The sequence below is a fragment of the Bifidobacterium sp. W8114 genome (assembly GCF_016101165.1).
GTDB lineage: Bacteria > Actinomycetota > Actinomycetes > Actinomycetales > Bifidobacteriaceae > Bombiscardovia > Bombiscardovia asteroides.
The window spans coordinates 288,181-380,026 of sequence record NZ_JACFRA010000003.1; the positions used below are offsets into that span (position 1 = coordinate 288,181).

Here is a 91,846-nt window from a genome sequence, read left to right on the forward strand (position 1 = left end):
AAGTGGGAGATGATTCGGCTTGCGGTTCTGCCCTTCGGCCGCTCGGGCATTATCTCGGCCTCCATGCTGGGGCTGGGGCGCGCCCTGGGCGAGACCATGGCGGTGCTGATGATCCTCTCGCCAGGCTTCAGCTACTCCCTGCGGTTGCTGCAGGCTTCAAAAAGCCAAACAATCGCCGCCAACATCGCCGCCCAGTTCCCCGAGGCGGACTCCCAGGGCGTGGCCCTCCTGGTGGCCACCGGTCTGGTCCTCTTCATCATCACTTTTATTGTCAACTATCTGGCGCGCAGGATCACAGCAAAGGCGGGTGCATGATGGCAAGCCGAACTGATCGCGGTCCAGTTATCGATTTCGATCGCTTCAGACCAACCAGATCTTCCATCCGGGCGCGCAAGCGCAAGGACCTGCTGATGACCATCCTGATCGGGCTCTCCTTCCTGGTCGCCCTGATCCCGCTGGTTTCGGTGCTCTGGGTCAGCCTGTCCAGGGGGGTGCGACGGCTGACGCCGGACTTCCTCACTCACAACATGAGCGGAGTGGTAGGGGGCAACCCAACGCCGACCGGAGGCTACGGCGGTATCCTGCATGCGGTAATCGGAACCCTGGAGATCACCTTTGGATCCATGGTCATATCCATTCCGTTGGGTGTCATGTGCGCGGTCTACCTGGTCGAGTACGCCCATGGAGGCCGCCTGGCCAAGGCCATCAGTCTCATGGTGGACGTTATGAGCGGGATCCCCTCCATCGTGGCCGGCCTCTTCGCATTCTCCATGTTCGCCTTGGTGGTCGGACCGGGCACCGTCAACGGTCTGGCCGGTTCGGTGGCCCTCTCCCTGCTCATGCTGCCCACGGTGGTCAAGACCTCCGAGGATATGTTGGCCGTGGTTCCCAACGACCTACGAGAGGCGGCCTATGCCCTGGGGGTGACCAAGCAACGGACCATCACCAGCATCGTTCTGCGCACGGCCCTGCCTGGCATCGTCTCGGGCACCATCCTGGCTGTGGCACGGGTGATCGGGGAGACGGCACCCCTGCTGATAGCCTCGGGCTTCATCGCAACAACCAACCCCAACCTCTTCTCGGGGAGGATGACCACCCTGCCGGTCTTCGTCTACAACGAGTATTCCCAAGGGCTGGCCGTCTGCGGGCCAGGTGCTGACCCGGGGTGCCTGACAGACATCCACATGCAGCGGGCCTGGGCTGCGGCCCTGGTGCTGATCCTTATCGTCCTGCTGCTCAACCTGCTGGGACGGCTGGTCTCGCGCATCTTTGCGGTTGGGCGGACCCGTTGATCGCCGCCATGAGAGAAACGGAGGCCGGAACATGGGCCAACGCATAGACATCAACCACCTCAACGTCTACTACGGCGACTTCCTGGCCGTCCAGGACGTGAACATGCGCATCCAGGCCAACAAGGTCACCGCCTTCATCGGTCCCTCCGGCTGTGGCAAGTCCACGGTCCTACGCACCCTGGACCGCATGCACGAGATCACTCCGGGGGCGCATGTGAGCGGGCAGGTGCTCTTGGAGGGGCGTGACCTTTACGGGCCGGATGTGGATCCGGTCGAGGTGCGACGGGACGTGGGCATGGTCTTTCAGAGGGCCAACCCCTTCCCGACCATGTCCATCCGGGAGAACGTCCTGGCTGGCATACGACTGAACAAGAAGCATATCGCCAAGTCGGACGCCGACGATCTGGTGGAGTGGGCCCTGCGCGGGGCCAACCTTTGGAATGAGGTCAAGGATCGCTTGGACAAGCCGGGCATTGGGCTCTCAGGCGGTCAGCAGCAGCGGCTCTGCATTGCCCGTGCCGTGGCCGTGCACCCCCAGGTCCTGCTCATGGACGAACCCTGCTCGGCGCTGGATCCCATTTCCACCCTGGCTGTGGAGGATCTGATCAACGAGCTTAAGCGGGACTACACCATCGTCATCGTCACCCATAACATGCAGCAGGCCGCCAGGGTATCGGACTATACAGCCTTCTTCAATCTCAAGGCCGTGGGTCAGCCTGGCCACCTGGTGGAGATGGACGACACCACCACCATCTTCTCCAATCCGCACGAGCAGGACACTGAGCGCTACATCTCCGGCCGCTTCGGCTGAGACTGAACCGGTCTGCGCACCCGTCCGTCAGGTATCATGGTTCCGGTATCCGCGGAAGGAGTGACGGCATGGGAGTACTGCTGGAACCGGCCACCCTCTTGGGCATCATCCTGGTGGGTTACCTGTTCAAGCGCCTTGGCCTCTTCCGTCCCTTGGACTACCGGGTACTGCAGACCATTGTGTTCGACCTGGTACTGCCCGGAGCCATAATTTATTCCTTCGCCACCAACCCCCACGATCCCAGCATGCTTTTGGTCTCGGCCTTCGCTTTTGTGGCCTCGCTGATTCCGCCCCTGGCAATCTTCCTGACCAGCAGGCATCGTCCCACGGCTCAGCGGGCTTTTCTTATGCTCAACGGATCGGGTTTCAACATCGGATGTTTTTGCTTCCCCATGCTCCAGTCGCTGCTTGGCACGGCGGCCCTGGTGCCCGCAGCCATGTTCGACATCGGCAACTCGGTCATGGTCTCCGCAGGAACCAACGTCATGACCCAGGGGCTCCTGCATATTCGACCGGGCCAGTCCTTGGATCCCGACGCGGGGGAGCCGGTCAAGCTGGATGACCCCGATGCCCGCAAACTCCATCGCAAGGCCACAGCCATCTCCATAACCAAGGGCTTTCTGAGCTCGCCCTCCTTCGACACCTACATGGTCATGGTGGTCTTCATGCTGACCGGGGCCTCACTGCCCGGATGGTCAGCGCAGATAACCAGACCCTTTTCAGTGGCCAATGCCTTCTGCTCCATGCTTATGGTCGGCATGCTCATGGAGTTGCCCGGCGGTCATGATGATGTCAAGGCCGTACTGCAGATTCTGGCCTGGCGACTGCCTTTCGGCATCCTGTTCGCCGCAGCAGCCTGGTATCTGCTGCCCTTCGGGCCTCTGGTCCGTCAGGCGGTTGCCCTGTGCTGCCTGGCTCCGACGGCGGTTTTCGCCACCATGTTCACCGACAAGGTTCTCGGCAACGCCCGTCTGGCGGGATTTACCCTAGCCCTGACTGCGCTGATTGGCGCCGTGCTCATGGTTTTGACGCACCTGCTGCTCGGCAGCCTCTGAGGATTCAGTCCTTCTTACTGTCTTTGTCCTGGTCGTTGCGCTCCTGCTCCTGGCGCAGGGTGCGGCCCTCGCGGGTGCGCTGCTTGTTTACTGTGGCTGCTGCAATACGCTCAGCAGCGCGCTCATCCTGTCCACGATCGACTTCGCTGTCATGGACGTGCTGATACTGCTTCTGATCGTCCTGGTCCCAATGATTGTTCCTGGCCATATACCCCTCCTCGAAAACGCCCTGTCCTTCAACTCATCCCCATGTGGGACGGCTTCAGGGCCGTGCCGGTATGCCGATTATAGGTGAGCGGAAAGTTCTGCAGCGGTATTGGAGCTCAATAGGGGGAACTTGTAACAGAAAAAGCCGAGAGCTCGTGATATTCTTCTCTTGTCTCATCGCCAAATAAGACAATAAGGAATCGAATATGCATAAGCTATTTCGGCTTTCGGATAATAATACCACAGTCTCTACGGAAGTGGTAGCAGGCATCACCACCTTCTTCGCCATGGCCTACATCATCGTGGTCAATCCCTCGGTGCTTTCCACGGCGGGCATGCCCTGGGGTGCCGTCTTTCTCGCCACTTTGATTGCTGCGATCATCGGTACCCTGATCATGGGGCTGGTGGCCAACGTGCCCTACGGCGTGGCGCCAGGAGTCGGGCTGAATGCCTTCTTCACCTTCACCGTGGTCAAGGGATTGGGCTTCACCTGGCAACAGACCATGTGCATGGTCTTCCTGTGCGGCCTGATCAACATTTTGGTCACAGCCACCAAGCTGCGCAAGATGATCATTCAGGCAATTCCGCCCCTGCTCCAGCATGCCATCGGCGGCGGCATCGGCGTCTTCATCGCCTATGTGGGTCTGCTCAATGTGGGCATCATCAAGTTCGCTCCCGACAAGACCTCGGCGGCTGGTGCCAACCCTGGGCTGACAACCTTCAACACCCCCGGTGTCATCCTCTTCGTCATCGGCCTGTTACTGACCATCTTCCTCTTGATCTTCAAGTTCAAGGGCCACTTGGCTTTCATCAACAAGGGAGCCTTCGTCATAGCCATCATCGTGGTTACGTTGCTGGGTATCCCCATGGGGATCACCAACATGGCCAAGTCGGTCGATCTGGGCCAGGCCTGGTCGCAGCTGCCGCAGACTTTCCTGGCCATTTTCACTCAGGATGGGTTCCCTGCCCTCTTCTCCGATCCGGCCAGGCTGCCAGTGGTTCTGGTGACCATCTTCGCCTTCTCCCTGTCGGACACCTTCGACACCATCGGCACCTTTGTGGGCACCGGCCGGCGTTCAGGCATCTTCTCCGCCGAGGATGAGCAGGCTCTGGAGAACGGCCGCGGCTTCAGTTCCAAGATGGACAAGGCCCTGTTCGCCGACGCTACGGCAACCTCCATCGGAGCGCTCTTCGGCACTTCCAACACCACTACTTATGTGGAATCCGCAGCGGGCATCGCAGCTGGTGGTCGGACTGGTCTGACCTCGGTGGTCATCGCCATATGCTTCGCGCTTAGCGCCGTCTTCGCTCCGTTGATCTCCGCTGTGCCCTCGGCGGCCACTGCGCCTGTTTTGGTCATTGTGGGCTGCATGATGATGAGCTCCTTCGCCGAGATTGAGTGGGGCGAGCTGTCTGAGGCCATTCCGGCCTTCTTCACGGCCATCTTCATGGGCTTTGCCTACTCGATCTCCTACGGTGTGGCCGCCGGCTTCATCACCTACAGCCTGACCATGGTCTGCAAGCGCAAGGGCAAGGAGGTCCACCCCATCATCTGGGGGGTCTCGGCTCTCTTCATTCTGGACTTCGTGCTTCAGGCTGTGCTTTAGCAGGATTCGGCAAACACAAGCCATCCACAAGCAGCATACGTCTGGATTATTGCTCAGCTGTGCCGGTAATAGTCACGCTGTTGTCAGATTGATCTGACTGTTTGAGGGTGTGTATAGAGCAAATCAGGCACAGAGACCACAACAGGGCCCCGCCACTACATAGGTGGCGGGGCCCTGCTCGTACGTGACCGTCAGTGCTTGTGCCGAGCGGCTGCTTTTCCGCCTTGCACGCTTTGCGTTTCAAGACGTTGCCGTCTGGCCGCCAGGCCACCGACTGTGGCTAGTGAGCCGACCATGATGGTGGCTAAGATGCCTGCCTCTCCGGTCAGAGGGAGGACGCCATAATGGATGAAACGGAAGGTATTGGTTTCATCGTTGGGTTGTGGAGCCCCGTTGAGAGTCCAGACGATGCTGACAGTCGTGTCACCGGCCTGATGGTTTGGCGTCAGCACGGTCCAGGCGCCGTCCTGTTGATCTGTGGAGCTTAGGCTGGTTCCGCTGACGCCTCCGAATTGCACTGTGGACGGGGTGCCGAGCCTGAAGGGGAAGAGCACGCTGACAGGCGAATAGACCGTCTCTGTCGCATTGTTCCCCAGCCTTCCTTGGCTGTTGTCTCCCCACCCCAATGTGCCGCCGTCGGATGCTACGGCCAAGGTGTGCCCAGTGCCGGCGCAAACCTTGACGAAGTGGTCAATGCCTGATGGATTGCTCATCCTGGTTGGCCTGTTCAGACTGCCTGTGCCTCCGGTCCCCAACATGCCTGATGAGTTTTGACCCCAACCCCAGATGTTTCCGTTCTGGTCCAGTGCCAGTGAATTACCGCTGACCCTGCTGCCTGTCAACTGAGTGAACGTGCTGACATTTGCAGGCATGGCTACCATGGACGGAGCAGTCCTCGTGGTGGTGTCGCCCAGGCCGAGCTCCCCATTGCTGTTCCCGCCCCAGGACCATATGCGTCCCAGATCATCAAGGGCGAAGGAGTGGCCGCTGCCTGCAATGATCTGCGCAGGATTGAAGCCGCCTGATGGATTGGTGCCCGGCTTGGCTTGAACAGGTGTGGTGGTGTAGCCATTAAGCGCCACATCACTCGTATTACCCAGGGCACCGTTCTGGTTCGATCCCCAGCCCCAGGCACGGCCTTGGGTGTCAGTCGCCAGGGAATGTGAGCCGCCCGCACTGACCTGTGCATAGTGGAATCCCGTCGTTTCGCCTTGCGGGGTTGCGACCTGGACGGGTCTGGTGGTAATCCCTGTCGTCGCCACAGTGCTTGAAGGAACGCCCAGTTTGCCGAACTCATTGGACCCCCAGCCCCAGGCTCTGCCCTGCCCGTCTACGGCGAGGACATGAGTGATTCCTGCACTGATGCCAGTGAGAGTGAAGTTTGTTGCCGTCATCCCGCTCGGGGCTTGCACACGAATCGGGCTGGAGCTGTATGCAGATGAGCCATTGGTGGCAACGGCATTGCTGCCCAGCTGTCCGGAGCTGTTGAGTCCCCAAGCCCAGACGTGGCCCTGACCATCCAAGGCCAAGGAGAAACCTGTTCCTGCGCTGACCTGTGTGAATCGGTTCACGCCTGTCGGTTTGGGAATCTGAACCGGGGTCAAGCGGTCCGTTGCGGTCCCATCGCCCAACTGCCCGTATTTGTTGGCACCCCAAGAATAGACGTTTCCATCCGACCCCAGAGCCAATGAATGATCATCGCCGGCGCTGACCTGACTGAACCTAATGCCTCGCGCTGCAGGTGGAACCAGGGTCACCTTGGTCTGACCGCTGTCGGGGCCCTGGTTGGGGGATATGGTCCATTGCCCGGCGCCGGCCGTCCAGTGGGCTGTCAGTTTCGTGGGACCCTTGACGGGGGAAGAAAAGTCGTAGGCTACATCGCCGTTGAACCAGCCGTCGAATAAAAAGCCCGGTCGGGTCGGGTCTTGATCCGGTCTGGAAGCCGTCTGGTCCTCGATGACTGACTGACTGGTGGGCTGGCTGCCGTCGGCCTTGTCGAAAGTGACGACATAAATGGGCGGGTCATAGGTGTAATCCAGGATCTCATCGGGTTGCGGACCATAGAGATTCCAGGTAATGGCCGCTTTTATTTGACCTTTCCTATGAGCTGGCGTCGCCACCTGCCAGTTTGTACCTGCTCTTTTGAGATCGCGGCCCAGTGTTCGGTCGAATTTGACCGCAGTAACATCTGGCGAAAGCGGGAAAGCAGCCAAGCTTGGTGTCAGCCTCATTGCCTGGCTATTATCCGTGCCTATAGGAACGGTTGGATCGCCTAGCTGTCCGCCGTTGTTCCATCCCCAGGTGTACAGGTTTCCATCCGATCCTAATGCAGATGATTCTCTCCATCCTGCATTGATCTGAGTCCAAGTGAATTTTTGGGCAGTTGAGGAAGTTGATTGATCGACAATGTGCGGTCTACTGATGTACGAACCGTCGGTGTTTATATCTTTGATCCCTAGTTGGCCGTATTCGTTAAGCCCCCAGGAGTAGAGATTGCCGTCCGAGCCAATGGCCAGGACGTGATCGTCTCTTACCATGACTCGAGCCCAGGTGAATCCTGCCGATGCCCCGTCGGGCGGGGATATGAGAGTGGGCGTCCTTCTGTCTTCAGCATTGCTGCCATCTCCTAGCCGTCCGTACCCGTTCCATCCCCAGGCGTAAAGATCCCCATTCGTGCTGATTGCGAAACAAGATGTATCTCCTGCGCTGAACTGGGAAAAGGTAACGCCGGCGGGTTGACGGACCGGAACAGGAGTAAATCGCTGAATGTCAGTCCCGTCACCCAAGCGGCCGCTGGTGTTTAAACCCCAGGCGTACAATTGCTTATCTGAGCCTAGGGCCAGAGAATGATACCGTCCAGCACTTAACTGAGTGAAAGTGACTCCGGCTGGCGTGCTGACAAGTACAGGTTTGCTACTGTATGCAGCTGGATTATCGCTGCCTGTAGGGACGCTGGTGTTACCGAGCTGGCCGTACCCGTTCCATCCCCAGGCGTAGAGATTGTGATTTGAGCCCAATGCCAGGGTGTGATCCCATCGGGTGCTTACTTGGGTCCAAGTGAATTCATTTGAGACACCGGCAGGTTTCGGAACCTTGACGGGAGTCAACTTGTTTTCGGTAGTTCCATCACCAAGTTGTCCACGGGTATTGTTTCCCCAAGCGTAGAGGTTGCCGTCAGAACCGATAGCAAGAGATGAATGGTCGCCGGCGGCAATGGTAGTGAAAGTGAATTGGTCTGATGCATTGGCTGGTTTGTTTGTTTTCACTGGAGTTTGCCGCAAAGTGGTGCTGTTGTCGCCCACTTGCCCTGAACTGTTATCACCCCAGGCATAAAGACTTCCATCCGACCCAAGAGCCAAGGAATGGGTTGCTCCTGAAGTAATCTGAGAGAATTTGATACCACGGGTCGCTGGGGGAGTCAGAGTCACTGTGGTGCCTCCCAATGCGGTTCCGTGTGCAGGTGAAAGGTACCAATGGCCGTCTCCAGCTGTCCATTTTGCGCTCAGTTTCAGATTGCTGGTGACGGGCTGGTTGAAGTCGTAGGCTACTTGGCCGATGAACCAGCCGTCGAAGAAGTATCCGTGCCGGGTGGGATCGGCCGGGCGTTTCGCCAGACCTCCCGATGGCATGGTCTGAGTGGCAGGGGTCGCTGTGTCAGCCTGGGTTGTGTCAAAGGTGACCGAACATTGATTATTGGGGCAGGAGCTTGTCGATCGGGTGGAAGGGGCAGAGTTTGCTGAGGTCAGTGCAGTGGGGGATGGAAAAGCAGGGGAGGGTGTTGTTTGGATAGGGGAATCTGGCTTTTGGGCCACTGTCGGCGTGGGGGTATTAGAGGGAGTTTGAGTTGAGCCAGATATGCCCGGAATCAGACCCCCCCCCCCCCCTGATTTTCTACGCTTTGCGATGCTGTTGGGGATGCAGTGGCATCCGCTTGTGCCAGGTCGATTCCCGAGAGATTTGCCAATACGAGCACTGATGCGACAATAGCTGCAAGAGAAGCTATGCAGCATGCACGACTCCTAGGTGACGATTGCATACGGTCTCCTTCGAAAGCAACAGCGCATGCAACGTGGCACCTGCATCCCCGACTCAATCCCCAAGACCAGCTTGCATGACGTTCAACCGCAATTAGTCTATCACGGCCCTGAAATACTGGGGTTTCATTCAGGCTTTGCCCCTGCCTTGACCATCGAATTGTAGGCAGGTGATCAACTGATTGCTTCTTAGGCAAAAAAGAACTTCCGGCAAGCCGAACCGGCCTGCCGGAAGTTCCCGATTGAGTTGTATGGAAACCAATCAGTACCAATTGGTCGCTTGGGATTGGGCCCATGCACCGCATGGGTTCCCGTAACGGCCCTGGATATAGCCCAGTCCCCAAACAATCTGGGTATGAGCATCGGTCTGCCAGTTGGGACCGGCCGAGGCCATCTTGCTGCCAGGCAATGCCTGAGGAATGCCATAGGCACCCGATGGGTTGGATGCATTGGTTCGCCAGCCCGACTCCTTATTCCACAGCTGAACCAGGCAGGTGAACTGGTCTTCTCCCCAGCCGCGGGAGGTGACCAGACCGTGGGCGATGCTTTGGGCTTCGCCCACAGGGACTGTAGTGGTGGTCGAGCCGACCTGCGCAGGTGTGCCACCGCCGGTGCCCACCAGCACTACCTTGTCGACGGGAACCGTCTTGACGAACGAGGCGAAGATATTGCTGGTCAGGTTCTTGTTGCCGGCTGCAGTGACCAGGCTGGTGGTCTCCATGACGCCGTTCTGGCCCTCCGTCTTGACCTTGGTGGTTCCTGCCGGAAGGGAGCTGGTCTTCTCTTCAATGGTGTTGAAGGGAATGGGCGACTCTTCCGTCTTGACCTGGGCGTCAGCTCGGTCGATGCGGATGACGGTCTTTTCATTGACGCGAGTGGTAAGGGACGGGTTGATCTGGTCCCCCGGCTGCAGGGTGATGTCCCCGGCCTCCAGAACGGATTTGACATCGGTGAAGCCTGTGCCCAGGACCACCTTGTTCTTCCCGTTGATCTGTACATTCACGTAGGAGGTGTTCGCGTTAGCGCCGCCCGCTCCGTTGCGGATGGCCTGCCTGGTGCTGCCACGGGATACCGTGTCCCGATCCTGGGTGGCGGAATAGGACGTTACGCCTGAATTGGCTGAGCTTTCAGTGGATGTGTAGAAGTCGCGCGAGACGAAGCCTGCGCCAACGACCATGCCGAGAACAGTGACACCGGCAGCCAACCGCAGCCACTGACGCCTGGTCAGAGCCTTGACCGCACTCATCCGTCCTCTACGGTGGTTCGCCATTACTCTCCTCTGTTGGACCGACAGATCCTCAGTGATCAGTCGACGTAACGCTTCCTATCGACCGCATGCTTCCGGTAGCTCCGAAAGGGTCACTGGACAAACACATCACTACTTTAGTGCAAATCGGCCGTGGAGCCAACTTGACCTACTCAGGCCTGTGCCGGGGTTGACAAATCAGCCTTGCGGGCCTGATCGATCAGGTCGTCCAGGTCCGAAGACCTGAGAGCACCGGCCTGCTTGAAGATAATCTGGCCCTGCTTGGTGATCATCAGCGTGGGCACCGCCTGGATGTCGGCGGCCGCGGCCAGATCCTGGTTCTGGTCGATGTCCACCTTGCCGAAGACGATGTCGGTGTTGGCCTGCGAAGCCTTCTCGAAAATGGGGCCGAAGGCCTTGCAGGGTCCGCACCAGGTGGCCCAGAAGTCAATCAGCACCAGGTCGTTGTCCTTGATGGTTTGCTCGAAGTTTTCCGAAGTAATAGTCGTGGTGGCCATGATAACGCTCCTTGAAGTCGTTTGACTGTCGCGCGGGAAGCTCCCGTGCTTAGCAACCGCTTTCAATCATCAGCATTCCATCAAGGCTGGAGAAAGCGCCCGAATATGCTCTGGGTGGAGATGTCCGCCGGGGTCACGTGGGCGGTCAAGACTGGTACGGATAATGGAGCCATGCCAGTGCTGAACGACGAGATTCCCGATGATGACGACTTCGATGCCGATCGCGACCGTGGCGCCTTCTCACACATCACCCCAGAGGACTTCAACCGGGGTTTTTCGGGCTCGAATCCCCCCGGATGGCTGGATCGTGATGCCATCGACCGTGCCCGGCGCTGCCTGCCCATGCCCTATGTGGAGGTGGTACCGGTTCGCGTGGATGACATGAGCGCCGTCACCCAGGTGGGAACCCTTCTGCGTGTGGATGACCAGGGCAATATCGAGCGCACCCTGATCACCGGACGGATCCTTTACCACGAGACCATCAGGGAGGCTCTGGCCAGAAACATCGCCAAGGATCTGGGCCAGCTGGCCCTGCCCATGCTGCCTGCAAGCCCCCAGCCCTTCACCGTGGCCGAGTTCTTCCCGACGCCGGGGGTCTCGGAGTACTACGATCCGCGCCAGCATGCCATCGCTCTGTGCTACCTGGTGCCGGTGGCCGGGGACTGCAAACCCCAGGACGAGACCCTGGACGTGGAGTGGATCGATCCCAAGGGCGATATGCTGGAGTCCTTCATGAGCCAGATGCCCGGCGGGCACGGCAAGGTGCTGATGAGCGCCCTGACCTGGGCTGGTGCACTGTGAGCCGCGAATTCTTGGAGGCGGGCATGACCATTGCCAATACCGTATACCGTCATGGGGAGGGGCTGCCGCTGGTCCTGGTCCATGCTTTTCCTGTGGATCACCGCATGTGGGATCGGTGCGCGGCCTCGCTGATTGACCAGGCTGATCGCGCGGGCATGACCCCCTTCCCTGTCTATGCTCCGGATATGCCCGGAGCAGGCGATTGCCCCCTGCCCGAGCCGGCTTCCTGCGGTCCTGCAGATTCTGACGGTGCCCTGCCTGGTGCGCTGGATGCCATGGCTCGAGCCTTTGTGGACATGATCGTCGCCACGGGTGCGCAGAAGGCCATTTGGGTCGGGCTTTCCATGGGAGGCTACCTGGTCGAAGCCATAGCCAGGCTTTACCCGCGGATGGTGGCCGGGCTGGCCCTGTGCGACACCACCATGATGGCTGACCGACCGGCATCCCGGGCCAACCGCCTGCAAATCGCCCGAACCTGCGAGGAGGAAGGGAGGCTTGATCCGGTCATGCACTTTGCCAGACCCCAGGAGGGTGATTCCACGGTCAAGCGTTCACCCGCCTTCGTGCAGACCATGACCGAATGGATACAGTCCCAAGATCCCAGGGGCATTGCCTGGCGGGAGCGGATGGCTGCAGGCCGTCCGGATCAGAGCGATCTGGCCGGCCGCATCATGGTGCCCGTGGCCCTGGTCAGCGGCCGCTGCGACCCATCCAGCCCCCCAAGCACCATGGAGCCGCTGGCCCGGACCATGCGTCAGGCCGGAACCGACGTTACTTTTGCCGCCATCGACGACTGCGGCCACTTCAGCGCCGTCGAGCATCCGGATCAGGTGGCCGCGGCCCTGCTGGACCTGGTCGGTCGCGTGGGGAGGCAGTCATGAGCGATCCCGATACGGTCTTCTCCCCGCTGGCGCTTACCGGGCCTCTGCCCTTCCTTCCCCTGGCCCAGGGGGATGTGGACTACGACACGGCGTCTCGGCAGCAGCCCGGGCTGATTGACCATCTGCTGGACCAGGACGGCACGGGGGTCATCCTGGTGCGGGGCGAGAAGGTGGCCGTGCCCAGAGGCAAGGGGGCCTTGGCTGGTCGCACTGGGGTCAGCATCCGTCTGGCCACCTTGCCCGCTGCATACTTGCGAGGTCCTCTGGCAGGCTCGACAGACCAGTCTGAGCCGCCCTGCTACTACCTGGGGACGTTCGACCGACAGGCATGGCTGGCCATGGATCTGGATCTTGCCTGCGCCGGTCGGGCTGCCCAGGATCCCCTTCGTGACCTGGCTCAGGCCGCTGATCAGCGCTTTGACTGGCTTGCCCTGCGTGAGTATGCCCCTCATGGTCGTCCGCGTCAGGTAGGCCTGGCGACTTGCGCGGTCGCCCTGTCACGATGGCATGGACGCCAGGCCTTCTGCCCCCGCTGCGGCGCACCGGTCCATCCCTGTCAGGCCGGATGGGCCCAGATCTGCCAAGGGGTTGCATCGGGGGACAGACACACGCTCTTTCCCCGCATTGAGCCCGCAGTGATCATGGCCGTGGTGGACGGCCGCGATCGGCTTCTGCTCCAGCACAACCAGAAGTGGCCTCCTGGCTTTCGTTCGGTCACTGCCGGATTCGTGGAGGCTGGCGAGAATCTGGAGCATGCAGTCCGGCGGGAGACCTTGGAAGAGGTGGGCCTGAACCTGGGGGAGATGCGGTACCTGGGCTCACAGCCCTGGCCTTTCCCCTCCTCTCTGATGGTGGCCTTCAGAGCCAGATCCCTGAATACGGACATCCGGGTGGATGGTCAGGAGACTGATGATGCCAACTGGTTCACACGGGAGGAATTCGGGACCGCTTTGGCTGCTGGCCGGTTGCACATACCCCAGGCGGCCAGTGTGGCCAGGTACATGATTGAGCAGTGGTACGGCAGCGAGCTCTGATTCATCGGGGTGGCGCCGCGACCACGGACCTGGTCTCGTCGTAAGATATTTCAAGGAATTGACAGCAGCGAAAGGTGTGTTGTGGCTATGGAGGAGCAAGAAGAGCCTCGTATCTCTGATGTCGACCAGGCTGAAACAGTGACCTTGCCGCCGACGATGGGCAACGGGCCCGATCCTGTGGACCTGTTCGCTGACGGAGAAGCAGAGCGGGCTTTCGGCGCAGGTGCCAGCCACAAGGCTCCTTCGAGCGGTCATCGGGGACGTACCATCCTGGCTCTGCTCCTTTTGGTTGTGCTGATTCTGGTGGGTTGCTGGTTCGGCGCCCGTGCCTTCTTCCGCGATCGGGTGGCCCCCGGTGTAACCCTGGGAGGACAGGTCATGATGGGTCGGACCAAGGATCAGGTCAGTCAGATCGTCGATCGGCAGGTACGTGACTCCCAGGTGGAGATCAAGGGTGAAGGCACATCCGCCCGGGCGGGGCTGAAGGACTTGGGTGTAAGCGTGGATTCGGATGCCACGGTCACCAGGATCATGGATGCCAAGGGCTCCGCAGGCATCTCCCGGCTGAACCCTTTCCACGGCGAGGCTGTGCCGCTGGTGGCCGAGCGGGATCAGCAGGCCATGGACAAGTATCTGACTGAACGTTTCGTCCCCAGTCAGGACCGATCCGTTCCCTCGACCATCGTCTTCGACCAAGGCGCACATGCTTTCCGGGCCCAGGAGGGTCGCGGCGGCAAGGCGCCTGAGCTGGATCGCGTGCAGGATGCCGTCTCCTCCTTGATAGACAAGCCTGGCAGGCGTCTGGCCGTAGGGGTGGTCTACAAGGACGTGACCATGCCCATCAGCCTGGACACCGCCGATAAAGTGGCCTCTCAAGCCAACCAGCGACTGGGCAAGGACTTGGTCATCAAGGGTGCCGACGATGACCTTATGACGGTCCCGGCCGCCACCGTGGCTACCTGGGTCAAGCCAGTCACCGATCTGCAAAAGGGGACCATGGAGCTAGGCTTCGATCGGCAAGCCATCAAGCAGTATCTGGATCAGGAGCTGGCCCGACAGCTGAACCGGGATATGGTCACCGCCGTCAACGTCAAGAACACCAAGGGCGATGTGGTGGCCGAGACCACCAAGGGAGTGGACGGTGTCCGGGTCACGGATGTGTCCGCAACGACAGATCTGGTCGTCAAAGCTCTGCAAGAGGGCGACACGAGCCCGGTCCAGGTGAAAGCCGAGATTACGCCCCACAAGGAGCAGACACGGGTGGCCCGCTACGACGTGCCCGACGGCGACACCTGGATTCGGGTCAACCTCAGTGACCAGACTGCCACCGCCTACCACGGCACCACCCCGGTCAAGACCTTCCCCATATGCTCAGGCAAGCCCCGTGACGACAGATGGTCCGACACCGGCACCTTCTTCATCTATCTTCGCCACACGGTCCAGACCATGCGCGGGGATGGCTACGTCTTGCCCAATATCACATGGGTCTCCTACTACAACGGCGATGAGGGCTTCCACACGGCCAATTGGAACTCTGTCGGCATCGCCAAGGGAGACCCCAGCAACTACGGATCCCACGGCTGCATCAACATGTATGAGCAGGACGCCAAGTGGATCTTTGACAACGCCCCGGTCGGGACCATGGTCAAGGTTGAGGGGCAGGTTCCGTCGGGTCCGGCCCGCTAGGAGCGCCTGCCGCGGCAGACGGCCGAGTAGGCTGGAACCATGAGCGATGAACACAGTGATGGAACTTCCCGTCTGGATGTGCCCGAACACCTGCGGTATTCCCAGGATCATGTCTGGATTGACCCCAGTCAGTCCCCGGCGCCCATGGGCGTGACCGAGTATGCGGCGGACCAGCTGGGAGACCTGGTTTTTCTGGACCTGCCCGAGACCGGCACCCACGTCGATGCCGGGGATGAGGTCATCGAGCTGGAGTCCTCCAAGGCTGTCGAGCCGGTGGTCTGCCCGGTGGCGGGTACCATCGCCTACGTCAATAGGGCGGCCTCGGACGACCCGGAGGTCATCAACTCCGATCCCTACGGGGAAGGCTGGATAGCCAAGATCGACCTGGAGGACGATGAGCCCGATTTGATGAGCGCCGAGGAGTACGGTCAGCTGCTGAAGAGCCTGAACTGACGGTCCGGTTATGACCAAGCGATCCGGACGCAATGAAGGATCTCTGCGGGTCCGGTCGGTCAGCACGACTTTCGATTCAGCCGCGCCCGGGGAGGGCATCGAGAGCAGACCGGCTCCGGTGCGTCTGCTACGGCGTCTGATTACCGGTGCCTTCGACTTGTGGGTGGGCCTGTCCATCAATATGACCGGGCGCCTGGGCTGGTCGGCCGACGTTCAACCCTATGTGGGCTACGGTACCGAGTCATACTCCCGTTTGATTTGCCGTACCATTCTGACTGACGGCCGCAGACGTGAGGATCCGGCAATACGTGGCATCCGCGGCCTGCTGACTGTACCTGCGCCTAGAACCAGGGTCAGGCTGGCCATCGACAGCACGGCCATCGGGAGGGTTCAGGTAGGCGATTCCTCGGTCTACGATGCCGTCGATCCAAGCCGCAGCCTGAGTGCGGATGCGGTCTTTTCCGACCGATCAGGCTACCTGGATCTGGTGGCCGAGCATCGGCTGACCCCAGGCGTGCACCGGGTCTCCTACCAGGTTCGGGGCCGCCGGCCAGTGGACGCGCCTTTATACATCGTGCCCGGTCAGACTCCTGTCGGCGTCATATCCGACGTGGACGACACCATCATGATCAGCCAGGTGCCCAATCATTGGAAGGCTGCCTGGAACCTGCTCCTGTCAGACCCGCACCGCCGGTCTTCGGTGCCGGGCATGGCCGTGCTTTACAACCGCATCCGCGATCTGGACCCCCGGATGCCTTTCTTCTACCTGTCGGCCTCTCCTTGGAATGTCGAGGGATCCATACGCGGCTTCATCCATGACCACGGATTTCCGGCCGGCCCCCTGCTGCTACGGGATCTGGATCCCCGGCCCAAGACCTTCGTGCCTTCCATCGTGCAGCACAAGATGGAGTTCATCCACCAGCTCATGGCCGACTTTCCCAAGATGCGCTTCGTGCTCATGGGCGACGACGGGCAGAGCGACCCCTCCACCTTCGCCCAGGTGGTACGGCAATATCCGGGCCGGGTTCTGGCAATCGGCATCCGTCAGCTGAGCCCCCAGGAGACCGGGCTGGGAACCTTGGTCAAACGCACTGCCACCCAGCCGATGCCAGTGACGGAGGTGCCGGTCTTTTACGGGACCACAGGTGCCAATTTGATGCGAACCCTGCTGCCTTATCTGCGTCGTTGTGCCCGAATATAATCGCCCCATGAGTTTTTCGGCCGTCAATCCCGTTCCTCCACGTGCACAACGCCGTCCCTCTGATCGATGCTTCCATGGGGATCACTTCGAGGATCCATACGAGTGGATGCGCAACCGGGAGGATCCGGCCACCGAGGCCTATGTGTGTGATCAGAACCGATACTGCCAGGAACGGCTTGCCGGTCAGGAGGGTTTGCGGGCCACCCTGCTCAAGGAGTTCACCGACCGGGTACAGCAGACCGACATGTCGGTGCCCACCCGGATGCACGGCTACTGGTACTTTTCCCGGACGCTCAAGGGCCAGGAGTATGGGGTGCAGTGCCGCCTGCCGGTGCGCGACCAGGATGATTGGGATCCCCCCGCCGTCCAGGCTGATGCGGCGCCTGGATCCATGCCGGGTGAGGAGGTCATCTTCGATGCCAACGCCGAGGCCAAGGGGCATGACTTTTTCTCCCTGGGGTGCCTGGACCTGAGCGTCGACGGCCGGTGGATGCTCTATGGACTGGACACCAAGGGCAATGAACGCTACGACCTGCGCATCCGGGATTTGGCCGAGAGCCGAGACCTGCCTGATCGGATCGACCAGGTTTCCTCCGGGGCAGTGCTGACTCCCGACGGCCACTGGGTCTTCTACACCGGCCTGGACAAGGCCTGGCGTCCGGACACGGTCTGGAGGCATAAGGTGGGCACTTCGGCCGATCAGGATGTCATGGTCTACCAGGAGGCCGATGAGCGCTTCTGGGTGGGGCTGGGCCTGAGTTACGACGAATCCGCCATGCTGATTGCCACCGGGTCCAAGACCACCAGCGAGGTGCTCATGCTGGACCTGAAGGATCCGCAGGGGGAGTTTGTACCCTTGATCCCCCGCAAGGAGGGGGTCGAGTACGACATCAGCCTGGCCCGGTTTGAAAATGCAGGTCCGGCGGGACAGGACCTGCCGGTGGCCGTGGTCTACCACAATGTGAACAACCCCAACTTCGAGGTGGACCTGATCGATCTGCGTAGCCACCATCCGCCATTTCAGCTGGGAGAAGGGATACGGTTGGCCCAGGGCAGTCCATATGGCTGCGAGCGCTCCGGAGACCTGTCCTCCCTGCCGCCCGAGAAGTCTTATCGGGACCCGGGCAATCCGGCCATCCTCCAGGGCGCTCGCGGACTGGGCATCGAGGGGCTGGGCATCCACCGCAGCTTCGTGGTCCTGACCTACCGGGCCGACAGTCTGCCCCACATGGCCGTCATCGGCAAGGACCAGGCGTTGGAGGATCTGCGGGCGGGCCGGCCTTGGCGCTTCCGTGAGGTCCTGCCCGACCAGGGCAGGAACGGTATTGATCGTCTCTACAGCATCGGCCCCACGGACAACCCCTCCTACCAGGCTCCCGGGCTGCGCTACATCCGGGGCAGCTATGGAACCCCGGCTGAGTTGCGGGAGCTGGATCCGGTCCGGGGTGTGGATCGGCTGCTTAAGCGGGCTCGGGTTTTAGGCGACTTTAAACCTGAGCATTACGCGGAGCGTCGGATTCTGGTCCGCGTCAGGGATGGGGCCCTGGTACCGGTCTCGCTGGTCTGGCGGCGGGGGATGCATCCTGGGCTGGATGCCTCTGGCAGGACCGGGCCCGATGACACGATCATCCAGGCCCCAGACCATCCCGAACGCCGTCCCTGGCCGGAACAGGATCCGGACAGGCCCGCACCCATGTTCATCACCGGGTACGGAGCCTACGAGATCAGCCAGGACCCCGGCTTCTCCACCGGTCGGCTCAGCCTGTTGGACCGGGGCGTGCTCTACGTGGTCCCCCATGTGCGCGGCGGTGGGGAGATGGGCCGCGCCTGGTACGAGCAGGGCCGTCGGCTGCACAAGGTCAACACTTTCCTGGACTTTATCGACGTGACTGCCGCACTGCAGGCCCAGGGCTGGGCGGATCCCCGTCATACGGTGGCCAACGGCGGGTCGGCCGGCGGGCTGTTGATGGGTGCCGTGGCCAATATGGCTCCCCAGCTCTATGCCGGCATAGAGGCGGATGTGCCCTTCGTGGACGCGCTGACCAGCATCCTGGATCCGGACCTGCCGCTGACCGTGACCGAATGGGACGAGTGGGGAGACCCCCTGCATGACCAGCAGGTCTACCGGTATATGCGCTCTTACTCGCCCTACGAGAACGTTCCTGACGCTGATCGTCGGCGCCGGCTCTTCGGCGGCGACCACTTCCCTGCCATCCTGGTGACCACATCCATGAACGACACCCGCGTGCTCTACGTTGAGCCGCTCAAGTGGGTGGCCAGGCTGCAGGAGCCCCAGGTGGGGGCCGATGCGCTGATCAGAATCGAGGTCCAGGCAGGCCACGGGGGCATCAGCGGACGTTACCGGCAGTGGGAGGAACTGGCCTTCGAGAACGCCTGGTGCCTGTCCATCATGGTCCCCGAAAGCCGCTGATCCGGTCCTGTCCGGGATTCGGTCGGGGCCGGGAATGGGGCTTGGCAGGCTCGTTATGCTCGGGGTATGACAAATAGCAAGCAGAAAACATATCACATTGCGGTCATTGCCGGTGACGGCATCGGCAAGGAGATTGTTCCCCAGGCTCAGGCCGTCCTGGAGAAGGTTACCCGAGGCAAGGCTGACATACGATACGAGGACTTCGACCTGGGCGCTGAGCGCTACCTGCGTGATGGAGCCGTTCTGCCCGACGAGGATCTGGACCGGCTCAAGCAGCAGGATGCCATCCTTCTTGGGGCCATCGGCGATCCACGCATCAAGGCCGGCATCCTGGAGCGGGGACTGCTGCTCAAAATGCGTTTCGAGCTGGACCAGTATGTCAATCTACGGCCTTCCAAGCTCTACAAGGGCGTGGTGTCGCCACTGGCCAATCCGGGCGACATCGACTTCGTGGTCGTGCGGGAGGGCACCGAGGGGCTCTATGCCGGGGCCGGCGGCTCAATTCGTCGGGGCACTCCCCAGGAGGTGGCCACCGAGGTCTCCATCAACACGGCTTACGGGGCGGAACGGGTCATCCGCTATGCCTTCCAGCTGGCCATGAAGCGTCGCCGTCGCCTGACCCTGGTCCATAAGAAGAACGTGCTGACCAATGCGGGAGACATGTGGCAGCGACTGGTCGACCAGGTGGGCCAGGAGTATCCCGACGTGGAGCGCGAGTACCTGCATATCGATGCCTCCACCATATTCCTTGTGACCGAGCCCAGCCGTTTCGATGTGATCGTGACCGACAACCTTTTCGGTGACATCCTCACGGATGAAGCGGGGGCTGTGGTCGGAGGCGTGGGATACTCGGCCTCCGGCTGCATCAACGCCTCGGGCACCTACCCATCCATGTTCGAACCCATCCACGGCTCCGCTCCTGATATAGCCGGCAAGGGAATCGCAAACCCCACGGCGGCCATTCTCTCGGCGGGGATGCTCCTGGATCATCTGGGCTTCGAGGATGAGGCAGCCAGCATCGAACGGGCCGTGGAGGACGACATCGAGCGCTCCGGCTCCACCCAAAGAAGCACCGCGCAGATCGGCAGGGATATTCTGGCCCGTCTGTGATCGGAACGGATGGAGGCTAGACTGGAGGCTATGACTATGGATGATGCCCCTCAGCCGGACGACCGGCAGTCCAGCAATACGCCGACAGGGAATCCTGGTTTCGGCCCATCCCCATCCCCGCAGGTACCGCCCGAGCATCGGGATCCTGCCGGTGGGGATGCTCCTGTCGGAGCAGCTGACGGTCAGCGGCAGGCTCCGGGCTGTCCTGCTGGTCATGATGCCGGCGTCGGGAATCAGAATCCGTATCTCACCGGTCAGTATTCCCAAGGCGGATATCCTACGGGGCAGAGGGCCAATGCCGGATACCCGTTCGTCCCTCAGAACGGCGGCCAATATCCTGGGGCCTATCAGCCAGGGCCTTATCGGCCTAATCAGTACCCGACCGCCGGGTATCCAGCCGGTCAACAATATCCTGCTCAGTATTCCGGCGGACAATATGCAGGCGGTCAGAATCCACAAAGGCCCTATCAGCCGGGACCGGGCTATCCCGGCCAATACCCATCCGGCCAGTATCCGTCTGGCCAATACCCACCGAGCGGGTACCCGGGCAATCAATACCCATCCGGCCAGTATCCCGGCAATCAGTATCCCGGAGGGCAGTATCCGCCGCAGACCTCCATGCCCTGGCCCTACCCGGTCATGCCCCAGGGCGGGTACCCCGGAGCCATGCCAAACGGCAGAGGCCCCTATCCCATATCACCCATCCCGCACAGCAAGCTGGCAGCCGGTCTGCTCAGCATCTTCCTGGGCTGCTTCGGCGTGGGCAACTTCTACCTGGGTAGGACCGGCCGTGGCGTGGCTCAGCTCATGCTCACCCTGATCGGCTTCCCCTTCTTCTTCATCGGGCCGACCATAGCCGTGATCTGGGGGCTGATCGAAGGCATCCTGATTCTGACATCTTCAACCGGTTCCTTCTGGCATCGTGATGCTCGCGGATGGGAGCTGACGGATTGAATCCGGCCCGCCTGCGCGGTGTCGGCAAGCAGATGGGCGGCAAACTGGCGGCCGTAACCCTGACCCTGGGCCAAGGGTCCGACTCCCGTCCGGCCATTGCCTCCTGCAGGGTTGACGGCGATTTCTTCACGGAGCCAGCCCCGACAGCTTCTCAGGAGCCAGAGGGAGATCATGGGGCAGTATCCCGACTGGAATCCGCAATCTGCGACCTTCCGTTGCCCCTGGATCCTGATCTGGCCCTGGAAAGGCTGGACAGGGTCATGGCGGAGGGGGATGGCCAGCGGGTAGTCGGTGTGTCCTCATGGACCCTGGTGACCGCGCTGGAACGTGCCCTGCCGGCTGAGATGGTCATCCAAAGACAAGGGGAGTCCGATCAACCGTCGTCAGCGCCTGACCGGACATTTTCCAGGCAGTCGCAGCCGGACGAGGTCGAATGCCTCCGACGTTGGTCTGGCCTCAAGCTGGACCTGATCAGGGACGGTCCACGTCAGCCGGTCATGCAGATGGCCATGGACCAGGCTCTCAATGACGCTGTGGCCCAGGGCCGGTTGCCGCCTACCCTGCGCATCTGGAATTGGTCTGCACCGGCTGTGATTCTGGGGCGTTTCCAGTCCCTGAGCCGAGAGGTCCACGTCGAGCGGGCACGCAGTCTGGGCTTTACTCTGGTTCGCCGCTGCACCGGCGGTGGCACCATGGTCATTCAGCCGGACCGGGCCATTACCTATTCCCTCTATCTGCCCTTGGACTTCGTCAAAGGAGCCGACCTGATCGACTCCTATCGGATCTGCGACTATTGGCTGGTCCGTGGTTTGCGTATGCAAGGGATTCAGGCCGGTTGGCAGGGCATGAATGACATCGCCTCCCCACGGGGCAAGATGGGGGGCGCCGCCCAGCGCAGACTGCCGTCAGGAGCTCGCGGACCGGGCGGGCTGCTCCACCACACCACGCTTTCCTATTCGGTGGATGCCGAGCTGATGGCCCAGGTGCTCAAGGTGGCCCCGGAGAAGTTCCATGACAAGGCCGTGACCTCGGTCAGAAGCCGGGTGGACCCCATCGACAGGCAGACCAGTCTGTCCCGTCAATCCCTGATCGATGCCCTTCTGGACACTCTGCCCTCCCTGGTGGAGGACCTGCGCATATCCAGTCCAGCGCCCGAGGTCGAGCAGCGGGCCCGAACCCTGGTTCGGCAGCGCTACGGCCGCGGGGGGTGGACCGCCCAGATCGCCTGACCGGGAAAGGGGGTTGGTGTATGTGGGTATAATCGTGCTCAGTCGCGTCGAACCCGGCGTGAGGTCATCAACCATGCGTGAGTCGGTGCAGACCCGCCAGACATGGCGAAAAGGAGTGCGGAGTATGGCGGTTCACAAGCCCAATGAGATTCCCGATGACGGGAACGCCCTCAGGCAGACCGCCCTATTCAAACAAGTGCCCAGGCAGGACGCCGACCAGCTTTTGGACACCATGCACGAGACCACATACGCCAAGGGGTCCACGGTCTTTCGACAGGGGGATACCGACCACCGCATGTATCTGTTGGAGGAGGGACGGGTCAAGCTGGTCCGCCAGTCGCCCGACCGCCGCATCCAGCTGCTCAGCATCCACGGGCGCGGGGAGATCCTGGGCGAGATCCCCGTTTTTGACCCCTCCGGTGGGCCGCGTACAGCCTCGGCCGTGGTCATGGTCAACAAGACCAAGGTGGCGGCTCTGGACCACGATACCCTCTTCGACTGGCTCAACCAGCATCCCAAGGTGGCTGTGGACATGCTTCAGGTGCTGGCCCACCGTCTGCGGACCGACAACGAGCGCATCTCCGACCTGGTCTTCCTGGATGTGCCGGCCCGCCTGGCCAAGACCCTGCTGGATCTGGCCACACGCTTCGGCGAACCCTTCGAGCAGGGGCTGATGGTCCCTTACGATCTGACTCAGGAGGAGCTGGCCCAGCTGGTCGGCGCCTCACGGGAGACCGTCAACAAGGCCCTGATGGACTTCTCAAACCGGGGATGGATCTCTCGCAAGGGCCGCACCATCATCATCTTCCAGCCTGGACCGCTGATTCGACGCTCGCGCATGTGAACGCCGCTACCCGGTAGAGCCGACGGCCTAGGATGGAGACCATGCCCGAACAAAAGAAATCCATGTCGGTCAGGCGCTTCTTCACGCTGCTGCTGGCTTACCTCATCTTCTGCGTCGCAGGTGGCGTGGTCGTCTCTGGTTTCCTGTCTCCCGCTGTCTTCGGCATCAACGCCGCCTCCAGGAATCTGATGCCTGCCCTGAAGACGGACAATATCGATTTCAACGTCAACGATCTGCCCCAGCAGTCCCGCCTCTACGCCTCCGACGGGCATACGGTCATCGCCACCTTCTATGTGCAGAACAGGATCGTGGTGCCCATCAAGGACGTTTCCGACTACATGCAGAAAGCCGTGGTGGCCCGCGAGGACCGTCGTTTCTTCGAGCATGCCGGCGTGGACACCCAGGGTGTGCTCAGGGCCTTCATCCAGACCTACATCAAGCAGGGCGACACCCAGGGCGGCTCCTCCCTGACCCAGCAGTATGTCAAGAACGTGCTCATGAGCCAGGCCGAGGAGAACAACGACCCCATCGCCGCGTATCATGCTCAGGAGGAGACCATAGCCCGCAAGATGCGGGAGATGCTGATTGCGGTGCAGATGGAGAAGAAGTACTCCAAGGCCGAGATTCTTCAAGGATATTTGAATATCGCCCAGTTCGGCACGAACGTCTACGGGGTTGAATCGGCAGCCAGGCGCTACTTCAGCAAGTCGGCCAAGGATCTTGACCCGGGCGAGGCCGCCACCATCGCCGCTGTGACCAAGAATCCCGCCCGCTTCGACCCCACAGTCAATCTCAAGGCCTCCCAGGAGCAGCGGGACATCGTCCTGGATCTGATGAGGCAGGAAAACTACATCAGCCAGCGCCAGTATGACGAGTACAAGGCCAAGCCGCTGGATCAGATGCTGCATGTGCAGTCCGCGGACGCCGGCTGCCAGGCGGCTGGGGACGCGGCTTTCTTTTGTGACTACGTGACCAAGCAAATCCTCAACTCCAAGGAGTTCGGCAAGAGCCAGGGGGAGCGCAACAAGCTCCTCAAGGAGGGTGGTCTGGATATCTACACCACAATGGATGTCAACGCCAACGCCGCAGCCATGAAGGCGGCCCGGGACACCATCCCCGTGGATGATCCGACCGGGTTCGAGGTCACGATGGCGGCCATTCGCCCGGGCACAGGCGAGGTCCTGGGCTTCGGCATCAACCGCATTTACGACGCCACCCAGAACTCCGGCGGCGGCACCCGCACGGCAATCAATTATGCAGTGGATCAGCAGGACGGCGGCGGCTGGGGGTTCCCCGTGGGCTCCTCCTGGAAGCCTATCAATCTGGTGGCCTGGATGAAGGCCGGCAAATCCATCAACCAGCCCTTGCGCACATCCACCAACTACCCACAGGCCACATTCGCCTGCACTGAGACTGACGGCACCTCTTACGGGTTCGGCACTGGCAACTGGCATGTGGAGAATGCAAGCGGCGGCACCGTCTCGCCGGAGACCCCCCTGCAGGGCCTGATCCGCTCGCACAACACCGTCCAGGCCTCCATGGCCCAGCAGATCGGCCTGTGCAGCATAGCGGACACGGCCAAGGAAATGGGCTACCACAATTCACCCAAGGACCAGATGGATATCCACTCGGACAACACCTTCCAGCCGCCTATGGTCATCGGAGCGGTCCAGGCTTCCCCACTGACCATGGCCAATGTCTTCGCCACCATCGCCGCCAAGGGCGTGGCCTGCAGCCCCATCGCCATGACCAAGGTGGTCGACAAGAACAATCGGTCCATCAAGGTGCCCAAGGCCAACTGTCATCAGGCCATCGACCCGGGCATCGCCGAGACCACCGCCTATGCCATGAACCAGGGCGTGGTCCAGCCCGGAGGCGTGGCGTCCGTGGCCCAGCTGGACGGGGGCCGTAAGACCTTCGCCAAGACGGGCACCCATGAGGACAAGTACATGCTGACCGGCGGATTCGTCCCCCAGGTGGCCGCCTTCGTCACCGTGGGCAATGCGGAAGGTCAGGTCTCCTTCAACAACAAGACCATCAACGGACGGTCCTTCCACATCTGGGACGGCGTATCCATCGCCGCCCCGGCCTGGAAGGACTTCATGAACACCTACCTGGCCGCAGCCAATATCCAGCCGGACAACTCCTACGGCAATCCCGATCCCCGCTTCACAGGTGGGGTCCAGCAGTCTCAGCCATCTCAGCAGTCCCGGCAACAGTCCTCGGGCGGACAGCAGCAGACCTATAGTCACAGCCAAAGGGAGTAACAAGGCAACCAGGAGACCGGTCCGGACCGATTCCAGACTGTGGATTCGCCGGAGGACCAGGGCCTGTGCCTACAATGGAGGCCATTAGGGATTCGTCAACGGGCGGACCACGTGGGGTTGCGGCCGCCCGCCGGGAGAGGCAGGAACTGATGGTCCAGGAATATTCAGAGCTGGATGACAAGGCCCCTCGGGCCGACGGCCGGGTCAACGACGATCAGGCAATGCCGGGGCCGGTCAGCGGTTCTGGCAGGTTGGATGTGTCCAAACCGATCTGGTCCGCTGGGACCGATCAGGCCGACGGAAAGAAGAAAGCCGGCAATGCCGCCAAGCCGATCAAATCATCCAAGAGGGGCAAGAAGGGCAAAAGAGCCAAAAAGTCCAGGTTGTCAAAATCGGGAAAAAGGCGGGAGACGGCCCTGCCTGCACTCTTCCAGCCCATGGAACTTCGCGACCAGCATATCCGCAACAGGATCTGGATGCCCCCCATGGACACCTATTCGGCCCTGCGGCACGACGGGATTCCTACCAACTTCCACTATCAGCACTATGTGTCTCGGGCCTTGGGCGGCTTCGGAGTCGTCATCGGGGAGGCCACGGCCGTCAATCCCCAGGGACGTATCTCACCCTGTGATGTGGGACTGTGGAACGACGAGCAGGCCAGGGCCTGGCAGGGCATCGTTCGGGATGTCAAGGCCGCCGGGGCAGTGCCCATCGTCCAGCTCAACCACTCGGGGCGCAAGGGTTCCTCCGGATGCTCCTCCATGGGCTACATCAATGCCACCGTGCCTGTGGCCGAGGGCGGCTGGCAACCTGTGGGCCCCAGCCCCATCGCCTTTGGGAGGATGGCTGTGCCGGTCCAGCTCTCCCGGGCTCAGATAACCTCCATTGTGGCTGACTTCCGTTCCGCTGCCATGCGAGCCGTTCGGGCCGGCTTCCTGGGAGTGGAGCTGCATGCCGCCCATGGCTACCTGCTCTCAGAATTCCTCGATCCCCTGGTCAACCGACGCGACGATGAATACGGTGGCGATCTGTCCGGCAGGATGCACCTGCTGATCCAGGTGACCGATGCCGTGCGCGAGGTCATTCCCTCGGGCATGCCCCTGCTGGTGCGCATGTCCGCCACCGACTGGGCCACCGGCGGGTGGGGTCTGGACGAGACCATCCACACTGCCAAGGTGCTCAAGCTGCACGGGGTGGACCTGATCGACGTCTCCACCGGGGGCCTGCTGCCCGGCGTGAAGATTCCCGCCGCTCCCAACTATCAGGTGCCCTTCTCCTACCAGGTGCGCAGCCAGGCGCTGATTCCCACTACGGCGGTGGGGCTGATCACCAAGCCCAGGCAGGCCGACCGGATTGTGCGCAAGGGTCTGGCCGATGCGGTGGAGATCGGGAGAGCCAGCCTGCGTGACCCCTACTGGCCGCTCAGGGCCGCCTACAAACTGGGGCTGTCCGCTCAGCAGACCCCCTACCCTGAGCCGTACCGGCGCGGGGCCTACGGCATCGCACGCTGAGAGCGGCCATGGACGTTGTTGGTGGGGGAGCAGGGACCATTGTGGTCATGCCTACGTATCAAGAGGCTGACAATATCGGGGTGACCCTTCCACAGCTGTTGGCCTGCTGCCCGGAAGTCGATGTCCTGGTCGTCGACGACAACTCGCCGGACGGCACCGGCGCCAAGGCCGAGGATATGGCCAGGAGCAATCCTCGCGTGCATGTCATCCATCGCCATGCCCGCCGTGGGCTGGGTCCAGCCTACGTGCAGGGGTTCCGTTGGTCGCTGGAGCATGGCTATGACCTGATCTGCGAGATGGACATGGACGGCTCCCATCGGCCCCAGGATCTGGCCAGGATGCTGGCGGTGGCCCAAGGTGAGGCGCATCCGGGTCTGGTCATCGGTTCGCGCCGGGTGCGCGGAGGCCGCACAAAGCATTGGCCCTGGTATCGGAACCTGATCTCGCGTGCGGGATCCTGGTATGCCCGCACCGTATTGGGATCCTCAGTAAGGGACATGACTGCCGGCCTGCGGGTCTATCGAGCGGACGTGCTGAGGCGGATCGATCTGGGAAGGGTCCGATCCAGCGGCTACGTCTTCCAGGTGGATATGCTGCGTCGGGTCCAGGCCATGGGCGTTAGCGTAGTCGAAGTGCCTATAGTCTTCGTGGAGCGAGTTCGTGGTAGCTCGAAGATGGATGCTGGGATCGTTCTGGAGGCCATGGCGCAAGTGACTCTGTGGGGACTTGAACGGTTGATTCGTCGAAACTGACATTGCATCCCCTTTGTGTTCGTTTTTATGAGCGACCCCAAAGGTCCTTATTGGGATTTTACAGAACAAATTACGCCTTGGTGATTGGATTTCCGTAGGAGCTCCGGCAGGCTTCAGGTGTATGGAAGAATGGTCCAAGCATGGCAGGGATGTCGATTTTTCCGCCCCGCTTTGGAACAGCGACCACTGTCCGATGGCCGGCTTGCCAATTTGGGCGAATGTGTGCGATAATGTTCGAATGATATCGTCACAACGCCAACACCTGATATTGAACCGGTTGCGTACTCGTGGCGCAGTCCGCATTACCGCCCTTTCCAAGGAGCTGGGCGTCTCCGCCATGACCATCCGCCGTGACATTGCCGACCTGGCGGACAAGGGCCTGCTCAAGAGAGTCCATGGAGGGGCCGTCACGACGAGCTCGCTACTGGCCGAGCCGCTCTTCTCGGTCAAGTCACAGATGGACATGGGTCTCAAGGACACCATCGCCCGGCGCGCCATCGACTATGTCTCCCCGGGCGACGTCATCGCCATCGGGGGCGGGACCACGGCCTACGTCTTCGCCCAGCACCTTCTGGAGAGCCGTCAGTGCGCCGGCGTGACCCTGCTGACCAATTCCATCCCCGTGGCCGAGCTGGTCCAGGCCATGGAGAGCAAGGACGTGGAGGTCATCGTCACCGGCGGCGTCATCACCCGGTCCAACTCCCTGGTCGGCCCCATTGCGGATAAGGTCATCGCCTCCCTGAGGGTCAATACGGTCTTTCTGGGGACCCACTCGGTCTCCATACCGCGTGGCTTCCTGATGCCCAACTCCCTGGAGGCGGCCACGGATATGGCGCTGATGGACATTGCCGACCGGACCATCATCCTGACCGACCATACCAAGTGGAGCTGCACCTCCCTGTCCCTGTTTGCCTCATTCGACCAGGTGGACACCGTCATCACCGACGACCAGCTGGACCAGGAGTCGGCGGAGGCCACCCGGTCCCTGGTCAAGCGGCTGGTTTTGGTGCCGGTCAACCCCGAGGAAGGCCAGGCTCAAGACGGGGACTCCGACGGACCCGAAGCCAAGGCGGGTGCCGGGGAAGCGGTCCAGGCTCAATGATCAGCCAGTTGTTCAAGGGTGCGCAGGTTGTCATAGCAGGTTGCCATGGATTGTCAATCATCACGGACGATGAAGGAGCAGCATGAAGTCAGAGCAGTATATCCCCCAGCGGTATGTTCCCGGCGACTACGCCAGGGAGCATATCCGTATCACCCCCACCCGGCTGGCCGACGGGCGCCGGTTCTTCTACTTGGATGACGATCCTGAGTATGTCTCCGGCCGCAAGACCAGGCGTCTGGATGACCCTCGTCCGCTGACCGACCGGTTCGCCCCCCATCAGGATCAGGAGGGCAGGACGGTGCCCTTCCAGCCGCCGCAGATGCGCCGTGATCCTCTGACCGGAGACTGGATCCCCATGGCCACGGCTCGGATGAACCGGCCCATCACCGCCGGTCCGCAGGCCACCGCCAAGGGCAACCCCCTGGCCGCCAGAAAGCCCGGAGACCCCTACCAGGATGGGGAGATCCCCGATGTGGACTACAACGTGGCGGTCTTTGAGAACCGTTTCCCCTCCATGATGCAGGTGCCCGATACGCAGGCAGCCGACCAGCCTTCACTGGTGGACGGCAACCCCCTATGGCCGGTGCGCGAGGCCAACGGACGCTGTGAGGTGGTCTGCTTCGACCCTGATGAGCACGCATTGCCTGCCGATCTGCCGGTCTCCCGTCTGCGGACGGTGGTTGAGGCCTGGGCCTTCCGCACTGCTGAGATCTCGACCATGGAGGGCATCGAACAGATCTTCCCCTTCGAGAACCATGGCCAGGAGATCGGCGTCTCCCTGGCCCACCCCCACGGTCAGATCTACTGCTACCCCTTCATCGCCCCCCGGCTGGAGCAGGAGCTGAAGCAGTGCGCCGCCTACCGCGAACGCACCGGCGGCAACCTCCTGGCGGACATCCTCAGGGCCGAGCTGGACTCCGGTCGACGCATTGTCTTCCGCAACGCCACCTGGGTGGCCTATGTGCCCGCCGCCGCCCGCTGGCCCCTGGAGGTCCATATGGCCCCCGTGCGCGACGGGATCCTGAGCCTGGACCAGCTCAACGACCAGGAGCGCTGGGATCTGGCCGTCATGTATTCCACCCTGCTCAAGCGGGGCAACGCCTTCTTCGACAAGGGCGACGGCAAGGGAATGGATCTGCCCTACATCGCCGCCTGGCATCAGGCCCCGCTGCACGATTCGCGGCGGGAGGACTACCGGCTCAACCTGCAGTTCTTCTCCTTCCGTCGTGCCGTGGACAAAATCAAGTATCTTGCAGGGTCCGAGTCAGGCATGGCTGCATGGGTGTCTGACACCACCCCTGAGCGCATCGCTGACCGATTCCGCCAGCTGGGACCCCTGGACCTGGAGAATGGAGAGAATCAATGACGAGGACAGTGGAATTCATACAGCCCTGGACCCAGGGTGCTGACGGCCAAGGGGCCACCAAGGCCCGAGAGCTCTTCCGGAAGGTCTATGGCGGGGACCCCCAGGGCGTCTGGAGTGCCCCCGGCCGGGTCAATCTGATTGGCGAGCATACGGATTACAACGCCGGGCTCTGCCTGCCCATCGCCCTGCCCACTCGCACCTATGTGGCCGCCAGTCCCAGGACGGACAGTCGGGTGCGTCTGGTCTCCACCATGGATCCGGAGAACCCGGTCCAGGCTGACCTGGATGGGCTTCAGGCCCGTGGGGTGAGCGGCTGGGCGGCCTATCCGGTCGGCGTGGCTTGGGCTCTGCGGCGGGATGGCTTCCCCCAGGTTCGAGGGTTCGACCTGGCCCTGGCCTCCTGTGTGCCCGTGGGGTCCGGGTTGAGCTCCTCGGCCGCCATGACCTGTGCAGTGGCCCTGGCCCTGGATGACCTGTTCGGTCTGGGTCTGGGCGGCGACGAGGGTGGCCGGGTCAGGCTGATTCAGGCCGCCATCACGGCTGAGAACGATATGGCCGGCGCATCCACCGGCGGCATGGATCAGAGCGCCGCCATGCGGTGTCGATCCGGCTGCGCCCTGCGGCTGGACTGCCGCCCGGAGCTGGATGCCATGAGCAACGTGCGCCAGGTTCCCTTTGACCTGCGGGCTGCGGGCCTGGAGCTGCTGGTCGTCGACACCAGGGCCCAGCACCAGCTCAACGATGGCCAATACGATCAGCGTCGGGCCACCTGCGAGCAGGCTGTGCATTTGCTGGGGGTGGCCAACCTGCGCCAGGCGGCAGACCAGGTCAATGGCGCCGCTGATCCGCCATCCGCCCTGGCTGCGCTGCTTGAGCAACTGCCCGATGAGACCATGCGTCGGCGGGTCCGCCATGTCATCAGCGAGATAGGACGGGTGGACCGCTTCATCCAGGCTTTCGGCAGGGGCGATTACGTCCTGGCCGGCCGCCTGATCAACGCCTCCCATGACTCCCTGAGGGATGACTACGAGGTCACCTGCCCGGAGCTGGACGAGGCCGTGGACACAGCACGTCAGGGTGGGGCCTACGGAGCTCGTATGACCGGCGGCGGGTTCGGCGGATCCATCATCGCCCTGGCAGATGCCGGCAAGGGCTCCGATCTCGCCCGTGACATCGCCGAACGGTTCGCTTCCAAGGGATTCAAGGCCCCCAGGGCCCTGATCGCCCTGCCCTCCTCGGCGGCCACCCGCGAATCCTGAACCAGTCTGTAGACCCCTACGACCCTGCTTCTCCCGGCGCTCCTCTAAGCTGGGGGAGCGGGGTCCCGGTTTTCGCGGGCTCCGGTCAAGGGCGAGGTGGATGAGGAGGACGGCCATGGACAAGGCGATCATCACGGTGGTGGGCAAGGATGCCATAGGCATCATCGGCAAGGTCTGCACAGACCTCTCCCAGCAGGGTGTCAATGTGCTGGATATTTCGCAGACCATTCTGGACGGCTTCTTCACCATGATGATGATTGTTGACTGCACCGCCTGCCGGGATGATTTCGATGCACTGAGCCAGCGGATGGAATCCCTGGGAGAGGATATCGGAGTCTCCATCCGCTGTCAGCGCGAGGAGATCTTCACCAGGATGCACCGGGTCTAAGGAGGCGGCCATGATCACACGCGACGAGGTCCTGGAGACCAACGACATGATCGACCGGGAGCGCCTGGACGTGCGCACCATCACCATGGGCATCAGCCTGCTGGATTGTGTGAGCGGGGATGTGGACATGCTCTGTCGGAACATCCATCGCAAGATCGTCTCCCTGGCCGGCGACCTGGTGTCCACTGGGGACTCCATCGCCCGCGAGTACGGCATTCCCATCGTCAACAAGCGCATCACCGTCACCCCTATCTCACTGGTGGCCGCCGGAGCCTGCCATTCCGTGGAAGACTATGTAGCCGTGGCCAAGGTCCTGGACCGTTCGGCCCAGGAGGTCGGTGTCAACCTGATTGGTGGCTATTCGGCCCTGGTCGGCAAGGGCATGACCCCGGCCGAACGGCTGCTGATCAAGTCACTGCCCAGGGCCCTGAGCCAGACGGAACGGGTCTGCGCCAGCGTCAACGTGGGCTCCACCAGGACCGGTATCGACATGGATGCCGTAGCTCTGATGGGACGGGTCGTCAAGGCCACTGCCGAGAGCACCGCCGACTCGGACAGCTCCGGCTGCACCAAGCTGGTGGTCTTCTGCAACGCTCCGGACGACAACCCTTTCATGGCCGGTGGTTTCCATGGGGTCAGCCAGGGATCGGCCGTCATCAACGTGGGGGTCTCCGGTCCCGGCGTGGTCAAGACCGCCTTGGAATCAGCAAGGGGAGCGGACTTCGGGCAGCTCTGCGAGACCATCAAGAGGACGGCCTTCAAGATCACCCGGGTGGGGCAGCTGGTGGCCCAGGAGGCCAGCCGTCGCCTGGACGTGCCCTTCGGGATCATCGACCTGTCCCTGGCCCCCACCCCAGCGGTGGGGGACTCGGTGGGCGAAGTCCTACAGACCATGGGCCTGGAGCAGGTGGGCGCACCCGGGACCACAGCGGCCCTGGCCATCCTCAACGATCAGGTCAAGAAGGGCGGCATCATGGCTTCCAGCTCGGTGGGCGGGCTGTCCGGGGCCTTCATTCCCGTGTCCGAGGACGCCGCCATGATCCAAGCTGCACAAGAGGGGAGTCTGACCCTGGAGAAGCTTGAGGCCATGACCTGCGTCTGCTCGGTGGGGCTGGATATGATTCCCATCCCTGGGGACACTTCCGCCGAATCCATCTCCGGCCTTATCGCCGACGAGGCGGCCATCGGCATGATCAATCAGAAGACCACCGCAGTCAGGGTCATTCCTGTCATTGGCAAGCAGGTGGGTGAGTGGGCCGAGTTCGGCGGGCTCATGGGTGGTGGGCCGGTCGTGCCTGTCAATACCCGCTCCTGTGCCGACTTCGTCAACCGAGGCGGACATATCCCGGCGCCCATTCACAGTTTCAAGAATTGAGCGCGCTCGCGGTGTTCAGCGACCGCCTTGGAATCCCAGCTGCCGCCAGGCCTCGTAGATGGCGATGGAGGCGCAGTTGGTCAGGTTCAGGCTGCGCAGACTGGGCCGCATGGGCAGCCTGACCTGTTCGGCCACGTGAGGGCCGGCCATGATCTCCATGGGGTCGGGGATGTCGCCGGGCTCGGGTCCGAACAGGAGGATGTCGTCGGGCCGGTAGCTGACCTCGGTATAGAGTTTGTCGGCGTGGGCGGTGAAGGCGATGATCCGGCTGCCGGGCATGGAGCGAACAAGGTCGTCGAAGTCCGGGTGCAGGACCACATGGGCCATGTCGTGGTAGTCCAGGCCGGCGCGGCGCAGCTTGGTGTCTTTGAGGTTGAAGCCCAGGGGCTCTATCAGGTGCAGGATGGTGCCGGTCACGGCGCACAGGCGGATGGCCGAGCCGGTGTTGCCGGGGATTCGTGGCGAGTAGTAGCACAGGTGGGGTGTGGAGGTCTTCACCCGACTGGCCTGATCGGCCTTCATCATGGCGTCCACCACGGAGATGGGATTGCCGTGTGCGTCGGTGACCAGCTCATCGGGACCATAGTTCGATTTGCGGTATCCGTACTCGTACATGCTTTCGACAGCCTTCGACGGGTCGCCTGACTGCTCCTGCTCCTGCCTGTTCATGAGGCCAACCTACCGTCGCCAAACGACAGGTGAGGCAGTGTCGGTCGGCACCGTCGGGCAAAATACGGCGGTTGAATGAGACGGAATCGGATGGCGAAGGGCGGTGTGACCATGGAGAACACGGAAGCGGCCTTGGTGGAGATTGAGCCCATCCGCCTGCGGCTGTTCGACTGGTGGAGCCGATATGCCCGCGACCTGCCCTGGCGCTTTGGACGAACCACGCCCTGGGGGGTACTGGTCACCGAGGTCATGAGCCAACAGACCCAGATGAGCCGGGTGGTGCCCTACTGGACGGCCTGGATGAAGGTATGGCCGGATGCGGCCTCCCTGGCTGGCGCACCCAAGGCCGAGGTCATCACGGCCTGGGGCCGGCTGGGCTACCCGCGCCGAGCCCTGCGCCTGCAGGAGTGTGCGCAGCAGGTGGCCGGCCAGTATGCAGACCGGCTGCCCCGGGATTACGACCAGCTGGTGGCCCTGCCCGGCATCGGCGACTACACGGCCAGCGCTGTCATGAGCTTTGCCTACGGCGAGAGGATTGCCGTCATCGACACCAACATCCGCAGGGTGCTGTCCAGGGTATTCCTGGGGCGCGAATCCACCGGGGGCGCTGCCAGCCGTGAGGAGCGCCAGCTGGCCTGGCAGGTCCTGCCCGAGGACGAGGGAACCGAGGCTGTCGACGCCCAGGACAGCGGTGCTCAGGAAGATAGTGACCGTTTGGGGCTGGCTGATCCGCAGGTTCGGTCGGCAGCCTGGCGGGAGCCGCCCTCGGCACGATGGAACCAGGCTGTCATGGAGCTGGGCGCCACGGTCTGCATAGCTCGCAAGCCGGCCTGTGACATCTGTCCCCTGGCCGGCCATTGCCGCTTTCTCAAGGCTGGGCTGCCAGGTCTAGGCGCGGGCAGGACCAGGCCCCGGCAGCGTTTCGCAGGCACCGACCGGCAGGTCCGCGGTGCCATTCTTCAGACCCTGCGGCGGGCTTCGGGCGCACCTGTCGCCAGGGAGGACCTGAAACCCCTGTGCGACGACGAAATCCGACTTGATCGGTGCGTCGCCTCCCTGGACGAGGACGGTCTTCTGGAGATCGGCCAGGACGGCAGCCTGAGTCTGCCACGGTGAAGGCCGCCCTGGCGATTAGACTGGAGAAGTATGGCCAAGCGACGCATGAGCGAGAAGAAACGGCGGATGTACCGTCGCCGGAGGATCGCGGCCGCCCTGCTGGCGGTGCTCTTCCTGCTGGTCTGTGCTGGCCTGGTCTGGGGCGTGGGGGCCGGCATCAGAGCCCTGCGCGGAGGCGGTGGGGGCCAGGGTGCTTCTACCAGCGCCCAGCAGTCCGCAAAGACGAAATCCAAAGACAAGGACAGGCAGGGCAAAGTTCAGAAGAAGGATGCCGGCAGGAAGCGTTCCTCAGGAGCCCCTGACTGTGGCAAAGGGGACCTGGCGCTGGAGCTGGCTACGCCCGATCCCAGCACTGAGGTCGGCGGTTCCATCGACTTCACGGCGACCATCCGGCACAAGGGAACGGGCTCATGCCTGGTGGACGGTTCCGACGGAGGCCGGGTGCTGGTCATCACCAGCGGCCAGGATACCGTCTGGCGCTCCGATGCCTGCCCGGTGGGGGCGCGCACCCTGCTCATGGCCACCGGCGACAAGGATGTGCAGACCATCACCTGGCATGCCGACAGGAGCCAGGAGAGCTGCCAGCCCGACCAGGAGCTGCCTTGGGTCAAGGCCGGCTCCTATCAGGCCAAGCTGGTGCTCAAGGCCGATTCGCACGTAGTCTCCCAGCAAGTGCCGGTCATGGTTCAATAGCAGCTTTTCCAAGACGACACGCCGATTGTGTTTAGGGTTCTTGTCTGCTATAGTTTTGTCTTTGCATGAGGTGTGTCATATAGCGGGCATGCATCATCGAGGAGGTGCCCGCGAATAGGCATATGGCGGCCATTCGGCATCTCCCTGGGGTAACAGGAATGATCGAGTACGGCGAGCGATAAGGAACGTCCATTTTGGCTGCCAATAAAGCTGTAAGTAGTACCACCGCCACGCAGGCACGCGCTGACGAACACGACATCAAACTGCACAAGGCCACCGATCGTGTCAATTTCGGATCCATCCGTGAACCCATCGAGGTACCCTACCTCCTGGGCGTGCAGACCGATAGCTTCGACTGGCTGGTCGGCAATGACCGCTGGAAGAAGAGGGTCGAAGAGGATCAGGTCAACGGGACCCATACCGTGGCTCCCGTCTCCGGCCTGGATGAGGTCTTCCAGGAGATCTCGCCCATTGAGAACTTCGCCCAGACCATGAGCCTGACCTTCTCGGATCCCTACTTCGAGGAGCCCCGGCACACGGTTCAGGAGTGCAAGGAGAAGGACTACACCTACTCCGCCCCCCTGTACGTGAACGCCGAGTTCGAGAACGGGGACACCGGCGAGATCAAGTCCCAGACCGTCTTCATGGGCGACTTCCCGCTGCAGACCCCCCACGGCACCTTCATCATCGGCGGCTCGGAGCGCGTCATCGTCTCCCAGCTGGTCCGCTCTCCCGGCGTCTACTTCGACCGCACCCAGGACCGCAACTCCGACAAGGAGGTCTTCGGGGCCAAGATCATCCCCAGCCGTGGTGCCTGGCTGGAGTTCGAGATCGACAAGCGCGATGTGCTGGGCGTGCGCGTGGACCGCAAGCGCAAGCAGTCCGCCATCGTCTTCCTCATGGCCATCGGAATGACCAAGCCGCAGATCCGCAAGGCCTTCAAGGGTTACCCGCTGGTGCTGGACGCCCTGGAGAAGGAGACCATCGAGACCCAGGACGAGGCCCTGACCGACCTCTACCGCAAGATCCGGCCTGCGGACACCGCCTCTCCCGAGGCCGGCCGCAACCTGCTGGATTCCTTCTATTTCAACACCAAGCGCTACGACCTTGCCCGGGTCGGCCGCTACAAGATCAACCGCAAGCTGGGTCTTGAGGCCGACTTCAACGACCGCAGCCTGCACCCCGAGGACATCATCGCCACCCTGAAGTACCTGGTGACCCTGCATGCCGGCGGGCAGACCTTCCCCGGCCGCCGCGACGGCCAGGACATCGAGCTACGGGTGGACGTGGACGACATAGACCACTTCGGCAACCGTCGCATCCGCCAGGTGGGGGAGCTGATCCAGAACCAGCTGCGCACCGGTCTGAGCCGTATGGAGCGTGTGGTCCGCGAGAGGATGACCACCCAGGATGCCGAGGCCATCACCCCGCAGTCCCTGATCAACATCCGCCCGGTCAACGCCACCATCAAGGAGTTCTTCGGAACCTCCCAGCTGAGCCAGTTCATGGATCAGAACAACCCGCTGGCCGGCGTGACCAACAAGCGCCGTCTCTCGGCCCTGGGCCCCGGCGGTCTGTCCCGCGACCGTGCCTCCATGGAGGTGCGCGACGTGCACCCCTCCCACTACGGACGCATGTGCCCCATCGAGTCCCCTGAAGGCCCCAACATCGGCCTGATCGGCTCCCTGGCCACCTTCGCCCGGGTCAACCCCTTCGGTTTCATCGAGACCCCCTACCGCAAGGTCATTGATGGCCAGGTGACCGACGACGTGGTCTACATGACCGCCGACCAGGAGTCCGAGCACACCATCGCCCAGGCCAACCAGGAGATCGACGAGACCGGACACTTCGTCGAGGACGAGGCCCTGGTGCGTGACGCCGAGGCCGAGGCCAAGGATGTCCCCGTCTCCCAGGTGGATCTGATGGATGTCTCCCCCCGGCAGATGGTTTCGGTGGGTGCCTCCCTGATTCCGTTCCTGGAGCACGACGAGGGCCACCGAGCACTGATGGGCACCAACATGCAGCGTCAGGCCGTCCCCCTGGTCAAGTCCGAGCGTCCCCTGGTGGGCACGGGCTCCGAGTGGCGTTCCGCAATCGACTCGGGCGATGTCATCCTGGCCGAGAAGCCGGGCGTGGTCACCTACGTCTCTGCCGACATCATCCGCGTCATGAATGACGACGGCACCCAGTCCTCCTACAAGCTGGCCAAGTTCCAGCGGTCCAACCAGACCACCTGCTACAACCAGGTTCCCCTGATCAAGGACGGGGAGCGGGTCGAGGCCGGTACTGTCCTGGCTGACGGCCCAGCCACCCAGAAGGGCGAGATGGCCCTGGGCAAGAACGTCCTGGTGGCCTTCATGCCCTGGAACGGCTACAACTACGAGGACGCCGTCATCATCTCCCAGCGGCTGGTCCAGGACGACACCCTGAGCTCCATCCACATCGAGGAGTACGAGACCGACGCCCGGGAGACCAAGCTGGGCGCCGAGGAGATCACCCGTGACCTGCCCAACGTGGGCGAGGATGCGGTGGCCAACCTGGACGAGCGCGGCATCATCCGCATCGGCGCCGAGGTCGAGGCCGGGGACATCCTGGTCGGCAAGGTCACCCCCAAGGGCGAGACCGAGCTGACCCCCGAGGAGCGGCTCCTGCGGGCCATCTTCGGCGAGAAGAGCCGCGAGGTGCGCGACACCAGCCTGCGGGTGCCCCACGGCGAGACCGGCACGGTCATCGAGGTCAAGGAGGTCACCCGCGAGGATGCCGAGGAGGACGGCGACGAGCTGCCCAACGGCGTCAACCGGATGATCCGGGTCTACATCGCCCAACACCGCAAGATCACCCAGGGCGACAAGCTCTCCGGCCGTCACGGCAACAAGGGCGTCATCTCGAGGATTCTGCCCGAGGAGGATATGCCTTTCATGGCCGATGGCACCCCCATCGACATCATGCTCAACCCCCTGGGCGTGCCCTCCCGTATGAACCTGGGCCAGGTCCTGGAGCTCCACCTGGGGTGGATCGCCCACTCCGGCTGGGACATCAGCCTGGATCCCGACCTGGAGGCCGAGTGGAAGAAGCACATCCCGGCAGGTGCAGAGAAGGCCGAGCCCGGCACCGCAGTGGCCACCCCGGTCTTCGACGGTGTGCGTGAGGATGCCTTGAACGGTCTGCTCAAGACGACCCTGCCCAACCGTGACGGCGAGCGCCTGGTGGGCGACGACGGCAAGGCCGTGCTCTACGACGGCCGCACCGGCGAGCCCTTCACCAAGCCCATCTCAGTGGGCTACATGTACATGCTCAAGCTCCACCACCTGGTGGACGACAAGATCCATGCCCGGTCCACCGGCCCCTACTCCATGATTACCCAGCAGCCCCTGGGCGGCAAGGCCCAGTTCGGCGGCCAGCGCTTCGGCGAGATGGAGGTCTGGGCCCTGGAGGCCTACGGCGCCGCCTACACCCTGCACGAGATGATGACAACCAAGTCCGACGACGTGGACGGCCGCGTCCGGGCCTACGGAGCTATCGTGCGCGGGGAGAACCTGCCGGCGGCCGGCATCCCCGAATCCTTCAAGGTGCTGCTCAAGGAGATGCAGTCGCTCTCCTTGAACGTGGAGGTGCTCAACGCGGAAGGCAACGTGATCGAGATGAAGGACGAGGACGACGACCCGAGCGCCGCCTCCGACGACCTGGGCTTCAACATCGGCGCCCGCCCGGACGCTTCCGCCAAGGCCGACCAGTCCGCTCCCGAGCCGGAGTACCGCTGAACCACCAGTCACAGGGATGCCCGCCTGACGGGCATCCCGCCAAGAGGCAAACTTCAGAGCAGTTACAAGATCAGAGACAGGACACAGAGTGCTGGACGTCAATGCATTTGACAAACTGAGAATCGGACTGGCCACGGCCGACGACATCCGCGGCTGGAGCTATGGCGAGGTCAAGAAACCCGAAACCATCAACTACCGTACCTTGAAGCCCGAGAAGGACGGCCTGTTCGGCGAGCAGATCTTCGGACCCACCCGTGACTGGGAATGCGCCTGCGGCAAGTACAAGCGCGTGCGCTTCAAGGGGATCGTCTGCGAGCGCTGCGGCGTGGAGGTCACCCGCTCCCGCGTCCGCCGCGAGCGTATGGGCCACATCGAGCTGGCCGCCCCCGTTACCCACATCTGGTTCTTCAAGGGCGTGCCCTCCCGGCTGGGATACCTGCTGGACATCGCGCCCAAGGACCTGGAGAAGGTCATCTACTTCGCGGCCTACATGGTCACCAAGGTGGATGAGGAGCAGCGCCACAAGGACCTGCCCGACCTGCAGGACGAGTTCGACAACGAGATCAACCAGCTGGAGAAGAAGCGCGACCTGGAGATCGACAAGCGCGCCAAGAAGCTGGAAGAGGACCTGGCCGAGCTGGAGAAGACCGACGAGGTCAAGGGTTCCATGAAGGCACGTCTGCGCAACGGGGCCGAGCGGGACATGACCGCCATCCGCAAGCGCTACGATGACCAGATTCAGAGGATCACCGCCGTCTTCGACCGCTTCAAGACCCTGAAGCCCGGCGACATGGAGGGTGACGTGGATCTGTGGCGGGAGATGCAGGACCGCTACGGTGACTACTTCGAGGGCTGCATGGGCGCCGAGGCCATCAAGAAGCGCCTGCAGGACTTCGACCTGGAAGGTGCCGCCAAGGAGCTCCGTCACGAGATCGACACCGGCTCCGGCCAGCGCAAGGCCCGTGCCCTCAAGCGGCTCAAGGTGGTCTCCGCCTTCCTGAACACCGGCAACAAGCCCGAGGCCATGGTCCTGGACGTCGTCCCGGTCATCCCGCCCGACCTGCGCCCCATGGTGCAGCTGGACGGCGGCCGTTTCGCCACCTCCGACCTGAACGACCTCTATCGGCGCGTCATCAACCGCAACAACAGGCTCAAGCGCCTGATCGAGCTGGGCGCCCCCGAGATCATGCTCAACAACGAGAAGCGTATGCTCCAGGAGGCCGTGGACTCCCTCTTCGACAACGGCCGCCGTGGTCGCCCCGTCACCGGAGCCTCCAACCGCCCCCTGAAGTCCCTGGCGGATATGCTCAAGGGCAAGCAGGGCCGCTTCCGTCAGAACCTGCTGGGCAAGCGTGTGGACTACTCCGGCCGTTCCGTGATCGTGGTCGGGCCCTCCCTGCGCATGCACCAGTGCGGCCTGCCCAAGCCCATGGCCCTGGAGCTCTTCAAGCCCTTCGTCATCAAGCGGCTGGTGGACCTCAACTACGCGCAGAACATGAAGAGCGCCAAGCGGCTGGTCGACCGCGGCGACCCCGAGGTCTGGGGCGTGCTGGAGGAGGTCATCTCCGAGCATCCCGTCCTGCTCAACCGTGCGCCTACGCTGCACCGTCTGGGCATCCAGGCCTTCGAGCCCATCCTGGTCGAGGGCAAGGCCATCCACCTGCCCCCGCTGGCCTGCGCGGCTTTCAACGCCGACTTCGACGGCGACCAGATGGCGGTCCACCTGCCCCTGTCGGCAGAGGCCCAGGCTGAGGCCCGCTCGCTCATGCTGGCCTCCGACAACATCCTCAAGCCCGCCGACGGCCACACGGTAACCATGCCCTCCCAGGACATGATTCTGGGTCTGTACTATCTGACCACCGTGGTTGACGGCGCCAAGGGCCAGGGCCGGATCTTCTCCAGCCTGGCCGAGGCACGGATGGCCCTGGACCTGGGTGAGATCGACATGCAGGCCAAGATCCTGCTTCGGGTGCCCGCTGACTTCGTCATGCCCAAGAACTGGGAGCCCGGCGACCTCAAGGTCGTCGACCCCGAGCCGGGCAGCCCCGACGTGGTCAAGGAGGAGGTCTTCAAGGACGGCTCCAGGCTCTTCGCCACCAACTACGGGCGGGTCCTGTTCAACCGGACGCTGCCTGTGGACTACCCCTTCATCAACGAGCAGGTGCCCAAGGGCAAGCTGTCCGGCATCGTGGACGACATCGCCACCCGGTACTCGACCGCCCAGGTCGCGGCCACCCTGGATGCCCTGAAGGATCTGGGCTTCACCCGGGCCCAGTGGTCCGGCGTGACCATGGCCTTCTCCGACATCGTGGTGCCGCCCGAGCGCAGCGAGATCGTCAACGAGTACCAGGGGCAGGCCGCCAAGGTCAACTCCCAGTACGACATGGGTCTGCTGACCGACGAGGAGCGCCGTCAGGAGCTGATCAACCTGTGGACCGAGTGCACCGACAAGGTGGCTGACGCCATGCAGGAGCACTTCACTCCGGACAACAACGTGAACATCATGGTTCAGTCCGGGGCACGAGGCAACTGGATGCAGATTCGCCAGATCGCCGGTATGCGAGGCCTGGTGGCCAACCCCAAGGGCGAGATCATCCCTCGACCGGTCAAGTCCAACTATCACGACGGCCTGTCGGTGCTGGAGTACTTCATCTCCCAGCACGGCGCCCGCAAGGGTCTGGCCGACACCGCACTGCGCACCGCCGAGTCGGGCTACCTGACCCGTCGTCTGGTCGATGTCTCCCAGGATGTGATTGTGCGCGAGGAGGACTGCGGCACCATGCGCGGTCTGACCATGAAGGTGGCCGAACGCGACGAGCAGGGCAACCTGGTCCTGGTCAAGGCCGCCGACGGCGGACCCTACTCCAGGCTCCTGGCCGCCGACGTCATCGACCCCAAGGACGGCAAGACCGTGCTCTACAAGCGCGGTGACGCCCTGTCCATGGACGTGCTTCGCGACATGGTCGCCCACGGCGTGGAGGAGGTCAAGGCCCGTTCGGTCCTGACCTGCGAGTCCACCCGCGGGGTTTGCGCCAAGTGCTACGGCTGGTCCCTGGCCACCAACAAGCTGGTGGATGTGGGTGAGGCCGTGGGCATTGTGGCCGCCCAGTCCATCGGCGAGCCCGGCACCCAGCTGACGCTGCGTTCCTTCCACTCCGGCGGCGTGGCTTCGGCCTCCGACATCACCCAGGGTCTTCCCCGTGTCACCGAGCTCTTCGAGGCCCGTACCCCCAAGGGCGAGGCTCCCATCGCGGAGTTCCCCGGCACCGTCAAGGTGGAGGACACCGATCGCGGTCGTCAGGTGACCCTGACCCCGGACGACACCTCTGTGGAGGCGCTGACCTACCCGGTCACCCGCCGTGCGCCCATGATGGTCAAGGACGGACAGCACGTCGAGGCCGGCACCCAGCTGATCGAGGGCTCCGTGGATCCCAAGAAGATCCTGCGCATCCTCGGCCCGCGCGCCGCCCAGGTGAACATCGTCAACGAGGTGCACACGGTCTACCGCTCCCAGGGCGTGGACATCCACGACAAGCACATCGAAGTCATCGTTCACCAGATGCTCCGCCGCGTCACGGTCATCGACTCGGGCGACACCGACCTGCTGCCCGGCGAGCTGGTCGACCAGGCCAAGTTCAAGGCCGCCAACATGAAGGCCGTCAAGGCCGGTGGCAAGCCGGCCGCGGGACGTCCTGAGCTCATGGGCATCACCAAGGCCTCCCTGGCCACCGACTCCTGGCTGTCGGCCGCCTCCTTCCAGGAGACGACCCGCGTGCTCACCGAGGCCGCCCTGAACCAGAAGGTCGACGACCTGAAGGGCCTCAAGGAGAACGTGATCATCGGCAAGCTGATCCCGGCCGGCACCGGTCTGGCCAGGTACCGCAACGCCACCGTTGAGCCCGACAAGGCCATCCGCGACACCATCTATCCCAACTTCGGTCTGGGTGGCGGCGACGTGGATCTGAGCGACGCCGACCTGAACGATGTGGACTTCTCCAACATCGACTTCGGGGACCTGAAGCTGGGCGACGACTTCAACCCGGACGACTTCCTCAACGACCAGGGCGGCCAGAGCCATCTGGACACCCCCAACGTGCAGGATCCGTCAGCTGCGGCCGGCGATCAGACGGCTGCCACGGGCGCGGGATCCTCGGATGCAGCCGATGGCAGTGACTCCGATCGGAAGCCGTCCCAGCAGCCTGGTTCGGCCACCTTCTCCTCTTCGGAGGATCAGCACTCCAACCAGTGAGTGCCTGCACGGCCAGTAGTGCAGATCCGCTCGGGCCGGATCATCCGGCCCGAGCGGATTCGGCTGCAGGATGTGTGATAAAGGTTGAGGGCCAGCGCGATCTTAGCGATCGCCCTGGCCCTCATCTTGTTTTTCCGGCGGTCCAGGTTATCGGAGGACAGTGGCAAACAACGACTGTCTGGCGACCGTGTCTACACCCGTGGTCCATGAGCGCCACAGCAAGTTGGTCATAAGTTTGCGTGTGAGCCCTGGATCGGCGGGTTGGTAAGGTCTTGATTCCTGAAGTTCGATTGCAGACACGCTCTCTTCGCTGCGATGCCACTGTCCGAGCAGGAAAGAGACGTCATGGCGGGTTCAGGCGTGATGGGCGGGTCAGTGCAGGTGCCTGGGGGAAAGCAGGGTGCGCCAGCGTCGGGTTCGTGGCAGGGATGCCAGGATGGCGGTTTGAAGCTTGTCCACCAACTGCCAGCAGTCTTCGGCTTCCTGCTCATCGGAAGGGTGCCGGTCGAAAGAGGCCTGATCGGCCATGCTGCGCAGTCGATCCAGATTTCCGCGCAGCCCGGCCCACGAGGCTCCTGGAGGGTCGGTCAGCAGGGTCTGGGCGATCAGAGCCGCCTGTTCGCTACGGGTGCCGTCCAGGGACAGGCCGGTCTGCCTGCTGAGGTTGCCGATCTGTCGCCAGCCGGCGCGGATGCGTGTCTTCGGGTCACCCGTCGACCGTGCCCGTCTGCGCAGCCAGGCTTTGACGGCTAGCAGGAGCAGAATCAGGAGAGCCGACAGCCAGATCGGCATGGTCCAGAGTGCTGTTTTGGCCATCAGGGGTCCGTGCTGTTTCCAGAATGAGGGTGAAGACCGCCGGGATGCTTCCTGCCCGCCGACTGTGGTTCGGCCCTGGGTGATCCGGTCGTCGCGGGGAGGATCGACCAGCGGAGGCGGTGGCTGGCGGACGAGAGTGCGTGGATCGGGCGGAGTGGAGTCCAGGGACCTGTCCGGGGTCCTGGTCTCCGGTGGTGTGGGGTAGAAGGGGACCCATCCGAGTCCCTTCAGATTGACCTCCACCCAGGCCTGGGCATCAAGTCCCGTGAAGTCGATTCGGGTACTCCCATCCGACTCGGTCCTGGTTCGTGACCGACTGATGGAACCGTCATGGTTCTTGGGCAGGAATCCCAGGACCACCCGGGATGGTAGACCCATCTGCCTGGCCAGGAGGGCCATGGCCGAGGCGTATTGCTCACTGTCGCCCACCATGGCCTGGCCCTGCAGGAGCTGATTGATTCGATAATCGCCATGGCCGGAGGGCGAGGGATAGTCGCCGGCCAGACCATGGGAGAACCATCCCTCCTTGTGCAGCCGTTCCTCGATGGCCAGTGCTCTGGCGCCGCCGCGCGCCTGCATGGAGGTCATGGAGGCAGCCGCCTTGGGCAGGCTCTCGGGGGCATCCGACAGGGGAGGCACCTGCGCATCTCCCGGATCGCTGTCCGCGATGCGACGGGTTGGGGGTCGGTCTTCGGCCACGCCGTGCACCGTATAGCTGGCTCCTGCCTGTAGGGCCTGATCGGTCAAAGCAGTGTCCGTAGCCTTGTTGAAGTAGAGGTCATTCCGTTGCAGACCCAGATTCGTATCGATGCCATCGACCTGTCCAGCGGAGGGTAGCCAGGCGTGGTCGAATCCCTCCCGAATCAGAAAGGTTGCGGTAAAAGGCTGTCCGGTTTGTTTGCCGTCTTTGGTCTTCTCCTGCTGCCTTTCTGTGCGGATCTGGGCGCCGATGCGCCGATAGTCGGCGGCTCCGGCGCCTGAGGAGTCGGACAGATTCCAGACCTTGCCGTCATAGCGGTCCATGACTGCCATCCGGACCGGCGTGCCGGCGGGCAGGTTGCGTACCGTGACCAGGGTATCGTCGCGGTGTCGTTTGATATAGGCACGGTAATCACTCAAGGGGCTGGTGAACTGGTAGGGGTCCATTGGGGGCTGATAATGGTCGCGGATGACCAGCCGGGTCGGGGCGGGCAGGATGCCAGCGGAGAAAATCATTCCGGCCGCCAGGACCAGGGTCAGAAGAGTGGATGCGAGTCCTTGCAGACGCAGCAGCCCCAGTCCACTTGCGCTCCAAATAAGCAGGAGCAGCCAGAGGATGCCGCCCGTCAATGCCGGATAGAGGCCTCTGCTGGTCCCTAGGGCTGCTGACACAGCCATGGTGGCCAGGATGGGCAGGGTGGCTGCCAGGACGGCCACTGGGTGTGCCGGCCGTCCCGGATTGCGGCCCAGGCCATGGCGGGCCAGCAGCACCGCCAGATAGCAGGTCCAGAGCATCAGCGTCCACAGGGCCATCAGTCCGCCGGCTTCCTGGCCAAGGGGCGGGTCGATGGCTGCCAGGGTCTTGAAAGCGCCGAAGGTAGCGGACCACCCTTGTGTCAGGGTTGCCCAGGTGGGCAGGAGGTGTGCCAGGGTGGTCCCGTTCAGAGCGAAGATGGGACCCAGCAGGAATTGAGCCGCAATCAGCAGCAGAGGCTGCAGGAAGGCTGTGGCAATACGACGGTGGGGGAGCATGGCGATTAGCAGTCCGGCCAGGCAGGCTGCGGCTCCCACTGTCAGCCAGAAGGGCAGACTGCCGTAGACCGGCAACAGCTGCAGTCCGGCCAGCAGATTGAGTGCGGCCAGTTCGGCGACCAGAATGACGGGGGAGCGGCGCCTTGTCGGGCCGACAGTGGATTGCAGGCCTGCCCTGCCGATCAGACGAATCGGCTCCCTCTGGACCTGCTCCATCCATGATGCGGATGATGTGCTCATGGCTGGTTCTCCAAGAGGAAGGGGAGGTCCCGAATACTACCCAAAACGGCGTTGACCAGGCCTGGCTGGGTCTGCAGGCTTGGATGAGCATCCAGGTCGGCAGCCAGCAGCATGACCGGGGAGGCGCTCTGAGCCGATTCGCCCATCAGCGCTGAGGGTTGGCGGTCGCCCAGCGAACCGGTTACCAGAATGGTCAGACTGATCTGTTCGCAAGCATCAGTCCGGTCAAGTAAATCGTAGCCGTCTTGGCGTGGGTGGATGGCACTGCAGGCGTCCAGAAAGCTACGCGGATCCTCCGTGGGCAGGGTGGTTCCATGGGCACCGGAATTGTCGGGTTCCGGGGCCAGCGCTCGCAGCCGACGGCCATCAAGCAGGCATCGGCAGCCCAAGGAGGCATAGAATTCAACTGCCAGTTCAAACTCATCTGCGTTCCGGTAGGAGGCGGCCTGGCCGTCCAGGATCAGTTCAGTCCTGGTGCGCAGGGTGGGCTCATACTGGCGGACCATCAGGGTACCGGCCCGGGCAGTGGACAACCAGTGGACCCGCTTCATATCATCGCCCGGAGCATAGGGGCGCAGAGCATGGAATTCCAGGTCGTCGTCTACAATGCCGGGACCAGGATCCCCCTCCAGGTCGCGTTCAAGTCCGGCTTCAAGGTGCGGCAGGGACACCGTGCGGGGATGGATATAGAGTTTTCGGGCATCAGCCAGAATCCGGCGACGGCGGATGAGTCCCAGCGGATCCCCGGCCTCCATGGTCACCGGGCCCAGGTCAATCACGCCACGAGATCGGGCTTCCAGTTTCAAACGGATCTGGTGACTCTGGCCGGGAGCCAGGGCCGGCAATGGCGCCATGACGGTTCCTTGGCATAGAGCCAGGCCGATTCGGCCGTGACGGGTGGGGTGGCTGCCCGGATTGGTCAGAACCAGGACCAGTTCAGCCTGACCGCCTACCTCCAGATGTCCTTGGTCCAGGCGCGTTTCAGCGATACAGGACAGGTTGCCCAGGCTCATCAGTAGCCCCAGCAGCAGCATACCTGCGCCCAGCAGAACGCCCGCAAGCAGTTCACGCCAACCAGTCGGGACGAAGGCCAGAGCACAAATGAGCGCCGCCAAGGCCATAGCCCGGCCCAGGGCAGTGACCGACTGCCAAAGGTCAGCGGCCTGGGCTCGCAGGCCCTGTCTGGCTCCTGTCGAGGAGACCGGTCTTGCTTCCTGGGCAGGTCGGCTGGCGAAAGCGGTCATGGCTCACTGCTCCCCTGTGGGGACGGGGACCTTGGTCAGGGCTTCGGCCAGCGCCTGGTGTTCATCCATGCCCGCCAGCCTGCTCTGGGCGGTCAGAATCAGCCGGTGGGCCAGGATGGGGTCGACCAGGTCCTTGACATCGTCGGGGATCACGTAGTCGCGGCCTTGGGCGCATGCCCGAATCCTGGCGCAACGCACTAGAGCCAGTCCTCCTCTGATGGAGGAGCCGACCCGGATGGCAGGGCTGTGCCGCGTGGCTTCGATGATGTGGATGACATATTCCATGATGGAGGAATCGCAGAAGACTTTGGATGCGCAGGTGGCCATGGCCTCCACCTGGGTGGCGTCGACCACTGGGTCGACCAGACCGGCCCTGTCACGGATATTAGCCTCTTGAAGGATGCGCATGCTGGCATCGTGCCCCGGTGCCCCAAGTGAGGTGCGGATCAGAAAGCGGTCCATCTGAGCCTCGGGCAGGGCATAGGTGCCCAGCTGCTCGACGGGATTCTGGGTGGCCATGACCATGAATGGCCGGGGAAGGCGGTAGGTGCGGCCATCCACGGTTATCCGGCCCTCCTCCATGACCTCCAAGAGGGCTGACTGGGTCTTGGGGGAGGCCCTGTTGATCTCGTCAGCCAGAACCAGGGAGGCGAAGACCGGGCCGGGTCGGAAGGAGAATCGTCCTTGAGACTGGTCGTAGAAGGTCACGCCCAGCAGATCGGAGGGCAGCAGGTCGGGGGTGAACTGGATCCGCTTGCAGTCCACGGCAATGGAGGCTGCCAGTGCCCGCGACAGCTGGGTCTTGCCGGTGCCCGGATTGTCCTCCAGGAGCACATGGCCCCCTGCAATCAGGGCGGTGACGCAGAGGGCAATGGTTTCCTCCTTGCCCAGCACTGCCTCGCCGACATTGTCGACGATGGAGCGGAAGAGGTTGGCAAAGGTCGACACATCCATGGCGGCCTGGCTGCTGCCTGTGGCCTGGCTCGATCGTCTCTGCTGCCTGGCCCCTGCTGCCTGTTCTTCTGCTTCGGTGGAAGACCGCCGGTTCCGTCTGTTCTTTTTCGCATCTGCAGGTTCTCCGGTCCGGACTTCGTATCTGGGGGCCGAGGTTCGTCCCGGCTGGGGGTTACGGGACTGATCGGTGACGTCGACGAGGTCAGGTCTGGCAGAAGCTGAGGAGGATTGTGGGAACAGGTCATGGACCGGTTGGCGGACGGGGATGGTCCCGTCTTCCGCCATGGTGCGGTCCGATGGGAGGGATTCCGTCCCCGATTCCTGAGTTCTTCCTTGTTCGGCAGCCGCGGGGATACGACCGGGCCGGGTCCGGTCGTCGTTCACTGCCGGAGTGGATTCCTGCTGGCCCAAACCTGCCATGAGGGCCTGGCGCTGTCGCTTCAGTACGTCCAATCGGTCGGCAGGGATTCGTCGGCTTTCGCCGCTCGCCTCGCGCGCGGCCTTGGGGGTACCCCTCCTGGTCGCGTCATTCGGGATGGTGCCGTCCTGCTGGATGGGCTCCTGTGCGTTTCGTTCATCCATGGTCATTCATCCTTGTCTGCTGAGGGATCCCCAGACGGGTTCTTGTCGCTTGGCTTGTCGTCCTTCTTGGGCAGGGTCAGCTCCTTGGCGGCGGCGGGCGAATCGCCTTCGGAACCCACGCCACGGATGCTGGCGACAGCCCGGAAGTTCAGCGTGGTGCCCGGCTTGGCTGATCCGGCGAGCAGGGTGATGATCTGACTCAACTCCGGCTGGTTGCAGGCCAGGGTCCAGGAGGCCTCGTCGGGGTCGAGGCCATCGATGTTCACCCGGATGTCTGCGCAGGGCCGGCCGTGTTCGGATCCGGGGTTCAAAACCAGCTTGACCTGGTCCTTGCCCAGGTACTCCAGAGTCTGGAATACAGGCGGATCCGGATGCGACCAGGTAGATCCAGAGGCTGAGGCCACAGGTCCTGATCCGGCCATATTGGCTGGGGTCACGCTCACTGTGCAGGCGCCTCCTGCTTCGTCATGGCCCACATCGAAGACCGCCTTGGTGGCGGTGGCCGACCGCCATCGTGGCGAACCGCATCCGGAACCCTCGCCGTGGACCGTATAGCTCTGGATGGGTGAGCCATGATTCTCTGGTGGGCGCCAGGTGACGGTCAGGGTTTCCTTGGTGCCGCCGTCCACGGTCAGAGCCTGCACGCCTCCGGGGAGTACGTCCGGTCTGGCTGCCGCCGGCGAGGATGCGGGGGACCAGCCGACTTGGTTGTGGGCTTGGACGGTGAAGGAATAGTCATGGCCGTTGGCCAGCCCGTCGATCCGGCAGGTGACGGCATTGCCGCAGGAGCGTTGTCCCGAGCCCGCCGACGATGTGTAGGAGACCCGGTACTCGTCCACCGGACTGCCGTTGACTGCACCCGGCTCCCAGGCCAGGAGAACCGTTCCGTCGCCTGCCTGGGCGGCACCCGCCAGCATTCTGGGGGACTGTGGGCGGTCGATGATGCCCACGGTGATGGTGGCGCTGACCCGGCGTCCCGGATCACGGCTGCCATCTTCGACCGTGGCCAGAATGGTGTTGGTGGAGGCGCCGATGTCGCGATCGGCCCTGATGGCGATTTTTCCGTCGCCCAGGTTGGTGGCTGTCAGTCGTGAGGTGTCGTCGCTGACCAGGCCGACCAGGCGCAGCGGGGTGTCGGGGAAGGGGTTGAGGGCACCGTCGAACAGATCCAGCTCCAGACTCTGTCCTGCCTTGAGCCCCACCTGACGTGAGGGGACCGAAGCCAGCGGTCGGGTGGTGGCGACTATGCGGAAGGCCAGGACCGTATGCACATCGCCGGATGGACTGGTGATGTTGACCGGTAGGGTGGCCTTGGTGCCGGGTATCGCGGTCTTGTCGGCGGCCACGTTCAACTGGCCCTGAGGACTCAGTTTGGCATGGATTGGCCCTTCAGGGTTCCCGGAGGAGAAGGTGCTGTCGGCCGGGTCGCTTCCCTGGGGCCAACGGGTCATAGCGGATAGGGAGATGGTCTGTGCCGGCTCTCCGGCCACCAGATCGATGACCGGTGCCGAAAGGACCGGCGGGGATGCTCTGCCGCCTACAACGGTGATGGGCAAGGTCAGCACAGACTCGTTGACGATGGCCTGGCCGCCTGGATCCCCGTCACGGACGGCAAAGGTCAGTGAGGCTGGCCCAGCATAGTCCTTGGCGGCGGTGAACTTCAGGGTGTGCTCGTCCACATAGGGGTCGGATCCGTCGGACTTGGTGGCCGAGACGGACTGGCGCGAGGCGATCCGTGCGGTCTTGCCCGCACCCACCCTGACCTGATCGGCGATGTCGATGGTGATGCTCTGCCCAGCCCGCACTTTAAGGGCCGGAGCCCGAGGTCTCAGGACAGGGGGAAACACCCCATAGGCAGGGACCTTCACAAAGGCCATTGAAGTGATCTTGAACCGGGTGTTGGTGACGGTGTAGGGTACGGCTCTGGCCTGGTCGGTCAGGTCGATGACCAGCTTGGTGGAGCCGGCCTCGCCTACGGTCCTGGCGTGGGCCCTTGCCCCGGGGTAAATCCCAAGGCGCAGGTCATCGAGGGTGCCGGATGGATTGTTGATGGAGTCGGCCAGATTGACTTCCACGCTGCGCTTGTCCACCGTGTCCTCGGGAGCCACCTGGTAATCCTGGGCTATGGGTGGCTGGATAGGGGCCTGGGGGTCAGAAACCACGGTCAGGGTGGCCTGGTCACTCAGACCTGCCCGGTTGCGCGCCTGATAGACCAGATAGGAGGTTCCTGGCTGTGAGGGGGCAGTCAGCCGGATCATGCCGTCCTCCACGCTGGCCTGGTCCAGGCCCTGGCGCTCCAGGTGGGGGTCCAGACTCAGGGGGTCGTCATCCCCAGCGATGTCGTTGAGCAAAACCGGCACATCGGCCACGGTCCCAGGGCGCAGCCTGACCTTGTCGTCCCTGGCGAAGACCCCGGTCACCGACGAGTCGGGAAAGACACCGATGCGGACGCGCGCCTGGGCACGCTGCCCCACCCAGTCCTCCACGGCGTAGGTGAACTCGTCGGTGCCGTGCGAGTCGGGATAGGCCTCATAGATCAGGTAGTCGGCCCCGGCTTTGACAATCCTGCCCAGTCTGGGCGCCTGGTTGCCCAAGCCGGACAGGGTGTCGCAGTCTCCGTCCGGGTCGATGCCGGTCAGCGGGACAGGGATGCGCACCTTGGTCCCGGCAGCCACCTGGGCCCGCAGGTCCTTGGGGGTGGGTGCTGGTTTGCTCGCGGGATCGGAGACATGCACCCGGAAGGTGATCGTACCTGAGGCTGCGTTGCCCAGATCGTCCCTGACCGTATAGGTGGCAGGGAAGTCCCCGGTGCGCTCGCTGGCCTGATACCTGACTGTGTCCCCGGATACGAAGGCCAGGCCCGCAAAGGTCCGTTGATCCGTAGCCAGCTGCTGGTCCAAGGCGACGCTGGTTCCGTCAGCGTTGGTGACCTTGTCCATGACCGCAACCGTGACCAGGCCCGATGAGCGGACCCCCACGGTCAGATTCGGGGCCTTGGGCGCCGAGGCTGCCCTCCTCAAGGAGGGGGGCTGCAGGACGATGGTCCCCTGAGCGCTGCCCTCGGCGTTGGCGACCGTGTAGGCAATGCTTAGCGGGTGTGTGGGGATTTTTCTGGCTGACAGGTAGACCCTGCGGTGGTCCACGATGCCGACCTTGATGCCTGATTCCGGATCCACGTGCACATCGGTCAGGGCCAACACTCCGCCCATGGGATCCTGATCGTTGTCGAGCGGATCGACGATGGCGGTCTGGTCGGCCCCCAGCAGGGCCACGTCGTTGACGGGAACCGGCGGCGCGGATCCACCCTGATCGCGTTGTGCCTCCAGTCTGACCAGCCCCTGGGTCTCCTGGTCACCCTGGGCCACCCGGTAGGGCACATAATAGGTGCCCGGGTTGGCGGCGGTGGCGGTGAAGGAAAGACTCTCGGAGTTGACCTCCACCTGGATTCCGTCAGTCTTGTCGACCCGGACCAGGCGAAGGGGTTGAGCGGCATTGGCGTGTACACTCCTGCTCAGGTCCACGCTGACCTCTCGGCCGGGGGTGGCCTGGCGAATGACCGGATCGACCAGAGGGGCCAGGGTGTTGACGGGTCTGACGGTGAAGTATATGAGTCCCTGACCGCTCATGACTCCGTCCGAAACGGTGACTTTGACAGCCAGCCGACCGGAGGTGGCCGACCCAGCGCTCATGGTCAGCTGCCCGTCAGCCCTGGTGGACAAGGATATCCGATCGAAGTTGACCGGTTCGGCGCCGACCAGGGTCAGCGGGTCCCCGTCGGGATCTTCGAAGCCGGCCAAGGCGTTGACGGTGGTCGTAGCGCCCTGCTCCACCTCATATTCGGGAGGCGTATCGCTCTGGACCGGTGCCTGGTCGCCTCGGTCCATCGTGGCCGGGGCGATGTTGAGGTCGATGCCAGCCGAGGAGACCTGTCCGCGTCCATCGGTGATGGAGTAGTTGATTCGGGCCCGGCCGGCAGGTGCGTCGCTGGCATCCACCTGCAGGTAGCGGCCGTTCATGACCGGAGTCAGGCGCAGATTCCCCTGTGAGCTGCGCGCATCCTCGATTCGCAGAACCGAGCAGTCGGTCTGGCGATCGTTGCGCAGAGGGTCCAGTAGGGCCCTGGAACCGGCCCGAATGCCCAGACTGTCGTCCTCGGCCTGGATGGGCTGGGATCCTGATCGACAGGTGGCCGTGAACCGCTGGCGATTGTCGGCCGAGTCCTGGCGTTGATCGGTTTTATCTGTGTGTTTGACCTCCATGGTCCGCCACTGCGGCCGGATCACCTTGGTGGAGGATTGGGGGTTCCAAACGTCGCCAGTCAGCACGTCGTTGAGGATTACCCTCCGGTGGTTGGCCCGGAAGACCAGGTTCGAGGTGGGGCTGATGGTCTCCAGAGTGGTGGGACGCGGCTGAGGTGACCGGACCTGGGGCACGGCCGTCCCCGTCGCGCACAGCCGCAGAAAATTCCGTCCCGAGGAGGCCCAGGCCGTCCAAAGGCACCCGCCCGAGGAGACCGGCTGGGCGGGTTGGCCGCTGCCGCCGGTGTGTATGTTCTCAACCTGATTCCGTGGATGATCCAGATTGACAATGTGGACGCTTTCCTGATCGGTCAGGCCCACCCAGGGTCCCTGGCGGTCCATATCCACTGGAGTGGACTGGAGCTGCAGGTCTCCCCGGTGCGGTATCCGGGTGGATCCTTGGGGCCAGTAAAGCCGATCGCCCGCCAGGAGGACGGGTCTTCCGCCAATGACGCTGAATGCTGTGGCTCGGACGGGAGCGTGGCCCGTCAGGGAGTCCAGCTCACGGTGGGCCCGGGAGTCCGGTCCGTCGATCCTCAGCACGACCCCGTCCGAAGGCCGGTAGGCGTAAACGGCTCCGGATGCGTCCACAGTGACCGCGGCCCCGAAGCCCAGGGTCAGTACAGGGTCTCGGCGTTGCGGGTCCATATCTGCCGGAGAAGTCGCCTGACCCACCCATATCTTGCCGGTCCGTGCCTGGAAGAGGACCAGGGTGGGTCCGTTGACCATTCGCTGGATACTGGCATCCGACCGGGTGGTGTCCCCCAGGGTGGCGGTGGATGCCGCTATGGGCGCCATGCCTCCCTCACGGCCCAGGATGACCGCGTATCCACTCTGAGCCAGGTCGAAGTGGTCGGTGCCCGTCGACAGGGCCACGTCAGCCTCGCCGATGTCGGGCTTGAACCGGGCCACTTTGCGCTCGTTCTGAGAGCTGATCCAGATGCTGCCGTCGTCCACCTGAACAGCACGACGGTCCACCCCATGCATGAACAGGGCGCCCAGGGTGAGCAGGACCAGCGCCGTCAGTGTGACGGCCAGGATGGCGGCAGGGCTCTTGGTGCGGACGGCCAGAGTATGCCGGAGACGCGGCCCGGCCTGGCGCATCCGCAGGAACAGTCCCTGCAAGTCCATAATCCCCTGGGTTCCTTTCCTGTCCTGTAGCACAGGCCATGATGCCTGACCTATGCCTTTTCTTTTAATGAGTCCCGGACCGCCGTCTATGCTCTCTCTGACGACCGATTTTAGCTGGTTCGCCAGGTCTTGGCGGTCTGTGAAAGTCGGGGTGGTCGAATGCGAAAATGCCTCCACCTAGGGTTCACTGAACAGCGCAGATAATGGTGGGCTCCTGGGACATGCTCCGGTCGGCCCGCACCAGGGTGACGCTGATGCAGGTCTGGCCCCCCTGCGGACTGTCGATGCGGGCGGTCGGCTGTCGGGTCTGCACGCTGCGGCCACGATCTCCGGTGCCGCCCTGGTCCAGGGGATGCCAAACGTAGCTGTCTGCCGGTTTGGGGTCGGGGTTGACCCAGGTGAACACGGCCGTGGTGCCCTGGTAGTGGCCTTGGCCCTGGGTGGGCGAGGGAACCGGACCCTCCTGCAAAGCCTGGGGGTCGCTCGAATCCGTCGGGTCCGGGGACTGCATCTGTTGGGATTGGACCTGGGAGGAACCCGTGGTCGGCCGTGAGCCTCTTTCGGAACCGTTCGGCAGGCCGACGACCAAGGCCCAGGCCAGGACCAGGACGATAGCGAGGATCAGTCCTAAAAGGATCAAACGGCGGCTGCCGCCGGGGAAATGCCTGGCCTGGCTACCTTCATGGTCAGTGATCGCCTCACTGTCTGGGCGCAGACGCGGTTGGGAGCTGGCCCGTGCCCCGGTCCAGGGGCGGCCGGACTCCTTGCGTTCTTCCCGGCCTGCGATGACTCCGGTCTGGGCGTGTGGGCCCGCATATGCCTTCGGATAGGGATCGATTCCCTCGCCGATGAAGGGCGTTGCATGGCCGTAGAGCTCCTGCTGGACCTCCTGAAGTGCGCGACCGAACTCCAGCGCCGAGTAGTAGCGATCATCCCGGTCATGGGCCATGGCTTTCCCCAAGGCGGCGGACAGCATAGGAGAAGCTTCGCCCATGTGCAGAACCGGGGTTTCCGCTGTCAGAATCAGCTGGACCAGGTGATCCTCATTCCGGGCCTGGTAGGCGTACTCGTAGGGGGAGCGGCCGGCCAGCATGCCGAAGAGCGAGGCACCCAGGGAGTAGATGTCGCTGGCCTCGGATCCTCCCGAGCGGTTTGCCAGGATCTCTGGGGCCGCCCAGGGTATGGAAAGTCCGCCGGCCCGTTCGCTTCCATAGATGCCCGAGGAGATGCCGAAGTCGGCCAGGACGGGCAGGCCCTGGTCCGTGATGAGAAAGTTGCTGGGTTTGACGTCCCGGTGCAGGATTCCGCGTTCATGGGCGCAGCAGAGGGCCGAGGCCATGCGCACTCCCAGGTCCAGCACGCCTTCCTGGTCCATGCCCCCCTTGAGCATGATGGCCTTGCAGCTGCCGCCCGGGGCGTATTCGAGTACCAGGCAATCCCGTCCGTCATCGCTGACCAGGGCCTGGTGGATGCTCAGGATGCAGGGGTGGGTGGAAAGCTTGGCCAGGTTCTTGGCCTCCCGCAGAAAGAGCTGATGGGTCTGTCGGTCCATGCTGCCTTGGAGAGCCACCTTGACTGCCACAGGTCGGTTGAGCCCCTCCTGTTCATACAGGTAGACGGCGGCTGTGCCCCCAAGGTCCAGTGGGCGCATGAGCCGCAGCCCGGGTAGCACCGGGGCTTGGTCCATGGTTGGAACCGTACCCGGGCGCTGGGCCTGGGGACCATTCTGCTGCAAGGGACATCACCTCCTGGGACTGCCTGAGAACTGCTATCCACGATAACAGCACGTCGTTGCCGATCAGGCATCCATTGAACCTCTTGTGGACGGTCACCGACCAGCGAGTTCCGTGGCCTGCAGATGGACCATGCCGGACCCTATTCTTGTAACTATGAGCAAGCAGCCACCGGTGGATTCGCAAGAGGCCATGGAACCGGTCCTCGCCCTTATCGGCGATCGGCTCCGGGACGTGGAGGGTCGGCCCACCCGGGCCCTGGTGGTGGCTGGTCCTCCCCGCAGCGGCAAGACCAGGCTGGCCACCCGGGCCCTGCTGGCAGGCATGGAGCGGTTCGGTGACGGCGCCAGTATGGCTGTATCCGGTCGTACCGCAGCCGACCAGGTCAGCCACCAGGTCATTCTAAGGCGGGGCAGGTCCGACCGCACCCGACCTGTGGGCACCCTGCAGGCCCTGGCCTTCCGTCTGCTGACGCGGTCCCGTCTGGCCCAGGGGGGGCACGATCCGCTCCTGCCCAGACTGCTCAACGGCGCCGAGGAGGACGCCCTGCTCAGGCAGGTCATGACTGTCCACCTGCAGCATGTCCAGGCCGGGGACGACTGCGCGGTCTGCCGACTCCTGGAACGTTACTTCCGAAACGGGGCGGGCTGGTCGTCCGTCCTGGTCGGCGACGGTCAGGGACGGGTCGTAGGGGTCGCCGACAGGTTCATCGCCCAGCTGCGGGACATGTTCGCCCGCATGACGGAATTGGGCCTGGACAAAGGGGACCGGGACCGGCTTCTGGATGCCCTGGCCGTCCAGCCCATGGACCCCGACCGCCGCGACCGGCTGGGCCTGCAGTGGCGGCTGGCCTTCGCCCTGGAGGATGAATACCGCCAGAGCATCACCAAGAGCTACCCGGACGAATTCCGTCTGGACCCCTCCATGCTCATGGTCGAAGCCTCACGCAGCCTGGACGGGCTGGCTGATGACGACCTGCCCGACCTGCTGGTCGTGGACGACTGGCAGGACATCACCCTGGCCGGTATGGACCTGCTGCAGGGTTTGAACCGGGCCGGTTGCCGACTTCTTCTGGTGGGCGATCCCGACCAGTCGGTACAGTCCTTCCGCGGCTCCTACCCGGAATTTCTGATCAATCGCCTGACGGCCCTGTCCAAGCACGTGCCAGGCGCTGCGGCCCCCCTTCTTGCCCCGGACTTCGCCTGTCTGGGCGCTGCCGAAGTGACCCTGGAACCTCGGAGGATGGTGGTTCCTGAAGCATCTGCAGAGCATATTGAGGACGGTCAGGATTTCGATACGGCGGTTCCGGGTTCCTACGCCGACCTGCTGGCTGCCAGGGTCAGCCTGGGCATCGCCGGGATTGAGGAGAATGACACCCCTCTGCCCGACAGACCCGGCAAGCTGCCCGCCTGGCCCGGTGCCGGACCGGTGGCCCCCTTGGCCGCCGGCGACAGTCTGATTCGCGACGGCAGTGTGCAGACCAGGCTCTTCCACACCCCCGACCAGGAGGACGACGACCTGGTCTGGCAGATCAAGCATGAGTTCCTGGCCGAAGAACGTGACTGGAACGACATGGCCGTCATCGCCCACGACAACATGACCCTGCGCGCATTGGGCCGCAAGCTGCGCGTTCAGGGCGTGCCGGTGCGCTTCTCCTCGGTGACCCGTCCGCTCAGCCAGGAGCCTGCCATCCAGGGTCTTTTCGCCCTGGTCGAGCTGGCCCAATCGGTACTGGATCCCGACAACGCCGGAAGCGATCCGGATGATTCGGTCCAAGTGGCCGCCTGGATCAGGTCGCGTCTGCGCACGCTGATGGCCAGCCCCCTCTTCCGGGTTCCCACCACTGCCGCTCGTGCAGAGCGTCCCGTCAGGATGGAACGGCTGGAATCCATCTTGGAGACCATGGCCGCATTGGCTCCCCTGTCCGGCCAGCAGGGGAGCGAGCCGGACTCATCCGGCTCCTTGGACGACCTGCCGCTCCTGGGACAGGCCTGGCAGACCTGGGTCGAGAATCTGGCCGAGCGGCGGGCCAAGCGGGACCGTTCATCCGGCATCAGCGTCGACGACTCCCTGCTGACCAGGCACGATTCCTCCAAGCCAGGGGACGGGTCTGATTCCTTCTTCACTGCCTCGGCCCCCGATCAGCCGGTGGATCTGGGGGACCGGGATGCGCAACGTCCAGCCATTCTGTCTGTTCAGGCCCTGGAGACACTATTGGTTCTGGACCCGGATGGGCGATCCTCGGGAATCATCCTGGAGGCCATGACCGCCATCGCGGGGGGTCGCCGGGAGGATCCTGACGTTCAAGTCCTGGACAAGGCCCTGCAGGTTCTGCGCCTGACCGCCACCCGCATCAGCGCACTGGAGGACCATCAGCCCCAATATGTGCTCTGGGAGGCCTGGCGGAGTCTGAACCTGGCCGACGACTGGCAGCAGAAGGCTCTGATGGCCACCCAGGAGGGGGAGGAGGTCAACGACCGTCTGGACGCGCTCATGCGGCTCTTCCAGTACGCGGCTGGTTCTCGTCGCTTCCCAACGGTCGAGGCCTTCATGGACCAGGTGCGCACCATGCAGATCGAGGCCGACTCCCTGGCACGGATCGGGCCCATTGAGCATGCCGTCACGCTGACCACGCCCGCCGGCGCTGCCGCCCTGGCCACCGACTGGCCCCTGGTCTGGCTGCCCGCCGTCCAGGACGGGGTCTGGCCCAATCTGATTCCCCGAGACACCATGTTCGGAGCCGAGGAGCTGGCTGACCTGGTCCTGCACGACCGCATCGGTGACCCCCTGGCGGACACGCTCAGCCACGATCCAGCACTGCGTTCCATCCTCTACGCTGAGAAGAAGGGTTTTCTGGAGGCACTGACCCGGGCCCGGACCCAGGTGCGCATCAGCGCGGTCTGGAACGATGACCTGGTTCCTTCGGACTTTCTCTACGGCTACCTGCCCGAACGCTATCCACGCATTGCCGATATGAGCCAGGCCGCCTTCAGTACGGTCGGCGCTGGCTCGGGCGGTAGTGAGCGCTACGGAGGGCTGGAGGTATCTGCCAGGGGCCTGACGGCGGCCGCCCGGTCCATCCTGGGTGTACAGGCCTTGCTCCCGCAGGACCAGGTCGACCGTGACCGAGTGGACGATGCTGTGCAAACCCTGCGGCTGCTGGCCGACCAGGGCCAGGATTCTGCCGATCCCAGGCATTGGCCCTTCCTCTATGACCAAGAGGGTGCAGATGAGCCGGCATTGGATCAACATGTCCCAGACGAGCAGTCCGCAGTTGAGCCGGCCTCGGACCAGCATGCCCCGGATGACGTGGTTTCGCGTGAACAGGTCGCCGGGTCAAGGGCCGTGACCGCTGCCGGAGGTGTCGCATCGATCACTGAAAGAGGCCGTGCCCCTCGTTCATCACATACTTCCGCCAGGCAAGCCACGCAGGCGGGTCGCCCCCAAGATCGTGACCAACGCCATGATCATCGCCATGGACAACGATCCGACCGCCAGGTGGTCCTTCTCTCGCCCTCAGCGGTTGATGCCATCTGGAACTGCCCCCTGGAATGGGCTCTGGGAGATCAGTTCTCCGGCCCATCTCCCTCCAGGGTGCCCACGGAGTTCGGCTCGCTGATTCACAAGGTCGCCAGCGAGGGCACTGCCCAGGGTCTGGACCGTCCAGGCAAGGGCGATCCGGACGCCCGGCAGCAGCAGGTTCGTGATGCGCTCCTTGATATCTACAAGGAGCTGGCCCCCCAGGAACAGCGACTGCGGGACCCGGACGAGCTCTATGATCAGCGCGGCCGCAGCAGCCGGGTGGAGTCCATCCTGGACAACCTGGCCTCTTATTTCGTCCGCTCCTCGGATTCCGAATACGGCCTGGAGGGCAGGAACCCGGTCCCGGTCGGTGACCTGCTGGGTGTGCAGAGCGAGCGCTCCTTCGATGTCAGCCTGTCCGTGGAGGACCTGGTCCCCCTTTGGCGGGCCACCTTCCCAGACAGGCCCTTGGATACTGATGGGCTCTTCGCCCTGATGTCCGGCCTGGTCGACGGTTTCCCCGCAGCCCTGGATGCCAGGACGACGGTCAGGCTGACCGGTCGCATCGACCGTCTGGAGGTCAGGTCCCTGCCCGAGGGCATCCGTCTGCGGCTGGTGGACTACAAGACCGGCAGAGTCCCCTATACCCAGGGGCAGCTCTTCAACGACCTGCAGCTGGTCTGCTATCAGCTGGGCCTGGCCTTCACGCCCACGTCCGGCAGCAGCCCGGAGGTGGGGGCGGCATGGAGTCTGCCCCAGGCCCCCGATCTGGAGAGGACAGAGGGGATGAAGCTGAGCCAGTCACTGCTCCTGCAGCTGCAGGCCCCGCCCAAGGATGCTCATACGGGGCTGCGCCGGGAGGAGATGGCCTACCAGCCGCCACTGTTCGAGCGCAACAGACTGGTGACCATCGCCCAGCCCAGAACCGGCATGCCCGCTCCGCTCAAGTCCAAGGCCGAGCCTGCGGATCTGCCTGATCAGGTGCCGCCTGGGGTGGATGCGGATCTGTGGAGCATGGTCCAAGCGGCCAGAGTCTCCTCCCAGGCCGTATGGGGGCTGACCATGATAGCCCGGGTCTTCTTCGCTGCCGGGGTCAAGCTGGCGGCTGGCCGGGATGACGCGGTCTTCGACCCTGCCCGTTGCCATCGGGCAGGCAGTGGCCAGGAATGTCAGGCATGGCAACTGGTGGCGCCCAATCTACTGGAGGATCAGGAATGAAGCAGACTGCCGAACAGTCCGCCATTGTCGATGCGGATGTCAATGAGGATCTTCTGGTGGTGGCCGGAGCCGGCTCGGGCAAGACCATGACCATGACCAGCCGGATCATCGCCCTGATCCGTCGGGGAGTGCCCTCAGAGCAGATTCTGGGGCTGACTTTCACCCGCAAGGCCGCCTCCGAGCTCCAGTCCAGGGTGGGGTCGGCGGTCATCCGACGCGACCAGGGCAGAGGTACCTCGGGCGTGGACCCCGAACGCAACTTCCTCAAGCCGACTGTTTCCACCTATGACGCCTTCTTCCAGTCCATCGTGCGCCAGTACGGCCTGCTGGTGGGCATGGATCAGGACACCCGTCCCCTGAGTTCGGCAGGGGCCTACCAGTTGGCCTCACAGGTGGTCGCCGACCATCTGGATCTGATCTTTCCTGCTGGTGCCTCGGCACAGGATGGCGACTCCGGCGACTTGGGCTCCGCGACCTTTTCGACCACTGTCAACCGCGTCCTGGGGCTGACCGGGGCGGTGACCACCTCCATGATCAGCAGTGACTGCCCTGATTTCGACCAGGCTGTGGATCGGATTCGCGCCTGGGACCGCGTCTTTGTGGATCGTGCGGACCAGCTCATCGGTGACCAGCCTGTGCCGGCCACCGAGCCCCGAGTCAGCCAGACGCCGCCCAAGCGAAGCAAGAAGGAGACCGACGAGCACTATCAGGGCAAAATCAAGGACTTCCAAGACACGCGACGGAGCATTCGCATATACCGGGTGGATGCCATGCGACGGGCGGTTCTGACGCGGGAAAAGCTGCTGACCCTGGTCCAGGACTACCAGCGTGCCAAGCGCCGGGCCAACATGGCCGAGTTCGGCGACTTCACCCTGGCCGCCTTCCAGCTGGTTGAGCGTTTCCCCTCCATCAGCGCCCAGCTGCGACGCCGCTACAGCCACGTTTTTCTGGACGAATACCAGGATACCTCCACCACCCAGGCCCTGCTTCTGGCGGCTATCTTCCATCCGCACAATCGGCAGGAGGATCAGGGGAGCGAGGATCAGGCTCCTGGCAGGTCGGCCGTGACCGCCGTGGGCGACCCCTTCCAGTCCATCTATGCCTGGCGCGGGGCCAGTCCCGGGGCCTTCCGCACCTTCCAGGCCCAGTTCGGCATGTTGGCCGACCGACCCGACTTCGGCGGCGGTCCTCTGTCTGGAGTGACCGCCTTTGGGCGCTCGCAGGACCAGGACCCGCTGACCCTGTCGCGCACCTTCCGCAACTCCGGCTGGGTGCTCAAGGCCGCCAACCAGTTGACCGTCCCCCTACGCCACCGGGGCCGGGAGAGCCGGTCCGAAGCAGAACTGCGCGAGGTGGACGTGGCCAAACTCCGTCCACGTGAGGACGCCGACCCGGGTACCGTGGGCCTCTTGGGCTACGCCACCGGTGGCCAGGAGATTGATGGCGTGGTCAGATTCGCCCTCAGGGCGCGCGAGCTCTATGGCAATCAAGGCGATGCCCCGCACGTGGCTGTTCTCTTCCGTTCCAAGGCGGCTCTGCCCAGGTACCGAGAGGCCATGGAGGCTGCAGGGCTGAGCTGCCAGGTCGTCGGCTACTCCTCCCTCTTTGACCGGCCCGAGGTCATGGATCTGCGGGCTCTGCTCTCTCTAGTCTGCGACCACACCGACAGCGATTCCCTGATGCGTCTGCTGGCCTCGGCCCGGTTCGGCATGGACGCGGCCGACCTGAGCGCTCTGGCCTCCCTGGCGGCCAAGGTCAATGAGGACAGCCAGTACCGGGCCCTGGTCCGGGCGGGCCTGGTCGAGTCCGACTCTGATCCGCGCCGCCGTCGCGAGGATTTGCACCGTTACCGTGACCAGGTTCCCAACGATGTCTTCCTGGTGGACCTGCTTCTGCGCGACGACCTGCCAGACCTCTTGAAGAGCTCCGGCCTATCCGCCAGGGGACGGGTCCTGGCCGCCGAGGCCGCCCGGGTCGTCTGCCAGGTCCAGGCCGAGTCCTCTGCCCCCCTGCGCCAGGTGGTCATCGCCGCCATCCGTGCCCTGGACCTGGATGTGGACCTGGTGCTGGCCCGTTCCCTGGCCGATCCTGAACGTCCTCTGGAGCCCAGCCAGGCCAAGGCAGGCATTCAGGCCCTGCTGGACCAGGTGGATGTCTACCTGTCCGAGTTGCCCCAGGGCATTGGGCCCAGTCTGCGCGGGTTCGTCTCCTGGCTGTCCTCACTGGATCAGAGTCCCGAAATGCCCACTGACGGGGACGACCGACAGGCTGACGTGGCCCTGATGACCGTCCACCAGGCCAAGGGTCTGGAGTGGGATGCCGTGGCGGTGGTCGGGCTGAAACGGGGAGCCTTCCCCAGCAGCCAGGGTGACCGGCTCACGGTCAAGCCCGCCTTGGACCAGCCGGTGGTCCAATCCCCGGATGGCCCGGTCTACCAGTACAACTGCACGGCCCGTACCTGGCTGGTCGATCCCGAGTCCGTGCCGGTGCCCGTGCGGGCTGATGCCATGATCCTGCCCCGCTTTCCCCACGACGCCCCCCTGGGAGCTGACCCTGAGGATCTGCTGGGTCGGCTGAATCTGGCAAGCCTGGAGGAGGAGGCCACGGGCCTGTCTCGGGAGAGCGGGCTGGACGACCAGGCCCAGCCGGTCCGGGCCGATGCCATCGCCCCCTCTCAGCGCGAACAGTACGGTCGTCGGCTGCTGGACGACGAGCGACGGCTGATCTATGTGGCGGCTACCAGGGCCCGGCATGACCTGCTGCTGACCTTCAGCCAGGATTCCCAGGCGGAGTCTGCGGCCCTGAACACGCCGGCTCCGGACCCGGATAAGGCCTCCAACTTCTGGACCGAACTGGTGGAGCTCTTCCAGGAAGAGCCCGAGGCGGTCAAGCTGGAGCAGGCAGAGGATGCACAGGAGGGCGAACCAACGCCGCCCTTGGGGCTCTTTGTCGGTGAGAACGCCCAGTCCTACCGTCAGGCCGTTGTCGATCAGGCCCTGGAAGAGGTGGATCAGGTCGCCGCCCGAGACGGCGAGCGTGACCAGGCGCTCTGGCCCCCGGTTCTGAGTGCGCGGACCCGTGAAGCCCTGAATCGCTCGGCCTCCTGGGTGCGTGCCGGGAAACCAGGTGACCCCGTAATTGATGAGGAGGGCGATGACGGACTTTACGCCAATGCGGTCCGCGTCCTGCAGGTCAGCACGGGCCGTCTGGGGGTCGCCGACGACCAGCTGCTCACGGACTTGGATCTGTTGCGGCGCACCGGCCGTCGGATCCTGGGGCACGGGGCCAGCAGCGTCACCGCCATCCAGGCCGGTTCGGCAGGGGGCGATCCCAAGATGGAGAGGGATTACTGGCAGGGGCTGGTCAGACCCATACCACAGGTAGCCTCCCCGCAGGCCGAGGCGGGCACCCGCTTCCATGACTGGGCCAGGCGCTTCATCCTGCCTGAAATCTCTGCCCCTCAAGGACTGGTGGATCTGCCCGATCAGGCGGAAGCACCGAATCTGCTCGATGGTCCGCTGGGCCCCGGGGCCATGGCTGAGCGGGCCCGCATGCTGGCCGGGCTTGACCGTGAGCGGGAGTCCATGGATTCCCAGGCCGATCCCGTGCAGGCCCGTCTGCTGACCTGGGAGCAACGGCTGGCTGAGTCCGAGTGGGCCCAGCGCACCCCCGTCTGGGTGGAACGGCCCATCGTGGCGGTGCTGGCCGGGCGCATAGTCAAGGGCAAGCTGGATGCGGTCTTCGCAGGCGGGCTTGACCCGGATCGCCCGGATTTGCACTACACCATCGTGGACTGGAAGACCGGATCCCGACCCCGTGGAGAGGATTCGACCAACCGCCGTCTGGTCCAGCTGGACTTCTACCGACTGCTCCTGTCACGCTTGGAGGGTATCGGCCTGTCGACCATCGACGCCTGCCTTTATTATGTAAGCGAAGACCGGCCCCAGGATCGACTCATCAGGGCCCGTGCCAGGACGGAAGAAGAAATTCTCGCATCGATGGCCGAGGGCATACCCGAGCAGTCGGACGAGGACTGAGTCTGCGGCAGACCCCGCCGGATAAGGGCGATGGGTGCCGTGCATCAGCAATCATGAACAGCAGGCGATCGGCGGACGGCCCAGGGCCGTCGTGGGGCCGGGCACGCCCGAATGGAGCAATGAGACAGATGACAACGTCCAGTAATCGCAACCAGGCCTCCCGGAGGAGGGGAAGCGTGGAAATAAGACCCATGGTCTGGGCGGATATGCCCGACCTGGTAGGGACCTTTGACGCCACCTGGAAGGTGCAGGAGGATCCCGAGGGGGGTGTGTCCCGTCTGAGCGCAGCCCATTTCATCCTGCACTATCTGGTGGGTGCCACCAGGGCTCGGATAGCTGTCGATGGGCAGGACTTCCTGGGGGTGACCCTGCTGGCCGAGGGGCGTGGCGAACTGTGCTTTCCCCAGGCCGAAGAGGAGCTGGAGCAGGTGGACCAGAGGCTGTCTGCCACGGCGCTGGGCACTCAGACCCTGGACCGGGCCCGCCAGTGGCAGCTGACCGAGGTCAAGTTGGAGGAGAAGTGCGGTTTGTCCGTCCCGCCTCAGGCTGAATTGAGGCTCTTCCTGGTCTCCAGCCGTGCCCGGGGACGCGGTGTGGGCGGCGCCCTCTGGCGGGATACCCTGGAGCATCTGGACCAGGCGGTCATCGAGCGCTTCTACCTGCATACGGACTCCTCCTGCGACGTGGGCTTCTACGACCATCAGGGCATGGAGCGGCTGGCCGAACTCAAGGGGCGGGACCATGCGGCCTTCGCAGGGCGCGACCCTTCCGACGACCCTCAGTTCTTCGAGGGGATTGACGACATCTTCATCTACGCCAGCCATGTGAGCGACCTGCTGGGCAAGGACGGTGATCATGGCGGCCGCTAAATCCCCCTTCCTGCGCCTGTTCACCTACCCGGGCGCCGCCGGCTTCTGCCTGTCGGCGGTTCTGGCCCGTCTGCCCCTGGGCATGATGGGTCTGGGCATCGTACTGGCCTTGAACCACATCTATGACAACTGGACCTCGGCCGGGCTGATGAGTGCCGTCTACACGCTCAGCGCGGCCCTGGTCACCCCCTTCTACGCCCGCCTGTTCGATCGGTTCGGCCAGCGTCGGGTCGGGGTGATCGCCCTGATTGTGCAGGCTCTGGCCATCCTGGGATTCGCCGTGGGAGCCATGCGCCGGGTTCCCCTGGGTGTGCTCTTTGTTCTGGCGGCCCTGATGGGCCTGACCCAGTTCGCCTTCGGAGCCCTGGTGCGCACCCGCTGGGCCTGGGTGCTGCGCGACGACAAGACCAATCTGCTCAACACCGCCTATGCCCTGGAGTCGGGGCTGGACGAGTGCGTCTTCATCATGGGGCCCATCCTCTCCGCCTACCTGGCCACCTCGGTCAGCCCGGTCTCCCAGCTCTACCTGCCTGCCCTGGCTCTGCTGGTCGGCGGACTGACCTTCTTCGCCATGCGTTCCACCGAGCCCCCGGCCGTCGTCCGCATGGAGGCCGTCAGCCAATCTGCGGCGGATCATTCCCCGGTGGATGCCCATGGGGACGTTCTGCCAAGCGAAACTGACGGCAACCAGGGCTCCCGCTCGGCTCTGGTCTATCCGGGAATCTTCCTGCTGGTGGTGATCTTCGTCGTCTTCAACATGAGCTTTTCCGCTGTTGACGTCTCGGTTACCGCCCTGACCAAGTCCATGGGTCGCGAGGGGGCGGTGGGCCTGCAGCTGGCCCTGTTCGCCCTGGGCTCCCTGTGCGGGGCGCTGATCTTCGGCTCCGTCAGGCTCAAAGGATCCCGTTGGCGCTATCTGACGACCTTCCTGGTGTTGCTGACCCTGGGCTACGTGGTCTTCCGCCTGGTCATGGACAATCTGGTCCTGCTGGGTCTGGCCGAGGTGCTGACCGGCCTGTGCGTCTCGCCCATCTTCGCCACCGGCAACCTGATTGTGCGCGAGAACGTGGATGCCCGGGCACTGACCGAGGGACTCTCCTGGCTGTCCACCGGCGGGTCCATCGGCACCTCCTTGGGATCCACCCTGGCCGGGGTCGCCCTGGATCAGTTCGGGCCGCACGGCGGCATGACCATCCCGGCGGTGGTCACCTGCTGCGCTGTCCCTCTGGCCCTGCTGGGCTGGGCCAGGAGCCGCGGGAGGGGTATGGTCGTGGAAAAGACCGAAAATGCTGAGTGAAATGAACGGTGAAGAAGGAGGCAGCCGATGATCCGCGTATCGGTGCTGGGCGCAGGTGGACGCATGGGAACCGAGGTGGTGCGTGCTCTGAAGGACGCGCAGGATATGCAGACGGCCCTGTTGCTGGGCCCCGATGACGATCCGGCTTCTATCAATCCGAGCAACACGGACGTGGCGGTCGACTTCACCAGCCCCGATGCCGTCCTGGGCAATACCCTGACCCTGATAGGGCAGGGGGTCCACTCCGTCATCGGCACCACCGGCTGGACCAAGGGGCGTCTGGACCAGGTCAGGCAGGCCTTGGACGGGCATCCCGGGCTCAGCGTCTTCATCGCTCCCAACTTCGCCATCTCTGCAGTGCTGGCCGACCGGTTCGCAGCCATGGCGGCCCGCTACTTCGAGTCGGCCGAGGTGATCGAGATGCACCATCCCGACAAGGTCGACGCTCCTTCCGGCACGGCTCTGGGGACCGCTTCCGCCATTGCCGAAGCCCGCCGCCAGGCTGGCATGGGTCCCATGCCCGACGCAACCCGGCAGCCTGATGCTTCCAGGGGCCGGGTGGTTGACGGTGTCCATGTCCATGCCGTCCGGCTGCGGGGACTGAACGCACACGAGGAGATCCTCATGGGTAACCCCGGCGAGCAGCTGACCATCCGCGCAGACAGCTTCGAGCGCGTCTCCTTCATGCCCGGAGTCCTCCTGGCCGTGCGCCGTGCTGGAAGCATTCCAGGACTGACCGTGGGCCTGGACTACTATCTGTTCTGATATCCGCAAGAGCGTCCCCATCTGCAAGTAGCGTGAAGATATGACCGAGACCGTTACCCATCTGCTTCCTCCTGCACCCTTCGGACGGGTGATCCCCGCCATGATCACGCCTATGAATAAGGACGGATCCGTGGATTATGGGGCTGCCGCCAATCTGGCCCGCACCCTGGTGGCCGATGGGGCCGACGGCATCCTGGTCAACGGCACAACAGGCGAGTCTCCCGTCACCCACATGGAGGAGAAGGTCAACCTGGTAAGGGCCGTCAAGGATGCCGTCGATGTGCCCGTCATCTCCGGAGCGGGATCCAACGACACGGCGCACACGGTACGCATGGTGGAGATGACCCAGGAGGCCGGGGCCGATGCCTTGCTGGTGGTCATGCCCTACTATTCACGCCCCTCCCAGGATGGGGTGGTGGCCCACTTCCGCTCTGTATGCCAGTCGGCTCAGCGACCGATCATTCTTTACGATGTGCCCGGACGGACCGGACTGCACGTCGAGCTGGACACCTACCGGCGCCTGGGCGAGTTGGATGCGATCATCGCCGTCAAGGATGCCACGGGCGACTTGGCCTCCATGCCCCGCAAACGCCAGGAGACCGGCCTGACCTGGTACTCAGGCGATGACGGACTCTATCTGCCCTTCCTGGCCTTGGGCGCGGTCGGCGTCATCTCGGTCATTGCCCATGTGGCATCCGGACCCATGAAGCGTCTGGCTGACGACTTCGATGCTGGCGACCTGGACGGCGCAAGGGATCTGGCCGTGCGTCTGGACCCGCTGGTCCAGGCTCTGAACGGCCGGGGGCAGCAGGCCGTCATGGCCAAGGCTGCTCTGAAGGCGGCCGGTAGACTGGACCAGACCGCCATGAGGCTGCCCAATCTGGGTCCCGATGAGGACCAGGTGGCTCTTGCCCGCAAGGGCATGAAGGCTGCCGGGCTGATCTGAATCAGTTCTGAAATCAACGTCGCCCCTGTATAGGCAGGGGCACAGATGATAGAAACACAAGTGAGTATGGCAAGAAAACAAGAAGAATCAAACACGACCGGCAAGAGCAGAAATCGTCGGTCCTCCTCCAAGAACGGCAAGCAGGGGTCAGGCAGGTCCCGGGGCGAATCCCGTAGCCGCCGCAACGGCGCCATCGCCCGCGGCAAGGGCACCCAGACCGAGCAGCATCTGGTGGCGCCCCCCAAGTATCGCAAGGGTTCCATGCGTATCGTCCCCCTGGGTGGCTTGGGCGAGATTGGCCGCAACATGAATGTGATCGAGTACAACGGCCACATCCTGCTGATCGACTGCGGCGTGCTCTTCCCCGAGGAGGAACAGCCGGGCGTGGATTTGATCCTGCCTGACTTCAGCTACATCAAGGACAAGCTGGACCAGGTGGATGCCCTGGTTCTGACCCACGGGCATGAGGATCATATCGGCGGCGTGCCCTACCTGCTCAAGCTGCGCCCGGACATCCCCCTGATCGGCTCCAAGCTGACCCTCGGATTCGTCGATGCCAGGTGTGAGGAGCACCATCTCAAGCCCACCGAGGTTGAGGTCAAGGGCCGCGACAAGCTCAAGGTAGGCCCATTCAACCTGGAATTCGTGGCAGTCACCCACTCCATTCCTGACGCCCTGGCCGTCTCCGTGCGCACCCCGGCAGGCCACATCATCGACACAGGTGACATGAAGATCGACCCGCTGCCCCTGGATCACCGCCTGACCGACCTGCGCGAGTTCGCCAAACTGGGGGAGTCCGGCGTGGATCTGCTCATGGTCGATTCCACCAACGCCGAGGTCCCCGGCTTCGTCAAGCCCGAGATCTCCATCGCCCCCGCCCTGGACAAGGCCTTCGCCGAGGCCCAGCGCAAGATCATCGTGGCCTCCTTCTCCAGCCACGTCCACCGGGTGCAGCAGGTGGTCGACGCCGCCCACAAGTTCGGCCGCAAGGTGGTCTTCGCCGGCCGGTCCATGGTCCGCAACATGTCCATCGCCTCCGACCTGGGCTACCTGCACCTGCCTGAGGACACCGTGGTCGACCTCAAGGACGCCCACAGCATTCCGGACGAGAAGATCGTCTACATGTGCACCGGATCCCAGGGCGAGCCCATGGCGGCTCTGGGCCGCATCGCCGACGGGACCCACCGCGACATCACCATCAACGAGTTCGACACGGTCATCCTGGCCAGCTCGCTGATTCCCGGCAACGAGCATGAGGTCTACAAGGTCATCAACAAGCTGGTGCGTCTAGGCGCCAAGGTGGTCAACCGCGACAACGCGGCCATCCACGTCTCCGGCCACTCCGACGAGGGCGAGCTGCTGCACTTCTACAACATCGTGCAGCCCAAGTGCGCCATGCCCATACACGGCGAGAACCGGCACCTGGTGGCCAACGGTCTGATTGCCGTCAAGACCGGCGTGGATCCGCAGAATGTGGTCCTGGCCGAGGACGGCGACGTGGTGGACCTCTACCATGGCCAGGCCGCTGTGGTCGGGTCCGTGCCCTGCGGATACGTCTATGTGGACGGCGACTCCGTGGGCCAGCTGACCGACGACGAGCTGGAGGAGCGCCGGATTCTGGGCACCGAGGGCTTCGTCTCCGCCTTCGCCGTGGTCGACACCGAGACCAGCAAGGTCGTCTCCGGCCCCAAGCTCTACCTGAACGCCGTGGCCGAGGACGAGAGCGAGTTCAAGTCCATCAATGCCCAGATAGTCGATCAGCTTGAGGATGCCATGTCCAAGGGGACCACCGGCACCTACCAGCTTCAGCAGATGATGCGCCGCACCCTGGGCGGTTGGATCTCCCGCAAGCTGCACCGTCGGCCCATGATCGTGCCCGTGGTGGCCGACATCGCCACCGACGTGCAGCCGCAGGACTGACCTCCACTGCCCGCATACTGATACCGAAGGCTCCGGTCGCCCAGATGGACGGCCGGAGCCTTCAGTGTTATCAGTAGACAGTAGCGGTTACATGCTCACGATGATCTTGACATGGTTTTCCGCGTCCTCACGCAGCTGGCGGAAGCCCTTGTCCACGATGTCCTCGACCTTGATCCTGTCGGTGATGAAGGTGGACAGGTCGATGTTCCGGTCATGGATGAGCTTGATGGCATCGGCATGATCGTTCGCGTATCCCATGGTGCCGCGGATGAACTTCTCTCCGAAGCCCAGCTCCTTGGTCAGGTTCAGCGTGATGGGCTTGCCATGAAGGGCCACGACCATGAGTCCGCCGGTGGCCTTCAAGGCCTCCAGAAGCTGGTGGTCGACAGGCTCTGCCCCTGCTGCATCGAAGGCCAGGTCAGCCCCGGCTTCGTCGGTTTCCTGGCGGACCCTCTCCGCCAGGTCCTCTTTGCTGGGATCGACCACGATGTCGGCCGAATGCGACTGAAGGGCCTTCTCCTTACGGGCTGAGGAGAGTTCGGACATGATCACCCGGACTCCCTTTGCGCGCAGAATGGTGCCGATGAGCAATCCCACCGGCCCGGCGCCTCCGACCACTGCGGTCTGGCCTTCTTGGGGTTCCATGGCACGGATGGCGTGATGGGCCACGGCGAAGGGCTCGATCATGGCAGCCTGATCCAGGGGGATGTCGCCCACGGGGAAGACATGCTCCGCCGGAACCACGATATGCTCGCTCAGTCCGCCGCCCCCTCCGTTGATGCCGATGCCGGCCAGCTTGTCGCAGTCATTGTAGTTGCCGGCCTTGCAGGCCGGGCATTCGCCACATGCGATTTCGGCCTCGACGACCACCGAGTCGCCCACCTTCATATCCGTGTGCACATCATCGGCGATCGCCTCGACGGTACCCGAGATTTCATGGCCGAAGACTACCGGCAGGGTCTCTCCCGTCAGGGGATGGGGGTGGTCGGGCGAATTTCCGCCCCCGTTGACTGCTCCATCGTAGTAAAGATGAACATCGGAGCCGCAGATGCCGGTGAAGGCGGGATGGATCTTGATTGTTCCCGGCTTGAGCTCAGGCTCGGGCACGTCCTCCAGACGTACATCTTCCTTGCCGTAGTACATCAATGCTTTCATATCGTATATCCTCTCTGATATGCGTGTAGGCCCTGCATGGACGAAGTTGAACACCCAACATGACATCCCTGCGGGCAGGTGACGCTCCCTCATTGGAGACCGCCCGATTCCCATATTACCGTGGGTATGTGGCCATGTTGATGGGAGTTTCGGCCAGAACCTCGCCGCCCTGGTCGAAGTCAAAGTCGCCCAGCCAATGTCCGAACCTGCTGGGTCCCTTGCCGCACCAGACCACACAGGCGCTGCGGTCGGCCTGTCCGCTCAGCAGACGGTTGGCGGTTCCGGTCACCCTGTCGTTGCCCAGACGGTAGTCCAGGAACTTGCCGTCCCCGTAGTGGCGGGCCACCCGCTGACGCTGCTCCTGGTCCAGCACCCGCCAGGGGTCGGCGGCGCAGAAGACCCTGGCGGGCAGATCCTGCTCCGCTGCCTGGATCAGTGCCAGGCCTCCACCCAGGCTATGTCCGGTAAAGAGGACCCCGCGTTCGGTTCCCGCCTTGTGCCGGGCCAGGTCAAGCGCCTGCTCGGCCAGGATGCCCGCCTGCTGCGTCTGCCCTGGTTCCCCATTCAGCGGTGGCAGGAAGCAGGTCAGCGCGGCATGGATATCGTGGCGGGGGTCGTCGCGCAGGTTGGTGCCTGCATAGACCACGATCAAGTGGGCATAGTCCGGACCGTCACCCATGTTCCGGGCGGCGATCATCCCCTCGAAGCCGTTTTCGGGGCAGTAGCGTGAGCGCAGCACCCAGTAGCTGCCCAGAGTCGGATCCTCGAACCAGTGCAGGCCCGGCCTGGTCTTGACATCCCCTCGACCGATCCCGTAGGAGTACTGGCAGAGCATGTTGAGCTGCTGTGTGGTAAACCCGGTCCGGACCTGCATGACGCTTCCTTTCTGCCAGACTCACAAGGCAACGACCATGAACAACCGCCTGGAGGCCCGACTATTCCCGTCCGGACTGCGCCGTCAGAAAAGAGGGGAATCGTCCTCCTGGCTCGTCGGCGTGTGCCGGCATTAGACTTGACATGCCATATCCATACAGGACCTATGCCGATGCCGGTGGGGGCACCGGCATCCATGCGCGAAAGGAAATTCATGCCCGGAGCCAATCTGACTCGTGTGGAAGCCGAAGAGCGAGCCGTCGTCGTATCCAATGTCAGCTATAAGGTCAATCTGGACCTGACCAAGGGGCCTGCCACCTTCCCCTCCTCGGCCCTGATTGACTTTGATGCCCGGCCGGGGGAGTCCACCTTTGTGGATCTGATCGCCGACCAGGTCAGCCTTATCGAACTCAACGGCCGGCGTCTGGACCCGGCCCTGACCTTCCGGGATGACCGGATTGAGCTTAACGACCTGCGCGAGCACAACCAGCTGCGGGTGGAGGCCCTCTGCCGTTATTCGCGCACAGGCGAGGGTCTGCATCGCAGCGTGGACCCCTCGGATGGCAACGTCTACCTCTACTCCCAGTTCGAGGTGCCCGATGCCCGCCGCGTCTATGCCGTCTTCGACCAGCCGGATATCAAGGCCGTCTTCGATTTCACCGTGGACGCTCCGGCATCCTGGACGGTCCTGTCCAACATGCCTCCCGCCTCCCATCAGGACCTGGACAGCCGCACCGCCCAGGGGACCCTGGAGGGCGGCCGCACCGAGGGCGTGACCCGCTGGGTCTTCCAGACAACCCCGGTCATGAGCTCCTACCTGACCGCCTTCGCCGCCGGCCCCTATGCCAAATGGACCAGCGAATACCGGAACGAGGATGGACGGACCATCCCCATGGGCCTGTACTGCCGTCAGGCGCTGAAGGATTCCCTGGACGGGGACGCCGAATACCTCTTCGACGTGACCAAGAAAGGCTTCGCCTTCTATGCCAGGACCTGGGATCTGCCCTTCCCCTGGGCCAAGTACGACCAGATCTTCGTGCCCGAATACAATGCGGGCGCCATGGAGAACATCGGCCTGGTCACCTTCCGCGACTCCTACGTCTTCGAGTCCAAGGCCACCGGGGCCCAGATCAACCGCCGTGTGGAGACCGTCCTGCACGAGCTGGCCCATATGTGGTTCGGTGACCTGGTGACCATGAAGTGGTGGAACGATCTGTGGCTGAACGAGTCCTTCGCCGAGTTCATGTCGACCCTGGCCACCGCCGAGGCCACCGAGTGGACCGACGACTGGGCCACCTTCTGCTCCGGCGAGAAGAGCTGGGCCCTGACCGAGGATCAGCTGCCTACCACCCACCCTGTGGTGGCCCCCATCCGCGACCTGCATGACACCGAGGTCAACTTTGACGGCATCACCTATGCCAAGGGGGGTTCCGTCTTGAAGCAGCTGGTGGCCTATGTGGGCCGTGAGCGCTTCTTCCAGGGCATCCACAACTATCTGACGGCTCATGCCCACGGCAACGCCACCCTGAAGGATCTGCTGACCGAGCTGGAGAAGACCAGCGGTCGCGACCTGGGCAACTGGTCACGGCTCTGGCTAGAGGAGGCCGGCATCACCACGCTGACCAGCCAGGTGCAGACCGACGAGCGTGGGACCATCACCGCCATGCGCATTGACCAGACCGCCCCCGAGGAGCATCCCGTCCTGCGTCCGCATCGCCTGGCGGTGGGCCTCTATGATGAGGACAAGTCCGGCAAGGTGGTGCGCACGGACCGGTTCGAGCTGGATCTGGAGGGCCAGGGAGCCGAAGTGCCCCAGGTCGTTGGCAAGAAGCGTCCGGCCCTGATTCTGATCAATGACGACGACCTGACCTACGCCAAGCTGCGTCTGGATCAGGACTCCCTGGAGTATGCCACGCAGAACCTGTACCGGATCGAGGATCGTCTGGCTCGTGCCGTGGTCTGGCTCAGCCTTTGGGACATGACCCGGGATGCGCAGTTCCCTGCTGAGCGCTTCATCAGCCTGAGCCTGAAGGCTCTGGCCACCGAGCACCAGTCCACCACCTTCCGCTACGCTCTGTCTCAGATCTCCACGGCCGCCCATCACTTCACCGCATCCCGTCGCCGCCAGCCCATGTTGCAGCTGGTGGCCAGCACGCTCTGGGATCTGGCCATGAAGGCCCAGCCCGGTTCGGACGAGCAGTTCCAGCTTGTCCGCGCCTACCTGGGTTACGGGGATGACGCCGACTTCGAGGATCACGCCCGGGGTCTGCTGAGCGGCGATCTGAAGCTGGAGGGGCTGACCATCGACAACAACACCCGCTGGCTGATCATCCATGCCCTGTCCGCCCACGATCTGCTGGCTGACGGGGAGATCGACCGGGAGCTGGCCGCGAAAGACACCACGGAGAACCGCGAGTTCGCCATGGGCGCCCGTGCCGCCCGCCCGACTGCCGAAGCCAAGGCCTGGGCCTGGGATCAGGCCCTTCACAACGAGGACCTGACCAACTCGCAGATCGAGGCCCTGGCCGACGGTTTCTCCGGCTCGGGGGACCAGGATCTCTTCACACCCTATGTGGACCGTTTCTTTGCTGCTGTGGACCAGGTCTGGACCCAGAAGACCTTCCACATCGCGGAGACCCTGCTCAACCCGCTGTCGGCAGGCGGGCTCTACCCGACCAAGGCCGACCCGGCCGCCCTGGTCAAGGCGGGCGACGCCTGGCTGGCCGACCACGCCGAGGCCCCCAAGGCCCTGCGCGGGATGATCATCCAGAACGTGGAGTCCTCCAGGCGCATCCTCAAGGTCCGCGAATACAACGAGCGCCTGCGCTGAGCGCTCTTTCCGCCCCGGCCCTTGTGGCGACGGGTCAGGGGCGGGGCCATAATGAATCTGTCGCCTGCATGCAGGATGGTACGTTCGGAGGAGAGCAATGCCCAGATTATTCGGTACCGATGGTGTACGCGGTTTAGCCAATAGAGACCTGACTGCACAGCTGGCCCTGGATCTGGGCGATGCGGCGGTCCGTGTCCTGGGTCGTGGAGCGGATCGGTCCGCGGGCCGTCGACGTGCCCTGATCGGCCGCGACACCCGGGTCTCCGGGGACTTCCTGGCCTCGGCCCTGGCCGCCGGCATGTCTTCGGGCGGCTTCGACGTGATCGACGTGGGCATCATTCCCACTCCGGGCATCGCCTACCTGACCAGCGTGCTCAACGTGGAGATGGGGGCGGTCATCTCCGCCTCCCACAACCCCATGCCAGACAACGGCATCAAGTTCTTCGCCCGGGGCGGGTTCAAGCTCCAGGATTCCAAGGAGGACGACATCGAAGCAGTCCTGGGCCAGGACTGGGAGCGCCCGGTGGGCGAGGGCGTGGGCCGCGTCTCCCATGACACGGTGACCGCCACCAACATGTACATCGACCACCTGGTGGAGGCCGTGGCCCCTGTAGCCCCCGACAAGACCCAGCCCAAGCCCCTGGACGGTCTGCGGATCGTGGCCGACTGCGCCAACGGTGCAACCTCGGTGGTAGCCCCCGAGGCCCTGCGCCGGGCCGGAGCGGATGTGGTGGTCATCAACGCCTCTCCTGACGGCTACAACATCAACAAGCACGCCGGCTCCACCCACCCCGAGCAGCTGCAGGCCATGGTCAAGGCCTCGGATGCGGTCATGGGCGTGGCCTTCGACGGGGATGCCGACCGTTGTCTGGCCGTGGACGAAGAGGGAAGCATGGTCAACGGCGATCAGATCATGGGCATCCTGGCCCGCGCCAAGCAGCGCGAGGGCAAGCTGGCCAATGACACCCTGGTCGTCACGGTCATGAGCAACCTTGGACTCAAGCTGGCCCTGAAGCAGATGGGCATCGTCACCGTCCAGACGGCTGTGGGTGACCGCTACGTCCTTGAGGAGATGCTGCGCGGCGGCTACACCCTGGGCGGCGAGCAGTCGGGGCACGTCATCAACCGCGAGTTCGCCACCACCGGAGACGGGACCCTGACGGCACTGACCCTGGCCAAGGAGGTCGTGCGCTCTGGCAGGAGCCTCAAGGAACTGGCCGCCGACTTCCCCCAGCTGCCCCAGCAGCTGATCAACGTCTCCGGTGTGGACAAGAACGCGGCCCGCACCAACGCCAAGGTCCAGGATGCAGTCGAGGCGGAGGAGCGGATGCTGGGCAGCACGGGCCGGGTCCTGCTGCGGCCATCGGGCACCGAGCCCCTGGTCAGGGTCATGGTCGAGGCTGCCACCCAGGAGCAGGCTGACCAGGTATGCCAGCGGCTGGCCTCGGTCGTGGCCGACGAGCTGGCCATCTGAACCAACGACCCAGGAAAGGCGGAATCATCCATGTTCGGCAGAAAGGCGGCCTTCGACGCCGACCTCAACAACCGGGTGGAGTCCATGCTGGCCGAGGCCGGCAAAGAGGAGCTCCTGCCCATCGTGCAGATGGGCGAGCCCGTCCTCCGTCAACAGGCCCAGCCCTACCAGGGTCAGCTGGCAGCCAAGACTCTGAGCAGGCTGCTCAAGGCCATGCGGGCCACCATGCTTGAGGCTCCGGGCGTGGGGCTGGCGGCACCTCAGGTGGGCCTGGGCCTGGCCATCGCGGTCATCGAGGACCACGTCCGCGACGACGAGGACGATCCGCGCCAGATTGACGAGCTGCCCTTCAGGGTCATCATCAACCCCTCCTATGAGCCTATCGGGCAGGAGACTGCGGCCTTCTACGAGGGATGCCTGTCCCTGGAAGGATTCCAGGCGGTTCGGCGGCGCTGGCTGGACATCACCGCCAGCTGGGAGGACCGTTCCGGGCGCAAGCACCGCCAGCGCATGCACGGCTGGCCGGCCCGCATATTCCAGCATGAGACCGACCATCTGTCGGGCGAGGTATACATCGACAAGGCCGAGATTCGCAGCCTGTCCTCCGACGACAACCTGAGCGAGTACTGGGCCTACGACCCGGTTCCCACCGAGGCGGCGCGGGAGCTGGGCTTCACCATCTGAATCATAAGAACCCTCTAAATTCTCTTGACCCTCTGGTCCAGGGCCATGGCTTCTGTTAGCTCCGGACCGTCCCCCCTCAAGGGTGCCACCGGGTGCATGGTCAATGCTTCTGAGGCACGACGGCCGGACTCCACAGCCTTGGGCAGGATTGCCTTGCCCTCCATGCCTGGATCCAGCCAGGAGTCCAGGTTCTCATCGGTGATCAGCAGGGGCATCCGGTCGTGCACCCGGGCGGCCTCTGGCGTGGCTTGCGTCGTCAGGATGGTGGCTGTCAGCAGCCAGGGTTGGCCTGGTCTGGCACGCCACCAGGAGTAGAGCCCGGCGATGTTCAGGGTGTGGCCGTCGGGAGCCTGGAAGTAGTAGGGCTGGTGGTCGGGTGTCCACTCGTAGTAGCCGCTGGCCGGAATGATGGCCCTCTGACTCCTGGCCGAGTCCGCGTAGGTTCGCTTGGTCAGAGCGCTCTCCACTCGGGCGTTGTGGGTGGGGTAGGCCATTTGATCGCTTTCCGACCAGGAAGGGACCAGGTTCCAGCGGGCCGGATGCAGGTGCCGCTGCCCATGACGGTCTTGGGCCACCAAAGCGATGACAGACCCGGGGCTGATGTTCCAGGAGGGCTTGGGCAGTCCCGAAGCCTGTCGGGCACCGTAGCGTTGGGCCAGGTTGGAGTAGTCCAGGTCAGCCGCGAATCGTCCACACATGAAGCCCATTCTATGGATGCTTGGAGGCCCCGTCGAGGAAACGCCGGAGGCCTTTTTCCGGGCCAGTCTAAATGCTGATTGACCCTTCTTTCCTGCTACCATGAAAGTGGTCTGCGGCAGCGGTGTATACATTGAGGATGGCCGTGGCCACAGCGGAATATTCAACGTTGTTTTTTGCCCTGCCTGGCATGATGCCGGTGGCGGCATTGTGATTAGGAGATGGTTTATGCCTCAGAAGATCAAGGCGTCGATTGCCTACGGCATCGGCAAGGGCTTTGCCCAGCCCGAGGAGATCATCATTGACGACCCCATTGGCGCGGAGGTTCTGGTGGATGTGCAGGCCTCGGGTCTGTGCCATTCGGATCTGCATCTGGTCGAGGATGACGACAAGTTCTTCCCCTTCCCGGCTGTGATCGGCCATGAGATTTCGGGCATCGTCGAGGCCGTGGGCCCCGAGGTGTCCGGCATCAAGGTGGGCGACCACGTGGTGGCCTCCCTGGAGCAGGTCTGTGGACACTGCGCCAACTGCCTCAAGGGCCAGCCCCAGTCCTGCACTCAGCAGCAGGAGTGCGTGCGCGGCGCGGGCGAGAAGCCCCGTCTGTCCTTCCCCGACGGCCGGCCCATAACCCAGGCCTTCGGCACCGGCGGCTTCGCCGAGAAGGCCCTGATTCACGAGAACCAGCTGGCTGTGGTCAACAACCAGGTCAAGTGGGATGAGGCCGCCTGCATCGGCTGCGCCACCATCACCGGAGCCGGAGCGGCCATCAACACCGCCCATGTGCGTCCCGGCGACACCGTGGCTGTCATCGGCACCGGCGGTATCGGCCTGAACATCATTTCGGGAGCCCGGATTTGCGGCGCCAAGCGGATCATCGCCATCGACCTGCTGGACAACAAGCTGGAGTTCGCCCGCAAGTTCGGCGCCACCGACGTCGTCAACTCCAAGAACGAGGACCCTGTGGCCAAGGTGCGCGAGCTGACTGACGGCGGCGTGGACAAGGCCTTCGAGGCCATCGGTCTGCCCGTCACCATGAAGCAGGCTTGGGACATGCTGGGCGTGGGCGGCACCGCCTACCCGATCGGTCTTACCAAGCCGGATGCCACGGTCTCCCTGGAGATCAACCCGGCCGACCTGCTGGTCCACCAGCGCGGCTTCAAGGGCGTGTGGATGGGCTCCACCAACATCAAGCACGACATCCCCATGTACGCCGACTTCGCTGTGGATGGGCGCCTGAACATGCACGACATCGTCAGCCAGCACATCAAGCTGAGCCAGATCGACGAAGCCTACAAGCAGCTGGTCAACGGCGAGGTCATCCGTTCGGTCATCACCGAATTCGACTGATGACTTCCACTGTTCGGTATGACTGCTGAAGGTCATGCCAAACAGGGTTCTTATAGGGGTTCTGATGACAAGGGGCTCCGGGTGCGCAAGACATCCGGAGCCCCTTTGTCGTTTTGGCAATCCCAGAGCCTGATCAGGCCAGGAGCCTGCCGATGTTCTCGGCCACTGTGGCGAGGTTGTCGGCGGCCTTGGCCATGGCATCCTCAAGGCTGACGGCCCCGGGGCTGATGCTGAAGATGGCGTCGATGCCCACCTTGTAAAGCTCTTCAGTCCCGGCTCCAAGGTTGCCCGCCAGGGCGATGACCTTGCAGCCGGGGGAGGACTCCTTGACGGCCTGGGCTGTGCCCATGGGGGTCTTGCCGAAACCGGTCTGGAAGTCGATGCCGCCCTCGCCGGTGAAGCAGAGGTCGGCACCGCGGGCCAGCTTCTTGAGATGGGTGGTCTCCACGACGATGTTGACCCCCGAGGCCATGACGGCCGGAGTGAAGGCCAGGAATCCTGCACCCAGACCACCGGCGGCCCCAGCACCCGGCTTGGTCTCCACCTCCCGATGCAGATCCCTGCGAATGACGGCTGCATAGTGGGCCAGGGCCGCATCCAGGGTGGCCACCATGGATGGGTCCGCCCCTTTTTGCGGTCCGAAGACGGCCGAGGCTCCTTCAGGGCCGGTCAGAGGGTTGGTCACGTCCGAGGCCAGACGAATGCGGGTGCGGGCCAGACGGGGATCCAGCCCGGAGACGTCGATCCAATCCAGCCTGGCCAGCGCCGCTCCACCCTGTGTCAGATCATTTCCGTCAGCGTCCAGGAGCCGGGCACCCAGGGCCTGGGCCATGCCGGCGCCGCCGTCGTTGGTGGCCGATCCGCCCAGGCCGACGATGATCTCCTGTGTGCCCTGGTCCAGGGCCTGGCTGATCAGCTCGCCTGTGCCGTAGGTGGTGGTGACCAGCGGGTCCCGGGTCTGTTCGTTGACGAACTGGATGCCGCTGGCCGCAGCCATCTCGATGGCGGCTGTCCGTCCGTCGCCCAGGATGCCGTAGCTGGCGTTCAGGGTCTGGCCCAGGGGTCCGGTGACCTGGGTCTGGATCATGTGGCCTTCGGTTGCATCGACCAGGGCCTGGACCGTGCCCTCGCCACCGTCGGCCATGGGCACCAGGACCATTTCGGCCTTGAGTGGGCTGCGTCGCAATCCCCGTTCGATGGCCTCTGCGGCCTCCTTGGCGGTCAGGCTGCCCTTGAAGGAGTCGGGTGCGATGATGATTTTCATAGGTGTGACCTTTCCTGACTCGTCCCTTCAGAAGACCAAACAGACCAGCATGGCCACCCGGGGTCATGGTCAGGCCTACCAGGCTCGCCCAGGGTCATGCTGATGGGCTTGGTGAAGAAGCTGCTGCCCAGGATAAGGCTTGTGGAGATTGCAACGGCCATGGGGATGTTGACAATCGATGTCAGCATGGGTCCAAGCATGACCATGACTTGGATGAGGTTTGTGATCTGCATGGGCAAGTCTGAGCTGGAGCTTTGCCAGACTAGGCATGGCTCGGCTCTGCTGCCTAAACCTCAGTTGTTTAGTTATCGGCGGAAAGCTGCTTCAGTTCGGCGCGGACCTTCTGGAGCTTGGCGAAGGCTGTGTTGCGGTCCTGGGTGGTTTTGGCCCGGCCGTGGTCTCCGGTCAGCTTGGCCTCCTGGGCCTTGAGCAGGTCGATGCGCTCGCGGACGGCGAGTCGGTTGTCCAGATTCGTGCCGTCAGTCTGATCCAGGGTCACCTGGGCGCAGAGGCTGTCCCAGAGCTGGTCCATATCGTCGCCGACCAGGGTCAGTCTGGCCTTATCAGCAGGGCGGGGCCTGCCCAGGTGGAGCGTATGCCTGGTCTCATGACCAGCCTTGGTGGGCAGGGCCCGGCGGACGGCCGGCGTGCAGACGAGGCCCTCTTCACCCTGGTGAATGGTGATGAAGACCATGCCTGAGGAGCGCATGGCGGCGATGTGTTCCAGCACGTCCTCCGGCACATCGGGGGTCTTCAGCCCGACTGCCATGACCAGCACCTCGTGGCAGTGCGCGCCATCCGTCACAGGGATGGTACCGGGCCTCAGCAGGGCCAGCATGACGATTTTGCCGACGCTGGTGGAGAAGTGCTGGCGCAGTCGTGAGGAGACGGGCGGTCGCGTGGTGAAGGCCCTTATGGGCAGTTCGCCGTTGGCTGCTGGAATGGCGGTGGTGGGCGGCAGACCCAGGGAGAGCGCGGATATGCCTTCGTAGCTTGCGATTGTCATCCTTGGCCTTTCTGTCGCTGTTTCCGTCATTTTACCGGCAGGAGTGCGACCAGGGGCAAGAGTGTCCGTTTGCCGGCATTGTATATTGGCTGTAAACCCACAGAACCGGATGCGAGGAGCTGTGCGGGTTGGAGTAATGAGGGCTGAATGATGAGCAACGATGCAGAGATGACTGTAACCGACGAGGAACGCGAACTTCTGGAGGGATGGACCGAAGTCGACGGGGACCTGGATGGCTGCAGTCCGGATATGGTCCGGGTCGTTCTGGGCTCCAGGCTGACCTTCGGGCGCGTGGACGCTCCCCGCTCCCGTCATTGGCAGGTGCCGGAGGGGGTGGACTGCCTGAACGACATCGCATATGTGGATGATGGCCTGCGCGCCCACAAACTGGACCTCTACCTGCCTCATGATGCCCGGCTGCGCAACGGCAGGGTCATCCCTGTCTACATCGACATCCACGGCGGCGGGTTCATGTACGGCTACAAGGAGCTCAACCGAAACTTCTGCACCCACCTGGCCAAGCGCGGCTTTGCGGTCTTCTCGGTCAACTACCGGCTGATTCCCAGCACGGACTTCATGGGCCAGCTGGGTGACGTGCTGACGGCCCTGACCTGGATCAAGACCCACCTGGACGAGTATCCGGTTTCGCCCGACCGCATCTTTCTGACGGGAGACTCGGCTGGAGGCACCCTGGCCCTCTATACGCTGGCAGTGGAGTGCGATGACCAATTCGCGCAGAGGCTGGGGCTGAAACCTGCCGGGCTGCGGCCCCGTGGCGCTGCCTTGGTCTCAGGGCTTTTTGACCTGACTCCTTACTTATCGGTGAATCTGGATGACTTCCATCCAACTGGTTCGCCCACCGATGACCTATCCATGGTTGCCCCATCCTTCTTTGGAGGCTTCGTGCAGGCTGGGGGCGATCAGGTGGCCGACCTGACGACCATGGTCGACATGGTCCACCTGCCGCCGGTCTTTCTGAACACCAGCACCGACGACTTCCTGCAGGGCGAAGCGCTCAGGCTGGCCGAGATTCTGTGCAGGAGGGGCCGTGATTTCGAACTGCATGACCTGAGGCCCAACCGCCTGCAGTCCCTGGGACACGTCTATCCTGTGGCCATGACCTGGCTGGAGGAGAGCCGTCAGGCCCTGGACCGGATTCACGATTTCTCCTACGACCTGATATGAGCCTTTCATCGCGCCCGGTTCATCCGGTCACTGGCTATGATGGGAGGAGAAAGGTGGGCATCGATGGCGCAAGGCCCCCGGTGTCTGCACCGCCGCTTACAGAGGAGTGATTCATGGACGAGAAGACCTTGGTAGAGAAGCTGAGCAACCTGGAGACCATCGACCAGCTGGTTGATCTGTCCAAGGAGATCGGGCAGCCCCTGTCATACAACGACGCTGACCAGCTCTTCGGCAGGATCAACCAGTGCAAGAATGATGTCGCACAGCTGGGCGGCGACACCATCGCCAAGCTGGCCAAGCAGGTCTTCAACATCTGAGGCATCGGAATCTGAGGTATCGGATTCCACAAGGGCGGGCCGACGACCGGTTCCGCCCTCTTTTTATGCCCGATTTCATGCCCGGGACCGGGCCTCCTGCTCGATCTGGGCCAGGCTCTTGCCTCGGGTCTCAGGCACCATGACCCAGGCGAACACCAGGGCACACACATTGATCAGGGCGAAGAGCAGGTAGGTGCCGGTGCCGCCCAGCCGGGCCAGGAGGGTGGGGAAGACCAGGGAGAGCCCGAAGTTGGTCAGGTTCATGGCCACGTTGGCGTAGCCCATGCCGCGGCTCTTGACCTGCTGAGGGAAGATCTCGGACAGGAGCAGCCAGGTGACCGGGGCCACCAGGCCCTGGACGAAGATCACATAGATCATCATCATGCCGATCATGATCCAGGCGGCGGTGTGTGACCCGCTGCCGGGGACGCCGACGAACCGGTAGCAGACCCCGATGGCGGCAAGGAAGACGATGGTGCCTGCAAGTCCCACAGCCAGAATGACACGGCGATCGAAGCGGTCGATCAGTCCCAGCCCTCCGATGATGGCCGCTATGGCGGAGACCAGGATGACGGGCACGGTGGCGACCATGGACAGGGAGGGGTCGAAGCCCAGTGTGTCGGTGAAGATGGTCGGTGCGTAGTAGTTGACGATGTTCAGCCCGGTCAGCTGGTTGATCATGGCCACGCCGATGCCTACGATCAGCACCCGCCGGAGCCAGGGGGCCTTGAAGCTGGCGGTCTTCGCGCTCGCAGGCTGCGATAACTCCTGCATGGTCACCCGGGCCTCTGCCTGGTCGCGGGTGGACTCCAGGAAGGTCTCTGCTTGGTCCGGTTGGCCACGGCGGATCAGATGGGCAGGGCTGTCATGCAGGAAGCAGGCCAGCAGGGCCAGCAGGATGGCCGGAGGCACCAGAGCCCAGAGCATGGTCCGCCAGTCGGCACCCATCCGGTCCATGATGGCGTTGACGCTGACCGCCAGCAGCTGCCAGACCACGATCATGACCGAGTTGACCGAAACCACCCGCCCGCGTTCCGCGGTGCCGACCATATCTGCCAGGTAGATGGGCACAATGGTGGAGGTCATGCCGATGCCAGCCCCGATGATCAATCTTCCCAGTCCCAGCAGGGCCAGACTGGGGGCCAGGGCGCTCAGCAGGGCCCCGGGGATGGCCAGCAGGGCGCCGGCCAGGATGATGTGCTTGGGGCCGAAGCGGTCATTGAACTTGCCTGCCAGGTAGGATCCCAGCGCGGCACCTATCAGCAAAGCGGATGTAACCATGCCCTGTTCCCCGGCCGTCAGATGTCCGCCCGAGCCGGAGCCCAGGTTCATGCCGACCAGCGCCCCGGAGATGACGGTCAGGGTGTAGCCGTAGAGGCCGCCGGCCAACACGCCTAGGGCGGTCATCAGTTGCAGATTGTGCCGCCGTCCTTGAGTCGCAACCATGTGTTCCCCTTTCGCCAGATCATCCGGGCAGAATCAGAGTAATCATAGGCATCTGGGGAGTGGTCCGTCGATCCGGCTCGCCATTGTGGACAGGGAATCAGCCGGAAAACCGGCTGCTGGATTCGCTATCTGGGTCCAGCAATCCGGTGACATGAAAATCTGAGGATATTGTCCACGACTTGCGTCTGTCATTGGCAGCGAAACTGCTCAATTTCGCATATGATAAACAAGCATCCACCACAAGGACATCGTGGATGCATACGGCCATGGTTCCATACAGCCATGGCAATGAAAGGAAACATTGTATGCGTAAGCTGATTCTCGATCTGGACACTGGTGTCGATGACACTCTGGCTATCTCCTATGCCCTGGGCAGCCCCGAAGTTGAGCTGATCGGCATAACGGGAACCTATGGCAACGTGCTGCTGGAGCAGGGCATCCGCAACGACCTGGCCATCACCGACCTGCTGGGTCACCCCGAGGTCAAGGTCTACCCGGGTCTGTCCCACGCCTCCAAGGCGGACTCCTTCGAGGTGCTGCCCGTCTCCGCCTTCATCCACGGAGAGAACGGAATCGGCGATGTGGCCATCCCCGACTCGGACCGCAAGGCTGAGACGGAGTCGGCCGTGGACTTCATCATCGACGCGGTCAACACCTACGGCAAGGACCTGGTCTACGTGCCCACCGGCCCCATGACCAACATCGCCGCCGCCCTGGCCAAGGAGCCTGAGATCGCCCAGCGCATCGGCTCCATCGTGCTCATGGGCGGGGCCCTGACCGTGCCGGGCAATGTGGACGCATGGCAGGAGGCCAACATCTCCCAGGATCCGGATGCGGCCGACGTGCTCTTCCGCTCCGGCGCGCCTGTGACCATGGTCGGCCTGGACGTGACCCTGCAGACCCTGCTGACCTACAAGGAGACCGCCCGCTGGCGGCAGCTGGGCACTGCGGCAGGCAACTTCCTGGCGGACATGACCGACTTCTACATCAAGGCCTATGAGACCACCTCGCCCCACCTGGGTGGTTGCGGCCTGCACGATCCGCTGGCCGTGGGCGTGGCCGTGGATCCGACCCTGGTCACCACCCTGCCCATGAACATGAAGGTGGAGACCGAAGGCGCCACCCGCGGGCGCACCATCGGGGACGAGCAGCGGCTCAACGACCCCAACAAGACCATGCGCGTTGCCGTCGGTGTGGACGTGCCCCGCTTCCTGGACGAGTTCATGACCCGCATCACCAGGCTGGCCTCCCAGGCCGACTGAGGTCCGCCATCCCCGGCAAGTTCACGCAAGAGAAGGAGAACTGAAGACATCATGTCCGAAAAGCAATCCACCGAGGATTCGACAGCAGTACGATCGCTGATCCTGCTGCTGATCACCTTCGTCCTGGGCACCCTGTGCCTGCAGGGCTTCAACCTGGTCTTCCAGCAGGTCGGCAAGGATGCCGGCGCTCCCGACCAGGCCTCGCTGATCACGGCCCTGCCCAGCATCGTCCTGGGCATCGTCTGCTTCATCTACGGGTCCCTGGGCGACTTCGTATCCCTGCGCAAGCTGGTCACCTTCGGCCTGTGCATACTGTTCATCGGGTCCGTGTACGGATACGTGGCCAATACGATCATGGCCCCCAACATCTGGAATGTGATCGCGGCCCGGCTACTCCAGACCGCCGGCGAGCAGGTGGCTGGATCGGCCTACCTGGTCGTGGCCACCAAGTACCTCAAGCCTTCACTGAAGGTGGTCTTCTTCGGCATCTTCACGGCAGGCTACCAGGTGTCTGCAGCCATCGGCATCTTCGCCGCAGGCCTGCTCAGCTCCATAGCCTGGCAGTACCTCTTCCTGATTCCCGCGGTCACCATCATCTTCCTGCCCATCCTGCTCAAGAGCCTGCCCACCGGCGGCGGCAACGGCGAGAAGGTGGACTGGCTGGGCTTCGTCATCTTCGGACTGGCCACGGCCCTGCTGACCCTCTTCTTCTCTTACACGGCCTGGTGGCTGCTGGCGGCCTCGGCTGTCTGCTACCTGATCTTCGCCCTGTACATCAGCCGGGCCAGGAGCCCCTTCATCACCCCGGACTTCTTCCGCAACAAGCGCTGGCTGATGGGCATCGGTCTGATCCTGATCTTCTACTTCATGAACTACTGCATGTCTCCCATCTTCAACGCCATCGGGCGTGACGTCTACAAGGTGTCGACCACCACGGTCTCCCTGCATGTTGTCTGGGCCTTCCTGGTGGCCGCCGTGCTGGGCACCACCTCGGGAGCCATCGTGGACAGGATCGGCCGCAAGCCCGCCATCATCATCGCCGCCTGCCTGATGATCCTGGGCTTCGCAGGGACGGCCCTGGTGGTCAACTCCGGCCTGCTGGCCCTGACGCTGACCGCCTGCGTCTACTATGCCGGGGTCGGACTGATGTATTCGCCCATCGTCTCCACCGTGCTTGACACCCTGCCCCAGGACCAGTCGGGCCGCGGCGTGGGCATGAACGATCTGGTCATGAACGTGACAGGCTCCATCGGTATTGCCATCATCGGCGGCCTGATGGGCAAGCCCAGCCTGGAGGGCTTCAGCATCATGGGCGCCACTGGCCCGGCCGCCAACTACAGCAACCTGTTGCTGATCGGGGCTGCCGTCTCCCTGCTGGGCCTGGTCGTGTATTTGGCCTGCAAGAAGACCATCTACGCCACGACTGCTGACCAACAGTAAGCGGTTGTAGTCGACCGTTCGAGCGCAGCAAGAAGAGCTGTTTCCTCTGTTGCGTTCGGGCGGTCGACCGATTGTGTGGTGGGGGCGCGGGAGGGGTGTCGGCTCTCTTGGGGTATGAGCCTTGACTGACACAGGCCTCCCTGCTCCCCCTGTTCTGGCCGGAGGCGGGGGATTGATACGCCACCCGGCCGGTCTTACTCGTGCGAAGCGTGAAGCAGTCGGTGCGTTTCCCTTCGGTGGCGGCGGGATGCCAGCACCCCGCCCATGCCCGTCATACCGGTGGCCAGAGCCAGCAGAATACCCTCCCCGCCAGCTTGGGGGAGCACGCCCAGTGGTGTGTACGTGTAGGTCAGGGACTTGTCCGTCAGGGTGCTTCCTACTCCGCCCATCGTGTAGTCGACGCTGACCTTGACCGGGCCCGGCTGATGAGCGGGCGTGGTCACGGTGACGCTGTTGCTGTTGCTGACATGGGTCAGGTTCGTGCCGGCACTGGTGTCGAACCTGACTGCACTGATCACCGGCTGCAGGTTGAACGCCACCGGCACAGGAGCCCATTTGGTGTTGGTGGTGCCGTCGCCGAGCCGACCGTCACGGTTGCTGCCCCATGCCTTGGTGTTCCCGTCCGTGCCGATGGCCAGCGAATGATGGTCTCCGGCGGTTATTTGCACGGCGCGCATCCAGGGTCCGGCCGCGCTGGTGGACTGCGCGGAGGAGAGCACCTTCATGGGGTAGGGATAGGGTCTGCCGCTGCCCTTGATGCCAAGCTGGCCATTATCGTTGTCTCCCCATGCGTAGGCGTTGCCGTCCTTGTCGACCGCCAGCGAATGCTCTTGTCCGGCGCTGACTTGTGTGGCTTTCAGTCCTTTGCTCGCATCGTTGGGGCTGTCGGGGTCGCGTACGCGCACCGGAACAGACGAATTACTAGAGCTGTTGTTGCCGAGCTGATGATAATAGTCGTTTAATCCCCATGCGTAGGCGTATCCGTCGCTGCCCACGGCCAGCGAATGCCCGTATCCGGCGCTGATTTGTGCGGCTTTCAGTCCTTTGCTCGTGTCAGTGGGGCTGGCGGGGTCGCGCACGCGCACAGGAACAGACGAAGAGCTGGTGCTGTAATTGCCGAGCTTGCCGTAACTGCCATCTCCCCATGCGTAGGCGTATCCGTCGCTGCCCACGGCAAGGGAATGATTTTGTCCGGCGCTGACTTGTGTGGCTTTTAGTCCTTTGCTCGCATCGTTGGGGCTGTCGGGGTCGCGCACGCGCACCGGAACATACGAAGAGCTGGTGCTGTTGTTGCCGAGCTGGCCATAGCTGTTGTATCCCCAGGCGTACACGTATCCGTCGCTGCCCACGGCTAGCGAATAATAGTCTCCAGCGCTGACCTGCATGTAGGTGAAATCTTCTGGCAGGTCCGGATACGTCTTGCGGTCAGGTTTCTTCACCAGGACCGGAGTTGTCCTTTGAGTGGCCGTCCCGTCGCCGAGCCGACCATAGCTGTTGCTACCCCATGCGTAGGCGTTCCCGTCGCTGCCCACAGCCAAGGAAAAACCATAAGTTAAGTCGTTTGACCCGCTGATTTGGCTGAACCTGATGCCTCGGCTGGTGTCGGGCGGGGTGATGGTCGTGGCTTCGTTGCCCAGCTGGTTGCCCTTGTCGGGGCTGATGCTCCACTGGTTGTTCTGTTTGGTGGGTGTCCAGTGGGCGGTGAGGGTGAGGTCCTTGGTGACAGGCTTGCTGAAGTCGTAGGCGACTTCGCCTATGAACCATCCGTCGAACTGGTAGCCTTTTCGTTCCGGGTTGGGTGAAGGCCGTTGGACTCTGCCGTATGGGTTAGGAACTGTCTGGTCTTCTGGTTCGGGGCTTCCTGCGTCTGTGTTGAAGTGGACGGTGTGGCCCGTTTCTGTTTCGGTGTCTCTGGTCAGCGGCTGGTCGACCGTGTAGTTGAGGCTTCTGGTGAAAGGCCGGCCGTCCTGCCTGCCGGCGAGTGTGATGGCGGCTGGCCCCGGTTTGCGGGCGGGTATGTCCACCTGCCAGGATTCATCCTTCTCGCTGAGTTTGAGTGGCTGGCCGTCCAGGCTGGCTGATTCCAGGGTAGATGCAGTGGAGGTGTCGACTCTGGATGTTTTGCCCGGATTGCTCTGATGGTCCAGGCTCCACGTGAACATGCTGCCCTGCCTGTCCAAGGCCATAATCCTGCTGTCGGCTTCGGCGGCCTGCATGTAGTGTTGGTTCCCGTTGTCCGCGCGCATGGGCGCCTTGCCGGGCTGCCATGCCCAGACCTGGCCGTTCGTGCCGGTGATGACGGCCTGGTCGCCGTTGCCGGTAATCCGGTTGGCTCTCATGTCTTCCGGAAGGCCGACAGCTGTGAGACTGGTGGTGCTATCGGCAAGGTGCCGGGCCTGCCCGTCCGCGTCCAGGAGGAGGAATCCCTGGTCGAGGGCTTGGGCTTGGAGAATGCGAATGCCCGGGTCCTGCCTGATGCGTTCGGGCTTGGTTTTCCCGGTGTTGCTCGTCTCCCAGGTCCAGGCTTGCCCTTCCGAGTCCAGGGCGAGGATCCGGCTGTCGGAGGCGACTGCGGTGACGGCCTGCGTCTGCCCGGGCAGGCCGGTCGTGGCTTGTTCGGCGGGTTTCGGGTTCAGGTCCTTGCTACCTGTCAGACCGGTTCGGAAGGCGTGGATCCGGCCTTGACGGTCCACGGCCAGCAGCAGGTCATCGTTGGTGCTGATGCTGGTGAATTGGCTGTTGCTGACGGTGTCGAGGATGATGGGCGCAGGCTGTTGGCTGGTCCAGGTGTATATGTGCTGGTCGGATCCCAAAGCGGCCTGCCATCGGCTGCCGGTTGTGGCCTGCAAGTAGTGGAATCCCTCGGGTGACTGGACGGGGAGAGGAACCTGTTTGGGTGTGCCGTCTTGCGTCCATGTGTAGATACGGCCGTCGCCCGTCAGGCCGACTAGCTGCTCTCCTGCGCCTTGGACGTTGACATAGTGAGGCTCCTGCAGGCTGGGCGGCTTGATGGTCAGCCGTGCGCCGGTGGCGGGCCCATGGTCCGGGCTCAGCGTCCAGTCCGTGGCTTTGGCCCACTTGGCTTTCAGGGTCGTGTCCTGGAGGATAGGGGTCCTGAAGTCGAAGGGTTGGCCGTCATGAGTCCATCCGTCGAACCGGAAGTCATCACGTACAGGATTCTGTATCGGGGGAGTGGCGAGGGTGCCGGTTTTCACAGTTGATTGGGTAGGCGTGCTCGCGTTATCCGGATCGAAGCGCACGATATGCGAAGCTTGATCTTCCATATTATCGGATGGCTTGGCTGAAGCAGAGTTTGTGTTGTCCGGCGTGCTCGTCGTCGATGACGGGGTGTTTGGGCTTGCAGTTGGGCTTAATGGTGTGGTGGCTTGTATCGGTGATGGTGTGGGCGGTGGCGTGCTGGTTGCGTTGCTGGGGAGAGTGCCGGTGGTTTGCTTAGCTACGCGAGGGGTCTGACGACCCCCCCCCCCGGTGAGTACAGGAGCGTCCGCCTGGGCGGACGCGACGCCCAGGCCTGCCAGCAGGCCCAGCAGGACGATCATCATCGCCAGGATGCGACGCAGACGGGAAACCAGATGCATGAAACCAAAACCCCTTCACCAAACACCAAGCGGAGCAAACGCCGCTTGCCTATTCAAAGTTCT

The 91,846-nt window shown here is 63.5% G+C and carries 60 protein-coding genes and 1 pseudogene (1 of these 61 cut by a window edge); 43 read left to right on the plus strand and 18 right to left on the minus strand.

Translation table 11 applies throughout. The features are described from left to right. From pstC to H3T89_RS05850, 4 genes are all read left to right on the plus strand, one after another. Positions 1-315 carry the end of a phosphate ABC transporter permease subunit PstC gene (gene pstC, locus H3T89_RS05835; protein ID WP_015021409.1) on the plus strand. 639 nt of this gene lie to the left of the window's left edge, so 315 of the gene's 954 nt are visible here — the last part of the coding sequence; its start codon lies off the left edge, out of view; the stop codon is at positions 313-315. Then, complete coding sequence (gene pstA / locus H3T89_RS05840) at positions 312-1,292, plus strand: phosphate ABC transporter permease PstA (RefSeq protein WP_015021410.1); 981 nt, start codon at positions 312-314, stop codon at positions 1,290-1,292. Before pstC ends, pstA begins: the two co-directional genes overlap by 4 nt. A gap of 31 nt (positions 1,293-1,323) precedes the next feature. After that, positions 1,324-2,103, plus strand: a complete 780-nt coding sequence (pstB, locus tag H3T89_RS05845; protein WP_015021411.1) for a phosphate ABC transporter ATP-binding protein PstB — start codon at positions 1,324-1,326, stop codon at positions 2,101-2,103. Between the two features lie 68 nt (positions 2,104-2,171). Beyond that, positions 2,172-3,158 (plus strand): AEC family transporter, encoded by a 987-nt coding sequence (locus tag H3T89_RS05850; protein ID WP_198216485.1) that lies wholly within the window; start codon positions 2,172-2,174, stop codon positions 3,156-3,158. 4 nt (positions 3,159-3,162) lie between these two features. Here H3T89_RS05850 and H3T89_RS05855 read toward each other — a convergent pair whose 3' ends face one another. Next, complete coding sequence (locus tag H3T89_RS05855; protein ID WP_015021413.1) at positions 3,163-3,366, minus strand: hypothetical protein; 204 nt, start codon at positions 3,364-3,366, stop codon at positions 3,163-3,165. Positions 3,367-3,571: 205 nt separating this feature from the next. Between H3T89_RS05855 and H3T89_RS05860 the strand changes: the two genes are divergently transcribed. Further along, entirely contained in the window at positions 3,572-4,972 is a 1,401-nt protein-coding gene (locus H3T89_RS05860) for an NCS2 family permease (protein ID WP_198216486.1), read from the plus strand. Positions 4,973-5,163: 191 nt separating this feature from the next. Here the strand turns inward: H3T89_RS05860 and H3T89_RS08995 are convergent, their stop codons facing one another. The 4 genes and pseudogenes from H3T89_RS08995 to trxA all read right to left on the minus strand — a co-directional run bounded on the left by H3T89_RS08995 (position 5,164) and on the right by trxA (position 10,770). After that, positions 5,164-7,092 (minus strand): RCC1 domain-containing protein, encoded by a 1,929-nt coding sequence (locus H3T89_RS08995; RefSeq protein WP_332461046.1) that lies wholly within the window; start codon positions 7,090-7,092, stop codon positions 5,164-5,166. Between the two features lie 72 nt (positions 7,093-7,164). After that, positions 7,165-8,982, minus strand: a pseudogene (locus H3T89_RS09205) (RCC1 domain-containing protein); the annotation flags it as partial. A 286-nt stretch (positions 8,983-9,268) separates the two neighbouring features. Next, complete coding sequence (locus tag H3T89_RS05870) at positions 9,269-10,276, minus strand: G5 domain-containing protein (protein ID WP_015021416.1); 1,008 nt, start codon at positions 10,274-10,276, stop codon at positions 9,269-9,271. A 149-nt stretch (positions 10,277-10,425) separates the two neighbouring features. Continuing rightward, a complete protein-coding gene (gene trxA, locus H3T89_RS05875) occupies positions 10,426-10,770 on the minus strand; it encodes a thioredoxin (protein WP_015021417.1) in 345 nt (114 codons plus the stop codon). Between the two features lie 171 nt (positions 10,771-10,941). On the opposite strand from trxA, the gene H3T89_RS05880 reads away from it, so the two are divergent. From H3T89_RS05880 to H3T89_RS05970, 19 genes are all read left to right on the plus strand, one after another. Then, entirely contained in the window at positions 10,942-11,571 is a 630-nt protein-coding gene (locus tag H3T89_RS05880) for an NUDIX hydrolase family protein (protein WP_033511568.1), read from the plus strand. A gap of 23 nt (positions 11,572-11,594) precedes the next feature. After that, positions 11,595-12,452: an alpha/beta fold hydrolase gene (locus tag H3T89_RS05885; RefSeq protein WP_198216488.1), complete on the plus strand. Its 858-nt coding sequence runs from the start codon at positions 11,595-11,597 to the stop codon at positions 12,450-12,452. After that, on the plus strand, positions 12,449-13,486 hold the full coding sequence (gene nudC / locus H3T89_RS05890; protein WP_198216489.1) for an NAD(+) diphosphatase: 1,038 nt from the start codon (positions 12,449-12,451) through the stop codon (positions 13,484-13,486). Before H3T89_RS05885 ends, nudC begins: the two co-directional genes overlap by 4 nt. 87 nt (positions 13,487-13,573) lie before the next feature. Then, positions 13,574-15,172, plus strand: coding sequence for a L,D-transpeptidase family protein (locus H3T89_RS05895; RefSeq protein WP_198216490.1), 1,599 nt, complete (start codon positions 13,574-13,576; stop codon positions 15,170-15,172). Between the two features lie 39 nt (positions 15,173-15,211). After that, positions 15,212-15,625: a glycine cleavage system protein GcvH gene (gcvH, locus tag H3T89_RS05900; RefSeq protein ID WP_045935082.1), complete on the plus strand. Its 414-nt coding sequence runs from the start codon at positions 15,212-15,214 to the stop codon at positions 15,623-15,625. Between the two features lie 10 nt (positions 15,626-15,635). Continuing rightward, positions 15,636-16,826, plus strand: coding sequence for an App1 family protein (locus H3T89_RS05905; RefSeq protein ID WP_015021423.1), 1,191 nt, complete (start codon positions 15,636-15,638; stop codon positions 16,824-16,826). 7 nt (positions 16,827-16,833) lie between these two features. Continuing rightward, complete coding sequence (locus tag H3T89_RS05910) at positions 16,834-19,257, plus strand: S9 family peptidase (RefSeq protein WP_198216491.1); 2,424 nt, start codon at positions 16,834-16,836, stop codon at positions 19,255-19,257. 66 nt (positions 19,258-19,323) lie between these two features. Beyond that, positions 19,324-20,367: a 3-isopropylmalate dehydrogenase gene (locus H3T89_RS05915; RefSeq protein WP_110416870.1), complete on the plus strand. Its 1,044-nt coding sequence runs from the start codon at positions 19,324-19,326 to the stop codon at positions 20,365-20,367. Between the two features lie 30 nt (positions 20,368-20,397). Continuing rightward, positions 20,398-21,321 (plus strand): TM2 domain-containing protein, encoded by a 924-nt coding sequence (locus tag H3T89_RS05920; RefSeq protein WP_232348488.1) that lies wholly within the window; start codon positions 20,398-20,400, stop codon positions 21,319-21,321. After that, positions 21,303-22,550, plus strand: a complete 1,248-nt coding sequence (locus H3T89_RS05925; RefSeq protein ID WP_198216492.1) for a lipoate--protein ligase family protein — start codon at positions 21,303-21,305, stop codon at positions 22,548-22,550. The genes H3T89_RS05920 and H3T89_RS05925 overlap by 19 nt, the downstream gene beginning before the upstream one ends. Before the next feature lie 124 nt (positions 22,551-22,674). After that, on the plus strand, positions 22,675-23,394 hold the full coding sequence (locus H3T89_RS05930) for a Crp/Fnr family transcriptional regulator (RefSeq protein WP_015021428.1): 720 nt from the start codon (positions 22,675-22,677) through the stop codon (positions 23,392-23,394). 41 nt (positions 23,395-23,435) lie between these two features. Further along, positions 23,436-25,661 (plus strand): transglycosylase domain-containing protein, encoded by a 2,226-nt coding sequence (locus H3T89_RS05935; RefSeq protein WP_110416872.1) that lies wholly within the window; start codon positions 23,436-23,438, stop codon positions 25,659-25,661. A 149-nt stretch (positions 25,662-25,810) separates the two neighbouring features. Next, positions 25,811-27,172, plus strand: a complete 1,362-nt coding sequence (locus H3T89_RS05940; protein ID WP_198203691.1) for an NADH:flavin oxidoreductase/NADH oxidase — start codon at positions 25,811-25,813, stop codon at positions 27,170-27,172. A 47-nt stretch (positions 27,173-27,219) separates the two neighbouring features. Beyond that, positions 27,220-27,924 (plus strand): polyprenol monophosphomannose synthase, encoded by a 705-nt coding sequence (locus H3T89_RS05945; protein WP_232347138.1) that lies wholly within the window; start codon positions 27,220-27,222, stop codon positions 27,922-27,924. Positions 27,925-28,144: 220 nt separating this feature from the next. Next, entirely contained in the window at positions 28,145-29,026 is an 882-nt protein-coding gene (locus H3T89_RS05950; protein WP_332461012.1) for a DeoR/GlpR family DNA-binding transcription regulator, read from the plus strand. 82 nt (positions 29,027-29,108) lie between these two features. Beyond that, the gene (galT, locus tag H3T89_RS05955; protein ID WP_198203694.1) at positions 29,109-30,392 is read left to right on the plus strand and encodes a galactose-1-phosphate uridylyltransferase; all 1,284 of its coding nucleotides are present in this window, start codon (positions 29,109-29,111) and stop codon (positions 30,390-30,392) included. After that, positions 30,389-31,651, plus strand: coding sequence for a galactokinase (gene galK, locus H3T89_RS05960; RefSeq protein ID WP_198216493.1), 1,263 nt, complete (start codon positions 30,389-30,391; stop codon positions 31,649-31,651). Before galT ends, galK begins: the two co-directional genes overlap by 4 nt. Positions 31,652-31,766: 115 nt before the next feature. Next, a complete protein-coding gene (locus H3T89_RS05965; protein WP_015021435.1) occupies positions 31,767-32,039 on the plus strand; it encodes an ACT domain-containing protein in 273 nt (90 codons plus the stop codon). Positions 32,040-32,049: 10 nt separating this feature from the next. Next, positions 32,050-33,414 carry a PFL family protein gene (locus tag H3T89_RS05970; protein WP_110416876.1) on the plus strand — a complete coding sequence of 455 codons (1,365 nt, stop codon included), beginning with the start codon at positions 32,050-32,052 and terminating at the stop codon, positions 33,412-33,414. A gap of 15 nt (positions 33,415-33,429) precedes the next feature. Here H3T89_RS05970 and H3T89_RS05975 read toward each other — a convergent pair whose 3' ends face one another. Next, complete coding sequence (locus tag H3T89_RS05975; RefSeq protein WP_110416877.1) at positions 33,430-34,083, minus strand: tRNA (cytidine(34)-2'-O)-methyltransferase; 654 nt, start codon at positions 34,081-34,083, stop codon at positions 33,430-33,432. A 90-nt stretch (positions 34,084-34,173) separates the two neighbouring features. Here H3T89_RS05975 and H3T89_RS05980 point away from each other — a divergent pair, with 90 nt between their 5' ends. The 4 genes from H3T89_RS05980 (at position 34,174) to H3T89_RS05995 (ending at position 43,902) form a co-directional block, all read left to right on the plus strand. Then, the gene (locus tag H3T89_RS05980) at positions 34,174-35,199 is read left to right on the plus strand and encodes an A/G-specific adenine glycosylase (protein WP_198216494.1); all 1,026 of its coding nucleotides are present in this window, start codon (positions 34,174-34,176) and stop codon (positions 35,197-35,199) included. 30 nt (positions 35,200-35,229) lie between these two features. Further along, positions 35,230-35,892, plus strand: a complete 663-nt coding sequence (locus H3T89_RS05985) for a hypothetical protein (RefSeq protein WP_198216495.1) — start codon at positions 35,230-35,232, stop codon at positions 35,890-35,892. Between the two features lie 194 nt (positions 35,893-36,086). Next, entirely contained in the window at positions 36,087-39,653 is a 3,567-nt protein-coding gene (gene rpoB, locus H3T89_RS05990; RefSeq protein ID WP_015021440.1) for a DNA-directed RNA polymerase subunit beta, read from the plus strand. Between the two features lie 88 nt (positions 39,654-39,741). Continuing rightward, a complete protein-coding gene (locus tag H3T89_RS05995) occupies positions 39,742-43,902 on the plus strand; it encodes a DNA-directed RNA polymerase subunit beta' (protein WP_198216496.1) in 4,161 nt (1,386 codons plus the stop codon). Positions 43,903-44,274: 372 nt separating this feature from the next. On the opposite strand, the gene H3T89_RS06000 is transcribed toward H3T89_RS05995, so the two are convergent. The 5 genes from H3T89_RS06000 to H3T89_RS06020 form a co-directional block, all read right to left on the minus strand. Next, positions 44,275-46,689 (minus strand): DUF3488 and transglutaminase-like domain-containing protein, encoded by a 2,415-nt coding sequence (locus H3T89_RS06000; protein WP_198216497.1) that lies wholly within the window; start codon positions 46,687-46,689, stop codon positions 44,275-44,277. Further along, entirely contained in the window at positions 46,686-47,933 is a 1,248-nt protein-coding gene (locus H3T89_RS06005; RefSeq protein ID WP_198216498.1) for a DUF58 domain-containing protein, read from the minus strand. The genes H3T89_RS06000 and H3T89_RS06005 overlap by 4 nt, the downstream gene beginning before the upstream one ends. A 3-nt stretch (positions 47,934-47,936) precedes the next feature. Continuing rightward, positions 47,937-49,469 carry an AAA family ATPase gene (locus tag H3T89_RS06010; protein ID WP_232348489.1) on the minus strand — a complete coding sequence of 511 codons (1,533 nt, stop codon included), beginning with the start codon at positions 49,467-49,469 and terminating at the stop codon, positions 47,937-47,939. Between the two features lie 2 nt (positions 49,470-49,471). Beyond that, on the minus strand, positions 49,472-54,898 hold the full coding sequence (locus H3T89_RS06015; protein ID WP_198216499.1) for an Ig-like domain-containing protein: 5,427 nt from the start codon (positions 54,896-54,898) through the stop codon (positions 49,472-49,474). A gap of 184 nt (positions 54,899-55,082) precedes the next feature. Further along, positions 55,083-56,633: a serine/threonine protein kinase gene (locus H3T89_RS06020; protein WP_198216500.1), complete on the minus strand. Its 1,551-nt coding sequence runs from the start codon at positions 56,631-56,633 to the stop codon at positions 55,083-55,085. Between the two features lie 154 nt (positions 56,634-56,787). Here H3T89_RS06020 and H3T89_RS06025 point away from each other — a divergent pair, with 154 nt between their 5' ends. The 7 genes from H3T89_RS06025 (at position 56,788) to H3T89_RS06055 (ending at position 71,205) form a co-directional block, all read left to right on the plus strand. After that, positions 56,788-61,371 (plus strand): PD-(D/E)XK nuclease family protein, encoded by a 4,584-nt coding sequence (locus H3T89_RS06025; protein WP_198216501.1) that lies wholly within the window; start codon positions 56,788-56,790, stop codon positions 61,369-61,371. Further along, positions 61,368-65,408 carry an ATP-dependent DNA helicase gene (locus H3T89_RS06030; RefSeq protein ID WP_232347140.1) on the plus strand — a complete coding sequence of 1,347 codons (4,041 nt, stop codon included), beginning with the start codon at positions 61,368-61,370 and terminating at the stop codon, positions 65,406-65,408. The genes H3T89_RS06025 and H3T89_RS06030 overlap by 4 nt, the downstream gene beginning before the upstream one ends. Positions 65,409-65,536: 128 nt before the next feature. Further along, positions 65,537-66,277 carry a GNAT family N-acetyltransferase gene (locus H3T89_RS06035; RefSeq protein ID WP_198216502.1) on the plus strand — a complete coding sequence of 247 codons (741 nt, stop codon included), beginning with the start codon at positions 65,537-65,539 and terminating at the stop codon, positions 66,275-66,277. After that, positions 66,264-67,574 (plus strand): MFS transporter, encoded by a 1,311-nt coding sequence (locus H3T89_RS06040; RefSeq protein ID WP_198203705.1) that lies wholly within the window; start codon positions 66,264-66,266, stop codon positions 67,572-67,574. Before H3T89_RS06035 ends, H3T89_RS06040 begins: the two co-directional genes overlap by 14 nt. A 27-nt stretch (positions 67,575-67,601) precedes the next feature. After that, positions 67,602-68,339, plus strand: coding sequence for a 4-hydroxy-tetrahydrodipicolinate reductase (dapB, locus tag H3T89_RS06045; protein ID WP_198203706.1), 738 nt, complete (start codon positions 67,602-67,604; stop codon positions 68,337-68,339). A gap of 40 nt (positions 68,340-68,379) precedes the next feature. After that, positions 68,380-69,285 carry a 4-hydroxy-tetrahydrodipicolinate synthase gene (gene dapA / locus H3T89_RS06050; protein WP_198203707.1) on the plus strand — a complete coding sequence of 302 codons (906 nt, stop codon included), beginning with the start codon at positions 68,380-68,382 and terminating at the stop codon, positions 69,283-69,285. A 66-nt stretch (positions 69,286-69,351) separates the two neighbouring features. Further along, positions 69,352-71,205 carry a ribonuclease J gene (locus H3T89_RS06055; RefSeq protein WP_198216503.1) on the plus strand — a complete coding sequence of 618 codons (1,854 nt, stop codon included), beginning with the start codon at positions 69,352-69,354 and terminating at the stop codon, positions 71,203-71,205. Positions 71,206-71,292: 87 nt separating this feature from the next. On the opposite strand, the gene H3T89_RS06060 is transcribed toward H3T89_RS06055, so the two are convergent. Both H3T89_RS06060 and H3T89_RS06065 read right to left on the minus strand, forming a co-directional pair. Continuing rightward, a complete protein-coding gene (locus H3T89_RS06060) occupies positions 71,293-72,360 on the minus strand; it encodes a 2,3-butanediol dehydrogenase (RefSeq protein WP_015021454.1) in 1,068 nt (355 codons plus the stop codon). Between the two features lie 115 nt (positions 72,361-72,475). Further along, a complete protein-coding gene (locus H3T89_RS06065) occupies positions 72,476-73,234 on the minus strand; it encodes a hypothetical protein (RefSeq protein WP_198203709.1) in 759 nt (252 codons plus the stop codon). Positions 73,235-73,447: 213 nt separating this feature from the next. Here H3T89_RS06065 and pepN point away from each other — a divergent pair, with 213 nt between their 5' ends. The 3 genes from pepN to H3T89_RS06080 all read left to right on the plus strand — a co-directional run bounded on the left by pepN (position 73,448) and on the right by H3T89_RS06080 (position 78,221). Next, positions 73,448-76,063 carry an aminopeptidase N gene (pepN, locus tag H3T89_RS06070; RefSeq protein ID WP_198203710.1) on the plus strand — a complete coding sequence of 872 codons (2,616 nt, stop codon included), beginning with the start codon at positions 73,448-73,450 and terminating at the stop codon, positions 76,061-76,063. A 97-nt stretch (positions 76,064-76,160) separates the two neighbouring features. Continuing rightward, entirely contained in the window at positions 76,161-77,537 is a 1,377-nt protein-coding gene (gene glmM / locus H3T89_RS06075; protein WP_015021457.1) for a phosphoglucosamine mutase, read from the plus strand. A 30-nt stretch (positions 77,538-77,567) separates the two neighbouring features. Continuing rightward, positions 77,568-78,221 (plus strand): peptide deformylase, encoded by a 654-nt coding sequence (locus H3T89_RS06080; protein WP_198203711.1) that lies wholly within the window; start codon positions 77,568-77,570, stop codon positions 78,219-78,221. Between the two features lie 14 nt (positions 78,222-78,235). Here H3T89_RS06080 and H3T89_RS06085 read toward each other — a convergent pair whose 3' ends face one another. Then, complete coding sequence (locus H3T89_RS06085; protein ID WP_198216504.1) at positions 78,236-78,919, minus strand: SOS response-associated peptidase; 684 nt, start codon at positions 78,917-78,919, stop codon at positions 78,236-78,238. A gap of 226 nt (positions 78,920-79,145) precedes the next feature. On the opposite strand from H3T89_RS06085, the gene H3T89_RS06090 reads away from it, so the two are divergent. Beyond that, on the plus strand, positions 79,146-80,264 hold the full coding sequence (locus tag H3T89_RS06090; protein WP_015021460.1) for a zinc-binding dehydrogenase: 1,119 nt from the start codon (positions 79,146-79,148) through the stop codon (positions 80,262-80,264). 133 nt (positions 80,265-80,397) lie between these two features. Here the strand turns inward: H3T89_RS06090 and H3T89_RS06095 are convergent, their stop codons facing one another. Further along, positions 80,398-81,528 carry a glycerate kinase gene (locus tag H3T89_RS06095; RefSeq protein ID WP_198216505.1) on the minus strand — a complete coding sequence of 377 codons (1,131 nt, stop codon included), beginning with the start codon at positions 81,526-81,528 and terminating at the stop codon, positions 80,398-80,400. Between the two features lie 301 nt (positions 81,529-81,829). Next, positions 81,830-82,534: a DUF4391 domain-containing protein gene (locus H3T89_RS06100; protein ID WP_198216506.1), complete on the minus strand. Its 705-nt coding sequence runs from the start codon at positions 82,532-82,534 to the stop codon at positions 81,830-81,832. Between the two features lie 150 nt (positions 82,535-82,684). Here H3T89_RS06100 and H3T89_RS06105 point away from each other — a divergent pair, with 150 nt between their 5' ends. Together H3T89_RS06105 and H3T89_RS06110 are read left to right on the plus strand one after the other, a co-directional pair. After that, on the plus strand, positions 82,685-83,719 hold the full coding sequence (locus H3T89_RS06105; RefSeq protein ID WP_232348490.1) for an alpha/beta hydrolase: 1,035 nt from the start codon (positions 82,685-82,687) through the stop codon (positions 83,717-83,719). Between the two features lie 113 nt (positions 83,720-83,832). Further along, positions 83,833-84,036, plus strand: a complete 204-nt coding sequence (locus tag H3T89_RS06110; protein WP_015021464.1) for a hypothetical protein — start codon at positions 83,833-83,835, stop codon at positions 84,034-84,036. Positions 84,037-84,111: 75 nt separating this feature from the next. Here the strand turns inward: H3T89_RS06110 and H3T89_RS06115 are convergent, their stop codons facing one another. Continuing rightward, positions 84,112-85,482 carry a sugar porter family MFS transporter gene (locus H3T89_RS06115; protein WP_198216508.1) on the minus strand — a complete coding sequence of 457 codons (1,371 nt, stop codon included), beginning with the start codon at positions 85,480-85,482 and terminating at the stop codon, positions 84,112-84,114. Positions 85,483-85,787: 305 nt separating this feature from the next. Here H3T89_RS06115 and H3T89_RS06120 point away from each other — a divergent pair, with 305 nt between their 5' ends. Together H3T89_RS06120 and H3T89_RS06125 are read left to right on the plus strand one after the other, a co-directional pair. Further along, entirely contained in the window at positions 85,788-86,744 is a 957-nt protein-coding gene (locus H3T89_RS06120) for a nucleoside hydrolase (protein ID WP_015021466.1), read from the plus strand. Positions 86,745-86,795: 51 nt separating this feature from the next. Then, a complete protein-coding gene (locus H3T89_RS06125) occupies positions 86,796-88,184 on the plus strand; it encodes an MFS transporter (protein WP_198216509.1) in 1,389 nt (462 codons plus the stop codon). A gap of 194 nt (positions 88,185-88,378) precedes the next feature. Here the strand turns inward: H3T89_RS06125 and H3T89_RS06130 are convergent, their stop codons facing one another. Beyond that, a complete protein-coding gene (locus H3T89_RS06130; protein ID WP_198216510.1) occupies positions 88,379-91,783 on the minus strand; it encodes an RCC1 domain-containing protein in 3,405 nt (1,134 codons plus the stop codon). Positions 91,784-91,846 lie beyond the last annotated feature (63 nt).

Coding starts and splice junctions, on each gene's coding strand:
- H3T89_RS06085 (WP_198216504.1), bottom strand. CDS start 78,919: ATGTGTGGACGATTCGCGGCTGACCTGGACTACTCCAACCTGGCCCAA.
- H3T89_RS06030 (WP_232347140.1), top strand. CDS start 61,368: ATGAAGCAGACTGCCGAACAGTCCGCCATTGTCGATGCGGATGTCAAT.
- H3T89_RS06120 (WP_015021466.1), top strand. CDS start 85,788: ATGCGTAAGCTGATTCTCGATCTGGACACTGGTGTCGATGACACTCTG.
- H3T89_RS06115 (WP_198216508.1), bottom strand. CDS start 85,482: ATGGTTGCGACTCAAGGACGGCGGCACAATCTGCAACTGATGACCGCC.
- H3T89_RS06055 (WP_198216503.1), top strand. CDS start 69,352: ATGGCAAGAAAACAAGAAGAATCAAACACGACCGGCAAGAGCAGAAAT.
- H3T89_RS05915 (WP_110416870.1), top strand. CDS start 19,324: ATGACAAATAGCAAGCAGAAAACATATCACATTGCGGTCATTGCCGGT.
- H3T89_RS06125 (WP_198216509.1), top strand. CDS start 86,796: ATGTCCGAAAAGCAATCCACCGAGGATTCGACAGCAGTACGATCGCTG.
- H3T89_RS05855 (WP_015021413.1), bottom strand. CDS start 3,366: ATGGCCAGGAACAATCATTGGGACCAGGACGATCAGAAGCAGTATCAG.
- H3T89_RS05860 (WP_198216486.1), top strand. CDS start 3,572: ATGCATAAGCTATTTCGGCTTTCGGATAATAATACCACAGTCTCTACG.
- H3T89_RS06005 (WP_198216498.1), bottom strand. CDS start 47,933: ATGACCGCTTTCGCCAGCCGACCTGCCCAGGAAGCAAGACCGGTCTCC.
- dapA (WP_198203707.1), top strand. CDS start 68,380: ATGACCGAGACCGTTACCCATCTGCTTCCTCCTGCACCCTTCGGACGG.
- H3T89_RS05930 (WP_015021428.1), top strand. CDS start 22,675: ATGGCGGTTCACAAGCCCAATGAGATTCCCGATGACGGGAACGCCCTC.
- pstA (WP_015021410.1), top strand. CDS start 312: ATGATGGCAAGCCGAACTGATCGCGGTCCAGTTATCGATTTCGATCGC.
- dapB (WP_198203706.1), top strand. CDS start 67,602: ATGATCCGCGTATCGGTGCTGGGCGCAGGTGGACGCATGGGAACCGAG.
- H3T89_RS05905 (WP_015021423.1), top strand. CDS start 15,636: ATGACCAAGCGATCCGGACGCAATGAAGGATCTCTGCGGGTCCGGTCG.
- H3T89_RS05935 (WP_110416872.1), top strand. CDS start 23,436: ATGCCCGAACAAAAGAAATCCATGTCGGTCAGGCGCTTCTTCACGCTG.
- H3T89_RS06080 (WP_198203711.1), top strand. CDS start 77,568: ATGTTCGGCAGAAAGGCGGCCTTCGACGCCGACCTCAACAACCGGGTG.
- H3T89_RS06040 (WP_198203705.1), top strand. CDS start 66,264: ATGGCGGCCGCTAAATCCCCCTTCCTGCGCCTGTTCACCTACCCGGGC.
- H3T89_RS06060 (WP_015021454.1), bottom strand. CDS start 72,360: ATGAAAGCATTGATGTACTACGGCAAGGAAGATGTACGTCTGGAGGAC.
- nudC (WP_198216489.1), top strand. CDS start 12,449: ATGAGCGATCCCGATACGGTCTTCTCCCCGCTGGCGCTTACCGGGCCT.
- H3T89_RS05910 (WP_198216491.1), top strand. CDS start 16,834: ATGAGTTTTTCGGCCGTCAATCCCGTTCCTCCACGTGCACAACGCCGT.
- H3T89_RS05925 (WP_198216492.1), top strand. CDS start 21,303: ATGGGAGCTGACGGATTGAATCCGGCCCGCCTGCGCGGTGTCGGCAAG.
- galT (WP_198203694.1), top strand. CDS start 29,109: ATGAAGTCAGAGCAGTATATCCCCCAGCGGTATGTTCCCGGCGACTAC.
- H3T89_RS05940 (WP_198203691.1), top strand. CDS start 25,811: ATGGTCCAGGAATATTCAGAGCTGGATGACAAGGCCCCTCGGGCCGAC.
- trxA (WP_015021417.1), bottom strand. CDS start 10,770: ATGGCCACCACGACTATTACTTCGGAAAACTTCGAGCAAACCATCAAG.
- H3T89_RS05975 (WP_110416877.1), bottom strand. CDS start 34,083: ATGAACAGGCAGGAGCAGGAGCAGTCAGGCGACCCGTCGAAGGCTGTC.
- H3T89_RS05980 (WP_198216494.1), top strand. CDS start 34,174: ATGGCGAAGGGCGGTGTGACCATGGAGAACACGGAAGCGGCCTTGGTG.
- pstB (WP_015021411.1), top strand. CDS start 1,324: ATGGGCCAACGCATAGACATCAACCACCTCAACGTCTACTACGGCGAC.
- H3T89_RS06010 (WP_232348489.1), bottom strand. CDS start 49,469: ATGGATGAACGAAACGCACAGGAGCCCATCCAGCAGGACGGCACCATC.
- H3T89_RS06035 (WP_198216502.1), top strand. CDS start 65,537: ATGACAACGTCCAGTAATCGCAACCAGGCCTCCCGGAGGAGGGGAAGC.
- H3T89_RS06000 (WP_198216497.1), bottom strand. CDS start 46,689: ATGAGCACATCATCCGCATCATGGATGGAGCAGGTCCAGAGGGAGCCG.
- H3T89_RS05970 (WP_110416876.1), top strand. CDS start 32,050: ATGATCACACGCGACGAGGTCCTGGAGACCAACGACATGATCGACCGG.
- H3T89_RS06095 (WP_198216505.1), bottom strand. CDS start 81,528: ATGAAAATCATCATCGCACCCGACTCCTTCAAGGGCAGCCTGACCGCC.
- H3T89_RS06065 (WP_198203709.1), bottom strand. CDS start 73,234: ATGCAGGTCCGGACCGGGTTTACCACACAGCAGCTCAACATGCTCTGC.
- H3T89_RS06090 (WP_015021460.1), top strand. CDS start 79,146: ATGCCTCAGAAGATCAAGGCGTCGATTGCCTACGGCATCGGCAAGGGC.
- H3T89_RS06015 (WP_198216499.1), bottom strand. CDS start 54,898: ATGGACTTGCAGGGACTGTTCCTGCGGATGCGCCAGGCCGGGCCGCGT.
- H3T89_RS06105 (WP_232348490.1), top strand. CDS start 82,685: ATGAGCAACGATGCAGAGATGACTGTAACCGACGAGGAACGCGAACTT.
- H3T89_RS05920 (WP_232348488.1), top strand. CDS start 20,398: ATGACTATGGATGATGCCCCTCAGCCGGACGACCGGCAGTCCAGCAAT.
- H3T89_RS05985 (WP_198216495.1), top strand. CDS start 35,230: ATGGCCAAGCGACGCATGAGCGAGAAGAAACGGCGGATGTACCGTCGC.
- glmM (WP_015021457.1), top strand. CDS start 76,161: ATGCCCAGATTATTCGGTACCGATGGTGTACGCGGTTTAGCCAATAGA.
- H3T89_RS05965 (WP_015021435.1), top strand. CDS start 31,767: ATGGACAAGGCGATCATCACGGTGGTGGGCAAGGATGCCATAGGCATC.
- H3T89_RS06130 (WP_198216510.1), bottom strand. CDS start 91,783: ATGCATCTGGTTTCCCGTCTGCGTCGCATCCTGGCGATGATGATCGTC.
- galK (WP_198216493.1), top strand. CDS start 30,389: ATGACGAGGACAGTGGAATTCATACAGCCCTGGACCCAGGGTGCTGAC.
- H3T89_RS05895 (WP_198216490.1), top strand. CDS start 13,574: ATGGAGGAGCAAGAAGAGCCTCGTATCTCTGATGTCGACCAGGCTGAA.
- H3T89_RS05945 (WP_232347138.1), top strand. CDS start 27,220: ATGCCTACGTATCAAGAGGCTGACAATATCGGGGTGACCCTTCCACAG.
- H3T89_RS06110 (WP_015021464.1), top strand. CDS start 83,833: ATGGACGAGAAGACCTTGGTAGAGAAGCTGAGCAACCTGGAGACCATC.
- pepN (WP_198203710.1), top strand. CDS start 73,448: ATGCCCGGAGCCAATCTGACTCGTGTGGAAGCCGAAGAGCGAGCCGTC.
- gcvH (WP_045935082.1), top strand. CDS start 15,212: ATGAGCGATGAACACAGTGATGGAACTTCCCGTCTGGATGTGCCCGAA.
- H3T89_RS06025 (WP_198216501.1), top strand. CDS start 56,788: ATGAGCAAGCAGCCACCGGTGGATTCGCAAGAGGCCATGGAACCGGTC.
- H3T89_RS06100 (WP_198216506.1), bottom strand. CDS start 82,534: ATGACAATCGCAAGCTACGAAGGCATATCCGCGCTCTCCCTGGGTCTG.
- H3T89_RS05880 (WP_033511568.1), top strand. CDS start 10,942: ATGCCAGTGCTGAACGACGAGATTCCCGATGATGACGACTTCGATGCC.
- H3T89_RS05885 (WP_198216488.1), top strand. CDS start 11,595: ATGACCATTGCCAATACCGTATACCGTCATGGGGAGGGGCTGCCGCTG.
- H3T89_RS05870 (WP_015021416.1), bottom strand. CDS start 10,276: ATGGCGAACCACCGTAGAGGACGGATGAGTGCGGTCAAGGCTCTGACC.
- H3T89_RS05850 (WP_198216485.1), top strand. CDS start 2,172: ATGGGAGTACTGCTGGAACCGGCCACCCTCTTGGGCATCATCCTGGTG.